The sequence below is a fragment of the Nonomuraea candida genome, from assembly GCF_000725485.1.
In the GTDB taxonomy this organism is placed as follows: domain Bacteria; phylum Actinomycetota; class Actinomycetes; order Streptosporangiales; family Streptosporangiaceae; genus Nonomuraea; species Nonomuraea candida.
In genome coordinates this window covers 337,691-451,931 of the sequence record NZ_KL647031.1, presented here as the reverse complement: position 1 = coordinate 451,931, position 114,241 = coordinate 337,691, and the positions used below count along the sequence as shown (strand labels likewise).

The following is a 114,241-nucleotide window of genomic DNA, read 5'->3' as shown; positions in this document are numbered from 1 at the left end:
CCATCATCGACGGCGTCACCGGGCTGCTGGTGCCGCCGGACCGGCCCGCCCGCACCGCGCGGCTGGCCCGCGAGCTGCTCTACGACCCCACCCTGCGCACCGCGCTCGGGTACGCGGGCGCCGACCGGGCGCGCTCGCGCTACTCCTGGGAGCGCGTGAGCCAGGAGCTGGTACGCGTCTACGAGGCCGCCTGCGCCTGAGAGCGCACGAGGCGGCCGGGCCGACCACCCCGCGCCCGGCCTTCCGCAAGAACCCCGGGCATTCGTAGCACACCGTCCTTCCGCAGAGCACCGTCCTTTCGCAGAGCACCGTTCTTCCGCAGAAAACCGGGCATCAGGACACCGGCAGGTGGCAACGGCCACCTGCCGGCGCCATGTCCGGCACCTCAAAGTGTGACGAAAGTGACCGATGGGACGGATGGGCTGACATCCCGGCGAAACCTTGCTTCGATGGTCCGTATGTCCAGACGCAGCCTGATCACGGCGGCGGCGGTGCTCGCGGGCCTCGCCGCCCTCCCCCAGACCGCCCACGCGCAGACCTCGCCGTCCTGGGGAGACCCCGTCCTCGTGGAGAACTTCGCCGGCTCCTCGGTCGACACCAGGCGATGGATGATCTACCACTCGCCGGACGCCGAGCGTAATCCGCGCACCGGCAGGGCGGCCACGGTCGCGAACGGCGTGCTGCGCCTCAAGGGCGGCATGTACGGCGGCAAGGACCTGTCGGGCGGCGTGGCCACCCGGCTCGCCCAGGAGTACGGGCGCTGGGAGGTCAGGTTCAGGGCGGAGGCCGGAGCCGGCTACACGCCGGTGGCGCTGCTCTGGCCGGCCGCCCAGGGCGAGGGCGGCGACTACGCCGAGATCGACTTCGCCGAGATCGTCGACCCGAAGCGGCGCGGCGGCGGCATCTTCGTGCACGGCGGGCACGGCCGGGCCCAGCGGCAGCTCCGCGCGGACTTCACCCGGTGGCACACCGCCGCCGTGGACTGGCTGCCGGGACGGCTGACCTTCTGGCTGGACGGCAGGAAGGTCTGGGACTACCGGGGCGAGCACGTGCCGCGGGGCCGGCGGATGGGACTGGCGCTGCAGAACGACGTGGTGTGCGAGCCGCGCTGCCGCGACTCCGCCACGCCGGCCACCGTCTCGATGTACGTCGACTGGGTGAAGGTCTACAAGGCCCGCTGACCCCGCCGGCCCGCGAGGGCGCTCAGTCCTCCCTCTTCGCCCTGGCCTCGGCCTCGGCGGCGTCCATGGCCGCCGCCTCCTCGGGGGTGGGCGCGGAGCCGCCGAGGTGGGCGGGCTGCCACCACACGCCCGGGGGGATCTCCGGGTAGGTGCGCTGCGCCCGGTCCACCAGCTCCGACAGCCGGGTGTGCAGGGTGGCGGTGTGCTCGGCGACGTTCTCCCCGCGCTTGGGGTGCATCGGCTCGCCCACGAGGATGGTGACCGGGACGTGCCGCTGCAGCAGCTTGCGCGGCCGGCCCTTGGTCCACAGCCGGTGGTCGCCCCACAGCGCCACCGGGATCACGGGGGTGTTGGTGGCCTGCGCCATCCGGATGGCGCCGTTCTTGATCTCCTTGACCGTGAACGAGCGGCTGATCGTGGCCTCGGCGAACACGCCCACCACCTCACCGGCCTTGAGCATGCGCAGCGCGGTCGCGTACGAGCCCGCGCCGGCGTCGCGGTCGACCGGGATGTGGTGCATGCCGCGCATCAGCGGCCCGGAGATGCGGTTGTCGAACACGTCCTGCTTGGCCATGAACCGGACCAGCCGCTTCGCCGGCAGCGCGGCGAAACCCGCGAAGATGAAGTCGAGGTAGCTGATGTGGTTGCTCACCAGTACCGCTCCCCCGGACCGCGGCACGTGCTCGGTCCCCTCCATGTGGAAGCGGATGTCGAGCACGCGAAAGAGGGTCCGCGCGGCGGCGATCACCGGCGGGTACACGATCTCAGCCATGAGCAGAAGGTAACCTACTCGGCCGGGTGTGACGGTAGCCGGAGGCCGCCGGCCACCGTGACCGCGTCCACTCCGCCCCCGCCACGGCGCTTGCGCGGTCGTGAAAACGGGCAGATGTTTTGACCATGAAGAAGCTCATCAACACGGCAGACTCCGTCGTTGAGGACGCGCTGAACGGCATGGCCGCGGCCCACCCGTCGTTGCGGGTCCGCGATCGGGTGGTCTACCGGGCCGAGGGCCCGCGGCCGGGCAAGGTGGGGCTGGTCTCGGGCGGCGGCTCGGGGCACGAGCCCCTGCACGCCGGTTTCGTCGGTCACGGCATGCTCGACGCGGCCTGTCCCGGCGAGGTCTTCACCTCGCCGGTGCCCGACCAGATCATCGAGGCCACGAAGGGCGTCGACGGCGGCGCCGGGGTGCTGCACATCGTCAAGAACTACACCGGCGACGTGCTCAACTTCGAGATGGCCGCCGAGCTGGTCGAGGGCGTCGAGGTGGCCTCGGTGCTGGTCGACGACGACGTCGCCGTCCAGGACTCCCTCTACACCGCGGGGCGGCGCGGCACCGGCGCGACGCTGTTCGTCGAGAAGATGGCCGGGGCGCTGGCCGAGGAGGGCGCGCCGCTGGCGCGGGTCGCCGCGGTGGCGGCCGAGGTGGACGAGCGCAGCAGGTCCTTCGGCATCGCGCTGAGCTCGTGCACCACCCCCGCCGCCGGCAAGCCCACCTTCGACCTGCCGGAGACGGACGTGGAGCTGGGCATCGGCATCCACGGCGAGCCCGGCAGGGCGCGGGTGCCGATGGTGTCGGCGCGCGAGCTGGCGGGCGTGGCGATGGAGGCGATCCACGGCGACCTGCCGCTCACCGGCGACCTGCTGGTGATGGTGAACGGCATGGGCGGCACGCCCCTCATGGAGCTGTACGTGGTGTTCGCGGAGGTGGCGGCGTTCGTCAAGGGCAAGGGGGCGCGGGTGTCGCGCTCGCTGGTCGGCAACTACGTGACGAGCCTGGAGATGCAGGGCTTCTCCGTGACGGTCTGCCGCCTCGACGACGCCCTCACCCGATGGTGGGACGCGCCGGTCGAGACGCCGGGGCTGCGGTGGGGGCGATGATGGAGGCCGAGCTGTTCGTGGCCTGGTTCGAGGAGGCGGCCCGGCAGGTCCGCGACAACCGCGACCGGCTGACCCGCCTCGACGCGGCGATCGGCGACGCCGACCACGGCACGAACATCGACCGCGGGCTCACCGAGGTGCTCAAGGAGCTGGCCGAGTCGGCGCCGCGCTCCCCCGGGGAGGTGCTCACGACCGCGGGCGCGACGCTGATCCGCCGCGTCGGCGGCGCGTCGGGGCCGCTGTACGGGTCGCTGTTCCGCCAGATGGGCAAGACGCTGGAGTCGCCGGTGACGCTGGCCCGGTTCGCGGGGGCGTTCGAGGAGGGCGTGGTGGCGGTCGAGCGGCTGGGCAAGGCGACGATGGGCGACAAGACCATGGTGGACGCGCTGATCCCGGCCTCGCGGGCGCTGGCCCTGGCCGTACGCGACGGGGTGGACGTGCGCCGGGCGCTCGACCAGGCGGCGCGGGCCGCCGCGGAGGGCGCCAAGACCACGATCCCGCTCCAGGCCCGCAAGGGGCGGGCCAGCTACCTCGGCGAGCGCAGCATCGGCCACGAGGACCCCGGCGCGGCGTCGGCGGCGCTGTTCATGGCGGCGCTGGCCGCCGTGGCCACCTGAGGGGGCGCCGTGGTCGGCGTGGTGCTGGTCTCCCACAGTGCCGGGCTGGCGGCCGAGACGGTGGCGCTGGCCCGCGGCATCGCGGGCGAGGACGTGCCCGTGGCGGCGGCCGGCGGGACCTGGGAGGGCGGGCTGGGCACGAGCGTGGACGTCATCGAGGCGGCGGTGCGCGGCGTCGATCAGGGGGACGGGGTGGTGCTCATCCCCGACCTCGGCAGCTCGGTGCTCACCGCCCGGCTGCTGGAGGACGCCGGGCGGGTGGTGGTGGCGGACGTGCCGTTCGTGGAGGGGGCGATCGCGGCGGCGGTGACGGCGGGCGCGGGCTCGCCGCTGGCCGAGGTGCTGGCCGCCGCCGAGGAGGCCCGCACCTACCGCAAGCTCTGACCGTCCGCGCCCGCTCGCCCGCGCCCGATCTCAGTGGCCCTTGAAGGCCTCCTCCAGCCACCAGGAGCCGCGTTCGGCGGTCACCTTGGCGTGGACCAGCAGCGGGCGCTCGCGCGGGCCCTTGAGCCACTCGGCCACGCCCGCGAGGTCCTCCCGCGCGGTGACGGTCACGGCGGCCATTCCGTGACCCCGGGCGATGGCGGCCAGGTCGGCCGGGGGGAAGGTGACGGTGTCCAGCGGGTGGCCGTGCGGGCCGAAGTGGTGCACCTCGGCGCCGTACGCCTCGTCGTCATACACGACGATCACCATGGGCAGGCCCAGCCGGACCACGGTCTCCAGCTCGGCCAGGCCCATGAACGCGCCGCCGTCGCCGAGCGCGGCCACCGGGAGCCGGTCGGGGCGGGCCACGGCGGCGCCGATCGCGCTCGCCAGGCCCAGCCCGACCGACTGGAACGCCTGCGTGAAGCAGAACCCGCCCTCGTCCGGCACGTCGAGGAACATCGACGGGTATCCCATGAAGTTCCCGGAGTCGACGGCCACGACGCGCTCGGCGGGCAGGAGGTCGTCGAGGGCGATCGTGAGCGTCCTGGGATCGATCCGGCCGCCGCCGCTCTCGTCCTCGTACGGCACGGCCCGCCAGCGCCCCTCGTCCCGGATGCGCCGTGCCACCTCGGGCGTGCGGTAGCCGCGGGCTGTGGGGCCGGCGGGCAGGGCGGCCGTCAGGGCGCGGGCGACGTGGGCCGCGTCGCCCGTCACGCCCAGGTCGGCGGGGACGTGCGTGGTGAAGGCCGCCGGGTCGAGGTCCACCTTGGCCACCCTCGTGCCGGAGGAGATCAGCGAGCCGTGGCGGGTGGTCCACATGTTCAGCGCGCAGCCCCAGGCCACGACCAGGTCGGCCCCGCGGATCAGCTCGGCCGTCAGCGGCGTGGCGAAGCCCCCGGACACGTCCAGGTCCCACGGGCTGCCCCGGAACAGGCCCCTGGCCACCGCGGAGGTCGCCAGCAGCGCCCCCGTCCGCCCGGCCAGCTCCTCCAGCTCCCGGCGCGCGTGCCGGGCGCCCCGCCCGGCGATGAAGACCGGCCGCGCCGCCGCCTCCAGAGCCTGCGCCAGCGCCGCCAGCTCCCCCTCCACCGGGGACGGCGGCGCGGATGGCAGGGTGGGCGGAAGGAGGCGGGTGACGAGGGCGGGCACGTCGGGCGGGCCGGCGTAAGGGGCGGACTGGACGTCGAGCGGCAGGTTCAGCAGGACCGTGCGCCGCTCCGCCACCGCCACCCGGTATGCCTCCACCACCTGCTCCACCGCCGCCGCGGCGTCCGTGACCCGCAGCGCCACCGCCCCCACCGCCGTGGCCAGCCCGGCCTGGTCGATGTGGAAGTTGGACTGCGCCTCCCGGGTCTCCCCGGCCGGCACGATCAGCGGGGTGCGGCTCTTGGCCGCCTCGGCGATGCCGGTCAGGGCGTTGGTGAGCCCGGGCCCCTGGTGCACCGACACGATCGCGGCCCGGCCGCTCATCCGGGCGTAGGCGTCGGCCATGGTGGCGGCCCCGCCCTCGTGGCGGGCGGCGACGAAGCGCACGCCGGCGGCCACGAGGGCGTTGGTGACGTGGAAGTTGCCGCTGCCGACCACCCCGAAGGCGGCCCCGGCCCCGCAGGCGGCCAGGGCCCGGCCCACGGCCTCGGCGACGATCAACGTTCCACCAGGGCCAGCACGCGCACGGGGCTGCCCGAGCCGCCCACGATGGGCAGCGGCGGCGCGACCACGACGGCCCCGGTCACCGGGAGGCGGTCGAGGTTGCGCAGCTGGGTCAGGCCGTACTTGCCCGCGCCCAGCAGGTAGGAGTGGCAGGGGAAGGCCGGGTCGAAGGAGTGGGCGGCGCCCGCGTCGGTGCCGACGGTCTCGACGCCGATGCCGAGGACGGGGGTCTCGGCGGCCAGCCACCGGGCGCACTCGGCGGAGACGCCGGGGGTGTGCGGGCCGGTCTCGTCGGCGTTCAGGAAGGCGGCCTGGTCGCCGGAGCGGGCGTCCCAGCCGGTGCGGTAGAGCAGCCAGCCGCCGTCGGGCAGCGGGCCGTTGGCCCGCTCCCACTCCTTGACGTGGTCGATCTGGAGGAGGAAGTCGGGGTCCTTGGCCGCCTCGGCGGCGAAGTCGAGCACCACGGCGGGCGCGATGAGGCTGCGCGCCGGCACCTGGGAGACGTCCTGCCCGTCGCGGGCGGTGACCCAGTGGACGGGGGCGTCGAAGTGCGTGCCGGTGTGCTCGCCGGTGTGGATGTCGTTCCAGTACCAGGCCGGGCCGCGGTCGTCGTAGCGGCTGATCTCCTCCAGCCGGAACGGGATCGTGTTGCCGAACGGCTCGGGCAACTGGAGGATCGGCGTCTCCGCCGAGAGGGGCGCGGTCAGGTCGATCACTTCGATCGCCCCGCTGCGCACGCTGTCCACGAAGCTCTGCAACACCGACATGGTCTTCCTCCTTGGTGGGCTGAGCGCATCCTCCTACTCCCGGCCCTACCAGTGCAAACGCCATGACAGGCGGTGATCGGGCCGGATCAGGCCCTGGTCCAGTCGGCGCAGCCGCCGGTCTGGAACGCCTTGTCGGTGGCCTGGATGGTGACGACGACGGGGCCGGCCGGCATGCCGGTGGCGATCACGCCGCCGGTTGTGTCGCGCAGCCTGGCCCAGTAGCACATGGGGAACCCGGAGGCGGGCCCGGTGGTGCGGTACGTGCCGGGCTGGATGTCGGTGCCGACGACGAGCGTCTTCAGCAGGGAGGACAGGTCGACGGCGGGCCCGGTCGCGCCGCCGCCGTCCGGCGGGGCCGTCTGGCCGGGCCCTGTCTGCCCCGGCTGGGGCTGTCCCGGCTGCCCGGTCTGCCCCGGCTGGGGCTGTCCCGGCTGCCCCGTCTGGCCGGGCTGGGGTTGCCCCGGCTGGCCGGTCTGGCCGGGCTGGGGCTGGCCGGTCTGACCCGGCTCGGGCTGGGTGGAGGGCTGGGCGGGGGCGGTCTCCTCGGGCAGCGGCGGCTCGCTCTCCTCGACCGTCACCGTGACCCTGGGCTCGGGCTCCTCCTCCGTCGTGCCCGCCCCGAACCCCACGAGCACCCCCAGCAGGAAGCCCAGCAGGGCGGCCAGCCCGGCGACGAGCACGATGATCGGTGGACTGCTCGTCGCCTTCGGGTATTCAGGCACCCGGGCGTAGTGGTCAGGAGGGGGCGGCCCGTACATCACGGGACCAAGCGTGCCACCCCTGTCAACGGTGCAGATAGTCGACGAGCGACGCCTTCTCGGTCTCCAGCTCCTCGATCGCGCTCTTGACCACGTCGCCGATGCTCACGATGCCGACCAGGCGGTCCCCGTCGACGACCGGCACGTGGCGGAAGCGCTGGGTGGTCATGGTGCGGCGCAGCGAGTCGACGTTGGCATCGGGGCCCACCGTGGTGACCTCGGTGGTCATGATCGCCGAGACGGGGGCGTCGAGGACCTCCGCGCCCCGGTCGTGCAGGCGCCGCACGACGTCGCGCTCGGAGACGATGCCCTCGATGGTGACGCCGTCGGTGGAGACGACCACGGCTCCGATGTTGTGCTCGGCCAGCCGGGCGAGCAGTTCGCGCACGGTCGCCGCGGGCGACACGGTCGTCACCTCGCTGCCCTTGCTCCGAAGGATCGTACCGATGAGCATGTGCACCACCCCTGCCCTCAGTGTTCCAAGCCTGGGTCCAGGCAAACAAGGGCGTGGGGCGGCGTCAAGCGGTCACGTAGGCTGCTGCCGTACGAAATCCCGTACAAAAACCGCAATATCACCCAGGGATTGCCATATGACCGAGCCGCTCAACACCGGAAGCCACGACCTGCCCGTCACCGAGGAGCTGGCCGCCTTCATGCGCACCGGCTGGGCACCGGGCGCCGGGGCCGAGGTGAGCGCGCGGCCGATCGCGCCGTGGGCGGCCAAGCGGCGCGCCGCGCTGGCGCAGCGCTTCCCCGGCGAGCGGCTGGTGATCCCGGCCGGCACGCTGAAGGTGCGCAGCAACGACTGCGACTACCGGTTCAGGCCGCACAGCGCCTACTCGTACCTGACGGGGGCGAGCGAGTCGGACGACGTGCTGGTGATCGAGCCGTCCGGCCAGGCCGTCCTGTACGTCAGGCCGCGCGCCCCGCGCGAGGAGGGCCAGGAGTTCTACCGCGACCGCCGCTACGGCGAGTTCTGGGCCGGGCCGCGCCCCGACCTGGCCGAGGCCGCCGAGCTGTACCAGATCGAGTGCGCCCACATCCGCGACCTGGAGCTCGGGGCCCCGGCCAGGGTGCTGCGCGGGGTGGACGCCTCGGTGGACGCGCGGGTGCCGCGCGGCGACGGCGACGCCGAGCTGGAGTCGTTCCTGTCGGAGATGCGCCTGGTCAAGGACGAGTGGGAGCTGGGCGAGCTGCAGGGGGCCGTGGACGCGACCGTCCGCGGCTTCGAGGACGTCGTGCGCGCGCTGCCCAAGGCCATCGGGCACCCCAGGGGCGAGCGGTACCTGGAGGGCGTGTTCGGGCTGCGCTCGCGGCTGGAGGGCAACGCGGTCGGCTACGACAGCATCGTGGCGGCCGGGTCGCACGCCTGCGTGCTGCACTGGATCCGCAACGACGGCGCGCTCGACCCCGGCGACCTGCTGCTGATGGACGCGGGCGTCGAGGCGGACACCCTCTACACGGCCGACGTCACCCGCACCTTCCCGCTGTCGGGCCGGTTCAGCGCGGTGCAGCGGCAGGCGTACGAGCTGGTGTACGAGGCGCAGACGGCCGCCATCGCCACTCTGCGCCCCGGCGCCCGCTTCCGCGACTTCCACCTGGCGGCCATGCGCGTCATCTGCGACGGCCTGCGCGACTGGGGCCTGCTCAAGCAGTCCACGGACGAGCTGATGGAGACGGGCCTGTACCGCCGCTACACGCTGTGCAGCAGCGGCCACATGCTCGGCCTGGACGTGCACGACTGCGCCAGGTCCCGCGCGGAGGTCTACCTGGACGGCGTGCTGGAGGAGGGGCACGTGCTGACCGTGGAGCCGGGCCTGTACCTGCAGCCGGACGACCTGACGCTGCCCGAGGAGCTGCGCGGCATCGGCATCCGCATCGAGGACGACCTCGTGATCACGGCCGGCGGCGCGTCCCTGATGTCCGCCGCGCTCCCCCGCCACCCGGACGAGATCGAGTCGTGGATGAGCGCGCTGATGTAACGGCGCGGTCGCGTTTCGTACCCGGCTGACAACGTGTGAGCCGGGTCTCATCGCTTTCCCGCAAATTCCCGCCCGAGCATCGACTACTGGACGGCCCGTCAGTAAGGTTGCCAGTCCGTAGGCGGCGGAGGTGGTGATGGCCTGGTCCGGGCATGTCGGACGCCGCGCCGGCTCGGCCCTCGGCCAGGTCGGAGACCTGTTCGTCATCGTGCTGGAGGGCCTGCGCCGGAGCTGGGACGTCCGGCGCTGGTGGTGGGAGTTCGTCGACCAGTGCTGGTTCCTGGCCCGCGTCACCAGCGTCCCCGTCCTGCTGGTCGCCCTGCCGCTGGGCGCCACCGTCGCCTTACAGGTGGGCGAGCTGGCCCGCCAGCTCGGCGCCGGCTCGGCCACCGGCAGCGCGGTCTTCGTCGGCCTCATCCGCGAGGTGGCGCCGCTGGCCAGCGCGCTGCTCATCGCCGGGGCCGGCGGCAGCGCGATGACCTCCGACATCGGGGCGCGCCATATCCGCGACGAGCTGAGCGCGATGGAGGTCATGTCGGTCAACCCGATCCATCGCCTGGTCACGCCGCGCATGTGGGCGGCCAGCACGGTCGCGGTCTGCCTGTGCCCGCTCGTCATCGTGGCGGGCGCGGCCGGCGGCTACTTCTTCAACGTGGTCGTGCAGGGCGTCACGCCGGGCGCGTACTTCGACGGGGCGCTGTCGCTCGTCGTGGCCTCCGACCTGTACGTGACGCTGTTCAAGGCGTGGATCTTCGGCTTCGTCGCCGCCGGGGTGGCCTGCTGGAAGGGCATGACGTGCGCGACCAGCCCGGTGGGCGTGGGGCGGGCGGTCAACCAGGCGACCGTGGTGACGTTCATGCTGGTGTTCACGTTCAACTACGTGATCTCGGCCGTGTACTTCCTGGCCTACCCGCCGAGGTCGCTCTGATGGTCACGCGCATGGTCACGCGGACGGCCGGCCTGAGGCTCGCCCTGCGGGGCCGGGACGCCGCCGAGCGGTTCGCCACGCTGGCCGACTGGCCGGTGTTCGTGTGGCGGGTGCTGTTCTACTCCGTACGCGACGTCGTGCTGCGCCTGAAGTACGCCAAGGTCGTCCTGCGGCAGGTCAGCGACGTCGTGGTGGGCGTCGGCGCGACCGTCATCGGCGGCGGCATGATCTTCGTGGTGTTCACGATGGCGTTCGTCGTGGGCGCGACCGTGGGGCTGCAGGGCTACCAGGGGCTGCAGGCCATCGGCGCGGAGTCGTTCATGGGGCTGGTCGGCAGCTTCGCCAACGTCCGGGAGATCACCCCGATCATCGCCGCCACGGCGCTGGCGGCGCAGGTCGGCTCGTCGTTCACGGCGGAGCTGGGCGCGATGCGGATCTCCGAGGAGATCGACGCGCTGGAGGTGATGGGCATCAACGCCTTCACCTACCTGATCTGCACGCGGGTCGTGGCGGCGCTGCTGGCGCTGGTGCCGATCTATCTGATCGCGCTGTTCGCCAGCTTCTTCGCGACGCGGCTGATGTGCACCGTGCTGTTCGGGCTGGCGCCGGGGGTCTACGACTACTACTTCTACCTGTACCTGCCGGTCAGCGACATCGCGTTCAGCGTCGCCAAGGTCGCGGTGTTCGCCTTCGCCGTCATCGTGATCCACTGCTTCCACGGCTTCCACGCCACGGGCGGGCCGGTGGGCGTGGGGGTGGCGGCGGGCCGGGCCATCCGCCAGTCGATCGTCACGATCGTGCTGCTCAACCTGCTGCTGTCGTACGTGTTCTGGGGCGGCGGCGGCAACATACCGCTGACGGGGTGAGCCGGTGGCCCGAGCAGACCTCCCACTCCCCGCCCGCCTCGGCATCGCGCTGGCCCTGGTGGCGGTGCTGGCCGCGAGCGCCCTGTACGCCGTCCGCAACGCCACCGCGGTCCCCGGCACCCGCATCCAGGCGGTGTTCGGCCGGGCCGGGCAGGGCCTCGACGGCGGCTCCCCGGTCAAGATCCGCGGCGTCACGGTCGGCGAGGTGACCGGGCTCTCGCTCGACGCCAGGGGCCGGGCCGTGGTCACGATGCACGTGACCGTCAGGGTGCCGGCGACGGCGGTCGCCTCGGTGGAGCCGGCGTCGGTGTTCGGCCCCAAGTACGTCGGCCTGGAGCCCGGCGCGGGCGAGACCACGGGCCCGTACCTGGCGGCCGGCGCGGTGATCACCGACACCCGGGACCCCGTCGACCTGTCCGACACGCTCGGCGACGCCTACCGCGGCCTGGCCGCCGTCGATCCGCGCGAGGTCACGGTCATCGTGCACACCCTGGCCAAGGGGCTGGAGGGCAAGGGCGCGAGCCTGCGCGAGCTGATCGGCGACGCCGGCGAGGTCGTCGGCGTGGCGCACCGGCACCGGGCGCGGGCGCGGCAGTTCCTGCGCGACGCCGCCCTGCTCGGCACGGCCCTGTCGGACAAGGGGGACGACCTGGTCGCCATCTCCTCCGACGTCAACGTCATCACCCCCGGCCTGCTGGCGCGGGCCGGCAGGGTGCGCGCCCTGCTGGAGGAGGTCACCTCGCTCTCCGGGCAGGTCTCGCACGGCCTGGCCCGGCACCGGGGGAACCTGCGGGCCGGGGTGCGCTCCGGCGAGCGGGTGGCCGCGCTCATCTACGCCCAGCTCGGCCTGGCCGGCGACGGCGTGCGCGGCCTGGGCACGCTGGTCGGCCTGCTCAACGAGCTGATCGAGGCGCAGGGGCCCGGCGGCAGCCGCCAGCTCCAGGTGGAGGCGTTCATCGCCACCGACGTCTGCGAGCTGATCGTCGGCGCCTGCGGCCCGACCGACGGGAGGCGCTGAGGCATGGAACGTGTCCGCCGCCGCTGGACCTTCGTCCGCTTCGTGCTGTTCATCGGGCTGACCGGGTCGCTGATCGTGCTGATCGCCGTGCAGATCGCCCGCGTGGGCACGGGCGGCGGCTACCGGCTCGTCGCCGTGTTCGACGACGTCTCGGGGCTGGTCGAGGGCGACCAGGTCAAGATCGCCGGTGCGCCCGTCGGCCAGGTCGAGGCGATCAGGGTCGTGGACGGGCGGGCGGAGGTGAGCATGGAGGTGCTGGACGCGGTCAGGGTGCCCACCGACACCGAGGCCGCCGTACGCTGGCGCAACGCCGTCGGCCAGCGCGTGGTCTACCTGCTGCCCGGCACCGCCCCCGGCAGGCTGCCGCCCGGGTCGCGCATCACCCGCACCTCCTCCGTCGTGGACATCGGCGAGCTGGTCGGCGACCTCGGCCCGCTCACCCGCAGCCTGGACCCCGAGCAGATCAACCAGCTGCTCACCGCCGCCGCCACCGCCCTCAAGGGCAACGACGAGAACATCCCGCGCCTGCTCGACAACGTCAACGCCATCACCACCACCGTCGCCGAGCGCAAGCGGACGATCGAGCAGCTCCTGGAGGACTACGCGACCGTCACCGGCGTGGTGGCCAAGCGGGACAGGCAGATCGAGCGGCTCGTGGACAACCTCGTCACGCTGTCGGAGGCGTTCGCCCGCAACCGCAAGCTGGTGGACGACGCGCTGGTGGAGCTGTCGGCGACCTTCCACACCTCCAACGAGGTGCTCGGGAAGAACGCCGCCGAGCTGGGCCGCCTGGTCGACAACCTGTCCGGGCTGACCGGCGGCATCAGGCGGCACGTGGGCGAGATCGACAAGGTGGTCAGCACGTTCCCGCCGCTGTTCACGCGGGCGTACTCGACGGTCAGCCGGGGCCGCTACTTCATCACCGCCGTGCCCTGCCTGGCGCTGAACGCCGCGCCCTGCCCGTACGGGATGCGGGCGCCGCCGCCGCTGCGCAACACCAGGATCTCCAGCGAGAAGGACCTGCGGAAGCTGCTGGTGGGCCGATGATGGCGGGCAAGTCCTTCAGGGACCGCAACAAGCACGCCGTCGGGCTGGTGTCGCTGGCCACGCTGGCCGTGCTCCTCGTGACGACGTTCCTCGTGGGCAACCTGGGGCTGCTGGAGGGCGGCTACGTCGTGTCGGGCGTGTTCGCCGACTCCGGCGGGCTGCGCACCGGCAACGACGTCCGGGTCGCGGGGGTGCGCGTCGGCAAGGTCACCGAGGTGCGCGCCGACTACGGTCAAGGTCACGTGGTCGTGACGTGGAAGGTGGACGACGGCGTCCGGCTCGGCCGCGCCACCCGCGCCGACATCACCCTGTCCAACCTGCTCGGCGGCCGGTACGTCAAGCTCAGCGGCCCGGTCGCGCCCCCGTACCTCGACCAGCTCCCCGAGGAGCGGCGGCGCATCCCGGTCGAGCGCACCGGCGTGCCCACGCTCATCAACGACGCCGTCAAGGACGCCACCCGGCTGGTGGAGCGGCTCGACACCGGCGCCGTGGACGACCTGCTGGCCGAGCTGGGCAAGCTCGACGTGGTCAAGCGGGGTCGGGTCACCCGGCTGCTGGACGACATCGGCGACCTGGCCGACACCATCAGCAGGAGCGAGCCGCAGCTCCAGCGGCTGATCGACAACGGCACGAAGGTCATGGAGCTGCTGGAGAAGAAGGACCGGCAGCTCGGCCGGCTCATCGACGCCGTGGACGTCATGCTGACCGAGCTGCGCACGCGCAGGAACGAGCTGCGCACGCTGCTCGGCGACGGCAGCGAGCTGGTGCGGAGCACCACCCGGCTGATCGACGAGCACGAGGGGTCGCTGATCGAGGTGCTCGACGACAACGCGGCCATCACCACCCGGCTCAGCGGCAGCAACGAGCGGCTCAACACGCTGCTGGCCTGGGCGGGGCCGACGTTCTCCGGGCTGGCCACCATGGGCGGGCAGGGGCCATGGCTGGAGGCCATCGCCACCGGGCTCGGGCCGGTCAACCCCGAGGTGCTGGCCGCCATCGCGAAGGACGGCAGGAGTGACCGATGAGACGGCTCACGGCGGTGTTGCTGGCCTGGGTGCTGCTGGCCTCCGGCTGCGCGGCGGGGGCGGGACCGTACCGGCTGGTGGCGATCTTCGCCAGCGCGCCGTCCCTGTACGAGGAGGCGCGGGTGAAGGTGATGGGACTCGACGCCGGATACGTCGACCGGATCCGGATCTCCGGCGACAGGGTGCGGGTCGAGCTGCTGATCGACCCGCGCGTGCCGCTGCCGTCCGGGGTCAAGGCCGTGGTCGCGCCGCAGAACACGCTCGGCGAGCGCAACGTCGTGCTCTACCCGCCCTGGCGGCCGGGCCAGCAGCGCATCCGGCCGGGCGCGACCATCCCGCTGGAGCGCACCGACCTGCCGGTGGAGATCGACGAGGCGCTGGACGCCTTCACCCGGCTGACCGACGCGCTCGACGGCGACAAGCTCGGCGACGTGGCCGGCGACCTGGCCGACGGCGTCAGAGGGCGGGGCAGGACGATCAACAAGGCGATCGCCGACACCTCCGAGCTGACCGGCGTCCTGGCCAAGCAGGACCAGCGCCTCATCGAGCTGGCCGACGGGCTGAACAAGCTGGCCACCAGCCTCAACGAGCGCGAGAGCCAGGTGACCGGCGCGATCGACGCCTTCTCCGAGGCCGGCGCGATCCTGGCCGACGAGCGGCGGCGGCTGCGCGGGTTCGTCTCGTCCATGGCCGGCTTCGTCCGGCGCGGCGACGTCATCATCGAGCAGTACGCGCAACGGCTGCCGCGGGCCGCCACCACGCTGGCCGAGCTGGTGCTCACGGTCAGGGCCAACAGCGCGTCGGCGGCGCGGGCGGTCAAGGGCGCGGCCGACTTCGCCGACGTGCTGATCGACTCCTGGGACAGGAGGCAGCACGTGCTGAAGATCCGCGTCGTGCTCAACGCGATGACCAGGGCCTGGCTGACGCCGCTGTTCGACGCGCTGGACCTGGGCGAGGTGCCGTGCCTGCCCGGCGGCCTGAGCAACTGCCCCTTCCAGCGGCGGGGAGGCGCCCGATGACCCTGCGACCGGCCACCGCCTGCGCGGCGCTGCTCCTGACCGCCTCGTGCTCGCTGCAGACGCTCGGCGCGACCACCGGCGACCTGACGCTGAACGCCGTCTTCGACGACGTGCAGAGCCTGGTGACCGGGCACAGCGTGCAGATCTCCGACGTACGCGTGGGCACCGTGACCGGCATCCGGCTGGAGGGCTACCGGGCCAGGGTCACCATGTCGATCCTGTCGGCGCACCGGGTGCCCGAGGGCAGCACGGCCACCGTGGCCAAGACGTCCGTGCTGGGCGAGAACTACGTGCTGCTCAGCCCGCCGCCGGGCAAGGACCTGGCCACGGGGCCGTACCTGAAGGACGGCGCGACCGTCGCCGACACCTCCGTGGAGCCGGACATCGAGCAGGTCACCGCGCGGGCCGGGCCGCTCATCGAGGCGCTCGGGGCGCAGGACGTCAACGCCGTCCTCGACGCCGCCGCCACCGCCTTCTCCGGGCAGGGCGCCGACGTCAACCGGCTGATCAGGCGGACCGCGCAGGTCACCGACGCCTACGCCGCCGCCCGCCGCGACCTGGCCACCTCGATCGACTCCCTGGCCAGGCTCGGGGACGACCTCGCCGAGGGCAGCGCCGAGCTGGACCGGCTGCCGGGCACCCTGTCCGCCGCCACCGAGCGCCTCGCCCACGGGCGGCGGCACGTGAAGAAGGCCGTGGTCGCGCTGACCAGGCTGGCCAAGGAGGCCAACCTCACCGTCTACCCGCGCCACGCCGCCCGGCTGCGCACGCTGCTGCGCGAGCTGGAGGCCGTCTCCTCCGCCATGCAGCGGGGCAAGGAGGACCTCAAGACGCTGGTGGCCAGGCTGCAGAAGTTCATCGACGCGCCGCCGATCACCGTCAACGGGCAGGTGCTGATCTACGTGTGGCTGAAGGGCCTGCTGCCGTCGGTGCGGGACCAGCCCGCGCCGGACCGGGCCGAGGACTTCCGGCTGCTGCTGGGGCCGCCGCGATGAAACGGCGCATCTGGCTCAACCTGGGCTTCTTCGTGCTGCTGGGGATCGTCATGACGGTCTGGGCGTTCAGCACGATCATCCGGCTGGACGCGATCGAGCGGCCCTACCGGGTCTCGGCCGAGTTCGTCTCCTCCCCCGGGCTGATCCGGGGGTTCGACGTGGCGTACCTGGGGGTGCGGGTCGGCAGGATCGGCGACGTGCGGCTGGCGCCCGGCAGGATCGTGGTGGGGCTGGACATCGACAGGGAGGTCCGGCTGCCGAAGGGCGTCACGGCCGAGGTGCGCCGCCGCTCGGCCATCGGTGAGCCGTACGTCGAGCTGTCGCCGCCCGCCGCCGGCGTCACCGGGCCCCCGCTCGCCGCCGGCGACACGATCCCGCTGGCCAGGACGACCGTGCCGCTGGACTACAAGAAGCTGTTCGAGGGGGTCGGCAAGCTGCTGAACGCGGTGCCGCCCGAGGACGCCGAGACCATCGTGCACGAGCTGGCCGTCGCGCTCGACGGGCGGGCGCCCGCGATCAGGCGCATCATCGACGACGCCCACTCCCTGACCGGCACCCTGGCCGACAACGCCGAGCTGCTCGACGACCTGTCCGTGCAGCTCACCCGGCTCACGCACACGCTGGCCGGCAGGCGGGGCGAGCTGGCCTCGGGGATCACGGACCTGAGCGCGGTGACGGCCGCGCTGCGGGAGTCGCGTACGGACCTGCACGCCTTCCTCGACCGGGGGCCCGGCGTCTTCGCCCGGCTCGACGCGGCCGTCAGGTCGTCCAGGCCGGGGTTCTCGTGCCTGCTGACGGCGGCCGGGCTGCCGCACCGGCCGGTGTTCTCCGCGCGCACCTCCCAGGACGTGCACCACCTGCTGAGCATCATGCCGACCGCGCTGAGCCTGGCCGGCGACATCACCGACCGGCGCGGCGACACCGTGTACGGCAAGGCGGCGTTCGTCTTCAGCGTGCCGGGCGGGCCCACGCCCGCCGAGGAGTACGCGGGCCCGCTCGGCCCGCCCACGGTGCCCCGGCTCCGCGCCTGCCCCGCCCGCGCACCCGCCGCCGACCCCGGGAGCGGCGCCGACTCCAGGACGGGCACCGGCTCCAGGACGGGTGCCGACGCCGGAACCGGCGCCGGCCCCGGAGACGGCGCCGACCGCCGGGCGGACGCCGCCGACCGCCCGGACCCCACCGACCGCCCGGACCCCACCGGCAGTCCCGGCCCCGGCGAGGACGCCCCCTCCCCGGACGGGTCCGCCGCCCCCGAATCCCGTGAGACCCCCAAGGGCACGGCCGCCCCCCGTGCCGCGTCCGGCACCCCGACGAACGCCATCCCGCTGATTGCCGCGATCTTCCTCGCCGTGGTGGCGAGTGGTGGCATCGTGGGCTGGACCGCCGCGGGCCGGGCCGCCCGCCGCCGTGAGGAGTCACGATGACCACCAGCCAGGACCTCACCGATCAGGCCCACCCCGCCGCCCCGCCCGAGGACACCGCTCCCCCTGCGGCCACCACCCCGGAGGCCACCGCTGCAGAGGACGCAGCTCCGGAGGACGCCGTCCGGAGCGGGGACGCCACGCCGCCTCCGGACGCCGCCGCGCCGGAAACCGCCGCACCCGGGCCGGACGGCCCGAAGCCTCCCGCCACGCAGGCGGAAGAGGCCGGGGAGGCGGAGGCCGGGCGGTTGCGGGGAGCGGCCGGGGTGAGGCGGGCCAAGGTGCTGGGCGCGCTGGCCGCGATGCTGGTGACCGCGCTCGCCGCCACCGCGGTCCTGCAGTGGATGGCCGCCGCCCGGGCCCAGGACGCCGGCGCCAGGCTGGAGTCCGAGCGCGCCCTGCGCCTGGAGGTCTCCGGCGCGGCGGCCGCGTTCAGCCGCGCCCTGCTCGGCTACGACTACCGCAGCCTGCAGAGCAGCCGCTCGGCCCTGGCGGCGCAGGCCACGGGCGACTTCCTGGCCACCTACGACGCGGCCTTCGGCGGCGCGATGGCGCAGGTCATCGTCAAGCTCAAGGCGACCGCGCAGGCCACGGTGCGCGAGGTGTACGTGGCCGACGTGGACGAGGCCACCGCCCGCGCCATCGTCGTGGTGGACCAGCAGGTGAACACTTCCGAGGCGATCCGCTCGGTGAAGGATTCCCATCTTAAGATCAGCCTTGTGAAGGAGAAGGGGACCTGGAAGATTCATGACGTGACCGTGCTCGGCGCGGCCTCGGAAGACCAGTACAACCTCAACGGCGACGACGAGAAGAAGAAGGACTGACGATCGGCCCCTTAGCGATGGGTGGCCGCCCCGACGAGGTGCGCGCCCCGGACGAATGGCTCACAGAGGTGGAGAGGGAGCGGGCCGCCCGCTTCCGGTTCGAGGAGGACCGCACCTGCTTCATCGCCGCCCACCTCCTGGCCCGGCTCTGCGCCGCCGCCGTGCTCGACGCCGACCCGGCGGAGCTGACGCTGCTGCAATACTGCGACCTGCACGGCCTGGGGCACGGCAGACCGTACCTCGAACAGGCTCCCGACCTGGGGCTCAGCTTCAGCCACACGCGCGGCTACGTGTGCGCGGCGGCCGGGCCCGGCAAGGTGGGCATCGACGCCGAGCACGTGCGCCCGGGCCCGCTGGACACGATGCTGGCCGACCGGGTGCTCACCCCGCGCGAGCGCGCGCTGGTCACCGGCAACGACGAGCTGATCAGGCACTGGACGCGCAAGGAGGCGCTGGTCAAGCGGGGTGAGCTGTCGCTGGACAAGCTGGCCGCCGGCGGCGACGACCTGACCGGCAGGCATCTGCTGGAGTGGAGCGTCGGGCCGGACATCAGGGTGGCGGTCGTCACCGACGCGCCCGCCCGGCGGGCGCCCATCCCCGAGCGGGTGAGCGGCGGGCGGCCGGAGTGGAATCTCAGCGGCGAGCGGCCGGCGTGGGATCTCAGCGGCGAGCGGTCGGGGTGGGATCGAGGAAGACCTGGCTGATCCCGGGGAAGCGCTCGCGCAGCCGCCGGTCCACCTCCTCGCAGGCCAGCTCCACGCCGGCCGCGCTGGCCGCGTCCTTGAAGTCGATCTTCGCGGCAACCAGGATGTCGCCCGGCCCGATCATCATGGTGAGCAGCTCGACCACGTCGTCCACCTCGGGCTGCGCCATCAGCACGGCGCGGATGCCGGTCTCCACGCTCTGCGGCGCGGCCTGCCCGATGAGCAGCGACAGGTTCGAGGCGATCAGGATGAGCGCCACGACCAGCAGGAGCAGGCCGATCGCGACGGACGCGAGGCCGTCCCAGAGCGCCGAACCGGTCAGCTGCGAGCCGAGCAGCCCGGCGGCGGCGAGCAGCAGCCCGACGAGGGCGGCGGCGTCCTCGAACAGCACGGCCTTCAGCGCGGTGTCGGAGGTGAGCCGCGCCAGGCGCGCGGGGCTGACGTCGTGCCGGGCGGCCTCGCCCCGCAGTTGCGAGAGCGCCTTGGCCAGCGAGATGCCCTCGATGACGAACGAGACCGCCAGCACGATGTACGAGGGGGTGAGGTTCGCCAGCTCCTCACCATGGCTGATCTCGTGCAGCCCGTGCGTGATGGAGAACCCGGCCCCGCCCACCAGGGTCGCGACCGCCGCCATCATGGCCCAGAAGAACCCCGCCTTACCGTGCCCGAACGGATGCCGCCGGTCGGCGGGCTTGCCCGCGCCGCGCACCGACACCAGCAGGAGCAGCTCGGTCACGGTGTCGGCGGCGGAGTGGGCGGCCTCCGACAACATGGCCGCCGAGCCGCCGATGAGACCGGCGACGAGCTTGGCCAGCGCGATGGTGAGGTTGGCCGCCCCGGCCACCAGCACCGTGCCCAGGCTCTCCCCCGACTTCTCCGCCATAGCGCACCACCTTAGTTGCGCTATCTTGGAGATCTTGGCTGCGCCCTGCCCTCAGGACGGGGATTCCCGCCGCACCGCGCCGAAGGAGAATCGATGAGCGCGCCTCGCTGGCTCTCACCCGCCGAACAACGCGCTTGGCGCACGCATCTGGCGCTGCACAAGCTGCTCATGCACCGGCTCGACCGCGAGTTGCAGGAGCACTCGCTCTCGCTGAACGACTACGAGATCCTCGTCAACCTCTCCGAGAGCCGCGACCGGCGCATGCGCATGAGCGACCTGGCCGACGCGACCATCCAGTCACGCAGCCGGCTGTCGCACCAGATCTCCCGCATGGAGGCCAAGGGCCTGGTCACCAGGGAAGACTGCCGTGACGACCGGCGGGGCACCTTCGCGGTGCTGACCGACGAGGGCTGGGAGACGATCCAGCGGGTGGCTCCGCACCACGTGGGCGGCGTGCGCGAGCACTTCGTCGACCGGCTCACCGACGACCAGCTGGAGGCGATCGAGGAGGCGTACGCGCCGATCGTGGAGCATCTGAAGAAACTGCGCTGACATCCAACCGATATCGGCGACGGCGCGCGGCCCTCACGGGCGATCGATACGATCCGGTCATGCTCAGAAGACTCCTCGTCGTGGCCCTGCTCGCGCTGGTGTCCGCCTGCTCGTCCGGGGGCGGCGGGGCTGAGCTGCCCGCCGGTCCCGACCTGATGAAGAAGGCCGCGGACGCGATGACGGCCGTCAAGTCGGCCAGTTTCTCGATCACGACCGAGGGCGAGCCGAAGGTCCCGGTCAAGAAGGCCGACGGCCGGCTCACGGCCGGGGGCGACGCCGACGGCACGCTGACGATCGACGTGCTGGGCACCCTCCAGGAGGTCACCTTCGCCCTGGTCGGCGAGACGGTGCACTTCAAGGGCCCGACGGGCGGGTTCCAGAAGATGACGCGGGAACAGCTCGCCCAGTTCTACGACCCGTCGGTGATCCTCGGGCCCACCAAGGGCATCGCCGGGCTGCTCTCCGCGGGCACCGACCCCAAGGTGGAGGGCGTGGAGAGCGGCTCCTACCGGGTCGCCACGACCTTCCCCGCCGACGTGGTGGCGCGGATCGTCCCCGGCGTCACGCAGGGCGTCAGCGGCAAGGTCTGGCTCGACCAGGCCAGCGGCCGCCTGACCAGGGCGAGCCTGCCGCTGCAGGGCGGCACGGTGACGGTGACGTTCAGCGACTACGACGCGCCGATCACGATCACGCCGCCCCCGGCTTCATGAGGGCGCGCTTCATGAGGACCCGCCTCACCGGACACCGTTCATGAGGGCCGCTTGATGAGGGCCACCTGATGAGGCGGGCGCGCCGGGTGGCCCTGGGCGCGGGCGGCGCGGTGGTGCTGCTGGCCGCGCTGGACGCGTACGTGGTGGTCACGGTCCTCATCGACATCGCCGAGGACGTCGGCATCCCGCTCAACCACCTGGAGCGGGCCACGCCGATCGTCACGGGCTTCCTGCTCGGCTACGTCGCCGCGATGCCGCTACTCGGCCAGCTCTCCGACCGGTACGGCCGGCGTCCGCTCATCCACGCCTGCCTGGCGGCCTTCGCCCTCGGCTCGGTGCTGACCGCGCTGGCGGCCGGCGAGGTGATGGTGGTGGCCGGGCGTACCGTGCAGGGGGTGGCAGGGGGCGCGCTGCTGCCGATCACCATGGCGCTCATCGGCGACCTGTGGGAGGAGCGGGAGCGCCCGCTGGCCCTCGGCGCGGTCGGCGCCGCCCAGGAGCTGGGCAGCGCGCTCGGCCCCCTGTACGGCGGGCTGCTCGCGCTGATCCCCGGCACCGTGGTCGCGGGGGTGGAGCTGGGCGGCTGGCACGCCATCTTCTGGATCAACGTCCCCCTCGCCGCCCTGGCCGCCCTCGCCGTCCACTTCACCGTCCCGCCCGCCACCCCCCGCACCGCCACGAACCCGGCGCCACACCCCCGGAACGCTCCGCCGGCTCACGAGCCGGACCCGGTGACGGCCGCGCCGGACGTGACGCCGGACGTGACGCCGGACGTGACGCCGGACCCGCCGGACGTGACGGCGGACGCGCCGGACGTGACGGGACGGTCGGCCGGGCAGGCGACCGGGCAGGTGACCGGGCGGGCGACCGGGCGGGTTGATGTCGTCGGTGGGGTGTTGCTGGCGCTGGCTCTCGGCCTTCTGGTCGTGGGCCTCTACAACCCCGACCCGGCCACCGCCGTCCTCCCTCCCTGGGGCCTGCCGGTGATCGCGGCGGGCGTGCTGGCCGGCGTCGCCTTCGTCTGGTGGGAGATCCGCTCCCCCGTCCGCCTCCTCGACCTCACCGGCACCCGCAAGGGCCCGCTGCTGGCCACCCTGGGCGTCAGCTTCCTGGCCGGCGCCGCGCTGCTGGTCACGATGGTGTTCGTGCAGATCGCCGCGCAGACCCTGCTGGGTGAGGAGGCGCTGGGGGCGGCGCTGGTGCTGGCCAGGTTCCTGGCGGCGCTGACGGCCGGCGCCCTGCTGGGCGGGCTGCTGGCGCGCAGGCTCGGCGACCGGGCGGTGGCCGTGGCGGGCATGGCGCTGGCGGCGGCGGGCTACTGGCTGATGAGCCGGTGGCCGCTGGACCTGGCGGGGGCGGGTCTCGTGGTGGACCGCGACCTGGTGGTGGCCGGGCTGGGCCTCGGCCTGGTGATCGCCCCGGTGTCGTCGGCGGTGCTGCGCGTGAGCTCGGCGGCCCAGCACGGGGTGGCGTCGGCGGCGGTCGTGGTGGCCAGGATGATGGGCATGCTGATCGGCATCGCCGCCGTGTCGGCGTGGGGGTTCTACCGGTTCCAGTCGCTGACGGCCGAACTGGACACGCCGCTGCCGTTCGGGGTGGACCCGGAGACGTACCAGCGGCGGCTGGCCGACTACACCGCGAAGGTGCAGTCGGCGCTGCACACCGAGTACACGGAGATGTTCCTGGTCACGGCGTTCATCTGCGTGCTGGGCGCGGCCGTCGCGCTGCTGATGCCGGCCCGCCGCGAGCCGTCGGCGGGCTCGGCGAGCACCTCGACCCGCGGCGAGACCAGCTCGTAGCCGCCCGGCGCCTGCTCGCTGGCGGCCACCGTGCCGGTGACCTGGACGACGCTCTCCTCGGGCGGCAGGTCGTGCGCGGTGACCGCCTGGGCCAGGCCGGCGCGGTCGCGCACGATGAGGAAGGAAACGGACTTGAGCCGCCGGCGGCGATGGACCCAGCCGGCGATCGTCACTCGTTGCCCGGCGTGCTCAGCGAGCTCCGCCGACATGACACGAGAGATCATTACAGCTCCTCACGGAAGTGCATGACCCCTTGGAAGTGCGGGGGAGAAGGGCTTGCTCCCGGTGCCACCGCACCTTCGCCGCCCGGAGGCGGCCTCGACGACCCGATGACGGGGTCAGACCGGCGGGGCATTTCCTCCCCGCACTCGGGAGTGTCTTCACCGGCGGGGCACGGCGCCGCCTTCGCAGCTACCGGCGGCTCTCTGGACCCGCGCGGGCCCGCTGGTTACTCGTCTCCGTCAACGCGTTGCCGCCGATCCTACGGTCACGCGGGATCGGCGGCAACGGAGTTACCAGCTATTTATCCTTCTTTGCCCGCTTTTCCCGGATCTTCATCGTGACCTCGATCGGCGACCCCGCGAAGCCGAACTCCTCGCGGATGCGCCGCTCGATGAAGCGCCGGTAGGTGTCCTCCAGCCAGCCCGAGGTGAACAGCACGAACTTGGGCGGCTCGACCGACGCCTGGGTGGCGAAGAGGATCTTCGGCTGCTTGCCGCCGCGCACCGGCGGCGGGGTCTGCTGCACCAGCTCGGTCAGGAACGCGTTGAGCCTGGCCGTCGGCACCCGCGTGGACCACGAGTCGAGCGCCTTCTCCAGGGCCGGGACGAGCCGGTCGACGTGGCGGCCCGTCTTGGCGGAGATGTTGACGCGCAGCGCCCACGGCGTGCGCACGAGCTGCCGGTCGATCTCCTTCTCCAGGTAGTAGCGCCGGTCCTCGTCGACCAGGTCCCACTTGTTGAAGGCCACCACCATCGCCCGGCCCGACTCGATGACCAGGCCGATGATGCGAAGGTCCTGCTCGGTGAGCGGCTGGCTGGCGTCGATCAGCACGATCGCCACCTCGGTGCGCTCCAGCGCGGCGCGCGTGCGCATGGCGGCGTAGAAGTCGGCGCCCTGCAGCTCGCGGTCGCGCCGCCGGATGCCGGCGGTGTCGACGAAGCGCCAGGTGCGCCCGCCCAGCTCGATCAGCTCGTCGACCGGGTCGCGGGTGGTGCCCGCCATGGGGTCGACCAGCACCCGCTCCTCCCCCGCCAGCTTGTTGAGCAGCGAGGACTTGCCGACGTTGGGCTTGCCCAGCAGGGCGACGCGGGCCGGCCCGCGCTGCTCGCCGAAGGTGACCTCCGGCGTCTCGGGCAGCGCGTCGAGCACCACGTCGAGCAGGTCGCCGCTGGAGCGCCCGTGCAGGGCCGAGACGGGGTACGGCTCCCCCAGCCCCAGCGCCCACAGCGCCGCGGCCTCCAGCTCCAGCTGCTGGTTGTCCACCTTGTTGGCGGCCAGGATGACCGGCTTGCCGGACTGCCGCAGCACCGAGCCCACGATCTCGTCGGCGTCGGTCGCGCCCACGGTGGCGTCGACCACGAACACGATCACGTCGGCCAGCTCGACGGCCACCTGGGCCTGCTCGGCGATGCGCAGGTTCATCCCCGTGGCGTCAGGGTCCCAGCCGCCGGTGTCGACGACGGTGAAGCGGCGGCCACGCCAGTTGGCGTCGTAGGTGACCCGGTCGCGGGTGACGCCCGGAACGTCTTCGACGACCGCCTCACGGCGGCCGATGATGCGGTTGACCAGCGTGGACTTGCCGACGTTGGGCCGCCCCACGATGGCGACGACCGGCACCGGCGCACCGTGGTGCTCGTGCTCGTCGATCTCAAGCTCGTCGAGGTCGGCCTCGACCCAATCCCCCGTTGACACGATATTTCATCCTTAAGTGAGTACCGCACCTGAAGGTCAGGTGCGCTCCTTGACCAGTCTCAACACCTCAGCGATGACCTCGTCGAGGGTCAGCGCGGTGGTGTCGAGCTCGATGGCGCCAGCCGCCATCGAGAGCGGGTCGGTCTTCCTTGTCGAGTCCAGGGTGTCACGCCGGGCCATGGCCTCCTGCTGCGCCTCCACCGTGGAGCCGTGGACCTCGGCGCTGCGGCGGCGGGCGCGGGCCTCCGCGCTGGCCGTCAGGTAGATCTTGACGGCGGCGTCCGGCCAGACGGCGGTGCCGATGTCGCGGCCCTCGACCACGATGTCGCCGGAGCCGATGATCTCCCGCTGCAGCGCCACCAGGCGCACCCGAACCTCGGGCACGGCCGCGACGGCGGAGACGGCGGCGGTGACCTCGGCCTCCCTGATCGGCCCCGCCACGTCGACGCCGTCGACGTGGATCGTGGGGCCGTCGGGGTCGGTGCCGGAGACGATGGCGGGCTCGCCGCAGCGGGCCGCGATCGCGGCGGGGTCGGCCAGGTCGACGCCCTGCCGCAACATCCACCAGGTCATCGCGCGGTACATCGCCCCGGTGTCGAGATAACGCAGGCCCAGCGCGCGGGCGGCCCCGCGCGAGACGCTCGACTTGCCCGACCCCGAAGGGCCGTCCATGGCGACGACCAGACCGGTCACGGCCTCTCCCTCTTCACGTATGTCGCTGCACCCTAACAAGGGTTGGTCCAACCTGAAGAGGCTACCGCCTCCGCGTCAGTCGGCGATCCAGCTTCCGTGGAAGCCGAGCGGCACGCGGGCGGGCAGGTGCACGGTGGCGACCGGGGTGCCGGTGAAGTCCTGGGCGGACAGGATGACCAGATCGGCCGCGCCCCTGTCGGGATTGTTGACGTAGGACATCACATAACCGTCGTCCTCGGCCTCCCCAGCGCCGATGAAGACGGGCTCGCCCACGTACGCGCCGCGCCCGAACTGCCGCGACTCCTGCGTGCCGCGCAGGAGGTCGTGCTTGATGAGGGTGTTGTCGAAGGCCGGGTCGGGCAGGTCCTCCAGCTCCGCGCCGATCAGGTCGTGCAGCTCGCGCGTCGCGGCGGTGTAGCCGTAGCGGTAGGGCCGGCCGGTACGGCGCTCGTCCATGCGCGGGAACTCCTGGGTGCGGTCGTCGAGCGTGGCCACCCCGACCCTGCCGGTGCGCAGGTTGATCCGCCACCGGTCGAGCCTGGGCGGGCCGCCCTGGTCGAGCCGCGCGTCCACGAAGCCCCTGGGGTAGCTCACCACGTCGACGACCACCTCGTCGCCGTCGTCGTAGGCGTTGAGGGTGTGGAAGACCCAGCACGACGGCCCCTCCACCCACCGCACGTCGCCGGTCTCGCGCGACATGAGCCCGATGCGGGCGGGGTGGCCCTCGTTCCACGCGTACGGCAGCTTGTGCCCCTTCTCGGCGTGCACCAGGCTGAACGTGACCGGCAGGTCGTAGATCACCACGAACCGCTCGGTGATCGCGAAGTCGTGCACCATGGGCGCGTCGGCGATCGGGATGTTCCTGACCTGCGCGACCACGCCCTTGGGGTCGACGACGATGTGCTGGTGGTGGTCCCAGCCGAAGTAGTAGGCCAGCGCGTGCAGCTCGCCGCTGACCGGGTCGAGGTGGGTGTGCGCGGCGTAACCGCCGGGCAGCCCGCCGTCGAAGTCGCACGGCCCGATGGTGTCGAGCTCGTAGCTCAGCTCGTACGGCAGCGCCCCCGCCTCCACGGTGGCGAACGTGCGCCCGGCCACCCCGATGACGTGGGTGTTGGCCGCGAAGTCCATGTCGGCGTGCACCGGCCCCGGCCGGACCGGCTCGCCCAGCCGCTCGGCGACGCCGGCGCTGCGGACCCAGCGGTTGCGGTACCACTCCGCGCGACCGTCGCGCAGCCGCACCCCGTGCACCATGCCCTCGCCGAAGAACAGGTGGGAGGCACTGGGGTCGTCGAGGCTGAGCGGGTTGGGGCCGTTGCGCAGGTAGCGGCCGTTGAGCTCGGCCGGGATGCGGCCGGTGACCTTGAGGTCGAAGGCGGTGACCTCCTCGGTCGCCGGGGTGAAGCCGCCCGTGAACGGTGTAGTGGTCATGACATCTCCCTCTCGGCTGCGTGCCCGTCGTCGCGCTGGTCGTCGCGCTGGTCGTCGCGCTGGTCGTCGTGCTGGTCGTCGTGCTGGTCGTCGTGCTGGTCGTCGTGCTGGTCGTCGTCGCGCTGGTCGTCGTGCTCGTCGTCGTGCTGGTCGTCTGTGTGCGCGCCGCCCGCATGCCCGTCGGGAGCCAGGAACGGCGTGAGCACCGAGGTGCACAGCAGCCGGAAGCGCTGCTCGGCCTCGTCCCGATCGAAATATCCCGAAATTTCCAGACTCACGGCGCCGTGCATGGCCATCCACACGATGTCGGCGATCTCCCCCGCCTCGGCCCCGCGCAGCACGCCCGCCTCCAGGCAGTCGGCCACGCCCTGCACCAGCAGCCCGAACGTGCGCTTGGCCGCCGCCATCGCCTCGGGCCGCGCCGCGAACCCCGGCAGGGCGCTCTGGAACATGACCCGGTAGTAGTCGGTCTCGCTGAGCGCGTAGTCCCGGTAGGCCATCAGGCCCCTGTGCAGCCGCGTGAGCGGGTCGGCGTGCGGCAGCTCCGCCAGCAGCCACCGCTCGAACCTGGCGAACCCCTCCAGCCAGAGCGCCTCGCTGAGCCCGTCCTTGCCGCCGAAGAGCGTGTAGATCACCTTGGTCGAGCAGCCCGCCTCGCCGGAGATCCGCCGCACGGTGAGCGCCGCCGGCCCCTCGGTCATGAGCAGCCGCTTGGCCGTGTCGAGGACCGCCGTCCTGACGGCGTCCTGCCCTTCCCGCTGGGCCTGCTGGTACGGAGATCCGGTCATAGGTGGTAACGTCGTTTCTGGTCGGTAACGCTGTTACCATCATCTATACGTCACCCCCACCCGTCCGTCAACCACCCGTACGAGGACTAAGTCGGTCCCGCCCGGTAAGTGGCACCTTGTGAAGAACGGAGCCCGCGTCACCGTCGTCGTGGCGAGCAAGGACAGGGTGCGGGCGCTGACCCGTACCCTTCCCCTGCACCCGCGCCCGGTCATCCTGGTGGACAACGGCTCCTCCGACGGGACCGCCGGGTTCGTCCGCCGTCACTTCCCGGACGTGCACGTGGTGGAGGCGGGCCGGAACCTGGGCGCCACCGCCCGCAACGTCGGCGTCCGGATGGCCGAGACGCCGTACGTGGCCTTCGCCGACGACGACTCCTGGTGGGCGCCGGGCGCGCTGGAGCGCGCCGCCGACGTGCTGGACGCGCATCCGCGCCTGGCGTTGCTGGCCGCCCGCGTGCTGGTGGGCCCCGAGGAGCGGCTGGACCCGGTATCCGAGCAGATGAGCCGCTCGCCGCTGGGCGTCGAGCCGGACCTGCCGGGGCCGAGCGTGCTGGGGTTCCTGGCGTGCGGGGCGGTGGTGCGCACGGAGGCGTTCCTGGAGGCGGGCGGGTTCGACGACGTGATCTTCTTCTTCGGCGAGGAGGAGCGGCTGGCCATGGACCTGGCCGCGCAGGGCTGGGGGCTGGCGTACGTGGCCGACGTCGTGGCCCACCACCACCCCTCCCCCGCCAGGGACCCGCGCGGCAGGCAGGTGCTGGCCGCGCGCAACTCCTTCCTGACCGCGGTGCTGCGCCGCCCCTGGCGGGTGGTGGCCAGGCGGGCGTTCGAGGCGGTGCGCAGCGGGCCCACGGGCTGGGCCGGGCTGCGTACGGCCGTGCGCCGGCTGCCCGCGGCGCTGTCGGAGCGGCGCGGCCTGCCGCGCTCGGTCGAGCGGGCCCGGCGCAGGCTGGAACGTACCGGCGGCTGATCCCCGTGCGGAGGCCGCCATGGCGTGGAAGACGGGGGCGCGCCGTTACGTTTCCCGAGGCGGGGTAGCTGGCGGGTATGAGCACTGCACCGAATCCGATCGACCTGCAGAAACATCTCAGCGGGGTCGACTATCCGGCCAGCAAGGACGACCTGGTCAAGGCCGCCCGCGACCACAACGCCGGCGACGACATCGTCCAGGCCCTGCAGAACATGCCCGACCGCCAGTACGACGGCCCGAACGCCGTCAGCGAGGCGGTCACCAAACGCTGAAGCGTGGGGGTGCGGCGGGCGGGACCGATCCCGGTCCCGCCCGCCGCGCGTTCACCACGTCAAAGGACCTGCCGGGCAGGCCCGTCGCAGTCAGGGCCCCTGCAGTCAGGGCCCCTGCAGTCAGGGTCCTGCGGTCAAAGGGCTCTCCGAGGCCAGTGCCCCGAGGCCAGTGCCCCGAGGCCAGTGCCCCGAGGCCAGTGCCCCGCCGTCAAAGGCCCCCGCGTTCAGGGGACCTGCCAGCCGCGCTCGTGCAGGGCCTCGGTCAGGGTGGCGGCCGCGTCGGGCTCGACCGACAGCTCGGCGATGCCCAGCGGCAGGCCGGGGGCGTGCTCCAGGCGCACGTCCTCGACGTTGACCCCGACCTCGTCGCACGCCTGGAACAGCCGGGCGAGCTGGCCGGGACGGTCGCCGATGACCACCTGGACGGTGGCGTAGGAGGAGGCGGGCCCGCCGTGCTTGCCCGGGATGCGGTCGTGGCCGGCCACGCCGCGCTTGAGCAGCTGGGTGATCTCGTGGGTGGCGGTGCCGTCGCCGTCGGCCAGGGCGCGCAGCGCGCTCGCCGCGTCGGCCAGGTCGTTGGCCACGGCCTCCAGCACCTCGGCGACCGGCGAGGCGTTGCCGGCCAGGATGCCCAGCCACAGGCCCGGATCGCTGCCCGCGATGCGCGTGACGTCACGCACCCCCTGCCCGGCCAGCCCGAGCGCGACGTCGGTCGCGTCGGCCAGGCGGGCTGCCACGGCGGAGGCCGCCACGTGGGGCGCGTGGGACACCACGGCCACCGCGCGGTCGTGGTCGATCGCGCCCACCTCGACCGCGTTGGCCCCGCACAGCTCGATCAGCCGCAGCACGGCCGCCTTCGCCTCGGGGTCGGCCTCCTCGGTCGGGCACAACGCCCACGGGCGTCCGAGGAACAGGTCGTCCCTGGCCGCCCCCGGCCCCGACTTCTCCCGCCCGGCCAGCGGGTGGGAGGCGACGTAGGTGGTCAGGTCGCAGCCGAGCTGGACGGCCCGGTGAATGGGCTCGGCCTTGACGCTGGCGACGTCGGTGTAGAACCGCGCCGCGCCGATCCGCTGCAGCTCCAGCAGCTCGGACGCGACGTGCGCGGGCGGCACCGCGATGATCGCCAGATCGGCCGGATCGGACGCCGCCGTCGCGGGCAGCCAGTCTTCGCCCGCGCCCAGCTCCCGCGCCAGCCGCACGGCTCCCGGGTCACGGTCGGCCAGCAGCACCCGCACGCCGCGCTTGCGCAACGCCAGCGCCACGGAGGTGCCGATGAGGCCGGTGCCGACGACGAGCACGGTACGAAGTTCCATCTCGGTGTCCTGATAGATCGGGCCGTACGGGCCGGTGACGGATGGTGCCGGGAGCCGCCGGCGCCGCGTGGCCATTGTCGCTCCCGCCGGGTTGCAGGGCGGTTTACAAGAGCGGTCTGCCGAAGGATCTGCTGGGCGTTTTTACCAGGCGGATGGCCGGGCTGATGACTGGACGGATTACTGGGCTGATTACTGGGCGATGTCCTGGCGCAGCGCCACCGCGCCCCGCAGATAGACGTGCTGGATCTCCGAACGCGGGCGGTCGCTCTCCACGTGCGCCATCAGGCGCACGACGCGGGGCAGCGCCCCCGGCACGTCGATCTCGGTGCAGCAGATCAGCGGCACCTCGTGGAAGCCCAGCTTGCGGGCCGCCAGCGCGGGGAACTCGGCCGTCAGGTCGGGCGTGGCCGTGAACAGCACGCTGATCACGTCGTCGGGCGTCAGGCTGTTGCGCTCCATGATCGCGCTGACCAGCTCGGTCGTGCCCGAGATGACCGACTCGCGGTCGTTGGCGTCCACCTGGATCGCCCCGCGGATCGCCCGCACCATGTGGTTCGTCCCCTCTATGCCGGGAAAGCCCGTGCGGAGATTCGCACGGGCTCCTGCGTCCGGCCAGATTACAGCTTAACGGCCGCGTAAAGTTCGCCGACTTCCTTCAAGCTGAGCGACCTGACGGTGCCCGGCTTGGTACGGCCCAGCTTCACCGGCCCGAACTCGATCCTGGCCAGGTCGATGACCCGGTGCCCGGCCTCCTCCAGCATCCGCCTGACCACGTGCTTGCGGCCCTCGTGCAGCACCACCTCGACCAGCGCCTGCTGGCCGTGCTCCTGCACGATGGCGAAGGAGTCGGCCCTGGCGATGCCGTCCTCCAGCTCGATGCCCTCCCTGAGGCGCCGCCCCAGGTCGCGCGGGATCGGCCCCGGCACCTTGGCCCAGTATTTCTTCTGCACGCCGTAGCTCGGGTGCGTCAGCCGGTTGGCCAGCTCACCGTCGTTGGTGAGCAGCAGCAGGCCCTCGGTCTCGGTGTCGAGCCGCCCGACGTGGAACAGCCGCGGCGCCAGCTCCTGGACGAAGTCGGCCAGGCACGGGCGGCCCTGCGGGTCGTCCATGGTGGAGACGACGCCGATGGGCTTGTTGAGCGCGTAGTAGACCAGGTCGGGCGCGGTCGGGATGCGCTTGCCGTCCACGTGGATGACCTGCGTCGCCGGGTCGACCTTGGCGCCGAACCTGCGGACGACCTGGCCGTTCACGGTGACGCGGCCGTCGCCGATCATCTCCTCGCAGGCCCTGCGGCTGGCCACGCCCGCCTGGGCGAGCACCTTCTGCAGCCGCACGCCGTCCGGCACCTCGGTGGTGTCGCGCTCGTCGGTGTAGCCCTCGGGGTAGAAGTTGCGGTCGCGGAGGGGCTGGCGCGCGGCCTTCACCCGGTCGTGCTGCGGGCTGGCGGGGCTTTCGCCCTGCCGGCCACCGTAACCGCCGCCCTGGCCGCCACCGTAACCGCCGCCCTGGCCGCCACCGTAACCGCCGCCCTGGCCGCCACGCTGCCGGTCGCGCGAGCCGTACGTCCCGCGCCCGCCGCCACCGATGGTCTGCACGTCGTCATGGCGCGGCGTACGCCCGCCACGCCCGTCCCCGAAGCCCGACCGGCCCCGGTCACCACCGGCCGACCGGCTGCGGTCCCCGAAGCCCGTCCGGCCACGGTCGCCACCGGCGAACCTGTCCCGGTCACCACCGCTCGGGCGGCCCCGGTCGCCACCGGCGAACCCGCCGCCGGCCGGCCGGCCGCGGTCGCCTCCGGCGAACCTGTCACGACCGCCTCCGGCGGACCTGTCACGACCGCCACCGGCGAACCTGTCGCGGTCGCCGCCCGAACGGCTCCAGCCGCCGCCGCTCTGGCCCGGCCGCTCGTCGCCGTCGCGCCGGCCGTAGCGGGCCCGGGACGCGTTCGCGCCCCTGGGGGCGACGTCCTCACGGCGCCCGCTGCGCCCGGCCCGGAACCCACCGGCGCGCTCGTCACGCCGGTCGTCGCCCCGGCCACCGGACCTGTCGTCGCGCCGGTCGTCGCGCCGGTCGTCGTGGCGGCCGTCGCGCCGGTCGTCGTGGCGGCCGTCGCGCCGGTCGTCACGGGCCTCGGAACGGTATCCGCCCCGCTGCTCCTCGCCACGGAACCGCTCGGAACGCTCGCCCCGCCCCTGGCGGTCCTCACGCCCGTAACGGTCGTCGCGGCCGAAGCGGCTCTCCCGGTCACCCCGGCCAGAGCCCTCACCCCGGCCGTACCGGTCCTGACGGTCACCACCGCCGAAGCGGCCCTGACGGTCACCGCCGACCTGGCGGTCACCGCCGAACCGGCCCTCGCGGTCACCGCCGCCGAACCGCGCCTGGCGGTCGCCGCCGGAGAACCGGCTCTGGCGGTCGCCGCGGTCGAAGCCGCCCTGGCGGTCGCCGGCGCCGAACCTGCCCTCGCGGCCGGTGCGGGCCTCGCCCTCGCCGTCGCGCCGGCCGTACCGGGCACGGGACCCGCTCCGGTCGGCGCGCAGGGCATCACGCGAGTCGCCCGAGGGCCGCCCGCGGAAGTCGTCACGGCGGCCACTGCCGCCGAAGTCGTTGTCGCGGCGGGGACCGCCGCGGGAGTCGTCGTCGCGGCGGAAACCGCCGCCGCGGCTGTCGTCGGAGCGGAAGGCGGGACGCCCGCCACGGCCGGAGCCGCCGGCACGTCCTCGACCGCGTCCATCACCGGACGGGGTGCTGCGCCTGTTGATCACTTTGTCGTCTCCTCGAGATTCTCCACGTCGTCGGGGAGGAAGGGCGCGAGCTCAGGAAGCTCGCTCAGATCCCGCAGTCCCAGACGTTCAAGGAAGTATGAGCTTGTCCGGTAGAGCACTGCCTGGCTCTCCGGGTCGGTGCCGGCCTCTTCGACCAGCCCCCTGGCGACGAGCGTTCGCATGACGCCGTCGCTGTTGACGCCGCGCACGGCGGCGACGCGGGCGCGGCTCACCGGCTGCCGATAGGCCACGACCGCCAGTGTTTCCAGCGCGGCCTGGGTCAGCCGCGTCTGCTGGCCGTCGCGTACGAACCGCTCGACCAGCGGCGCGCAGTCGGCACGGGTGTAGAACCGCCAGCCGCCCGCGACTTCTCTCAAGTCAAAACCCCGCCCGGCGGCCGTGTATTCCGCCGCCAGAGCACGCAGAGCGGCGGCCACTTCGTGCGTGGGCCGCTCCAGCACCTGAGCGAGGGTCACTTCGGCGACGGGCTCGTCGACCACAAGCAGGATAGCCTCCAACGCCGCCTCCAGCGTCGGCCCCACCGCTTCCCGCTCGCCCTGCACCCCGTCCTCGTAGCCGCTCACCTCGGTCTCGGCGCCGTCCACCGCCCCGGACGGCGTCTCCGACCGTGACGCCTCAGGGGCCCCCGAGGGCGGCTCCCCAAGGGCAGCGCCCCCGAGCGGCATCGGCCCGGCGTCCTCAAGCTCCGCGCCCTCCGGCCCAGCGTCCTCAGGCTCCGCGCCCTCCGGCCCGGCGTCCTCAAGCTCCGCGCCCTCCGGCCCAGCGTCCTCAGGCCCGGCGTCGTCCTCAAGACCGGCGTCCTCAAGCTCCGCGTCCTGGGACCGCGTGTCGGCCGGGGGCGGCTCGGGGAGCTCCTCGGTGTCCGGGGGCGAAGGCGGGAGGGCGTCGGGGTCGGCGGGCGGGGCCGGCTCGGCTTCCGCCGGTGGGGCGCCGCGCTGGGCGAGGGAACCGGGGAGGGTCATCCAGGTGGGCAGCGGCGGCTCCGAGTCGGGCGAGCGCCGGGGGTTGGGCAACGGGTTGTCGTCAGTCATGGGATGGTTTCTCCGCGGATTCCTCGTAGTCGTCCCCCACCGCGACGTCGCCGTCGTCGGAGCCCGTCCAGGTCACGTGGAGGTCTCCCAGCGGCTCGATCTGCTCGAAGGTCACCGCGGACTCCCTGAACAGCTCCAGCACGGCCAGGAACCGGGCGATGACCTCGAAGGTCCCCTCGCAGTCGGCCACCAGCGCGCGGAAGGTGGCGCGCCGCAGCCGGCGCAGGTGCATGACCAGGATGGCCGCCTGCTCCTTGACGCTGGCCAGCGGCTGGTAGATGTGCCCCACGTTGACGGTGGGAGGCAGTTTCGGGGTGAAGGCCCTGGCGGCGATGCGGGCGAGCTGCTCGGGCCCGATGCCGAGGATGAGCTCGGGCAGGAGGTTGGCGAACTGCTCCTCCATCGGCACGGTACGGGGAAAGCGCAGCGCCTCCTCCGCCATCCGCCCGGCGAAGACCTTGGCCACCTCTTTGTACGCTTTGTACTGCAGCAGCCGCGCGAACAGCAGGTCCCTGGCCTCCAGCAGCGCCAGGTCCTCTTCGTCCTCCACCTCGCCCGTGGGCAGCAGCCGGGCCGCCTTCAGGTCGAGCAGGGTGGCCGCGACCAGCAGGAAGTGGCTGGTCTGGTCGAGGTCCCACTCGGGCCCCCGCGACTTGATGTAGGCGATGAACTCGTCGGTGACCTGGGAGAGCGAGACCTCGGTGATGTCGAGCTTGTGCTTGGCGATGAGGCCGAGGAGCAGGTCGAAGGGCCCCTCGAAGACGTCCAGGTGGACCTGGAAGCCCTGGGGCTCGGTCTGCTCTGCGGTCACCTGGCCATTGTCGCAGGCGCCGGCCAGCGCGAGAGCACTTCGCGGGCCAGCTCACGGTAGGCGTTGGCGCCCAGGGACGACGGGTCGAACGTGGTGATGGGCTCGCCGGCCACCGTCGCGTCGGGGAAGCGCACGGTGCGGTTGATCACCGTGTGGAAGACCTTGTCGCCGAACGCCTCCACCACGCGGGCCAGCACCTCGCGGCCGTGCAGGGTGCGCGCGTCGTACATGGTGGCGAGCAGGCCCTCGATCTCGAGCTCCTCGTTGAGCCGCTCCTGGACCTTGGAGATGGTGTCCATGAGCAGCGCCACGCCGCGCAGCGCGAAGAACTCGCACTCCAGCGGCACCATGACGCCGTGGGCGCAGGTCAGCGCGTTGATGGTGAGCAGGCCCAGCGACGGCTGGCAGTCGATGAGGCAGACGTCGTAGTGCGGCAGCAGCGGCTTGATGACGCGGCCGAGCACCTGCTCGCGGGCGACCTCGGTGACGAGCTGCACCTCGGCCGCGGACAGGTCGATGTTGCTGGGCAGCAGGTCGAGACCCTCGACGCCGGTCTGGAGCAGCACTTCCTCGGCGGTGACGCCGCGCTCCATGAGCAGGTTGTAGACGGTCAGGTCGAGCTGGAGCGGGTTGATGCCCAGGCCGACGGAGAGCGCCCCCTGCGGGTCGAAGTCGACCAGCAGCACCTTGAGGCCGTATTCGACGAGCGCGGCCCCCAGGTTGATGGTGGTCGTGGTCTTGCCGACGCCACCCTTCTGGTTGACCATCGCGACCACGCGCGCCGGACCGTGCACGGCGGGGGGCACCGGCTCCGGGAACACCGGCCGGGGCCGCTGCGTCGGGCCCAGGTTGACGCCGTTGGAAGGCGCGTTGGTCTTCGTGTCACCCCAGGGGTTGTCGGGGGTCCCCGGGGTCGAACCCTTGGTCTCCACAGTCACCAGCTCGAACCTCCCTGACGATCCCGAACCGGACCGTCCGGACGGACACTATGGCGTCACCACTTAACGCTGCAAGGCGGCACGCCGTGGTCGGCGCACGTCCCAAAAGACTATAGATCACTGCCGGGCGCGTGGATGCGCCGCGGCGTAGACCTCGCGGAGTTTGTCGACCGTGACCAGCGTGTAGACCTGAGTGGTCGTCACGGAGGCGTGCCCGAGCAACTCCTGTACCACCCTAACGTCAGCGCCGCCGTCCAAAAGGTGAGTTGCGAAGGAATGCCGGAGTACGTGGGGGCTTATCCCGTCGAGTCCGGCGCGTTCGGCGGCGGCCTGCAGCACCTCCCAGGCGCCCTGCCTGGTCAGCCGCCCGCCGCGGGCGTTGAGGAAGACGGCGGGGGTGCCGCGTCCGTGGGAGAGCAGCCCGGGACGGGCTCGTACGAGGTAGGCGTCCAGCGCGGAGCGCGCGTAGCGCCCCAGGGGCACGACGCGGGTGCGGTTGCCCTTGCCGCGCAGCCGCACATGGTCGTCCTCCAGGTCGTCCACGGCCAGGCCGACGGCCTCGGAGATGCGGGCGCCGGTGCCGTACAGGACCTCCAGGAGGGCGCGGTTGCGCAGGGTGAGGGGGGCGCCGTCGGGACCGGAGGCGGCGATGAGGCGCTCGACCTCGGCCACCCCGATGGCCTTGGGCAGCCTGCGGAGCTGGCGGGGCGGGCGCACCTGGTGGGCGGGGTCGTGGGCCGTGACGCCTTCGCGCAGCGCGAAACGGTGCAGCCCGCGCACGGCTGAGACGGCGCGGGCCGCGGAGCTGGCCACGAGGGCGGGATGCTCGCCGTCGCCCTCGCGCAGCGCGGCGAGGAAGGCCAGCACGTCGGCCTCCCCCACCTGGTCGAGCTCCAGGCGCCCGCGTGCCTGGAGGTGCTCGAAGTATCGGCGCAGGTCACGGCGGTAGGACGCGAGCGTGTTGGCAGCCAGGCCCCGTTCCACCGCCAGGTGGGCGAGGTAGCTGGAGAGCACTGCCTCCACGAACTGGTCCTTCCCTCACGCCTCCGGGGCGTCGGCCGGGCGCAGCAGGGCGTGCCCCTCGACCGAAGCCGCATATGCGGCGAGGATACCGGCCACGGTCGAGGAATTGTGGATCATTCCCATGAGTGCCTTCTCGACCGCGTCGGCCAGAGGGACCCATTCGACCGGCATGTCGATCTCCTCGTGCCGGTGCTCGAAGCCGTTCTCCTCGTCGGGGATCTTGCTCAGGCCGCGCGCGAGGAACACGCGGACGCGCTCGTCGGTCATGCCGGGCGAGGAGCGCAGGTCGAGCAGGGTGTACCAGGTGTCGGCCCGGTATCCGGCCTCCTCGGCCAGCTCGCGCGCGGCGGTGGCGGCCAGCGGTTCGCCCGCCACGTCGCGGATCCCGGCGGGCAGCTCCCACATCAGGTGGCGGGTGGGGTGGCGGTACTGCCTGATCATCAGGACGCGGTCCTGCTCGTCGAGGGCGACCACCGCGACGGCTCCCGGGTGGACGACGTAGTCGCGCTCGGCGACCTCGTCACGCGGCATCGCGACGGTGTCGGTCACCACCTCGATGACGTGACCCTTGAACCGGTGCTTCGTGCCGACGACCTCCCACGCCTCGGGCGTGTCCTCGATCCTCACGGGCCCACCTTCGCGGCCACGCGGCTGTCGGCGTAGACCAGGGCCGCGTTGACGAGCCCCTTGAACATCGGGTTGGCCCGGGTGGGCCGGGAGCGGAACTCGGGGTGGGCCTGGGTGCCGATGAAGAACGGGTGCACGTCGATGGGCAGCTCGGTGTACTCGACCAGGCGGCCGTCGGGCGACAGGCCCGAGAAGACCAGGCCGACTTTCTCCAGCTTGTCGCGGTAGGCGTTGTTGACCTCGTAGCGGTGACGGTGGCGCTCGTCGGCCTTGGCCTTGCCGCCGTAGAGCCGGCGGGCCAGGGTGTTCTCGCCGAGCTTGGCGGTGTAGCTGCCCAGGCGCATGGTGCCGCCCATGTCGCGCTCGCCGGCGACGACGTCCTCCTGGTCGGCCATGGTGGAGATGACGGGGTGCTTGGTGTCGGGGTCGAACTCGGCGGAGTTGGCGTCCTCGATGCCGGCCAGGTTGCGGGCGGCCTCGATGACCATGCCCTGCATGCCGAGGCAGATGCCGAGCAGCGGGATCTTGTTCTCGCGGGCGTGGCGGATGGCGCCGATCTTGCCCTCGATGCCGCGCACGCCGAAGCCGCCGGGGATGAGCACGCCGTCCACGCCGTCGAGCTCGCGCTCGGCGCCCTCGGGGGTCTCGCAGTCGTCGCTCTTGACCCAGCGGATGTTGACGCGGGCGTCGTTGGCGAACCCGCCGGCGCGCAGCGCCTCGGTGACCGACAGGTAGGCGTCGGGCAGGTCGATGTACTTGCCGACCAGCGCGATCGTGACCTCCTTGGCCGGCCGGTGCACGCGGCGCAGGAGCTGCTCCCACTCCTTCCAGTCCACGTCGCGGAAGGGCAGGCCGAGGCGGCGCACGACGTAGGCGTCGAGGCCCTCGGAGTGCAGCACCTTGGGGATGTCGTAGATCGAGGCGGCGTCGACGGCGGAGACGACGGCGTCCTCGTCGACGTCGCACATGAGGCTGATCTTGCGCTTGATGGCGGTCTGCACCGGCCGGTCGGAGCGCAGCACGATCGCGTCGGGCTGGATGCCGATGCTGCGCAGCGCCGAGACGCTGTGCTGGGTGGGCTTGGTCTTCAGCTCGCCGGAGGGCCCGATGTACGGCAGCAGCGAGACGTGCAGGAAGAACACGTTGTCGCGCCCGACCTCGTGCCGGATCTGCCGCACGGCCTCCAGGAACGGCAGCGACTCGATGTCGCCGACCGTGCCGCCGACCTCGGTGATGACGACGTCCACGTCGGGGCCGGCCATCCCGCGGATCCGGTCCTTGATCTCGTTGGTGATGTGCGGGATGACCTGGACGGTGTCGCCCAGGTATTCGCCCCGCCGCTCCTTGGCGATGACGTTGGAGTAGACCTGGCCGGTGGTGACGTTGGCCGAGCCGTGCAGGTCGGTGTCGAGGAAGCGCTCGTAGTGGCCGACGTCGAGGTCGGTCTCGGCGCCGTCGTCGGTGACGAAGACCTCTCCGTGCTGGAACGGGTTCATCGTGCCGGGGTCGACGTTGAGGTAAGGGTCGAGCTTCTGCATGGTGACCCTGAGGCCGCGCCCTTTGAGCAGGCGACCGAGGCTGGATGCCGTGAGCCCCTTGCCGAGACTGGAGGCGACACCGCCGGTGACGAACAGATGCTTGGTTTGCGATGCGCTGCGCAAAGGGGCTCCCGTGGCTCGAGGTGTGGTCGAAGTGTCCACGGGCTCTCAGGATATCAAACAACGCCCCTCACATGCCTGAACGGCATGACCTAGCGGTAACTTTGGTCCCTATGTCAGTAGTTCGGCGGGCATTTGGCACGTTGATTCACCGTGCCTACACGGCGATCCGCCACGCCGGCGCGATCACTCCGGCCAGCCCCGCCGGTTATCGATTCCGCCGTTTCGGCGACGGCGCCAGCATCGCCTTCCCTCCCGGCGCGATCTTCGGGGAGCCGTGGATCGAGATCGGCGACCACACGCTCATCGGGGAGCGGGTGTCGATCTCGTGCGGCATGGTGCCGGGGCCGGACCTCGGCCCCGGCTCGATCCTGCGCATCGGCGCCGGCTGCTCGATCGGCCGGGGCAGCCACATCGTCGCCCACCAGTCGATCGACATCGGCGACGACGTCTTCACCGGCCCGTACGTCTACATCACCGACCAGAACCACGTCTACGACGACCCGGACATCCCCATCGGCAGGCAGTGGCCGCGCAACAGCCCGGTCTCGATCGGGTCGGGCTCGTGGCTGGGCGCCGGCGCGATCATCCTGCCCGGCACCACGCTGGGCCGGCAGTGCGTGGTGGCGGGCGGCGCGGTGGTGCGCGGGGAGTTCCCCGACCACAGCGTGGTGGCGGGGGTCCCGGCCAAGCGGGTACGCGGCTACACGCCCGGGCGCGGCTGGCACACCCCGGTCGCCCTGGACACGCTCTCCTGAGCCGCCCGCCGCCTCCCCGCTCCCCCGAGCCTCCCCGCTCCCCCGAACCTCCCCGCTCCCCCGAACCTCCCCGCCCCCCTGACCGTCCCCCGCGCCCCCTGAGCGGCCCGCCGCCTCCTTTCGAGGCCGGCGATGGGCAGGGATGGACCGAACAAGGTTCTGACGGTTAGCGTCATTGCATGCGGACCGCCATATGTCAGCGTTTGGGGATCGAGATCCCGTTGTTCGCCTTCAGCCACTGCCGCGACGTGGTGGCCGCCGTCACGAACGCGGGCGGGTTCGGGGTGCTGGGCGCGGTCGCGTACACGCCGCAGCAGCTCGACACGGAGCTGACCCGGCTGGACGAGCAGGTGGCCGGCCGGCCGTACGGCGTGGACGTGCTCGTGCCGGGCAAGGTGGACGACTCCGTCCTCGACCGGCGCATGCACCTCATGGAGTCCGTGCCCGACCGGCACCGGGACTTCGTCACCCACCTGCTGTCCAAGTACGGCGTCAGCGCCACCGGCAGGCCGTTGACGGCGACGGCCGACGAGTTCGGCAGGCGGATGACGGCGAGCGGGGCGACGGGGCTGATCGAGGTGGCGCTCAAGCACCGCATCGGGCTGATCGCCAGCGCGCTGGGCCCGCCGCCGCCCGAGATGGTGACCGCGGCCAGGGAGGCCGGCGTGCCGGTGGCCGCGCTGGTCGGCACCGTCGAGCACGCCCGCAGGCAGGTGGCGGCGGGCGCGGACCTCATCGTGGCGCAGGGCACGGAGGCGGGCGGGCACACCGGCGAGGTCTCCACGATGGTGCTGGTGCCGCAGGTCGTGGACGCGGTCGCGCCCGTCCCCGTGCTGGCGGCGGGCGGCATCGCGTCCGGGCGGCAGATGGCGGCCGCCATGGCGCTCGGGGCCCAGGGCGTGTGGTGCGGCTCGATCTGGCTGACGACCGAGGAGGCCGAGACCTCGCCCGCGATCAGGCGCAAGCTGCTGGCGGCCTCGTCGCTGGACACGGTCAGGTCCCGCTCCCGTACGGGCAAGCCCGCCAGGCAGCTCAAGTCGGCCTGGACCGAGGAGTGGGACTCCGGCCAGGAGAGCCCGGGGCCGCTGGGGATGCCGCTGCAGATGCTGGTGGCCGAGGGCGCGATGGCGCGCATCGGGGCGGCGGCGGAGAAGGGCGAGCCGGGGGCGCTGGAGCTGCTCACCTACTACGTCGGGCAGGTCGTGGGCCAGCTCGACCGGGTCAGGCCCGCCAAGGACGTGGTCCACGACCTGCTCGGCGAGTTCGGCGAGGCGGTCGAACGCCTGCGCCGCCTCTCGGACCGCTGACGGCCGTCGCGGGAGTGGTCACGGTCCTCGCGAAGGGGCGGACGGTCGCGGAAGTGGTGGCGGTCGTCGCGGAGGCGGCCGGGTGCGTACCGGCTGTCGGAATGGCCGCGTTCAGGCGGTAACCTGCGCCTGTGGTCGGGAAACCGCCTGAGCTGGAGCGCGGCACCGGCGTTCCCGCGCACGTGCAGATCGAGCGCTGGCTGCTCGCCTCGATCGCCGGCGGCGAGCTGGCGCCGGGCGACCGGCTGCCCGGCGAGCGGGAGCTGGCCGGGCGGCTCGGCGTGAGCCGGATGACGCTCAGGCAGGCGCTGGCCACCCTGGAACGCGACGGGGTGCTGCTGCGGGTGCCGGGCCGGTCGGGCGGCGCGTTCGTCGCCGAGCCGCCGGCCGAGCCGCGGATCGAGTGCGACCTGACGGGGCTGGCCGGGTTCACCGAGCAGATGCGCCGCGCCCACCTGCGGGCCGGGGCGCGGATCCTGACGGCCGCCACGGTGCCCGCGCCCGCCGCCGCGGCTGTGGCGCTCGGCGTCGCGGCGGGCGCGCCGGTGCACGAGGTGGCGCGGGTGCGCTCGGCGGGCCGGTCGCCGGTGGTGCTGGAGCGCTCCTACTTCCCGCTCCTGCCGGGCCTGCTCGACGAGGATCTCACCGGTTCCCTGTACGACCTCCTGGCCACCCGGTACGCCCTGGAGCCGCGCACCGCGGTCGAGCACCTCGACCCGGTGATCGCCCAGCCGGCCGAGGCCGCGGAGCTGGGCATCGCGCCCGGCACGCCGCTCATGCTGATCGAGCGCACCGCGTACGCCGCGGACGGCACGCCCGTGGAGTACGCCCTCGACCTGTTCCGCCCCGACCGGGTCCGCATCTCGGTGCGCAGCGGCCCCGCCCGGTGACCTCGGGCGGTGTCAGGGCACCAGAGGGCTCTTGACCACGGCCCCCGGCACCCACCTGCCCTCGACCTCGACCTCCACCCGCGCCCCCGGCTCCGCCTCCAGGTAGGCGTAGGCGATGGACTCGCGGGCGGTGTAGCCGTAGCCGCCCGAGGTGACCCTGGCCACCACCTTCCCGTCGAGGCGCACCGGCTCGTTGCCGAGCGCGACCGCGCGGGGGTCGGCCAGCGTCAGGCAGCGCAGCCTGCGCCGGGGCGCCGGGTCGAGGGCGTCCTTGCCGAGGAAGTCCTTGTCGGTCTTGACGCAGAAGCCGAGCCCGGCCTCGTACGGCGTCGTCTCGGGCCCGATGTCGGCGCCCCACACCCGGTAGCCCTTCTCCAGCCGCAGGCTGTCGATGGCGCGGTAGCCGCCGGTCACCAGCCCCCACGGCTCCCCCGCCCGCCACAGCGTCTGCCACAGGGCCAGGCCGTACTCGCTGGAGCAGTACAGCTCCCACCCGTGCTCCCCGACGAACGTCACCCGCAGCGCCAGCACCGGCACGTCGCCGACGGTGAGCTCGCGCGCGGACATGAACGGGAAGTCCAGCGGGTCGGGTGTCAGCCCGGACAGCAGGTCGCGGGCGCGCGGCCCCCACAGGGCGAAGCAGGCGTACTGGCCGGTCACGTCGGCGATCCTGGCCGTCGATCCGGTCGCGGCGGCCTGCTTGCGCAGCCAGCCGAGGTCGTGGGAGCCGAACGCGGTCCCGGTGACGATGAGGAACTCCTCCTCGCCGCGCCGGGTCACGGTGAAGTCGCACTCGATGCCGCCGCGCCGGTTGAGCGCCTGGGTGTAGGTGACCGCACCGAGGTCGCGGGCCACCCGGTTGTCGCACACCCACTCCAGCAGCTCGGCGGCGCCCGGCCCGGTGACCTCGATCTTGGCGAACGAGCTCTCGTCGAACAGCCCGGCGGCCTCGCGCGTGGCCCGGTGCTCGGCCCCGATCGCGGACGACCACAGCCGGCCCGCCCACCCGTCCGGCCGCTCGTCCTCGCCGGGGAGCTCGTTGGAGGCGTAGTAGTTGACCCGCTCCCAGCCGGACTTCTCCCCGAAGACGGCCCCATGGCCGGCGTGCCAGCCGTAGGCGGGCGAGACCCGCAGGGGCCGCCCGGCCGAGCGTTCGTGGCCGGGGTAGCGGATGTCGTAGTACGTCTCGTAGTTCTCGACGGCCCGCTTGATCGTGTACGACGGCGAGCGGTACTGCCGTCCGAACCGGCGGATGTCCATGTGCCACAGGTCCATGCCGGGCTCGCCCTCGACGATCCACTCGGCCATGACCTTGCCGATGCCGCCCGCGCCGGCGATGCCGTGGGCGCAGAACCCGGCCGCCACGAAGAACCCGGCCACCTCCGTCTCCCCCAGGCAGAACTCGTTGTCCGGGGTGAACGCCTCGGGCCCATTGATCATCTTGCGGATGCCCACGTCGGTCAGCGCGGGCACGCGCACCAGCGAGTTCTCGGAGATCTCCGCGAACCTGGGCCAGTCCTCGGGGAGCAGGCGGCCGTTGAAGTCGGGCGGGACGGCGTCGAAGGCGTCGGCAGCGGCCGTCCAGGGGGCGCAGGTGCGCTCGTACCCGCCCATGACCAGGCCCCGCACCTCCTGGCGGTAGTAGACGAGCAGGTCGGGGTCGCGCAGCGTGGGCAGGCCGGCGTGGTCGTGGAAGGCGTCGGTGACGACGTACTGGTGCGACATGGGCACGATCGGGATGCGCACGCCGGCCATGCGGCCGATCTCGGCGGCGAACATGCCGCCGCAGTTGACCACGATCTCGCAGTCGATGTCGCCCTGGTCGGTGCGCACGCCGGTGACGCGGCCGCGTGCGACCCTGACGCCGAGCACGCGGGTGCGGGTGCGCAGCGTCGCACCGCCCTCGCGGGCGCGGGTGGCCAGCGCGTAGCAGAGCTGGGAGGGGTCGATCTGGCCGTCGGTCGGCAGGTACGCCGCCCCGATCACCCCCTCGGGGTTCATCAGCGGGAACAGCTCGACGGCCTCGGCCACGGAGATCTCCTCCAGCGGCAGCCCGAACGTGCGCGCCCAGCCGATCTGGCGGCGGATCTCCACCATCCGCTCGGGCGTGGTGGCCAGCTTGATGCCGCCGCACTCGGTCCACCCGGCGTCGAGGGTGCGGTAGAGCTCGACGGAGTACTGGTTCATGCGGGTCAGGGTGGGGTCGGCGCGCAGCTGCCCGACGAGCCCGGCGGAGTGGAAGGTGGAGCCGCTGGTCAGCTCGTCCCGCTCCAGCAGGACGACGTCGCGCTCACCGAGCCGGGTGAGGTGGTAGGCGACGGACGCGCCGCCCACCCCGCCGCCGATGATCACGATCCGGGCCGAGTCGCTCATGGTCGCGAGGCTAACCCGGCGCGCCGTTAAAGGTCTAGACCGTTTAGGGCGGCGGAGCTAGCATCGAGCATGGCCGCGCCCGAGGTCCTCGATCGCATCCCCCTGCTGTCCGGCGTGCCCCGCTCCGTCGAGGAGCTGCCCGGCGGGCTCACCAACCACAACTACAAGGTCACCACGCCCGCGGGCGCGTACGTGGTGCGGGTGTGGGCCGGCAACGGGGCGCTGCTGGACATCGACAGGGACGCCGAGCACGCGAACACGATCGCGGCGGCCCGCGCCGGGGTCGGCGCGCCGGTGCACGCCTACCTGCCGGGGCTCGGGGTGCTGGTGGTGGGGTTCCTGCCCGGCCGCACGTTCACGCGGGACGACCTGCACGATCCGGCGAACCTGCCGCGCGTGGCGGAGGCGTGCCGGCGGCTGCACCGCGGGCCGCGGTTCGTCCGGGACTTCGACATGTTCGAGGTGCAGCGGCGCTATCTGGAGATCGTGCGCGAGCGGGGCTACCGGCTGCCGCCCCGCTACCTCGACTTCATGCCCGTCCTGCCCCGGCTCCGGGAATGCCTGGCCGTCAGGGCCGAGGGGACCGTTCCGTGCAACAACGACCTGCTGCCCGGCAACATCCTCGACGACGGCCGGCGCCTGTGGCTGATCGACTACGAGTACGCGGGCAACAACGACGCCTGTTTCGAGCTGGGCAACATCTGGAGCGAGTCGGACCTGCCGCTGGAGCACCTGGAGGCGCTGGTCACCGCGTACTACGGCCGCCCGCTCCGCCACAAGATCGCCCGCGCGCGGCTGCTCGGCCTCATGTCCAAGTACGGCTGGACGCTCTGGGCCTCCATCCAGGACGGCGCCAACGAGACCATCGACTTCGACTTCTGGTCGTGGGGCATGGAGAAGTACGAGCGGGCGGTGGCCGAGTTCACCGGCCCCGCCCTGGCCTCCCTCATGGACGAGGCCGCCCGGCCGGACTGACCGGGGCGGCATGAGCAGGCGGGCCGATCAGGGCGGGGGCGCGGGCGGGCCGCACGGGGCGGGGACGGCGGGCAGACTGAGGGCATGCTCGCCGCACTGACCGGTCTGGGCCTGTCCACGGCCGCCGGGCTCAACGCCTACATCCCGCTCCTGGTCGTCGGCGTGCTCGCCAACCTCACCGACGCCGTCCGGCTGCCCGACGGCTACTCCTGGCTGTCGAACTGGGGCGTGCTGGCGGTGCTCGCGGTGCTGCTGGCCGCCGAGGTGGTGCTGGACAAGGTGCCCGCCGTCGACACCGTCAACGACGTGATCCAGACCGTGGTGCGCCCGGCCTCCGGCGGCGTGGTCTTCTCCGCCACCAGCGCCGCCGCCGAGTTCGAGAGCTCGGCGTGGATGGCCGAGCACCCGTGGGCCGGGTGGCTGCTGGGGATCGTGGTGGCGCTGGCCGTGCACGCGCTCAAGGCCGCCGCCCGCCCGGTGATCAACGCGGGCACGGCCGGGGTGGGCGCGCCGGTCGTGAGCACGGCCGAGGACGCCGGGTCGCTCGGGATGAGCCTGGTCGCCGTCTTCCTGCCCGTCCTGGTGATCGTCGTGCTGCCGCTGCTGGCGGTGGTGGCGTGGTGGCTGATCAGGCGGGTACGCCGCTTCCGCGCCCGCAGGCGGGCCGGGAATCACCCGCCAGGCTGACCCGGGCTCCGCCTCCGGGCTGATCCGCGGCCCCGGGCTCCGTGCGTACCGTGGAGCCCGTGGCGAACGGGCCTGTGAGCGTCACCCGTGGCCCCCGACCCTGGCACGCTCACACGGCCGGCGCCCGGCGGCGATCCCTCGCCGCCGGGCCCCTCGCCACCGCCCTCACTGCTCGCGCAGCAACCCTCGCAGTCGCGCGACCACCTCTGGCACAGCTTGCGCAGCCGTCCTCACTGCTCGCGCAGCCGTCCTCACTGCTCGCGCAGCAACCCTCGCAGTCGCGTGACCACCTCTCGCAGAGCTTGCGCAGCCGTCCTCACAGCTTGCGCAGCCAGCCCTCCAGCACCTGGACGAACTCCTCCGGCCGTTCCTCGTGCAGCCGGTGGCTCGCCCCCTCCCAGCACACGACCACGGACGCCGGGTCCTTGAGCAGCCCCGCCTCCCAGGCCGCCCGCCCGGGGTCGGCCCAGATCGACAACACCGGGCACCGCCTGCGGGCCAGGTAGTCGTCGCTGGCCGGCCGCACGCCGATGGCGTCCCGGCCGACGAACATGGCCTCGAACGCCTCGGCGAGGACGTGCGGCGGCATGCCGTACAGCCGGCGTTTGTGCCAGCGCCTGATGAGGGCGGGGGTGGCGGCGTTCGTGCACCACTCGTCGATCCGCTCGGCGACCTCGTGCGGGCGCTCGCCCCGCAGCCCCTCGATCATCCGGGGGAAGCCGCGCGCGATCTCGGCCGCCATGCCGTAGCCGGGGTCGAGGGCGGCCAGCGCCCGTACGCGCGCGGGATGCTCGACCGCGAGGATGGACACCACCTGCCCGCCCATGGAGTGCCCGATGGCCACCACCTGGGGGATGCCCAGGCGGCCGAGCAGCAGGTGCAGGTCCTCGGCCATCATGCGCGGCGTGTTGCCGGTCTCGGGGACCGAGGAGTAGCCGTGGCCGCGCAGGTCCACGGCGATCACGCGGTGGGCGGCGGCGAGCGCGTCGATGTGCCACGACCACTGGTGGGAGTCGGTCCCCCAGCCGTGGACGAGCAGCAGCGGCGGCAGGTGGCCGCGCTCCGTGCCGTCGTCGGTGTAGAAGAGCCGGACGCCCTCCCCGGCCTCCGCGTACGGCATCTACGCCTCCTCGGGTATCCGGGGCGGGGGCAGCAGGGAGCCCTCCCCCGCGGTCCAGCCGCCGTCGATGGCCAGCTCGGCGCCGTTGACGTACGAGGCGGCGTCGGACAGCAGGAACGCCACCGCCTCCGCGACCTCCTCGGCCTCGCCCCACCGCCCGATCGGCGCCAGCCCGAACGTGCCCTCACCCGACACCGCTCCGAGCGACTGCGTCATCGGGGTGACGATCATGCCGGGGTGCACGGAGTTCACCCGGATGCGGTCGCGCCCGAACTCCACCGCCGCGATCTTCGTCAGCCCGCGCACCCCCCACTTGGACGCCCCGTAGCCGCCCGTCATGGGCAGGGCGAACAGCCCGGCGACCGACGACAGGTTGACGATCGCGCCGCCGCCGGCCTCACGCATGGGCCCGACCACGGCCTTGAGCCCGAGGAAGGTGCCGACCAGGTTCACCTGGAGCACCCGCTGGAACTCCTCCAGCGGCTGATCCTCGATCCTCAGCATGGTGGCGACGCCGGCGTTGTTGACCAGGCCGTCGATGCGCCCGTACGCCTCCAGGGTCTCGGCGACCACCGTCGCCCAGGCGTCCTGGCTCGTCACGTCGTGCGCGATGAAGCGGGCGCCCAGGTCCTTGGCGGTGGCCGTACCCTCGTCCACCAGCACGTCGGTGAGCACGACCCGCGCGCCGGCCGCCGCGCAGCGCCGGCCGGTGGCCGCCCCCATGCCCCTGGCGCCGCCCGTGATGATCACAACCTTGCCATCCAGCACGGCATATGCCTTTCCTGGTGGTTCTGGAATCATGTGAACTGAAACACAACGCCCGGATCCGATCAAGAGTTTGCTTGGGCGGCGCGGGCGCGCCGGCACCGCTCCGGCCGACTATCCTTCAAGTCACCAACACCAACAGGGGGTGGCGAACATCGGCGAGTTCCTGGTCATCGTGCTGGTGATCCTGGCGTTCCTGCTGTTGCTGGGCGGCATCGGCATCTATCTGCTGGTCAAGCTGGGCAAGAAGGCCGCGGTGAAGGCCAAGGAGGCCACCGTCCGGCTCTCCACGCACGTCAACGCCATGGGCACGGGCGACGCCGCCGAGGTCGAGCGCCTCCGGCTCGACCTGCGCCGCGAGGTCTCCCTCACCCGCCAGGCCGTCGAGCAGGCCCAGCGCCAGGGCTGGGGCCTGGGAGACCTGCCGCACCTGCTGGCCGACCTCACGGCCCAGGCCGACGTGCACGACTCCCAGCTCGGCATGTACGCCCAGCAGCGCCGCGTGTCCCCGTACGTCGACCACGCCACGCTCGGCCGCCTGCGGGAGCACCAGGCCAAGCTGACGGCCATGTGCGCCCGCATCCGCGCCGACCTCCTCGGCGACCAGGTGCAGCACACCGCCACCGGCATCGCCGACCTCAGCTCCCGCACCGACCTGGAGATCGAGGCCCGCCGCCAGGCCCCCGTCGACCCCCTCGACCAGATCGACGAGCTCTACCGCCGCACGATGGAAGAACGCCGCACGGTGGAAGAACGCAAAGACCACCCCTGACGGCCCCCGCACGTGACACCACGAACGCGTCACGCGAAGTCCGTCGAGGAGGGCGCTTCCATGGGCACCGCCTGGCCGGAGTGGCTCAGTCCCGGCCCTCCCGGCGGGGCGTGAGGTGGCTCAGTCCCGGCCCTCCCGGCGGGGCGTGAGGTGGCTCAGCCGGCGCCCCAGTCGCGGTGCATGTGCGTGATCAGCTCCTGTTCCGTGGCGCCGCTGTTCGCCAGGGCCTTGATGGCGCGGGCCTGGGCGCCCGTCGGGAGGCGGCCCTCGATCAGGAGGGGCAGCGACTGGCAGCGCAGGAACACCTCCGAGGCGGAGATCCCGGACGGGCGGCGGGCCACCGACACGTTCACCCGCAGCGCGTGCTCGTTGCCCGGCGGCACGGCGGGCCGGTCGATCTCCACCGCGACGTAGCGGAAGCCGTTGGCCAGGTCACAGGGGCCGCAGCCGGCCGGGCCCCTGCTGAGCCTGCCGCCGCACTCCGGGCAGGTCAGGCGGTCGTACGCGGCGTCCACCACGCGCCAGAGATGCCGGTCGGGCTCGTCGACGACCATCTCGGCGACCTGGCGCTCCTCCTCGGGGCCGAGGACGCCGAACTCGCGCGCGACATAGGCCCGCCAGCCCTCCTCGACGATCTCGTCCACCAGCCGGGCGCACCGCGCGCACCCGGGCGCGCCCGCGGGCTCCCAGTGACCGCATTCCGGGCAGCGTCGCATGCCCCGCACCGTACAAGGACACTCCGCCCCGGTGCACCACGATATCCACCCGCCCCACCCCCCAGGCGCCCCGGCCAACGGCCCGGAGGCCGGGGCCCCTCGAGGGCCCCGCGAGGGTCCCGCGCGGCAACCGCCGGCCCCGCACCCCGACCGGCAGCCGCAGCCCCGACCAGCGGCCGGCCCTTGGCCGACCGTGCGGCCCGCCGACCGGGCCCGTGACCGGCCGTGCGGCCACCGGACCGCACGCCCGACGCTGACGTTGGTCGGGCGGGCCGGGGCCCGATGGCCGCATGGCGCGGCTTCGTGCGGGTGGGCGGGTCAGGAGGTGGTGGCGTTGTTGCGGGTGACGGCGCCCGTGGCGGCGTCGACCGCGACCTCGTGCTTGGTCCCGTCAGGCGTGACCACGTCGGCCTCCCACACGGTCTTGCCCTGCTCGGTGTCGAGGTTCAGCTCCGTGACGCGGCCCTCCGGCACCGCCGCGGCGATGGCGTCGGCGGCCTTGGCGTAGTCGAGCTTGGCCGCCGCGACGCGCTCGCGGTGCTTGGTCTTGTCCGCGGCGTCCTCCTCCTCGGTGGTGGGGCCGGTCACGACCTTGCCCGCCTCGACGTCCATCTGGTGCTCGGTGCCGTCTTTCCCGACGACCTGGACCTCCCACCGCGTGCCGCCCTCCTCGGTCTCGATCGAGATGAGGGTCGAGCCGGGCACGGCGGCCAGCGCGGCCTGGGCGGCCTGCTTCAGGTCGCCGGCCCCGGGCCTGCCCGGGGTGCCGGTGGCGCCGCCGGGCGGGGAGTCCGTCGGGCTGCCGGGCAGGGTGGCCGTGGGCGTGCCGATGGTGGGCGAGGACTGGACGGCCAGCCGCTCGGCCTCACGCAGCATGGTGCCGCAGCCGCCCGCGAGCACGGTCGCGCCGACCAGGGCACCGACGATCGTCTTGTTCATACCTGGACGCTGCCCACCAGAAGGAGGAGCATTCGCCCAGGTCAGAAGGCATAGCGACTATTGAACCCCCGCCTCGCGCATGTCGCGCAGCTCGCGCTTGAGCTCCTTGATCTCGTCGCGCAGCCGGGCGGCCACCTCGAACTGCAGATCGGCCGCCGACTGGTGCATCTGCTCGGTCAGCGACTCGATGAGGGACTCCATCTGGGCGCGCGGCATCTCGCCCGCGATGGCCTTGGCGTGCTGGCCGGCCTGGCGGGCGGCGAAGCCGGGCACCGGCGCCTTGCCCCGCGACTGCTGCCGGCCGGCGCCCATGAGCTGCTGGGTGTCGGCGTCCTCGCGGGTCAGCGAGTCGAGGATGTCGGCGATCTTCTTGCGCAGCGGCTGCGGGTCGATGCCGTTGGCCTCGTTGTAGGCGATCTGCTTGGCCCGGCGCCGGTTGGTCTCGTCGATCGCCCGCTCCATCGACGGGGTGACCTTGTCGGCGTACATGTGCACCTGGCCCGAGACGTTTCGGGCCGCGCGGCCGATGGTCTGGATCAGCGAGGTCTCCGAGCGCAGGAAGCCCTCCTTGTCGGCGTCGAGGATGGCCACCAGCGACACCTCGGGCAGGTCGAGGCCCTCGCGCAGCAGGTTGATGCCGACCAGCACGTCGAACTCGCCCGTGCGCAGCTCGCGCAGCAGCTCGATGCGGCGCAGGGTGTCGACCTCGCTGTGCAGGTAGCGGACCCGGATGCCCAGCTCCAGCAGGTAGTCGGTGAGGTCTTCGGCCATCTTCTTGGTCAGCGTGGTGACCAGGACGCGCTCGTCGCGGTCGGCCCGCTCGCGGATCTCGTGGACCAGGTCGTCGATCTGCCCCTTGGTGGGCTTGACCACGATCTCGGGGTCGACCAGGCCGGTCGGGCGGATGACCTGCTCGACCACGTCGCCCTTGACCCGCCCCAGCTCGTAGGGGCCGGGCGTGGCCGACAGGTAGACGGTCTGGCCGATGCGCTCCAGGAACTCCTCCCACTTCAGCGGCCGGTTGTCGAGCGCCGACGGCAGCCGGAAGCCGTGCTCGACCAGGGTGCGCTTGCGGGAGGCGTCGCCTTCGTACATCGCGCCGATCTGCGGCACGGTCTGGTGGGACTCGTCGAGCACCAGCAGGAAGTCTTCGGGGAAGTAGTCGAGCAGCGTGTTGGGCGCGCTGCCCGCGGGGCGGCCGTCCATGTGGCGCGAGTAGTTCTCGATGCCGGAGCAGGTGCCGATCTGGCGCATCATCTCGATGTCGTAGGTGGTGCGCATGCGCAGCCGCTGCGCCTCCAGCAGCTTGCCCTGCCGCTCCAGCTCGGCCAGCCGGTCGGCCAGCTCCGCCTCGATGCCCGCCACCGCCGTGGCCATGCGCTCCTCGCCGGCGACGTAGTGGGAGGCGGGGAAGATGTAGAGCTCTTCGTCCTCGGTGATGACCTCGCCGGTGAGCGGGTGCATGGTCGAGAGCTTCTCGATCTCGTCGCCGAACATCTCGATGCGCACGGCGAGCTCTTCGTATTTCGGGATGATCTCGATGGTGTCGCCGCGCACCCGGAACGTGCCCCGGGTGAAGGCCACGTCGTTGCGGGTGTACTGCATGTCGACCAGGCGGCGCAGGAGCTGGTCGCGGTCGATGTCCATGCCGACGCGCAGGCGGGTCATGCGGTCGACGTATTCCTGCGGGGTGCCCAGGCCGTAGATGCACGACACCGAGGCCACCACGATCGTGTCGCGGCGGGTGAGCAGCGAGTTGGTCGCCGAATGGCGCAGCCGCTCGACCTCGTCGTTGATCGAGGAGTCCTTCTCGATGTAGGTGTCGCTCTGCGGGACGTAGGCCTCCGGCTGGTAGTAGTCGTAGTAAGAGACGAAGTATTCGACCGCGTTGTTGGGCAGCATCTCGCGCAGCTCGTTGGCGAACTGCGCGGCGAGCGTCTTGTTGGGCTGCATGACCAGGGCGGGCCGCTGCAGGCGCTCGATCAGCCAGGCGATCGTGGCCGTCTTGCCGGTGCCGGTGGCGCCCAGCAGGACGCTGTCCTTCTCCCCGGCCTTGACGCGGCGCTCCAGCTCGGCGATGGCCGTCGGCTGGTCGCCCGATGGAGTCATCTCGGTGACGACCTCGAAGGGCGCCACCTTCCGCTGCAAATCAGTGACCGGTCGCATGCTCCCAATGTAGGCGGCCCGACCGACAGAATCGGTCAGGCCGGACGCTCGCCTATGCGCGGGAACGGCGTGGTGGAGAAGACCACCTCGACCGGCACCTCGAAGTATTCGGCGATGCGCAGCGCCAGGTGGAGGCTGGGGCTGTATTCGCCGCGTTCGAGATAGCCGATGGTCTGATAGTGCACCCCGAGGGCGTCCGAAAGCTGCCTGCGGGTCACGTTCCGCTCTGCGCGCAGCAGCGCGATGCGGTTGTAGACGGTCTCACTCATCGCCGCGTATCTTCTCAGCCGACGCGCCGGAGCACCCCGCTGACGGCGCATCTCCATCAGCGGGCCGTCCGGCGCAGGATCGGGAGCCGCCGGCACGGCCCGGCCACCGGCCCACGCGAGCAGCGCGACCGTCTCCGCGGCCCGGCCGCCGCGGCGGCGGCGGCGTTCCTCCCGAGCTCCGCGCCGCTGCCAAGCTCTCTCATCCGTCCTGTAGTAGAACCACTACATTCATAGCATATCTAATACGGGACGCAATAGACATATGACACCACATTGCAAGCGAACAGTAAGTCGCACCCGATACGGTCGGAATCGCCTGTAGCGGAAAAGGAAGGTTCGATGTCACGACCCAGAGAGGCACTGATCCAGGCAGGTCAGGGCATAGCCCAAGCGGTGGCGCAAGGGGGTGACGTACGACAGGCGATGGGCCAGGCCGTGGGGCAGGCCATGGGCCAGGCCGGTCAGCTCGCGGGCCAGGCCCCCGGCTTCAGGCTGAACGCGGGCGACTTCGCGGCCGCCCGCGACGGCGGCGCGTCCGTCGGCACCCTCATCGAGGCCAAGACGGCATCGCTGAACGAGGCCGGCGAGATCGTCAACCGCAGCTTCGCCGAGAACGGCATGCACGTCATCTCGCCCGTGGTGATCCCCAAGGGCAGCACCGCCAAGGTGATCGTGCCGCTGGGCATCCTCGTGGCGCTCGGCCTCATCGGCGCGCTCGGCAACATCGTGCCGAGCGCCGAGGTGGTCTTCGGCCCGCACTACTGGGTGGTGCTGGTGCTGGCCGCCGTGTTCCTGTGGTGGCGGCGCAGCGTGGTGATGGTGCCCGAGGGCTGCAAGGCGCTCATCACCCAGTTCGGCAAGCTGGTGCACATCGCGGACCCGGGCCGGGTGACGCTGTTCAACCCGTGGAAGCGGGTCAGCTACATCGTCAACACCACCCGCGAGTACCCGTTCAACGCGCCGATCAGCGAGGCCCCGACCCAGCAGGGCGTCAAGGCCAGCGTGGACCTGTTCCTGCAGTTCAGGATCGAGAACCCGGCGGAGTTCATCTTCGTGCTCGGCTCGGTCAGCGGGTTCCAGTCCAAGCTGCAGAACGCGATCAGCGAGGTCACCCGCTCCCTCATCTACGCCCAGCGCGCCGAGGAGATCTACGACCTGGTCGGCGAGAGCACCCACGGCATGCTGGAGAGCCTCAACCAGCAGTTCCTGCCCGCCGTACGGCTCACCGACGTCAACATCACCCACGCCGAGCCGTCCAGCCAGGAGTACCGCATGGACCTGGCCGCCCCCGAGATGGTCCGGGTGGCCAAGGAGGCCTACACCTACGAGTACGAGCTGCAACTGCGCAAGGAGCAGAACGAGGGCGACCTGATCAAGGAGCTGGCCGGGCTGCAGGAGACGCTCAGCGCCATCCAGGCCGAGATCGCCGGCTACCAGGCCCGCATGGACACCGCGCTCGAACGCGCCACCCACCAGGCCACCGCTCAGGCGAGGCAGCGCCTGGTCGAGGCCGAGTCCACGGCCAACGCCAACGCCGCGCTCCTGGAGGCGCAGGCGCTGGACATCAGGGCGCTGTCGGCCGCCGAGGCGCCCGAGATCCTCGACTACCGCTTCCAGCAGGACCTGCTGGGCAAGCTGGAGTCCGTCTCCGGCAGGATGCCGCAGGTCGTGCAGGTGGGCGAGGAGACCGACATCGACTTCCTGGCCCTGGCCCAGCAGCTCGTGGGCGGCAGGGGCGCGGCGCTGTTCTCCGCCGAGGACATGGCCGCCATCCGCGGCAGGCTCGACGAGATCGGCGCGCGCGTGCGCGGCCGCGAGGCCGAGATCGCGGCGCTGCTCGAACGGGCCGCCGCGGGCGTGGAGCAGCCTCCGGCGACCCCGGAGCCCGACTCCGAGCTGGACAGGACCGTCGAGCGGCTGCTGCCGTCCGGCAAGCACCACGAGCAGGATGAGGTCTGATGAGCAGAGAGTTCTCCAAGATCAAGGAGTCGCTCGCCTCCTGGGGAGAGATCCGCCAGCTCCTGCGCGGCGGCGAGCAGGGCCAGCTCGTGCCCGTCGTCATCCCCAAGGACCGGCGCGGCTTCGCCTGGATGACGCTGGTCTTCCTGGCGATCTACTTCGCCGGCATGGCGGCGCTGACCGACCTCACCCTCGTCGCGGCGCTCGCGGCGCTGTTCTTCCTGCTCCTGGCGCTGGTCACGATGTGGCGCAAGGCCATCATCGAGATCGAGGAGGGCACCACCGGCGTGCGCAGCCACTGGGGCGCCATCACCGGCACGCTGCCGCCCGGCCGCCACTACCTCTGGCTGCCGTGGGACCGGGTGGACGCGGTGGTCGACACCTCCACCGAGATCCCGTACTCGGCCCCGATCGTGGCCTGCCCCACCGCCGAGAACGTGCCGCTGAAGTCGATCGAGTTCTTCCTGAAGTTCCGCATCGTGGACCCCGTCGCGTTCGTCCGCACGATCGGCGCGGGCAACTTCGACCTGGTGCTCTCCAGCGCGGTCCAGGACGCGATCAGGCAGCGCAGCCGCCGGGTCAACACCGAGCGGGCCTACGACCTGCGCGGCTCCGACGTCGGCGACATGCAGGACGCGCTCAACCGCCAGCTCGGCCGCTACGGCGTGCGCATCACCGGCGCGAACATCCCCGACGTGCAGCTGCCCGACCAGTACCAGCAGCACCTGGCCACCCGCGAGAAGGTCGCCAAGGAGCTGTCGGCCTACGAGCGCGAGTGGGAGCTGACCCGCAAGCGCCGCATCGACACGCTGCTGATGGAGATCGAGCGCTCCAAGAAGACCCGTGACGCCCGCGTGGTCGAGGTCAAGGCCGCCCACAACAAGGCGCGCAAGGACGTGGCGCGCATGCTGGAGGAGCAGGAGACCGAGGCGCAGCGGGTGACGTGGGAGATCGAGGCGCGCGGCAGGGCCGAGCTGACCGCCGCCGAGAACGAGGCCAAGGCGCTGCGCCGGCTGGCCGAGTCCTACCGCGACAACCGGGCCGTGCTGCAGTACGAGCTGGCCCGCCGGCGCCTCGACGTGGGCGCCAAACTGGCGGAGAACGCCCCCCAGCCCCTGGTCGTGCGGACCCAGCAGGGGCAGACCGACTCCGCGCTCTCCACCCTCCTCCTGGCCCAGCTGCTCCCCCGCATCTCGGGCACGGGAACAGGCCAAGTGAACGGCCACACACCTTCCGTTTAGGAGAACCCCATGGTGTTCCGCAAGTTGATGGCCGCCTTCGGCGCGGGCGTCGAGGTCGACACGGTGTTGACCGACACGGGCGTCCGCCCGGGCGAGCCGCTGCGCGGCGTCGTGCACTTCCGCGGCGGCAACTCCGACTACAAGGTCGAGGGCATCCACATCGATCTGACGGCCGTGGTCGAGGTCGAGTCGGGCGACAACGAGTACAAGACCAGCTACAGCTTCCTGCGCCAGCAGGTGGCCGGGACCTTCCAGCTCGCGAAGGGCGCCCAGCACCAGCACCCGTTCGAGATCCCGATGCCGTGGGAGACGCCGATCAGCGCGATCGGCGGGCACCCGCTGCACGGGATGAAGCTGGGCGTGCAGACGGAGCTGGCGCTGGCGGGCGCGCTCGACAAGGGCGACCTCGACCCGCTGTTCGTCAGCCCGCTGCCCGCGCAGGAGCACGTGATCGGCGCGCTCGACCGGCTGGGCTTCCAGTTCAAGAAGGCCGACCTGGAGCGCGGCACCCTGTACGGCTCGACCATGCCGTTCTTCCAGGAGATCGAGTACTACGCGGGCGGGCAGTGGCGGCGTCACTTCAACGAGCTGGAGCTGACGTTCATCGCCGGGCCGCGGCAGATGGACGTCATCCTGGAGGCCGACAAGCGGGGTGGCTTCCTCAGCTCCAGCCACGACGCCTACAACCGTTTCACCGTCCGCTACGACGAGCCGCCGAACGCGGCGGACGCGGCCCTGCAGCGGGGGCTGGAGCAGATGGCCCGCCACCGCGGCTGGTTCTGAACCGCGCCAGGCTCTGACGCGGAGGGAAACCGCGGCGGGAACGGCTCCGGGCGATGATCGGGAGCCGTTCCCGTTCCCGGTAAGGCCCCACCGGCGACTTCACGCTGCGCGACCCGTCCGACGCGCCGGAGCTGCCCAACCTGGCGGTGGCGGGCAAGGGCCACTACCGGGTGCGGGTGCACTACCGCGAACCGGACTGGGAGGCGTGGACCCCGCAGCACCTGCTGGTCATGGTCTACCCGGGCCGCGGCGACGAGGTCGTCGACCTCAAGCGCGCGAGACGGCCAGCAGGTGGCCGCTGACCCCCAGCAGCGCGGGCTCGCACTCCAGGCGGCGGGCGGCGTCGAGCAGCAGCTCGCGCCGCCCCTCGTCGTCAAGCCAGTCGTCCACGTCGCCGTAGAGCCAGAAGGCGCACTCCAGGCCGTAGCGGCGCGGCTCGGGCAGCCCGGCGTCGGTGAACTCGCCGAGGATCTCCTCCGGGTCGTGGAAGTAGCCGCGGAAGCCGCTCTCCGTCTTGCCGGAGACCATCACGCCCGTCTCCACCGAGCGGTAGTCGGCCGCGCGCTGCCCGGCGTCGAGGAACGTGCCGTGGTAGACGCTGTCGAGCACGCCGGCGTACCGGCTGATGAGGGCGGCGGCGACGAGCCCGCCGGGGCGCACGGCGCGGCGCGCCTCGGCCAGCGCGCGCACGCGGTCGGCCCGCTCGGGCAGGTGGTAGAGCGGGCCGAGCAGCAGCACCGCGTCGGCGCCCCCGCCGGGGACCGGCAGGTCGCGGGCGTCGCCGAGGCGGGCGCGCACGCCGGGCAGCGCGGCGGCCCGCTCGACGTGCAGCGGCACGGGGTCGATCAGCTCGACGTCGTGGCCCTCGGCGGCCAGCCATTCGGCGTGCACGCCCGCGCCGCCGCCCACGTCGAGCACCCGCGCGGGCGCCGGCGGCAGGACCCGGCGCAGGACGTCGCGCGTGCGCCAGTATTCGAGCCGGTTGCGGCCGCTCCGCAGCCTGGTCAGCTCGCCGCCCCGCTCGTAGTAGCCCATCACGGCCGGATCCATGACCATGCCCCCGGATCCTACGATCGTCCCCGGCCCGGGCGCGAGGGAATATCGGGCGGCATCTTTCGCTAGGTGATCGCTCCTTTGCGTGTGCTGGCAGTCGCATGACGCGGTCGTTACCATGACTGCGGGAACTGACTTGATCGTCGGACGGCGGGGCGAGCGATGGCACGGTTCATGGCGGCGTTGAAGAGGACCGCCCCGTGGGCGGCGCGCAACGCGGACGGCGCCATCGCGCTCACTCTGGCGGTCGTGGTCGGCGTGCTCGGCATCCTGCCCGACGAGATCTTCGGCCCCGAGGGCGAGGGCGACGACATCCAGCGCCAGCTCGTGACCGCCGCGACCCTGGTGATCCTCGCGCTGGTGGCCACCGCCCTGCTGCGCGACCGCGCCCGCCAGGCTCCGGTGGAGAAGACGATCACCTCGGGGGCGCTGGCCGAGCTGCCCGTGCGGCTGGCCCGGCTGGAGGAGATCGAGACGCTGGCCCACAGCACCCGCCGGGCGCTCGACGCGCTGCAGCTCGTCAGGGTGCTGGGGAGCATGCAGGAGATCGCGCAGTCCCACGCCGAGGCGCGCAGGGACACGACCCGGTGGAGCTTCAAGGGCGGCACCGGCACCTACCTGCGCGCGGTCACGCTGCCCGAGTGCGTGGCGGCGGCCCGCAGGGACAAGCGCCACCTCACGGTCCGGGTCGAGATCATCGACCCGGCCAACGCCGAGGTGTGCGAGACCTACGCCCACTACCGCCGCTCGCTGTCCGACGCCCCCGACGGCACCGGCGAGACGTGGACGCCCGACCGGGCCAGGAAGGAGTCGTACGCGACCATCCTGGCCGCCTTCTGGCACCGCCAGCGCTACGGCCTGCTCGACATCGAGGTGGGCCTGTCCTCGACGATGACCACGTTCCGCTGGGACCTGTCCTCGACCCGGCTGATCATGACGGTGGAAGACCCGAACATGGCGATGACCGCGCTGGCCGACACGTTCTACTACGAGAACTGCGACACCGAGCTGCGGCTCAGCTTCGAGCAGGCGCGGCGGGTGCCGCTGGAGATGTACAAGAAGGTGCCGCTCAGCGACGAGCCCACCATCGAGGAGGTGCAGGAGCTGTTCGAGCGCATCGGGGTGCCCCTGCCCAGGACCTACAACGGCCGTGACGTGGTCGACATCGCCCGCAAGGCGCTGCGCGCGGTCAACCCGTACCAGCCATGAGCTACCGCGGCGTGCGGGAGCTGGTGCGCGGGGGCGGGGCCAGGGCGTGGGCCCTGGCGGAGCTGGCGCGTCCGGGGCTGCGCGCGGTGCGCCATCCGCTCGGGTTCGTCTGCCTGCCGCTGGAGCGCGACGGCGGCGAGGGGGTATGCCTGCACCTGTGGTCCGACTCGCTCGCGCACGCCGAGAGCACCACCTCCCAGATCCACTGCCACAGCTGGGACCTGGTCAGCCACGTGCTCTACGGCCAGGTGCGCAACGTGCACGCGCTGGTGTCCGACGCCGCCGCGGACGCCACCCACCGGGTGTTCGAGGTGGTCAGCGGGGCCGGCGGTGACGAGATCTCGCCGACCCGCCGCACCGTGCGGCACGCCACGGGCCTGGTGGAGGTCTTCGGCCCCGGCGACACCTACACGCTGGCCGCCGGGCGCTTCCACAGCAGCGTCGTGCCGGAGGGCGGTGACGCCGCCACGATCGCGCTGGGCCGCGGCAGGCCCGGCAGTCGCGACCTGTCACTCGGGCCGCTCGACGGCGGCCCCCATCACGTGTCCCGTCAGCCGCTCGACGCCGGCGAGACGGCCCTGGCCATCCGACTGATCACCGCGCACCTGACCTGAGAGGGCATCCGATGGACCTGGAGCACGCGCGCACGGTCGCCGTCGAAGCCGCGGAGGCAGCGGGCGCGCTGCTGCGGGAGGGCGCGCGGGGCGCGCTGGGCGTGCGCGGCAAGGGCGGGGCGGGCGACGTGGTGACCGATCTCGACCTGGCCTCGGAGAAGCTGCTGCTGGAGCGCATCCTGACCGCGTTCCCGTCGCACGCGGTGATCGCCGAGGAGTCGGGGCTGGCCGGGGCGGCGGGCGGCGAGTGGACGTGGCTGGTCGACCCGCTCGACGGCACCAACAACGTGGCGATCGGGCTGCCGGCGTACGTGGTGGGCGTGGCGCTGTGCCGGGGCGGGCGGCCGCTGCTGGGCGTGGTGCACGACCCGGTCTCGGGGCAGACGTGGTCGGCGGTGCGCGGCCGAGGCGCGGTCGCGTCGTCGGGGCTGCGCCTGGCGCCCCCGTACGCGCCGAGCCCGCACGGCCCGCTGCTGGCCTGGACCCAGGGGTACGGCCTGGCCAGGGACGACGTGACCGTACGGCGGCTGAAGACGGCGCTCGACCTCAACGCCCGTCGGGTGCTGCAGCTCTGGGCCCCGCTGCTGGCCTGGGCGATGCTGGCGCGCGGCGACATCGACGGCATCGTGGGCTACCGGGCCGGGGTGGTGGACCTGCCGGCCGGGGCGCTGCTGGCGCAGGAGGCCGGCATCGAGATCCGGGCGCTGGACGGCGGTCCGTACGAGGAGTGCGTCGTCGGCCCCGACGAGCAGCGCAGCTTCGTGGCGGCGCACCCGAGGGCCATCCCGGGACTGCTGGCGTTCATCCGGTGAACCCGTTGAACCCCGGGGCTGCCGGCGTTCGTCGGGCGAATCCGGTGAATCCGGGGCTGCCGGCGTTCGTCCGGTGAGGAGGCCGGGCGCTCAGCCGAACTGCACCAGCGCCCACACCGTCGCGGCCACCCCGATGACGGCCAGGCCGGCGCCGGTGAGCAGGAAGCGGCGCATCGGCACCTTGACGTCGTGGCGGCGGCACGACTCGAACCACAGCAGCGTGGCCAGCGACGCCCACGGGGTGATCACCGGGCCGACGTTGGTGCCGACCAGCAGGGCCAGCAGGCGGTCCTGGTCGGCGGGCGGGATGACGGCCTCGACGGCCCAGTAGGCGGGCAGGTTGTTGATGGCGTTGGCCAGCCCCGCGCCGACGGCGGCGGTGCGGTAGGGGTCGCCCTCGGCGCCGATCAGCCAGGTCATCACGGTGTTCAGCCCGTGCGCGCTGAGCGTGGGCACGACCAGGAACAGGCCGGTCACGAAGATGATGAGCTGCCACGGGATGAGGCTCCACCTCAGCCGCTCGCGGGCGCGCAGCACGAAGGCCGTCACGACGATGGCCGCCGCCGCCGTGGCCGCGACGGCGACGTGCGCCTTGACCAGCAGCAGCACGATGAACAGCAGGCAGCCGGCCGAGGCGGCCGAGAACAGCGCGCGGTCGGCGACCGGCTCCAGCACCGGCGGGGTGTAGCGCAGGTCGCGCCGCTCGCCGCGCCGCCAGAAGAACACCCACAGGAAGGCCATCGTCACCGCGATCGAGGCGAGCTGCGGCGCCCACATGCGGGCGGCGAACTCCTGGGCGTCGAGGCCGATCTTGTTGATGCCCAGCAGGTTGGTCAGGTTGGAGACCGGCAGCAGCAGGCTGGCCGTGTTGGCCAGCCAGATCGTGGTCATGGCCAGGGGCAGGGCGGCGATGCGGGCCTTGGGGGCGAGGGCGAGCATGACGGGGGTGAGCAGGACGGCCGTCGTGTCCAAGTTCAGAAATATCGTGACAAATGACGCAAAAATGGTGCAAAGAAAGAACAGGGCGGCGTAATTACCACGGCCGAGCACGGCCATCCTCGTCGCGATCGCGTCGAAGACCTGAGCCTCCTTGGTGAGCTCGGCGAGCACGATGATCGCCACCAGGAAGATCAGCAGCGGGCCCACCTCGTCGAGGCTGCGCAGCGCGTCCTCCCAGGGCAGCAGCCCGGTGGCCACGAAGGCCAGACCCGCAACGAGCAGCCCGACCCTGATCATGTCGAGCACGCCAAGACGCCGCCACACCCGACGATGATCGCACATGGACTGCCGAACGCCGATCCCACAGGGGATACTGAACGAATGGCACGCGACGGCAGGCCGACCGACATCTTCGTCAGCTACTCCCCGGCCGACACGGCGTGGGCGACCTGGATCGCCTGGGAGCTGGAGGCGGCGGGCTACAAGACCATGATCCAGGCGTGGGACTTCGTGCCCGGCACCAACTTCATCGACTTCATGGACCGCGGGGTCAGCCAGGCGCAGCTCGTCGTGGCCGTGCTGTCGCGCAACTACCTGGGCTCGCGCTACGGCCGGATGGAGTGGCAGGCCGCGCTGCGGGCCGACCCCGACAACCCCTCCAACAAGCTCGTCACGATCCGGCTGGAGGACGTCCCGCTGGAGGGCCTGCTGTCCACGATCACCTGGGTCGACCTGCTCGGCGTCACCGATCCCGGGCAGGCCAGGGCGCTGCTGCTGGGCCGGGTCAGAGAGGCCCTGGCGGGCCGGGCCAAGCCCGAGGCCCCGCCGGCCTTCCCCGACGGCTCCGCCGCGCCGCCGCTCACGCCGACGCTGCCGCCGCCCGACGAGGGGGCCAGGGCCAGGCGCACCCCGATCGCGGCGCCCAAGTTCCCGCCCGCGGCCGGCCAGAGCGGCGGGCGCGAGTCGATCAGCGTGCTGCACATCGGCGGCCCCAGATTCGGCAGGGCGCTGCCCGACCCCGGCGAGCCGTTCACGCCGGAGGACATGCAGGCGCGCATCTGGGCCGACCTGACCGGCATGTACGACCGGGGCATGCCCCGCCCCGGCCTGATGGTCATCAGCGGCGACCTGACCGAGTCGGGCAGCCTGGGGCAGTTCGGGCAGGCGACCCGGTTCGTCACCGATCTGAGGCTCCAGCTCGGCCTCGAACCGCACCGCGTGGTGCTGCTGCCCGGCCCGCGCGACGTCACCAAGGCCGCCGCCAGCGCCTACTTCATGACCTGCGAGGCCGACGACGTGAGCCCGCAGCCGCCCTACTGGCCCAAGTGGCGCCACTTCGCCAAGGTGTTCGGCGAGGTCTACCAGGGGCTGGACGACCGGGTGTTCGACGCCGGGCAGCCGTGGACGCTGTTCGAGGTGCCCGACCTGAAGGTGGTCGTGGCGGGGCTCAACTCGACGATGGCCATGAGCCATCTGGAGCGCGACGCGTACGCGCTGCTCGGGGAGGCGCAGGCGGCGTGGTTCGCCGAGCGGCTGCGGCCGTACGAGGAGAGCGAGTGGCTGCGCCTGGGCGCGATGGGGCATCCGCCCCAGGAGCTGCGCGACGCGGCGACCTACGAACGCCTGCTCGGCCACCGGATCAACCTGCTCTTCCACGGCGGCTCGGGCCCGGCGGCGGAGGGCCGCGTCGGCGCGCCGCGCTCCGGGCGGCACCACGTGGTGGAGATCGGCCCCGACGGGCTGCGCACCTGGCTGCCCGACGACTCGTCCGGCGGGTCGTCCCGCGGGCCGTCCCGTGGGGGCCGCCCCGAGCCGGTCCGCGCCCGCTGGCGGGCCGCGCGGGCGCCGTTCACCGGCGAGCTCCGGCCCGCCGCGCCGCCCGCGCCCAAGCCGGAAGAGCGCGCGCCGAGCCCGCTGGAGCTGCTGCTCGACCGCATCACCGAGGTGTGCGAGGCCAGGCACGAGCGCGCCCGGATCCGCAGGTTCGACACCCACCTGGTGGTCACCCATCCGGAGGACGGCTTCGTCCGGCAGACGATGATCGGCGCGCACGTGGGCGAGGTGGGCGAGGAGGCGGCGGCGGAGTTCGCCCGCCGGGCGCACGCCTCGGGCCTGGCCGCCGAGCTGGTCTACCAGGGCCCGCCCGCGCCGCGCGCGCTGCGCGACGACCTGATGCGCAAGGGCGTGCGGCTGCGCACGTTCGTCGAGTTCCAGGGCCTGCTCGACCTGAGCGGCTACGTCACCGAGCAGACCGCCAGGCTGACCGGCGACCGGCGCTACCCGCCCGCCCTCTACGTGCCGCAGCGCTACCGCGAGCTGGACCGCCCCGGCAGCCAGGTCGAGCAGGGCCTGACCGACGAGCTGATGCGGCTGCTCTCCGCCGACCACGGCCGCTTCGTGCTGCTGCTCGGCGACTTCGGCCACGGCAAGACCTTCGCCCTGCGCGAGCTGGCCCGGCGCATCCCCGAGGAGCTGCCGCACCTGACGCCGATCCTCATCGAGCTACGCGCCCTGGACAAGGCGCACTCGGTGGACACGCTGGTGGCCGCGCACCTGGCCGCCCACGGCGAGGAGTTCATCGACCTGAAGGCCTTCCGCTACCTGCTGCGGCAGGGGCGGATCGTGCTGCTGTTCGACGGGTTCGACGAGCTGGTGACCCGGCTGACCTACGACCGGGCGGCCGACCACCTGGCCACGCTGCTGGCCGCGGCCGAGGACAAAGCCAAGATCGTGGTGGCCAGCCGCACCCAGCACTTCAAGTCGCACAGCCAGGTGCTGACCTCGCTCGGCGAGATGGTCGGGGTGCTGCCGCAGCGGCGGGTGCTCGGGGTCGAGGACTTCACGCCCGACCAGATCCGCTCCTACCTGGCCAACCGGTTCGCCGGCGGCGAGGAGGCCCGGGCGCGCATGTCGCTGATGGGCGAGATCGAGGACCTGCTCGCGCTGGCGCAGAACCCGCGCATGCTCAGCTTCATCGCCGACCTCGACGCCGACCGGCTGCGCACGGTGGCCGAGGCCCGCCACACGATCAGCCCGGCCCTGCTGTACGAAGAGATCCTCAGCTCCTGGCTGGCCTTCGAGGAGCGGCGGGCCAGGATCCCCGGCTCCCCCGCGGCCCTGACCGTGCAGGAGCTGTGGCGGGCGGTGACGGCGCTGGCGGTGCGGCTGTGGGAGTCCGGCGAGTCGCTGATGGGCGTCGACGAGCTGACCGAGATCGCCGAGACGCTCACCGACCTGGCCGACGGCCAGCTCACGGCCGCGCACGCCGCCTTCCGCATGGGCTCGGGCAGCCTGCTGGTGCGCACCGAGGAGGGCATGTTCGGCTTCATCCACGCCTCGGTGATGGAGTGGCTGGTGGCCCGGCACATCGCCACGACGCTGGACCACCCGGCGCTGCTGTCGCGCCGGCCGCTGTCGGCGCTGACCGTGGAGTTCCTGTGCGACCTGGCCGACGTGCGGGCGCTGCGGGCGTGGGCGGCCGACCCGCCGCCCGACGACGTGTCCAGGACCAACGCCGTCAAGATCTCGGCCAGGCTGCGCACGCCGGCCCGCGCCGACCTGCGCGGGGCCAACCTGAAGGGCGAGGACCTGTCGTCGCGAGACCTGCGCGAGGTCGATCTCACCGGGGCCGACCTGTCGGAGGCGACGCTGGCCGGCGCCAACCTGTCCAGGGCCGTCCTGCGCGGGGCCAGGCTGGTGGGCGCGCGGCTCGACGGCGCCCTGCTCACCGGGGCCGACCTGCGCGACGCCGACCTGTCGGGGGCGCGGCTGGCGCGGGCGGACCTGAGCGACGCGGCGCTCGACGGCGCCCGCTGGCACCGGGCCTCGCTGATCAACGTGACCGGCACGCTGCCGCACCTGCCCGGCGCGGCCGTGGTGCCGGGCCAGCCGGTCGAGGTGGAGTTCGCGCCGGCCGGCATCGGCGTCCCGTACGGCTACCACTTCCGCACCAGCCGCCTGCCCGAGCCGATCGCCTACAGCCCCGACGGCGCGACGATCGCGATCGGCAACGAGGACGGCGGCGTGCTGCTGTGCGTGGCCGGCGCGCCGGTGCGCACGCTGCAGGGGCACCGGGGCCGCGTGTACGCGGTCACGTTCGGCGGCGACCTGCTGGTCACCGGCGCGGCCGACGGCATGGTCGTGGTGTGGAACGCCGTCACCGGCGAGCCGCTGCACCGGCTGACCGGCCACCCCGACGGCGTGTGGCCGGTGCGCCTGAGCCCCTCGGCCGACCTGGTGGCCGCGGGCGGCGGCGACGGCGTCGTCCGCGTCTGGGAGACGGCCACCGGGCGGCTCGTGCACGAGCTGGCCGGGCACGAGGCCCCGGTCTACACGGCCTCGTTCGGCGGCCCGGCGCTGGTGACCGGCGACGCGGCGGGCGTGGTGCGGGTGTGGGACCTCGGCTCGGGGCAGGTCAAGGAGACGCTCGGGGAGCACCGCGGCAGCGTCTACCGCACCGTGCACAGCCCCGGCGGCCGGCTGCTGGCCACCGGCGACGAGGCCGGCTCCGTACGGCTGTGGGACACCGCCACCTGGACGCTCACCCGCGAGCTGACCGGGCACCAGGGCAGCGTCTACTGCGTGACGTTCTCCCCCGACGGCACGCTGCTGGCCACCGGCGACACGGTGGGCAGCGTGCGCCTGTGGGACACCTCCGGCACGGCCCGCGGCGTGCACACCACCCACGCGGCCACCGTCTACCAGGTCACCTTCAGCCCCGACGGGCAGATCGTGGCCAGCGGCGACTCCGGCGGCGTGGTGCGGCTGCAACGGCTCGCCGGCGGCCAGCGGGTCGAGCTGACCGGGCACCGCAGCTCGGTGTGGCCGTTCGCGTTCAGCCCCGACGGGCGGCAGCTCGCCACCAGCAGCAACGACGGCACCGTGCGGCTGTGGGACCCGGAGACGGGCCAGTGCCAGCGGCTGCTGCGCGGCCACGGGCGGCGCATCTCCTCGGCCCGGTTCAGCGCCGACGGCACGATGCTGGCCACCAGCGGCAACGACGGCATCGTCCGGGTGTGGGAGCCACGCACCGGGCGGCGGCTGCGCGAGTTCACCGGCACCTCAGACCGGCTGATCTCGGCCTCCTTCTCCCCCGCCGGGCCCGTGCTGGCCACCTCCAGCAACGACGGCGGCGTGCACCTGTGGAACGCCGCCACCGGCGACTACGAGCGCGAGCTGCACGCCGAGACCGACCACGTGTGGGCCGAGGCGTTCAGCCCCGACGGCGACATGCTGGCCACCGCCAACGACGACGACAGCGTGCGCATCTGGTACCGCCCGACCGGGCGGCTGGCGGGCAACCTGGTGGACCACCGCGGGCGGGTGCGCTCGATCGCGTTCAGCCCCGACGGCACCTACGTCGCCACCGGGTGCGACGACAAGCTGGTACGGCTCTGGCACGTGGAGTCCGGCGGCCGGGTGGCCACCCTGGAGGGGCACACCGACCGGGTCTACTCCGTGGCCTTCTCCCCCGACGGCCGCCACCTGGCCAGCGCCGGAAACGACGGCCGGGCCATGATCTGGGAGCTGCGGCCCGGCCAGCCCTGGCAGCCCCGCCTGGTGCACACGCTCGACCGGCACGAGGGGCGGCTGTGGAGCGTGGCGTACGACGCCACGGGCGCCCGGCTGGCCACGGGCGGCGACGACCTGCTGGTCCGCGTGTGGGAGGCCGCCACCGGCCGCCTGCTGCACACCCTGGCCGGGCACGCGCGCAGGGTCTGGTCGGTGGCCTTCAGCCCGGCCGCCGACCTGCTGGCCAGCGCGGGCGACGACGGCGTGGTGATCCTCTGGGAGGGTGGCGAGCGGCGGGCCACGCTGCTCGGGCTGCCGGAGGGGTGGGCGGCGCTGGCCCCCGACGGGCGCTACAAGGTGCAGGGCGACACGGGCGGGCAGTTCTGGCACGTGGTCGGGATGACGCGGTTCGAGCTGGGCGAGCTGGACCCGCACCTGCCGGGCGTCCGCCAGGTCCCGCTCGACTCGCCCTTCTGACGGCCTCGCCGGGCGGGCGCCGCCTGGAGCGCCCTTTCGGCGTCGTCTCAGCCGCGGGCGGCGCGGCGCAGGAGGTCGTGCCAGACCTCTTCCACCCGTGTGTCCAGCTCGGACAGGGAGCCGTCGTTGGGGATCACGATGTCGGCCGCGGCCAGCCGCTCCTCCCGGCTCGCCTGGGCCGCGATGCGGGCCCTGGCGTCGGCCTCCGGCATGCCGCGGTGCTCGGCCAGCCGCCGGATGCGCAGGTCGTCGGGGGTGTCGACGACGATGACCACGTCGTACATGGGGGCCAGGTTGTTCTCCACCAGCAGCGGCACGTCGTACACCATGATCGTGTCGTCGGCGGCCTCCCGCTGGAGCTGCGCCACCCGCTCGCCCACGAGCGGGTGCACGATCCCGTTGAGCGCCGCCAGCTTCTCGGAGTCGGCGAACACGACCGAGCCCAGCTTCTCCCGGTCGAGCGAGCCGTCGGGGCGCAGCACCTCCTCGCCGAACGTGGCCACCACCCGGGCCAGGCCGGGCGTGCCGGGCTCCACCACCTCGCGCGCGATCTTGTCGGCGTCGATCACCATCGCGCCCTTGTCCGACAGCCGCCTGGCCACCTCGCTCTTGCCAGAGCCGATCCCGCCGGTGAGTCCGATCTTCAGCACCGGAAAAGCCTATCGACCGGCGGGGCACGGCGGGGCGGACGGCCGGTCCGGGATCCGGCCCGCCAGCCCGCGGCCGGGGCCGCCCGCGACGTACACCCGTAAGATGGCTTACGTTCGTAAGGCTGTCTTACGGCTGTAAGCTTGTCAACCCGTCGTCCCAGGAGCCGTCGTGTCCCCACCGCAGCCCTCTCGGCAGCCGCTCAGCAGAGCCCTGGTGCTGGAAGCCGCGATCCGGGTCGCGGACCGCGGCGGCGCCGAGGCGATCACCATGCGGCGCGTGGCCCGGGAGCTGGGCGTCGAGGCGATGTCGCTCTACCACCACGTGCCGAACAAGGACGCCATCCTCGACGGCGTGGTCGACACGGTGTTCGCCGCGATCGAGCTGCCGCCCGCCGGGTGCGCCGACTGGCGCGAGGCGATCCGGGCGCGCGCCCGCTCGGCGCGTACGGTGCTGGCCCGGCACACCTGGGCCCTCGGCCTCATGGACTCCCGCCGCACCCCCGGACCGGCCACGCTGCGCCACCACGACGCCGTCCTCGGCGTGCTCAGGCGGGCGGGGTTCACCCTGGCGATGGCCGCGCACGCCGTCTCGCTCATCGACAGCTACGTCTACGGCTACGTCATGCAGGAGGCGAACCTGCCGATCGCGACGCCGGGCGACGTCGAGGAGGTGGCCGGCGGCATCCTGGAGAGCCTGCCGGCGGACGAGCTGCCCCATCTGGCGGAGATGATCGCCGAGCACGCCCTGCGGCCGGGCTACGACCACACGAGCGAGTTCGGCTACGGCCTGGACCTGATCCTGGACGCGCTGGAAGCCCGCCGGAGCTGACGCCGGCTGGCCCGGGCGGGCGGCGCGATCACCCCTGCGGCGGGGACGGGTCGGGCGTCCTGCGCAGGTGGACCATGGTCAGGTGGTCGTCCATCCGCTCCCGGCTCGTCTCCCGGTAGCCCAGCCGGCGGTAGAGGCGCAGGTTGCCCTCCGACAGGTGCCCGGTGAACAGGTCGAACGCCGTCGCCTCCGGCATCCGCTCGTGCAGGGCGCGCAGCAGGGCCGAGCCCACGCCCTGGCCCTGGCGGTCGGGCGCGACGACCAGGCGGCCGACCAGGCAGGTGGTGCCGGACAGCTGCCCGCGCACCGCGCCGACGATGCGGCCGCCGTCGAGCGCCTTGAGCACCAGCGCGCCCTCGACGGCCTTGCGCATCTGCTCCAGCGACTCCACCAGCGGCGGGATGTAGGGGTCGCCGTAGAGCTGGGCCTCGCTGATGTACGCGGCCCGCTGGAGGGTGAGGATCTCGCCCGCGTCCTGCGGCACCGCCCGTTCGATCACCACCCGCAGCACTCTATCCCGAGGAGCCCGGATCCGCCGTCAGCTCCGCCGGGCAGGAGGTGCGGGGCGGGGGCGTGCCGTTGACCAGGAAGTCGTGCACGCGGGTGCGCAGGCAGGTGGCGCGGAGCTTGCGGGCGCCCTGCAGCAGGTACGCGCCGTGGCCGTCGCCGTGCCACAACACCACGGCCCCGGGGACGCGGGCGGCCACCCGGGCGGCTCCCGAGGGCGGGCTGTCGATGTCCAGCCGCCCGATGCCCACCATCACGGAGGGCCCTCCGCCCGATCCCCGCTCCGTACGCGCCGCCGGGCCTCGGTCCCCGCCCGCGGCGGCGGGGCGGGCCCGGCCCGGGAGCCAGCTGGGGCCGGCGGTCAGGCCCAGGCAGCGGCCGATCTCGTACCGGCCGGTCAGCCAGCCCACCCGGGGGGCCAGCTCGCGCAGGCGCGCCTCCATCGCCAGGAAGCGCCGGTAGCCCGGCACGGCGGGCATGAAGTCGTGACACCACGACGAGCGCGTCACCATCGCGGGCGCCACGGGCTCGCTCTCGGCCGCCAGGGCCGCCAGCGCGCGCGTGTCGCCCTCCTCGGCCGCCGACAGGGCGTGCGCCAGCTCGGGCCAGCGCTGCGGGGCGAGCCCGGCCAGCACGGCCGCCACGATCCGCCGCTCGTCCGGGACCCGCCCATCGGAAACCCGCCGGTCCGGGAGCCGGCCGCCGAGCGCCCGCCCGTCCGGGGCGCGGCCGTCCAGGAGGTCGTCGAGCACCGAGACGGCGTCGTCGTCGAGGGGGCAGTCGATGCGGCTCGCGCACCAGTCGCGGAAGGCGGCGAGCTGCCGCTCTGCCGCCCGGGCGTGGGCGATCAGCCGGCGTCCCAGCCCCGCCTGGGTGTGGTCGGGCACGCCCTCCAGATACATCCGCTCGACGCGGCGCGGGAACAGCTCCAGGTACGCCTGCCCGTACACCGCCCCGTAGGAGTTGCCGAAGTACCGCAGCCGGGGCTCGCCGAGCGCCGCGCGCAGGGCGTCGAGGTCGTGTGCCACCTGCCAGGACGTGAGGCCCTCGTAGGCGGGCCCGGAGGCGATACGGCAACTGCGGTCATAGGCGGCGTTGTCACGCGCGTAGGAGCGCCATGAGGCCTGTCCAGGGGCAACCTGGAGCCGCCGGGGATCGGGCTGGGGCACGGAGCAGCGCACCATCGCCGCGCTCCCCCGGTCGCCGATCCCGCGCGGCTCCATGAACACCACGTCGAACCACCTGGCCAGCTCGCTGACGGTGTCCGGCCGCTCGCGCACGCCCTGGACGGTGGAGCCGGCGCCGGTGTTCACCACCAGCGTCCCGAGGCTGCGGGCGGGGTCCGGCGCCGCCATCCTGGCCACGTCGACCGTGGTACGGGGACCGCGCGGCCTGGCCCAGTCGACGGGCACGGAGAGCTTCCCGCACCGCAGCCCGTCCCCGCACTCCCACCACACCACCCCCTCGGGCCGGGCCACCCCCTCGGGCCGGGCCACCCCCTCGGGCCGGGCGGCCGCCGCGGGCCCGGGGGCCGGCGGCAGTCTCCTGGCCTCCGGGAGCGCCGGGACCGCCGGGACGGCGGTGGCGGCGACGGCGGCCGCCAGGACGGCCGTCGCCCGGATCATCCGCTGAACCATGCCCACTGCGTTGCTCCCGAGAGTTCGCGACCATCGGCGCCGCCCAGTCTCTCAACGGGCAACCACGCAGGTCAGAGCCTTTGGCAAAGACCCTTGGGTAAAATCTCGGCCGCCTCAGCGAATCATCCGGAAAAACTGCCGAATGCCCTCCACCAGCGGGCCGGGCGCCGCCATCGCCACCATGTGGCTGGGGCTGTGCGCCTGCCCCCAGTACACGATGTCGTTGCCGCGCTCGGCGATCCGCCGCAGCACGGCCGGCCCGCCGTGCGTGACCCCCGTGGGGACCGGCTTCTGGTCGACGGGCAGCCCGGCCGCCCCTTCGTAGTACGTCCAGGACGAGGAGCCGCCGGTCCCCGTCACCCAGTACAGGGTGGCGTTGGCGAGCACCCGGTCCCGGTCGACGGGCTCGGCCTCCGACCCCCACCCGTCGAACTCCTTGAACCGCTCCACCAGGTAGGCGAGCTGCGCCACCGGGGAGTCGGCGAACCCGTACGCGAGCGTCTGCGGCCTGGCGGCCAGGTACGGCCCGTACCCGCTGCCCGGCCCCATCCACGCGCTCAGCTCGCCCAGCTCGGCGAGCTCCTTCTCGCCGAGCCCGTCGAGCTCGCCCGGCTCGCCCTTGGGGAGGCCGAGGCCGGAGGTGATGAGCGAGCCGGTCACGTGCTCGCTGTCCAGCGCGGCCAGGCGGGGCGTGACCAGGGCTCCGGCGTCGTTGCCGTGCGCGCCGTAGCGCCGGTACCCGAGCCGGCTCATCAGCTCGGCCCACGTGCGCGCCACCCGGTCGACGCTCCACGGCCGCGCGTCGGCGGGCTCGGGGAACGGCGAGAAGGCGAAGCCGGGCAGCGACGGGGCCACGACGTGGAAGGCGACGCCGGGGTCGAGCCCGTGCCGGCGCGGGTCGGTGAGCGGGCCGATGACGTCGAGGAACTCGGCGACGGAGCTGGGCCAGCTGTGCGTGATGATCAGGGGCAGGGCGTCCGGCTCGGGTGAGCGCGCGTGCAGGAAGTGCACCTGCTGCCCGTCGATGGTGGTGGTGAACTGCGGGAAGGCGTTCAGCCTGGCCTCCTGCGCCCGCCAGTCGAACCCGTCGGCCCAGTACGCGGCCAGCTCGCGCAGGTACGCCACGGGCACGCCCCTGCTCCAGGCGCCGGGGCCGGGGAGCTGCGCGGCCCACCGGGTGCGCCTCAGCCGCTCCCGGAGGTCGTCGAGGTCGGCCTGGGGGATGTCGATGCGAAAGGGTTCGATCTCGTTCATGCCTACGACGGTAGAACCCAATGCGGCAAGCTTCGTTCCGCATTCCCCCCGACTCGAAGGCCCCGGAGACCCGAACCCCCGGGTGGCCCCGTCCCGGGGACAGGCGGCAGCCGGAGCCCGCGCTCCTCGGAGCGGGCATGCGAAAGGCCCCGCACGGTCTTCCCGTGCGGGGCCTTTCGTCCTAACGGCGCCTCAGGCGGCCGAAGTCCTCACGGACCTCAGCTCTGGCCGCCCGCGAGCTTCTCGCGCAGAGCCGCGAGCGCCTCGTCAGAGGCGAGCGCGCCACTGGCCGGAGCCGACGAGGAGCTGCTGCCCTGCGGGGCAGGCGTCTCACCCGCGTAGGACGAGGGAGCGGCCTCGCCGGCCTCCGCCTCGGCCTTGCGGGCCTCCTCGATCTGCTTCCTGTGGGCCTCGAAGCGCTGCTGGGCCTCGGCGTACTGCCGCTCCCACTCCTCACGCTGCTTGTCGAAGCCCTCGAGCCACTCCCCGGTCTCCGGGTCGAAGCCCTCGGGGTAGATGTAGTTGCCCTGCTCGTCGTAGGTGGCCGCCATGCCGTAGAGGGTCGGGTCGAACTCGACCTCGGCGCCGACGCCCTCGTTGGCCTGCTTCAGCGAGAGGCTGATGCGGCGACGGTCGAGGTCGATGTCGATGATCTTCACGAAGATCTCGTCGCCGACCTGGACGACCTGCTCCGGGATCTCCACGTGGCGCTCGGCCAGCTCGGAGATGTGGACCAGGCCCTCGATGCCCTCCTCGACCCGGACGAACGCGCCGAACGGCACCAGCTTGGTGACGCGGCCCGGCACGACCTGGCCGATCTGGTGGGTGCGGGCGAACTGCTGCCACGGGTCTTCCTGAGTGGCCTTGAGCGACAGGGAGACGCGCTCGCGCTCCATGTCGACGTCGAGGACCTCGACCGTGACCTCCTGGCCCACCTCGACCACCTCGGACGGGTGGTCGATGTGCTTCCAGGACAGCTCGGACACGTGGACCAGACCGTCGACGCCGCCGAGGTCCACGAACGCACCGAAGTTGACGATCGAGGACACGACGCCCTTGCGGACCTGGCCCTTCTGGAGGGTGTTGAGGAAGGTCTGGCGAACCTCCGACTGCGTCTGCTCAAGCCAGGCGCGGCGCGACAGGACCACGTTGTTGCGGTTCTTGTCGAGCTCAATGATCTTGGCTTCGAGCTCGCGGCCGACGTACGGCTGCAGGTCGCGGACACGGCGCATCTCGACCAGGGACGCCGGAAGGAAGCCACGGAGGCCGATGTCGAGGATGAGACCACCCTTGACGACCTCGATGACGGTGCCGGTGACGATGCCGTCCTCGTCCTTGATCTTCTCGATCGTGCCCCAGGCCCGCTCGTACTGAGCGCGCTTCTTGGACAGGATCAGGCGGCCCTCTTTGTCCTCCTTCTGGAGAACCAGGGCTTCGACGTGCTCCCCGACCTCCACGACGTCAGCGGGATCGACATCGTGCTTGATCGAAAGCTCGCGCGAGGGGATGACACCCTCGGTCTTGTAGCCGATATCGAGAAGAACCTCGTCTCGATCGACCTTGACGACGGTGCCCTCGACGATGTCGCCGTCGTTGAAATACTTGATGGTCTCGTCGATCGCCGCGAGGAAGGCTTCCTCGGACCCGATGTCGTTGACCGCTACCTGCGGGGTGCTCGAGGTGGCCTCAGTGCTGGACGTCATGTGTGGAATTGCTCCGAACGCGGACAGGATGTCGATGTGGCGGACGCGCGGCAGGCCCTCTTCCGCATCAAGCCGAGGAATTACGACATCGACGTGACCGAGCGCGAGCCCGCTCCGTCCGAGGCGCGCGCGAGCCCACAGCGCAGCGATCAGCATATGAGACCATCGCCACGGGGTCAATCCGGGGCGGAGTCAGTAGGCGATGACCTGGAGCCCCCGCTTTGCCACGATCTTACCGCGACGTTCCCGTGGGACGGAGATCCGCCGTGGGTCGCCGTCGCTCACGTAGCGCTCGCCAGGGTGTTCGTCCAGCCAGTCCAGCCAGTGCTGGGAGCACCACTTGCGGCACTCGCCCTTCATGCCGTTGCTCTGGATCCGCTGGATCGCCCCACGGTCGAACTTTTTCGCGTAGGGCGAAAGCGACGGCTCGGCTCCGGCGAGGAACACGCCCGCGAAATCATACCGCGTGCCGTCCCACGCTCCGGCTCTCGCGGCCTTCCTGTCACGGGGCGGCGACCCGTACGGCAGGGCCATGGTCGTGGAGGGCGGCGCGCCGAGCTTCTTGAGCAGCCGCTCGACCCGGACGATCTGCTCGGCGACCTTCTTCCGCTTCAGCAGGCGCAGGTTGGGATGGGCCCAGGTGTGGTTGGCCACTTCGTATCCGTGTTCGACCAGCCATCGCACCGCCGCCTCCTGGGCGCCCCGCTCGCGCAGCCCGAACGGCTCCCGGTTGACCCAGAACGTGGCCACGGGCCGGAAGCCCGGATGCCGGGCGGCCACCTCCTGGATCACGGCCACGGCGGTGCCGGGCAGCGGGTTTCCGGCCGCGTCCAGCCCGAAGTGGCTGGGGTGGCCGTCGTCGAAGGTCAGCACGACGGGGAACTTCCCGGCCGGCACGTGGATGTCGCCGGTGACGAACTCCCTGGCCGTGATCGGCACGTAGCCCCGCTCCGCCAGCTTCTCCAGCTCCTTCCTGAGCTGGCCGGGCGTGCGGTCGAGCGGGGCGCGCCGCTTGCGCAGGATGCGGTGGTACATCAGGACCGGCACCCGCCCGGCCTCGTTGGCCCGCACCTGCCGGGCGAACTCCGGCGTGGCCACCACCCCGGGCGGCTGCCCGACCGGGGCCAGGGACGGCCGCGGGGACGCGGGCGGGGTGGCCGCGCCCGGCTCCTGCCGCGCCTGCGGCCGGGGGTCGCCGGGTAAGAGGCTCAGGCCGATGAGGGCGACCGTCAGCACCACGATGTTCGCGATGCCGATGATCCGCGGAAGGAACGCTGGTATCCGCACGAAACTCCTGGCCGTTCGGTGAAGACCGCTTCAGGCTAGTGCAGACCCGGCACGGCCCCGCCGCTCCCCTCCCCCGGCCCGGCGAGAAGCCCGGCCGGGAGCCCGGCAAGGAGCCCGGCCGGGAGCCCGGCAAGGAGCCCGGCCGGGAGCCCGTCAGGGAGCCCGTCGCTCAGTGGCCCGCGTCCTCCCAGGTGCGGCCCACGCCCACCGAGACCTCCAGCGGCACCCGCAGGTGGTAGGCGGCGTTCATCTGGTCGCACACGAGCTGCTTGAGCCGCTCCAGCTCGCCCGGCGCCACCTCGAACACCAGCTCGTCGTGCACCTGGAGCAACATCCGCGAGGCCAGCCCCTCCTCGCCGATGGCCTGGCGCACGTTGAGCATGGCGACCTTGATGATGTCGGCGGCCGAGCCCTGGATCGGGGCGTTGAGCGCCATGCGCTCGGCCATCTCGCGGCGCTGGCGGTTGTCGCTGGTGAGGTCGGGCAGGTAGCGGCGGCGGCCCATGATCGTCTCGGTGTAGCCGTCGGCGCGGGCCTGGGAGACGATGGCGTTGAGGAAGTCGCGCACGCCGCCGAACTCCTGGAAGTATTCCTCCTTCAGCGCCCGCGCCTCGGCCACCGGGATGTTGAGCTGCCCCGACAGGCCGAAGTCGGACAGGCCGTAGGCCAGGCCGTAGTTCATGGCCTTGATGCGGGCCCGCAGCTCGCCGTCGATCTGCTCGGGCGGCAGGTCGAAGACCCGGGCCGCGGTGGCCTGGTGGAAGTCGTGGCCCGACTCGAACGCCTCGATGAGCGACTCGTCGCCCGACAGGTGGGCCATGATGCGCAGCTCGATCTGGCTGTAGTCGGCGGTCAGCAGCGTCTCGTAGCCCTCGCCGACCGTGAAGCCCTGCCGGATGCGGCGGCCCTCGGCGGTGCGGATCGGGATGTTCTGCAGGTTGGGCTTCTCCGACGACAGCCGGCCGGTGGCCGCGATGATCTGGTTGAACGTGGTGTGGATGCGGCCGTCGTCGCCGATCTCCTTGATCAGGCCCTCCACCGTGGTGCGCAGCTTCTGCTGGTCGCGGTGGCGCAGCATGATCGTGGGCAGCTCGTGCTCGGTCTGGGTGGCCAGCCAGGCGAGCTGGTCGGCGTCGGTGCTGTAGCCGGTCTTGATCTTCTTGGTCTTGGGCAGGTTGAGCCGGGTGAACAGGATCTCCTGGAGCTGCTTGGGCGAGCCCAGGTTGAACTGCTCGCCGACCGAGCGGTGGGCCTCCTCGACGGCGTGCTTGACCGCGGCGCCGAACTCGGCCTCCAGGCCGGCGAAGTATTCGCTGTCGACGGCGATGCCGGCGCGCTCCATCTCGGCCAGCACCGACAGCAGCGGCAGCTCCACGTCGGCCAGGAGCTGGGTGCCGCCGCGCCCGGCCAGGAAGCTCTCCAGGGCCTGCGCCAGCTCGCGCACGGCGTGGGCGCGCAGCGCGAGGTCCTTGGCCGGGGCGTCCTCGTCGTCGCCGAACAGCGCGGCCTGCCCGCTGGGCTCCTCCTCGGCGCGCAGGTCGCGGTGGAGGTAGCGCCTGGCCAGGTCTTCGAGGGCGAACGTGCGCTGGCCCGGCATCGCCAGGTAGGCGGCCAGGGCGGTGTCGCAGCTCAGGCCACGCAGCTCCATGCCCTGGGCCCACAGGGCCAGGATGGGCCCCTTGGCGTCGTGGACGGCCTTGGGCTTGGTGTCGTCGCCCAGCCAGGCCCGCAGGGCCGCCTCGTCGGCCTCGGTGAGCTTGACGGGGTCGATGTGGGCGGCGGTGCCGTCGGGCGAGGCGATGGCGATGGCGTCGATGCGCCCGGTGCCGCTGCCGTAGGAGCCCTTGAAGGCCAGGCCCGCGCGGCCCTCGGGCAGCGCCCGCAGCCAGCCGGCGACCCGGTCGGGCCCGAGCAGCACGGTCTCGACCTCGAAGCCCTGCTCGGGCTCCTGCTCGCCGGTGCCGAGCACCTTGAAGACGCGCTCGCGCAGCTCGCCGCGGATCTGCAGGGTGTCGAAGAGCTTGTTGATCTCCTCGCGCTCCCACGTGCCCTGCTTGAGGTCGCCGAGCTCGACCTCCAGCGGCACGTCGCGCAGCAGCTCGGTGAGCCGGCGGTTCATCAGCACCTGGGCGACGTGCTCGCGCAGCTTGTCGCCGACCTTGCCCTTGACCTCGTCGACCCGGTCGACCAGCGCGGTCAGCGAGCCGAACTCGCGCACCCACTTGGCGGCGGTCTTCTCCCCCACGCTGGGGATGCTCAGCAGGTTGTCGCTGGGGTCGCCGCGCAGGGCGGCGAAGTCGGGGTATTGGGCGGGGGTCAGGCCGTATTTCTCCTCGACGGCCTCGGGCGTGAACCTGGTCATGTCGCTGATGCCGCGCCGGGTCATCAGGACGGTGACGTGGTCGTTGACCAACTGCAGCGCGTCGCGGTCGCCGGTGACGATCAGGACGTTCATGCCCTGCTCGCCCGCCCGGGTGGCCAGGGTGGCGATGAGGTCGTCGGCCTCGAACCCCGCCTTGGACAGGCGCGGGATGCGCAGCGTGTCGAGCAGCTCGAAGATGAGCTGCATCTGACCGCGGAAGTCTTCCGGGGTCTCGCTCCTGTTGGCCTTGTAGTCGGCGTATTCCTCGTGGCGGAACGTCGGCTCCGACCGGTCGAAGGCCACCGCGACGTGCGTCGGCTGCTCGTCGCGCAGGATGTTGGTCAGCATCGAGGTGAACCCGTAGACCGCCTCGGTGTGCTGACCGTCGGTGGTCATCAGGTTGGCGTCCTTGAGCGCGTAGAACGCGCGATAAGCCAGGGAATGCCCGTCGAGCAACAGCAGGCACGGGCGGCTGGGGGTCACTTCACTCTTCGGCACGTACGCAGCCTAGTCTGCGTCTGCGACAGAAAACCCGAGCTCGGAAGAGTGGAGACATCCCTTTGACGCAGACCAACCCCGTGGACCTCAGCGTGTTCGGCGACCTGCACCAGGGCACGCTCGCCGACCGGATGGGGATCGAGTTCCTGGAGGCCGGCGCGGAGCGGGTCGTGGGCCGGATGCCGGTGGAGGGCAACACGCAGCCGTACGGGCTGTTGCACGGCGGGGCCTCGGTGGTGCTGGCCGAGACGCTCGGCTCGGTGGCCGCGGCCATCCACGCCGGTCCCGAGCGGCTCGCGGTGGGCATCGAGATCAACGCCACCCACCACCGCCCGGCGACCTCCGGTTACGTCAAGGGGGTCGCGACACGGTTGCACGCGGGTCGCTCTTTGGCGACGTATGACATCGTGATCACCGATGAGCAGGGGCGGCGCGTGTGCACCTCCAGGCTCACCTGCATGTTGCGCGACCGCTGACCGTTCGCGTCGCTTCCGTCACTTTCACCGACCCTTTGCGCACGGCCCCCGGGGCTCGCTACGGTTGTCCGAACAGAGCCCGCGGGGAGGCCCAGTAGAAAACGTGTTCGGCCCCACGCGTGCGGGGAGGTTCTCCCGCATACGACAGGGGAGCCCTGCATGGCCCCAAAGGCCATCCCCGCGGGCTCGTCCATGCATTTCCCGCGATCGTTATTGACTCGTTTCCCCAAAGCGCCAGGCGTCTCCGGTGATTTAGCCCCTGACCAGGCTTGTTGTTTCCTCACATGAGTGACACACACATGTCACTAATTGGTGACGAACGATACTGAACCGGGCGTCCCCGGAATAAGCTCCCGCCATTGCATCCCAGTTGTGCCTGCGATGCGCGCGTGTCGAGATGGAGGGGCACAACCCCGCCTTGACCTACTTTGAGGGAGCACCATTGCGCAGAGCCGTGATCGCGTTCACGGCCTTCCTGGGTGGACTCGTCTTCCTGCTCGCCGGTCCGGCTCATGCCGGCCCCGCCGATTGCCAGGGTTTGAGGGGCACACTCACATTCCAAGGCCAGCCAGTGAACGGCGCCAAAATCGTGGTGACCACCGAGGGCGGACAACCCGTCGAGGAGGTCACCAGTAACGCGCAAGGCGCGTGGGACGTCCAGGTTGAAGATCCCGGTAAGTTCAAGGTCACGTTGGATGTCAGCACCATTCCGCAGAACGCCGCGCCACGCGGCGGCGTGAATGTCCGCACCCCGACGGTCTTCGAGGGCAACTGCTCCACCGTCCTGTTCCCGCTCGACCCCAAGGGCGCCGGCGGGCAGCCGCAGCAGGAGGCCACCGGGCAGAGCTCGTTCTGGGGGCAGGCCGCCCAGCTCACCTTCGAGGGCGTCAACCTCGGCCTGATCATCGCCCTGGGCGCGCTCGGCCTGTCGCTCATCTACGGCACCACCGGACTGACGAACTTCGCCCACGGCGAGCTGGTGACGCTCGGCGCGGTCATCGCCTACGCGTTCAACGTCGGCTTCAGCATCCAGCTCATCCCGGCCGCGATCCTGGCCGTCGTGGTCGCCGGCGCGCTGGGCTACGGACAGGACCGATGGTTCTGGGGCCAGCTGCGCAAACGCGGCACCGGCACCATCGCCATGATGATCATCTCGATCGGCGTGGCCATCCTGCTGCGCAACCTCATCCAGTTCTTCTTCGGCGCCCAGACCGAGAGCTTCACCGACTACAACACGCAGGCGGGCATCACGGTCGGCCCGATCAGCGCCGCGCCGAAGAACTTCTGGGCGATCGGCATCGAGCTGGCGGTCCTCGTCGTCGTCGGCCTGGCCCTGATGAAGACCCGCACCGGCAAGGCGGCGCGCGCGGTGTCCGACAACCCGGCCCTGGCCGCCTCCTCCGGCATCAACGTCGACCGCGTCATCCGCATCATCTGGACCGCGGGCGGCGCCATCGCCGCGCTGGCGGGCGTCATGCTCGGCCTGTCGCAGTCGCTGAAGTTCACCATGGGCCAGGACATCCTGCTGCTCATCTTCGCGGGCGTCACGCTCGGCGGGCTCGGCACGGCGTTCGGCGCCCTGATCGGCTCGCTCGTGGTGGGCATCTTCATCCAGGTGTCGACCCTGTGGGTGCCGCCGGAGCTGAAGTCGGTCGGCGCGCTGGCCGTGCTGATCATCGTGCTTCTCTTCCGGCCGCAGGGCATCCTGGGCCGCCGCGAGCGGATCGGCTGACGGGGGTAGGACATGGACTGGCTCACGATTCTCACCACCACCGTCCACGCCGCCATCGGCTGGGAGACCGTGGTGTACGGCCTGGCCGCGATCGGCGTCAACATCCACTTCGGCTACACCGGCCTGCTCAACTTCGGCCAGGCGGCGTTCATGGCCGTGGCCGGCTACGGCCTGGCCGTCTCCGTCACCGTCATGAACCTGCCGTTCTGGATCGGCATCCTGGTCGGCCTGGCCGCCGCCGCGGTGCTCGCGCTGCTGCTGGGCATCCCGACCCTGCAACTGCGGGCCGACTATCTGGCGATCGTGACGATCGCCGCGGCGGAGATCGTCCGGCTCGTCTTCCGCTCGGTGTACTTCAAGGACATCTTCGGCGGCTCCGACGGCCGGCGCGGCTTCAACACCGACTTCTACGCGATGAACCCCTACCCGCCCGGCCGCTACGGCATCGGCCCGTTCGGCTTCGGCGAGCGCACGATGTGGCTGCTCACGGTGGGCTGGATCGTCGTGCTGCTCTGCTGCCTGGTGGTCTACCTGCTGATGAAGAGCCCGTGGGGCCGCGTGCTGAAGGCCATCCGCGAGGACGAGGACGCCGTGCGCGCCCTGGGCAAGAACGTCTTCGCGTACAAGATGCAGTCGCTCATGCTGGGCGGCATCATCGGCTGCTTCGGCGGCTTCTTCTACGGCCTCTACAACGGCTCGGTGCAGCCCGACGTGTTCGGCACGGAGATGACGTTCTTCGCCTACACCATCGTCATCCTCGGCGGCGCCGCCCGCGTGTTCGGGCCGGTCGTCGGCGCGATGATCTTCTGGGTGCTGTTCGTCTTCATCGGCAACACCCTGGCCGAGCTGGTGGCCAACGGGTACATCCCCTTCATGAGCACCATCCAGGTCGGCCCCATCCGCTACGCCCTGGTCGGCCTGGGCTTCATCCTGTTGCTGGTCGTCCGGCCACAGGGCATCTTCGGGGACAAGAGGGAGATCGCCATCGATGCGCGATGACACGATGACCGCAGGCCCGAAGGCCACCGCCCAGGCCGCGTTCAAGGACCTGGCCCGCGAGCCCGGCGTGCCCAAGCCCGACCCCATCCTCGTGGTCGACAACGTGGTGCGCCGCTTCGGCGGCCTGACCGCCGTCGAGGTGAGCCACGTCGAGATCCAGCGCGGCTCCATCACCGCGCTGATCGGCCCCAACGGGGCCGGCAAGACCACCTTCTTCAACCAGCTCACCGGCTTCGACACGGCCGACTCCGGGACGTGGACGTTCAACGGGCGTCCCATGAACGGCCTGCCCGCCCACAAGGTGGTCAGGGCCGGTATGGTGCGCACCTTCCAGCTCACCAAGGCGCTCTCGCGCCTGACCGTGCTGGAGAACATGCGCCTGGGCGCGCAGAAGCAGAAGGGCGAGAGCTTCTGGCGGGCCCTCGTGCCGAGCTTCTGGCGCGAGCAGGAGGACGAGATCACCGAGCGCGCCGAGGAGCTGCTGGCGCGGTTCAAGCTCGACGCCAAGCGCGACGACTTCGCCGGCTCGCTCTCCGGCGGCCAGCGCAAGCTGCTGGAGATGGCCCGCGCGCTCATGGTCAGGCCCGAGCTGGTCATGCTCGACGAGCCGATGGCCGGCGTGAACCCGGCGCTGACGCAGTCGCTGCTCGGCCACGTCAAGGACCTGCGCGAGCAGGGCATGACGGTGCTGTTCGTGGAGCACGACATGGACATGGTCCGCGACATCAGCGACTGGGTGATCGTCATGGCGCAGGGCGCGGTGATCGCCGAGGGCCCGCCCTCGACCATCATGTCCGACCAGCGCGTGATCGACGCCTACCTGGGCGCCCACCACGACGCCCCGCTGTCGGACAGCGAGCTGGCGGCCCAGCTGCACGAGGCCGAGGCCGCCCTGGAGGCCGAGATCCACGACCCCGGGGCCACCAGGTCCGCGAGCACGGCCCCCGGGGCCGAGACCACAGAGGAGACGCAGAAGTGAGCGCCGACGAAGCGCCCGTCGAGGAGGCCCGGTCCAAGGCCGCAGTCACCGACCGCACCGCCCACCTGGAGGGCGCCAAGGACGCGGTGCTGCGCTGCGACGAGCTGATCGCCGGCTACCTGCCCGGCGTCAACATCCTCAACGGCTCCGACCTGTACGTGAAGGAAGGCGAGCTGATCGGCATCATCGGCCCCAACGGCGCCGGGAAGTCGACACTACTCAAGGCCATGTTCGGGCTGGTCAACATCCGCAGCGGCACGGTGCTGCTCAAGGGCGAGAACATCACGAACATGAAGGCGCACTCGCTGGTCTCCCGCGGCGTGGGCTACGTGCCGCAGACCAACAACGTCTTCCCCAGCCTCACCATCGAGGAGAACCTCGAGATGGGCGCCTACCAGGTGCCGGGGAAGTTCAAGGAGCGCTTCGAGTTCGTGGCCGAGCTGTTCCCCGCGCTCAAGGAGCGGCGCAAGCAGCGCGCCGGCTCCCTGTCGGGCGGTGAGCGGCAGATGGTGGCGATGGCCAGGGCGCTCATGACCGAGCCGTCGGTGCTGCTGCTCGACGAGCCGTCGGCCGGTCTGTCGCCCAAGCTGCAGGACCTGGTCTTCATCCAGGCCCAGCAGATCAACAAGGCCGGCGTGACCGTGATCATGGTGGAGCAGAACGCGCGGCGCTGCCTGCAGATCTGCCACCGCGGCTACGTCCTGGACCAGGGCCGCAACGCCTACACCGGCACCGGGCGGCAGCTCGCCAACGACCCCAAGGTCATCGAGCTGTACCTCGGCACGCTGGCCAAGGCGTAACCACCGCGCCGAGAAACGGGGAAGGGGCTCCCGCCGGGCCCTTTCCCCGTTCTTTCATGTGGGACGTGGCGCGGGGCCGAGGGCAGCGGGAAGGGCCCGGTCACGGGGTGACCGGGCCCTTCCTCGACGTGCTGGCGACTGTGCGGGAGAGGTGTCAGCCGGCGATGTTGCCGGTGCGGTACTCCAGCGCCTTGGTGCCGTACTTGTTGTCGTCGCCGTACTGGTAGATGCCGATCGTGGCGACCGCCGGGTCACCGGCCTCGTCGAACTCGACCGGGCCGCTGACGCCCTCGTAGTCGATGTCCGTGCCGGCCTTCAGCAGGTCCACGCACTCCTTGAAGTTCTTGCACTTCGTGCCGCCCTTGCTGACCTCCATCAGCTTGGCCGCGATGTCCACGCCCGCGTCGCTCTTGGCGGCCTCGGCGGCCAGCGCGATCAGGTTCGCCGCGTCGTAGGACTCGGGGGCGTAGCTGAAGTCCTCCAGGTCCTTGTTGATCTCAAGGAGCTTCTTCTGGAAGTCCTCCGGCGAGGCCGCGCCGGGGATGGTGCCCTTGACGCCCTTCAGCGTGCCCTTCGGCATCTTGACGTAGTTGGTGTTGGAGGTGTTGCCGTCGACCATGTACCACTTGTGCTTGTCGGCCGGCATGCCCTGCTTGACCAGCTCCTGGATGACCTTGGAGGTCTCCTCGAAGCCGATCAGCACGATGCCCTTGGGGTTCTTGGCCTTGATCTTGGCGACGTCGGCGGAGAAGTCGGCCGCCTTCGGGTCGTAGTCGACGCGCTCGACCACCTGGCCACCGCCGTCGGTGACCGTCTTCTGCACCTGGTCGGCCAGGCCGGTGCCGTAGGAGTCCTGCATGGCCAGGATGCCGACCGTGTCGTTGCCGTCGGCCACGACCAGGTCGCCGAGCACGCGGCCCTGCAGCTTGTCCGGCGGGGAGGTGCGGAAGTACAGGCCCTTGTCCTCGATCGTGGTGAACTTGTCGGAGGTGTTGGCCGGTGAGAAGTGGATGACACCCGCGCCCGTGATCTTGTCGATGACCGACTCCGACACCGACGAGGAGGCGGCGCCGATGATGGCGTCGGCCTTCTGCGCCAGCAGCTTGTCCACCGACTGCGAGGCGATGTTCGTGGTCGTGTCACCGGAGTCGGTGTCGAACTTGGCCACCGGCTTGCCGAGCACGCCGCCGGCCTCGTTGATCTCCTTCAGGGCGAGGTCGACCCCCGCGAACTCGGGCGGGCCGAGGAACGCCAGGGAACCGGTCTGGGGCAGCAGCGTGCCGAGGGTGAGCGTGCCATCGCCCTTCGCCGCCGGTGCGGACGACGAGGCCGGTGCGGCACTCGGGGAAGTCTGCGTGGCGGTGTCACCGCCACCACCACCGCAGGCTGTCAGGGCCAGGCTGGTGGCAGCCACGACAGCCAGCGCCCGTCCCACGGGAGCAATGCGGATCATGAAGTGTCTCCTTCATTTCCAGGCCGGGATCCGTCAGCACCGCCGAGCGTTCCCGATCGAATGACGGAAACGTACAAAATCGGTGCAGACTCCAACCAGGTCCGCTGGGGAACTGTCGGCACTTGGATGCGGAGTCGTAATCAGTCCTCAACTTACGGACCTGTGTGAGGAGGCTTAATGTGCGACGGGTGAAGCGCATTACCCTCCCGCTCGCGCTGGCCCTACTCGTAACCGGTTGCGGTTCGCCGGAACCGGCCTCTCCCCCGCCCGCCGATCCGCCGCCGGGAGTGTCCGTCTCACTGGCGCAATGGCGTTCCGACGAGCCTGTTCACCAGCTTCAGGTGGCTGTCCGAAATATTGGAGAAACACCGGTTTATTTTGCTGATGTCCAGCTTGTCACGCCATCCTTCAAAACGATGCCGCCACAACGGGCCGACGCGGTCATCGGGAAAACCGAGCGCACGGACCTGCCCATCCCGTACGGCGCCGCCAACTGCCTGCCCCAGGGCCTGCCCGAGGTCGGCCCCGCCACCGTCGTGGCCCACGTCGGTGGCGGCTCCGCGCCGCCGCGCAAGGTCGTCTTCCGGGTGCCGCACCCCGATCCGCTGCTGGCCAGGCTGCTGCGCGACGAGTGCTCGGAGTTCCTGATCAAGCAGGCGGCAGGCATCGAGTTCGGCCCGGAGTGGAAGGAGTCGGGCAAGGTCATGCGGGGGAACCTGGTGGTCACCAGGCGCGGGCCGGGCACGGTGACGCTCAACGAGATGGGCGGCACCACGCACTACATCGTCACCGCCGGGGGCAGGCCCCTGGGCACGCTGGCCGCCGGGGCGCAGCGGCTGGAGGTGCCGGTCGAGCTCACCCCTGGCCGGTGCGACCCGCACGCGTTCGCCGAGGCCAAGAAGGCGTTCCTGTTCCCGGTGCGGGCCGCGATCGACGGGGGCGAGGAGCGCGTGGTGATCGTGACGCCGCCCCAGCCGCTGCAGCACCGCCTCATCGCGTACGCGATGCGGGCCTGCGGCCTGGGCGAGCGGAGCACCGGGCCCGCCGGCTGACCCGCGGGCCCGGCCGATGAGACCTGGGCCGGTGAGTCCTGAGCCGCCCGGTCGGCTCCGGGCACGGCCGCCGGTCGGTACGGGTCCGGCCGGTGGTGCCCCGGGCCCGGAAAGGGTGGGTTTCCGGGCCCGGGCGGGATGACCCGGGAGGTCAGCCCTCGATGTTGCCGGTGCGGTACTCCAGCGCCTTGCCGGGGTACTTGTTGTCGTCGCCGTACTGGTAGACGCCGATCGTGGCCACGGCCGGGTCACCGGCGTCGTTGAACTCGATCGGGCCGCTGACGCCGTCGTAGTCGATGTCCTTGCCGGCCTTCAGCAGGTCGGCGCACTCCTTGAAGCTCTTGCACTTCTCGCCGCCCTTGCTCACCTCGGGCAGCTTGGCGGCGATCGACTTGCCGGAGTCGTCCTTGGCGGCCTCGGCGGCCAGCGCGATGAGGTTCGCCGCGTCGTACGACTCGGCGGCGTAGGTGAAGTCGTCGAGGTCCGGGGAGATCTCCTTGAGCTTCTTCCTGAACTCGTCCGGCGCCTCGGCGCCCGGGATGGTGCCCTTGACGCCCTTGAGCGTGCCCTTGGGCATCTTCAGGTAGTTGGTGTTCGACATGGTGCCGTCCACCATGTACCACTTCACCTTGTCGGCGGTCAGGCCCTGCTTGACCAGCTCGGCCACGACCTTGGCGCCCTCCTCGAAGCCGATCAGCACGATCGCCTTCGGGTTCTTGGCCTTGATCTTGGCGACGTCGGCGGAGAACTCGGGGGCCTTCGGGTCGTAGTCGACCCGCTCCACGACGCTGGCGCCGGCCTCCTCGGCCGTCTTGGTGATCTGGTCGGCCAGGCCCGAGCCGTAGGAGTCCTGCATGGCCAGGATGCCGACGGTGTCGTTGCCGTCGGCCACGACCAGGTCACCGAGCACGCGGCCCTGCAGCTTGTCCGGCGGCGCGGTACGGAAGTACAGGCCGTTGTCGCTGATCGTGGTGAACTTGTCGGAGGTGTTGGCCGGCGAGAACTGCACCACCCCGGCCCCCGTGACCTTGTCGATGATCGACTCGGACACCGAGGAGGAGGCGGCGCCGATGATGGCGTCGGCCTGCTGCGCCAGCAGCTTGTCCACCGACTGCGAGGCGATGTTGGTGGTGGTGTCGCCCGAGTCCATATGGATCTTGGTGACCGGCTTGCCGAGGACGCCACCGGCCTCGTTGATCTCCTTGACGGCCTGGTCCACGCCGGCGAACTCGGGCGGGCCGAGGAACGCCAGCGAACCGGTCTGCGGCAGGACCGTGCCGAGGGTCAGCGTGCCGTCGCCCTTCGCCGCCGGCGCCGAGGAGGCCGCCGTGGACGGCGCAGCGGAGGCGGGCTGCTGGGCGGCCGTGTCGCCACCGCCGCCACAAGCAGTCAGGGCCAGGCTCGCCGCGGCCGCGACGGCCAGCACGCGCCCCGCTGGAGCAATGCGGTTCATGAAAGAGACTCCCCCAATCTCGGCGAAGAGACGATCACCTCCGCCGGTTTTACGAGTTCAGCTTGCCTGTCCCGTGCCGAGATGGGGAGTTCTTACGCGGCTTTTATGCTGATTTGTAATGTCCCAAACACCCATCGTCATGGTGTGTTTCAGGAGAGTTACGGCCATGAAGCTGCCCTGATCCGAAATATCCGGATCAGGGCAGAAATGGGCGATCAGCCGGTGATCTTACCCTGGCGATATTCGACCGCCTTGGCGGCGTTGAACCGGTTGTTGGGGCCGTACTGGTAGACGCCGATCGTGGCGACCGTCGGATCGCCCGCGTCATTGAAGTCCACCGGCCCGCTGACGCCGTCATAGTCGATGTCCGTGCCGGCCTTCAGCAGGTCGGCGCACTCCTTGAAGCCGGTGCACTTGCTGCCGCCCTTGCTCACCTCGACCAGCTCGGCCGCGATCGCCTGGCCCGAGTCGTTCTTGGCCGCCTCGGCGGCCAGCGCGACGAGCATCACGGCGTCGTACGACTCCGCCGCGTAGGTGTACTCCGCCAGCTCCGGATTCACCACCAGCAGCCGCTTCTGGAACGCCTCCGGCGCCTCCGCCCCCGGGATCGTGCCCTTGACGCCGTCGAGCGTGCCCTTGGGCATCTGCAGGAAGTTGGTGTTGGAGGTGTTGCCGTCGACCATGTACCACTTGTGCTTGTCGCTGGTCAGCCCCTGCTTGACCAGCTCCTGCACCACCTTCGAGGTCTCCTCGAAGCCGATCAGCACGATGCCCTTGGGGTTCTTGGCCTTGATCCTGGCCACGTCGGCGGAGAAGTCGGCCGCCTTCGGGTCGTAGTCCACCCGCTCGGCCACCTGGGCGCCGGCGTCCGTGACCGTCTGCTCCACCTGGTCGGCCAGGCCGGTGCCGTAGGAGTCCTGCATCGCCAGGATGCCCACTGTGTCGTTGCCGTCGGCCACCACCAGGTCCCCCAGCACCCGGCCCTGCAGCTTGTCCGGCGGCGCCGTACGGAAGTACAGGCCCTTGTCCTCGATCGTGGTGAACTTGTCGGAGGTGTTGGCCGGCGAGAAGTGCACGGCCCCCGCCCCGGTGATCTTGTCGATCACCGACTCCGACACCGACGACGAGGCCGCCCCGATGATCGCGTCGGCCTTCTGCGCCAGCAGCTTGTCCACCGACTGCGAGGCGATGTTCGTGGTCGTGTCACCGGAGTCGGTGTCGTGCTCGGTCACCGGCTTGTCCAGCACCCCGCCGGCCTCGTTGATCTCCTTGAGCGCCAGGTCGACGCCCCCGAACATGGGCGGGCCCAGATAGGCCAGCGAGCCCGTCTGCGGCAGCAGGGTGCCGATCGTCAGCGTGCCGTCCCCCTGCGCGACCGCGGGCGAGGAGGGCGCGGCCGGCGTGGCACTCGTGGTGCCGGAACCGGCGCCGGTGCCGCCGGACGAGCACGCCGCCAGCGCCAGGCATGCGGCTGTGGCCGCGAGCGGCGCACGAAAAATGCGGATCATGGAAAGCGTCTCCGATCGAAGATGAGCGAACCTTCCGTCCGCCCATCAGTTACGCGCCGGGACGCCAGCCGCGTAAGCTCCCGAAGCCGGTTGGATGCCCAGTCGTGACCGCACCACAACCCGCCGGGTCAAATCACTTGATATAGGGCTTTTTCAGGACCGCTCCGCCGCATCGTCTATAACGATCTGAGCAACCTCGCGCATGCTCAACCGGCGGTCCATCGACGCCTTCTGGATCCACCGGAACGCCTGCGGCTCGGTCCAGCCGTGCTGCGCCATCAACTGCCCCTTGGCCCGCTCGACCAGCTTCCTGGTCTCCAGCCGCTCCGACAGGCTCGACACCTCGGCCGCCAGCGCGACCATCTCCTCGTGCCTGCTCACCGCCATCTCGATCGCCGGCACCAGATCCGCCTTGGTGAACGGCTTGACCAGGTAGGCCATCGCCCCGGCGTCCCTCGCCCGCTCCACCAGGTCGCGCTGCGAGAAGGCGGTCAGGATGAGGCACGGGGCGATCCGCTCGGACACGATCCGCTCGGCCGCCGAGATGCCGTCGAGCACGGGCATCTTCACGTCGAGGATCACGAGGTCGGGTTTCAGGTCGGCGGCCAGCCGGATCGCCTGCTCACCGTCACCGGCCTCGCCCACGACGACGTAGCCGTCCTCCTGGAGCATCTCCTTGAGGTCGAGGCGGATCAGGGCCTCGTCTTCCGCGATCACTACTCGCCGCTGCGTACTCACGAGCAGAAGAGTACAGATGTCCGGTAGATTAGATCCACGCCGGTGCGGCTCGGGCACGACACCCCGAGATCACAGACCGGACATATGCCGCCCCGGTAGACCAACGGCAGAGTCGATGGCCTCAAAATCCATACAGTGTGGGTTCGAATCCCACCCGGGGCACCGACCCGACCCCCGTCCCTCCCGGCCGGGGGTCTTTTCGCCCCACCCCTCGCCACACCGCGCATGGGGCTCACTCCGCCGCGTCACGAAGGCGCGCTCCTGACGCCGCGATGAGAGCGTGACGGTCCCGGAACTGTCGGTGACTTCTGTCACGCTCGGTCCATGCACCCCCGCCACACCGTGGAGCGCGCCCTCGGCCTCTCGGCCCAGGGCCGGTCCGACCGTCAGGTGGCCGAGCTGTGCGGCGTGTCCGTCGGCGCCGTCCGGAAGTGGCGCACCGGCGCCCGCCGCGCCCGCGACGGCGCGGACCCGCGCCGCCGCCGCTCCTGCCCCCGCTGCCACGGCCGCCCGCTCGACGCCGCCGCCTACGCCCACCTGCTCGGGCTCTACCTCGGCGACGGCCACATCGTGCGCGAGGCCAAGCAGGTCTACCGCCTCACCCTCTACTGCGACGCCCGCCGGCCGGGCCTGATCGAGGAGGCCGCCCGTGCCATGGCGCTGGTCATGCCCACCTCATCGGTCGGCCGGCGCCGCCGCAAGGGCTGCACGGAGGTCAGCAGCCGCTCCACGCACTGGGCGTGCCTCTTCCCGCAGCATGGCCCCGGCAAGAAGCACGAGCGGACGATAGTGCTGGAAGCGTGGCAGCAGGAGATCGTCGCGAGGCATCCGGACAAGTTCGTCAGGGGGCTGATCCACTCCGACGGCTGCCGCGGGGTGAACCGCGTGCGCCGCGAGCTGCCCGGCGGGGCCCGGTGGTACGAATATCCGCGCTACCACTTCAAGAACGAGTCGCGCGACATCCTGGCCCTGTGCTGCGCCGCTCTCGACCTGCTCGGCGTGGCCTGGCGCTTCAACAACCGCAACGAGCTCTCGGTCGCCCGGCGGGAGGCGGTGGAGCTGCTCGACCGGCACGTGGGACCGAAATACTGAGGCCGGGGGCAGACGGGGACGGACGGGGCGGACGGGGGACGGACAGGGGACGGACGAGGGCGGACGGGGGCGCGCGGGCTCCGGCCCCGCGGCACATGCTGCGTGGGGACTTCGCGGACGGGGCGCGCGGCCGGCCTCGGGGCGCATGCCGCGCGCGTGGGGACTTTTCGGGATGGCTCCCACCGGGAATAGGCGTTTCAAGATCGATGAATACGGGGGTGGGCGGATGGCGCTGAGCGTGACGGCGCGGGAGACGTTCCTGGCGGAGCCGCACATCGCGAGTCTGGCCGTCGAGGCGGGCACCGGCCGGGCGCCGCTGACCGTGCCGGTCTGGTACGACTACAGCCCCGGGGGCGAGCTGCGGTTCCTGACCGACGGTGACTCGCGGAAGGCGCGGCTGATCGCGAAGGCGGGCCGGTTCTCGGTCCTGGTGCAGCGCGTCAGCCCGACCTACCGCTACGTCTCGGTGGAGGGGCCGGTGGTCCGTTCGGGGCCGACGACACTGGACGACCTGACCCGCATCGCGGCCCGCTACCTGCCGCCCGACGCCGTGTCGGGCTACGTGCAGGGCTCCGACCTCAACATGCTCGTGACGTTCCGGATGCGGCCCGAGCACTGGCTGTCGGCCGACCTCGGGGCCCTGGGCTGACCTGCGAAACGGTATTTTTGGGCCCGTGACTGCTATCGATCCTGCTCCGACCGGCGCCTTCGGCGTCGGCCTGGCCACCATCGCCGCCGACGGCACCGTACTCGACACCTGGTTCCCCGCGCCCGAGCTGGGCGACCCGCCCGTGAAGGGCACGCAGCGGCTCTCCGCCGAGGAGGCCGGTGAGCTGGCCGAGCTGGTCGGCCCCGACGCGGCGCGGGGTGTGGAGGTCGTGGCGGTGCGCACCGGCATCGCCGACCTCTCCGAGCCGCCGGCGGACACGCACGACGTCTGGCTGCGCCTGCACCTGCTGTCCACGCGGCTGATCCGGCCCCACGGCGCCAGCCTGGAGGGCCAGTTCGGGCTGCTGGCCAACGTGGTCTGGACGAACTACGGGCCGTGCCCGGTGCCGGACTTCGAGCGCACGCGGCTGCGGCTGCGGGCGAAGGGGCCGGTCGCGGTGTACGGGGTGGACAAGTTCCCGCGCATGGTGGACTACGTGATGCCGTCGGGCGTGCGGATCGCCGACGCCGACCGGGTGCGGCTGGGCGCCCACCTGGCCGAGGGCACCACGGTCATGCACGAGGGCTTCGTCAACTTCAACGCCGGCACGCTGGGCGCGGCGATGATCGAGGGCCGGGTCTCGGCGGGCGTGGTCGTCGGCGACCACTCCGACGTCGGCGGCGGCGCCTCGATCATGGGGACGCTGTCGGGCGGCGGCAAGCAGGTCATCTCGATCGGCGAGCGCTGCCTGCTGGGCGCCAACTCGGGTCTGGGCATCTCGCTGGGCGACGACTGCGTGGTGGAGGCCGGCCTGTACGTGACGGCGGGCACCCGGGTCACCCTGCCCGACGGCAAGGTGGTCAAGGCGGCCGAGCTGTCGGGGTCGAACGGCATGCTGCTGCGGCGCAACTCGCAGTCGGGCGCGGTGGAGGCGCTGCCCCGCAAGGGCAACGGCATCGAGCTGAACGCGGCCCTGCACGCCAACGACTGAACGCGGCCCTGCACGCCACCGACTGATCGCCTTCGCCCGTCATCGGGGCGCCGCCGGCGGGCACCGGCGCGCGGACGCCGATGGGGCAACGCCGTGACGCGCTGCCCCATCGCTGTTTCCGGGCCTCACCGGGCGTTTCCCGGAGGGCCGCCCGCCGGAGTGCGGCGGGCGGCAGGCCACGGCGGAGCGTAAAGGTAAAAGAAAATTTAATGCGCGTGCGAGACGGCGGAGCCGATCGTGTGGACGCGCAGGGCGTTGGTCGAGCCCGGCGTGCCGGGAGGGGAGCCGGCCACGATGACCACCTTGTCGCCCTTCTCCAGCCGTCCCAGCGACAGCAGCGAGGCCTCCACCTGCCGCACCATGTCGTCGGTGTGGTGCACGAACGGCACGTGGAACGTCTCCACCCCCCACGTCAGCGACAGCTGCCCCCGCACGTGCGGCGCCGAGGTGAAGGCCAGCAGCGGGATCGGGGAGCGGTAGCGGGCCAGGCGGCGCGCCGTCTCGCCCGACATCGTGAACGCCACCAGCGCCTTGGCCCCGACGATCGCCCCGACCTCGGCCGCGGCCCGCGCGATGGCGCCGCCGGTGGTCTCCGGCATGCGCTCCAGCGTGTGGGTGGCCTGGAGGGAGGACTTCTCGGCGGCGCAGGCGATGCGGTCCATCGTGGAGACGGCCTCGATGGGGTAGTTGCCGACCGAGGTCTCGCCCGACAGCATGACCGCGTCGGCGCCGTCCATGACCGCGTAGGCCACGTCGGAGGCCTCGGCGCGGGTGGGGCGCGGGGCGTTCATCATCGAGTCGAGCATCTGGGTGGCGACGATGACCGGGCGGGCCTTCTCGCGGCACAGTTCGATGATGCGCCGCTGCACGATCGGGACCTGCTCCAGGGGGAGCTCGACGCCGAGGTCGCCGCGGGCGACCATGATGCCGTCGAAGGCCTCGACGATGTCGGGGAGGCGGTCGACGGCCTGCGGCTTCTCGATCTTGGCGAGCAGCGGCAGGCGCACGGCTTCCTGCTCCATGATGTTGCGCACCACGTCGGCGTCGGACGGGCGGCGCACGAAGGACAGGGCGATCATGTCGAAGCCGGTGCGCAGCGCCCAGCGCAGGTCGGCCTCGTCCTTGTCGGTCAGGGCGGGCGCGCTGACGTTGACGCCCGGCAGGTTGAGGCCCTTGTTGTCGGAGATCATGCCGCCGATGACGACCCGCGTGGTGATGCGCTCGTCGTCGACGCGCGTGGCCTCCAGCACGAGGCGGCCGTCGTCGACGAGGATGGTGTCACCGGGGCGGACGTCCTTGGGGAGCCCCTTGTAGGTGGTGGAGACCTGCTCGCGGTCGCCCGGCACGTCTTCGGTGGTGATGGTGAAGACGTCGCCGAAGCCCAGCCTGACGGGGCCTTCCTCGAACGTGCCGACACGGATCTTGGGGCCCTGCAGGTCGGCGAGCACGCCTACACCGCGGCCGAGGTCGGCCGCCACCTCCCGAACCCGGTCGTAGACCTCTCTGTGCATGTCATGGTTGCCATGGCTGAGGTTGAACCGTGCCACGTCCATGCCCGCGGCGATCAGCTCGCGGAGGCGTTCTTTGGAGGATGTGGCGGGGCCTAGGGTGCAGACGATTTTCGCGCGACGAGTCACGAGTCCTACCTTAATTGGTACAGACCACTTGGCAGTCACTGACGACGGAGAACGTACCCGACGTAGGAGAACAGAACGAGAACGGCGACTCCCAGTCGCGCCAAGTTCGTGTACTCCTCCGGGTAGATCACGCCTTCGATGTAGTGGTCGATGAAGCCGCTGGCGGGCAGTCCCTCCAGTCCGGCGTTGCGGCGCCCCCAGTCCTCCACGAGGGTGAGCGGGCATTCCATGCCGGTCACGACCGAGAGCACGCCCCAGGCGGCGACCGCGAGGTGCGCCCAGATAGTACGCCTCCAGCGCCACGTCAGGAACCCGCCCACCGCCATGTAGACGAGAAAGGCGAAGTGCACCACCATCGCTGCGTCGGCGAGGAGGCGATACATCATGGTTCGACGGTAGCCGCCCGGTAGGCGTCCACGACGCCGTGACCGTAGAATCCGTTGTCCGACTTGTCTCCCTCACACTCGTGCGTCTCTGTCTGGCCGAACACCTTGTAGACGTACTGGCGGGGGGTGGGGCACGCCTTCTGGGTGGCGGTCTTGTAGAGCAGCTCCTCGACGGTGGCGGGCGCGAGCTCCACGCCGCCCTTCCCGGGCTTGCCGAAGCGGCTGACGAGGATGGCGGCGACGCCGGTGGCGTGCGGCGCGGCCATGGAGGTGCCTTCGAGATACTGGTAGTAGGAGCAGGCGCCGCCGGTGCAGTCCTTGACGACGTCGGCGCCCTTGGGCTCGCCCTTGGCGTCGATGCGGCCGGCGGCGCGCAGCACGCGCTCGGGGGCGGCGGCCAGGATCGACCGGGTGGCCTTGGTGCCCTCGCCGTCCAGCACGTCGCCGCCGGGGGCCGAGAGGTCGGCCTGCTCGGTGCCGTAGTCGCTGTAGAGCGCCTTGCGGCCGGAGGGGCCGAGGGCGGCGATGGAGAGGACGCCGTTCGACTCGGCGGGCACGTTGAGGCAGGAGTTGTCGACCTTGCGCTCCTTCTCGTCGCCCTTGGGGTAGCCGGGGCTCTGCTTGTCGACCGTGGGGCGGCCGAGGTCGGTGGAGCCGTTGCCGAGGGCGGAGACGAGCGTGACGCCCCGCCGGCGGGCGTAGTCGAGGGCGCGCTGCATGCCGGTGATGATGGCCTGCTGTTCGAGCTGCTGCTTCTTGGTGTCGGAGGCGTTGTTCCGGCAGTTGAACAGCCACGGGTCGACGAAGTAGCTCATGTTCACGACGTCCACGCCGATGTCGCCGGCGTAGGTGAGGGCGTCGAGGCTGGGCTTGAGGAAGAAGAAGCCGGAGTCCTGGCCCGCCCTGAGGTTGACGATCTGCACGCCGGGCGCGACGCCGGCGATGCCGATGCCGTTCACCGGGGAGGCGATGGTGCTGGCGACGTGGGTGCCGTGGCCGTCGTCGTCCGCGTCCACGGGGTCCTTGCAGCCGGCCGCCTCGCAGGGGCCGTCGAGCGTCTCGCCGTACTCGTCCTCGGGTTTGTCGGTGACGAAGTTGCGGCTGAGCTCGCGGTTGAAGTTGGGGGCGATGTCGGGGTGCCGGCCGTCCACGCCGGTGTCGATGACGCCGACGAGGACCTGCTTGGTGCCGGGTGCCTTGGCGTGGGCGCGGTCGGCGCCGATCATGCGCATGTCCCACTGGCGGCCGGCGAGCGGGTCGCCGTGGCTCCTGGTGAACGCCTGCTCGTCGGGGAACGTGCCGGCCCGCCCGGCGTCACCGCCGCCCCGGGTTCCCGCGGTGGCGCGAGTCCGGGTGCCGGCGCGGCCCTCCGCGGTGGTGGTGCGGCTTTCGGCGGTGGCGGGGCTCTCAGCGGAGGCTGAGGCGGTGGCGGGGCTCTGAGCGGTGCCCGAGGCGGTGGCTGAGGCGGTGGCGGGGCGGGCGGTGGCGAAGCCGATGCGGCGGTCCGGCGAGACGCCGACCACGGACCGGTCCGCGCCCACGGCCTCCTCGAACCCGTCGCCGGGCCCGGCCGCCATGAGGTAGCCGAGCTTGGTGTCAGTGGAGACGGTGGTGCCGCCGGCCCGCTCGACGGCGGCCAGCGCCTCGGCCTGCTTGCCGTGGTCGTAGAAGACGAGGAACTCGGCCTGCGGGGCGGCGCTCTCACGGGACGCGCCGGGCGTGCAGGCGCCGAGCGCGACCACGGCGGCCAGCACCGTCATGCCAGAGGCGACCCGCCGCATTCTTCCCCCATCCACCGACTTGCCGCAGAATCTGAATCTTCCCGACAGTAATCCGGTGATGCAACTTAGTGGTGAAATTTCGGTCTATACGCGACGAAGCGGACCCCTCCGGCCGGCCTGTGACCACGCGGACGACCAAGGGCGCGCACGTAGCGGCGGCCGGCCCCGTGCGGGTTCAGCGGGCGTTTCCCTGGAGGCCCCCGGCCACGTGCGGCGGGTGGGGGGACGCCGGCCTGCCGTAACGAAAGGTGATCTTGACAACGGCGACGGCCCGGCTGTGAGAGCCGGGCCGTGCCGTAGGACGAGCGGAGAAGGCTCGTCAGACGAGCCGAGAAGCCCTCAGACGAGCGGACGGGCGGTCGGCAGGATCGGGTACGGGAGCGCCGTGTCGCCGGTCAGGAAGCGGTCCACGCCCGAGGCGGCGGCGCGCCCCTCGGCGATGGCCCACACGATGAGCGACTGCCCGCGCCCCATGTCGCCCGCCACGAAGACGCCGTCCACCTTGGACATGTACGTCTTGTCGCGCGCCACGTTGCCCCTGGCGTCGTAGAAGCCGTCGCCCGCCACCTCGGACAGGTCCTGCAGCAGCGCGCCCTTCTCCGGCCCGACGAAGCCCATGGACAGCGTGACCAGCTCGGCCGGGATCTCCCGCTCGGTGCCCGGGATCGGCTTGAAGCCGCTCTGCGGCCCCTCGACCTCGACCAGCCGCAGCGCGCGCACGTTGCCGTCCGCGTCGCCGACGAACTCGGTCGTGGAGACGGCGTAGACGCGCTGCCCGCCGCCGTCCTCGAGCTCCTCGTGGGCGCTCTCCATCTTGAACAGGATCGGGAAGGTCGGCCACGGCTGGTTGCCGGGGCGGCTCTTCGGCGGCTGCGGCATGATCTCGAGCTGGGTGACGGACTTGGCGCCCTGCCTGATCGCGGTGCCGATGCAGTCGGCGCCGGTGTCGCCGCCGCCGATGACGACGACGTGCTTGCCCTCGGCCGAGATGGGCGAGGTCTCGAAGTCGCCCTCCTGGACCTTGTTGGACAGCGGCAGGTATTCCATCGCCTGGTAGATGCCCTTGAGCTCGCGCCCGGCGACCGGCAGGTCGCGCCACTGGGTGGCGCCGCCGGACAGCACCACGGCGTCGAACTGCTCGCGCAGCTCGGCGGCGGTGATGTCGACGCCGACGTCGACGCCGGTGCGGAACTCGGTGCCCTCGGCCCGCATCTGCTCGAGACGGCGCTCGATGTGGCGCTTCTCCATCTTGAACTCGGGGATGCCGTAGCGCAGCAGCCCGCCGACGCGGTCGGCCCGCTCGAACACGACCACGTCGTGCCCGGCCCGGGTGAGCTGCTGGGCGGCGGCCAGGCCCGCGGGCCCGGAGCCGACGACCGCGACCTTCTTGCCGGTCTTGACGGCCGGCGGCTGCGGGGTGACCCACCCCTCGGCGAAGGCGCGGTCGATGATCTCGACCTCGACCCGCTTGATCGCCACCGGGTCGGAGTTGATGCCGAGCACGCACGCCGCCTCACACGGAGCCGGGCAGAGCCTGCCGGTGAACTCCGGGAAGTTGTTGGTGGCGTGCAGGCGCTCGATCGCCTCGCGCCAGTCGGTGCGGTAGACGAGGTCGTTCCACTCGGGGATGAGGTTGCCCAGCGGGCAGCCGTTGTGGCAGAACGGGATGCCGCAGTCCATGCAGCGGGCCGCCTGCTTGGTCAGCTTCTCCTGCGAGAAGTCCTGGTAGACCTCGCGCCAGTCGCTGATGCGGACGTCCACGGGGCGGCGCGCCGGCAGCTCCCGGTCGTGCGTGAGAAAACCCTTCGGGTCAGCCATTCGGTACGCCTCCCTTAACCCTTCACCGCGGCGGCCATGACCGCCTCGTCGATGTCCCTGCCTTCGATGCGGGCGGCCTCGGCGGCCTCCAGCACCCTCTTGTAGTCGGTCGGCATGATCTTGCCGAACCTGCCGAGCGCCGCGTCCCAGTCGGCCAGCAGCTCCTTGGCGACCGGCGAGCCGGTCTCCGCGAAGTGCTTCTCGACGGTCTCCTTGAGGAACTCGGCGTCCTGCTCGGTGAGCGCCTCGATGGCGACCATCTCGCGGTTGACCCGCTCGGGCCTGAGGTCGAGCAGGTAGGCCACGCCGCCCGACATGCCGGCCGCGAAGTTGCGCCCGGTCTGGCCGAGCACGACGGCCCGGCCGCCGGTCATGTACTCGCAGCCGTGGTCGCCCACGCCCTCGACGACGGCCGTGGCGCCGGAGTTGCGCACGCAGAACCGCTCGCCCACCACGCCGCGGATGAACACCTCGCCGGAGGTGGCGCCGTAGAGGGCGACGTTGCCGGCGATGATGTGCCCGTCGAGCGGCGCCTGCTCGTGCGGCCGGACGGTGATTCGCCCGCCGGACAGGCCCTTGCCGAGGTAGTCGTTGGCGTCGCCGGTCAGCCGCAGCGTGATCCCGCGCGGCACGAACGCGCCGAACGAGTTGCCCGCCGAGCCGGTGAAGGAGATGTCGATGGTGTTGTCGGGCAGGCCCTTGCCGCCGTGCCGCTTGGTGACCTGGTAGCCGAGCATGGTGCCGACGGTGCGGTTCACGTTGCGGATGGGCAGCTCCAGCGTGACCGGGGTGCCGTCGTTGATGGCGCCCTCGGCGAGCTGGATGAGCGTGTTGTCCAGCGCGTGCTGGAGCCCGTGGTCCTGCTCGGCCGTGCGGCGCAGCGGGGTGCCCGCGGGCAGCTCGGGCTGGTGCAGGATCGGCGACAGGTCCAGGCCGCTGGCCTTCCAGTGGTCCTCGGCCGCCGTCATGTCGAGCATCTCGGCGTGCCCGATCGCCTCGTCGAGCGAGCGGAAGCCCAGCTCGGCGAGGTATTCGCGGATCTCCTCGGCGATGAACTCGAAGAAGTTGACCACGAACTCGGGCTTGCCGGTGAAGCGCTTGCGCAGCTCGGGGTTCTGCGTGGCCACGCCCACCGGGCAGGTGTCGAGGTGGCAGACGCGCATCATGACGCAGCCGGAGACGACCAGCGGCGCGGTGGCGAAGCCGTACTCCTCGGCGCCGAGCAGCGCGGCGATGACGACGTCGCGGCCGGTCTTGAGCTGGCCGTCCACCTGGACCACGATGCGGTCGCGCAGGTCGTTCAGCAGCAGCGTCTGCTGGGTCTCGGCCAGGCCGAGCTCCCAGGGGGCGCCCGCGTGCTTGAGCGAGGTGAGCGGCGAGGCGCCGGTGCCGCCGTCGTGCCCGGAGATGAGCACCACGTCGGCGTGCGCCTTGGACACGCCGGCCGCGACCGTGCCGACGCCGACCTCGGCGACCAGCTTCACGTGGACCCTGGCCTCCGGGTTGGAGTTCTTCAGGTCGTGGATGAGCTGGGCGAGGTCCTCGATCGAGTAGATGTCGTGGTGCGGCGGCGGCGAGATGAGGCCGACGCCGGGCGTGGAGTGCCGGGTCTTGGCGATCCACGGGTAGACCTTGTGGCCGGGCAGCTGGCCGCCCTCGCCGGGCTTGGCGCCCTGGGCCATCTTGATCTGCAGGTCGTCGGCGTTGACGAGGTATTCGGAGGTGACGCCGAACCGGCCGGAGGCCACCTGCTTGATCGCCGACCGGCGGGCCGGGTCGTAGAGGCGCTCGGGGTCCTCGCCGCCCTCGCCGGTGTTGGACTTGCCGCCGAGCCGGTTCATCGCGATGGCGAGCGTCTCGTGCGCCTCCATCGAGATGGAGCCGTAGGACATCGCGCCGGTGGAGAACCGCTTGACGATCTCGGAGACCGGCTCGACCTCCTCGATCGGGATCGGGTTGCCCTTGCGCAGCTTGAACAGGCCGCGCAGGGTCATCAGCCGCTCCGACTGGGAGTCCACGAGGTTCGTGTACTCCTTGAAGATCTCGTAGCGGCGGGTCCTGGTGGCGTGCTGCAGCTTGAAGACGGTCTCGGGGTTGAACAGGTGCGGCTCGCCCTCGCGCCGCCACTGGTATTCGCCGCCGACCTGGAGCCTGCGGTGGGCGTTCTCCACGCGGGGGTAGGCGTGACGGTGACGCTGCGCGACCTCCTCGGCCAGCACGTCGAAGCCGACGCCGCCGAGGCGGGAGGTGGTGCCGGTGAAGCAGGAGTCGATGACCTCCTGGCTCAGGCCGAGCGCCTCGAAGATCTGCGCGCCGGTGTAGGAGGCGACGGTGGACACGCCCATCTTGGACATGACCTTGATGACGCCCTTGCCGTACGCCTTGATCAGGTTGCGCACCGCCTTGCGCTTGTCGAGCTGCAGCGCGCCGGTGTCGACCAGGTCCTCGATGGTCTCGATCGCCAGGTACGGGTTGATCGCGCCGGCGCCGTAGCCGATGAGCAGCGCCATGTGGTGGCACTCGCGGGCCTCGGCGGTCTCGACGACCAGGCCGATCTTGGTGCGGGTCTTCTCCTGGATCAGGTGGTGGTGCACCGCGCCGGTCAGCAGCAGCGACGGGATCGGCGCGAGGGTGGCGGTGGAGCCGCGGTCGGACAGCACGATGATGCGCGCGCCGTCGGCGATCGCCCGGGAGGCCTCGGCCCTGATCTCCTCAAGGCGCCGCAGCAGCGCCTGGCCGCCGCCGGCGACCTCGTACAGGCCGCTGATGACGTACGGGTGGAAGCCCGGCAGGTCGTGCTCGTCGTTGATGTGGATGATCTTGGCGAGCTCGTCGTTGTCGATCACCGGGTACGGCAGCACGAGCTGCCGGCAGGAGCTGGGCCCCGGGTCGAGCAGGTTGCCCTCGGGCCCGACGGTGCTGGCCAGCGAGGTGACCAGCTCCTCCCGGATGGCGTCCAGCGGCGGGTTGGTGACCTGCGCGAACAGCTGGGTGAAGTAGTCGAACAGCAGCCGCGGCTTCTCGCTCAGCACGGCGACGGGCGTGTCGGTGCCCATGGAGCCGATCGGCTCCTGGCCCGTCTTCGCCATCGGCGACAGGATGACGCGCAGCTCTTCCTCGGTGTAGCCGAAGGTCTGCTGCCGCTTGACCAGCGCCTCGTGCGTGGGGATCTCCCGCTGGCGGGCGGGCAGTTCCTCGAAGCGGACGAGCCCGGCGTGCAGCCAGTCGGCGTACGGCAGCTCGGCGGCGAGCTCCGCCTTGATCTCGTCGTCCTCGATGATCTTGCCGCGGGCGGTGTCGATGAGGAACATGCGGCCCGGCTGCAGGCGGCCCTTGCGGACCACGTCCTCGGGCGCGATGTCCAGCACGCCGGCCTCGGAGGCGAGCACGACCAGGCCGTCGGCGGTCACCCAGAAACGCCCGGGGCGCAGGCCGTTGCGGTCGAGCACGGCGCCGGCGAGGGTGCCGTCGGTGAAGGTGATCGAGGCCGGGCCGTCCCAGGCCTCCATCATCGTGGAGTGGAACTCGTAGAAGGCCCGGCGCGCCGGGTCCATCTCGGTGTGGTTCTCCCACGCCTCCGGGATCATCATGAGGACGGCGTGCGGCAGGCTGCGGCCGCCCATGTGCAGCAGCTCCAGGGCCTCGTCGAAGCTGGCGGTGTCGCTGCCGTCGGGGTCGCAGATGGGGAACAGCCGCGAGATGTCGCCCGGGATGTGGGCGGAGGCCAGCATCGCCTCACGGGCCCGCATCCAGTTGCGGTTGCCCTTGACCGTGTTGATCTCGCCGTTGTGCGCGACGTAGCGGTAGGGGTGGGCCAGCGGCCAGCTCGGGAACGTGTTGGTGGAGAAGCGCGAGTGCACCAGCGCGATCGCGCTCTCGTAACGCTCGTCGCTCAGGTCGGGGAAGAACGGCTCGACCTGGTCGGGCGTGAGCATGCCCTTGTAGACGATCGTCCGGGCCGACAGCGACGGGAAGTACACGTCGGCCTCGTGCTCGGCCCGCTTGCGCAGGCAGAAGGCGAGCCGGTCCAGCTCCAGGCCCTCGCGCCCGCCGGGGTCGGCCACGAAGAGCTGGGCGAAGTGCGGCATGACGGCCCGGGCGCTCGGCCCCGGCAGGTCACGGTCGACCGGCAGCTCGCGCCAGCCGAGCACGGTCAGGCCCTCCTCGGCCGCGATCTCCTCGATCAGGCGCACGGCCACGGCCCTGGCCTCGCCGTCGGACGGCAGGAAGGCGATGCCGGTCGCGTACGCGCCGGCGGCGGGCAGCGTGAACGGCACGACCGCCCGGTAGAACCCATCGGGGATCTGCGTCAGGATCCCGGCTCCGTCGCCGGTGTCCGGCTCGCTACCCTTGGCCCCCCGGTGATCAAGATTGCACAGTGCCGTCAGCGCCTTGACCACGATGCCGTGACCACGGCGCCCGGCGACGTCGGCGACCATGGCGACACCGCAGGCATCGTGCTCGTTGGCGGGGTGGTAGAGGCCCTGGGGCTCGGGGAACCCGAGGTGGGCAGCAGGCATTGAATCCCTCCCGTCGTCTTCGTCTGTCTGGAACTGCTTGTCAGGCGAGGGACGACGTTGGCCCTGCTGCGTATCGTGGGTAGAGGTTACCTCACCCTGCCGGAATGGTGCCCGCCGAGTCCGTATTGCGAACATTGGCGGCATCTCGACATCCGAACTCTCTATCCCAAAACCTGGGCATTGGCAACGGCATTCCCGGTCCAGGTCACGAAAACGCGTCACCGGGAGCGAGTACTCCGAGCCGATAGGGTTCAGCTCATGGAACGTGACGGTGTCGAGCGGCTGCTCAGCGAGGCGGGGGCCGACAGCAGGCGGCTCAGGCACGCCCTGGCCCTGCTGTGCCACGGCCAGTGGCAGACCCTGCCCGGCCTGGTCAGGCAGACGGCCACGAGCCGGCGCACGATCGAGGCGCTGCTGCGCGAGCTCGTCCTGGAGCGCGACGGCGACCGCTTCCGCGTCCCGCCCGCCGGCACCTCCGGCTACCAGGACCTCATCGCCGTGGCCCCGCCCCCCGAAGATCCGGTGGCCCACCTGCTGGCCCACTACGGGCCCGCGCTGGAGCGCCTGACCGCCCTCGTCGCCAAGGCCCCGCGCGCCCGCCACGTGCTCGACCACGTCTCGGCCACGCCCGAGACCGTGCTGCGGCGGGCGCTGCTGCTCGGGGCCCGCTTCTGGCTGCCCGGCGCGCGCCTGCTGTGCGTGGGCGACCACGACCTGACCTCGCTGGCCGTCAAGCTCGTCCACCCCGAGACCGACGTCACCGTGGTCGACGTGGACGAGCGCATCCTGGCCTACATCGACGACCAGCGGCTCGGGGTGCGCACCCGCTGGGCCGACCTGCGCCTCGGGCTGCCGGCCTCGGTCAGGGAGCACGACCTGGCGCTGACCGACCCGCCGTACACTCCGGAGGGCATCGGCCTGTTCGTGGCGCGGGCCGTGGAGGGGCTGCGCGACGAGGGGCGGGTGCTGCTGGCGTACGGGGCGAGCGAGCGCACGCCGATGCTGGCCCTGAAGGTGCAGCAGGAGCTGACCGAGCTCAACCTCGCCTACGAGGCCATCTACCCGGATTTCAACCGCTACTTCGGCGCCGAGGCGATCGGCTCCGCCGCCGACCTGTACATCCTGCGCCCCACCACCAAGACCCGCCCCGCCGTGCAGTCCCGGCTGAGCCGCCAGGCCACCGCCATCTACACCCAGGGCCCGCAGGCGGTCGAGAGCGCCGCCGGCCCGCGCCCGGAGCCCGTGACGGGCCTGGCCGAGGCGCTGGCCGGGTTCGACGCCGAGCTGCTGGTGGGCGAGTGGCCCAAGGAGCTCGCCCAGCCCCGGGTCAAGCTCGCGACCTGGCTCGCCAAGCCGTACGCCGCCGCGCCCGGCCGCGTGGCCGTGGCCCTGCCGCCCGGCCTGGAGGCCGCGCTCCCCCGCCTGCTCCTGGCCACCCGCGCCGGCCACGTCCGCGTCGTCGCCCCCGACGGCCTGCCGCCCGCCCTGCCGTCGGCCGAGGTCCTGTCGGCGGTCTACTCACTCACCCCGGCCGGCGCGGGCGTCCTCGACGCCGTACGCCTGCCGCAGCCGTCCGGCGAGACGGACGTGGTGCTGCGCAGGATCCTGGACAACGGGCACGCCAAGCTGGCCAACACGTGGCGCGAGGCGCTCATCGCGGTGGCCCGCGCCCAGGGCTCGGCGCTCACCAAGAACGAGGCCCGCACCCTGATCCGGGAGGCGGCGGACTGGTCGGACGCCCTGACCCCGTTGGAGGCCCCGCTCCACCGCCTGTCCACCCTCCGCACCGCCGTCGCCGCAACGGTCACGGCGCTGACGGGCACCACGGCCCCCACCTGAGCCCCCGTCCGGTCACGACACTGACCGCACCGCCGCCTCCACAAGCCCTTGCCGGTCACGCCGGAACGGGGCAGGCGGAATCCGCTCCGGGAGAGCAGAGCCGGGCGGGGGCCGGCGGGTCAGGTGGCGGCGACGATGCGGCCCTGGACCACGCGGCCGAGGCCGTCCAGCGCGATGAGGGCCCTCACCAGGTCCTGGCCGCGCGCCGCCGCCGTGGAGCCGCCGGCCCAGCTCACCGTCACGAAATGCCCCATGGCGCGCGCCTGCGCCCGGCTGCCGGCGGGCTCGAAGGCGATGCCCTGCCGGACGAACCCGTCCTTGCGCAGCGCCGCCACCAGCGCGTCGGCCGCGCGCCCGTCGCTCAGGTTGAAGATGACGAACTGCCCCGCCAGGGACCCGCCTTCGTACGTCGCCCGCAGCGCCTGCGTGCAGCCGGCGGCCGCGGCGCCCCAGAGCACCTCGTCACAGTCGGTGAACTCATGCGTCTCGACCAGGCGCAGGTTGCCCAGGGTCCGGGCTTCGGAGGTGAAGACCTCCTCGGCGGTCAGCGGGGCGGCGTCGTTCCGGCGGTCGTCGATGGCGGCGTAGAAGGCCGAGGTGGGCTCGGCGTGGAACGTGGCCGGGCGAGGCTCCTCCCGCCCCAGCCACCACCACCCGCCCACGGCGACGGCCGCCGCCACGACGAGCGCCGCGGAGATGACGAGACCACGCGCCATCAGGAGGCCGGTCCCGTGATCGAGACGACGCGGCGGTAGACGGCCCGCTCCGCCGCCCGCAGTGCCATCGTGAGGGAGACGAAGTCGTCCTTGGCCGTGGGTTCGGCGCCGTCCAGCCGGCCGACCCACACCAGCCCGACGTAGTGCCCGAGCGCGTAACCGCCCGCCTCGGAGTAGCCGCCCGGGGGGAAGGCGGCCCTGGACGAGGTGAGGGGCCGCACCCAACCGCCACGGTAAAGAGTCTTCAAGGTCTCGACCAGCTCGCCGGCCGACTTGCCGTCTTTGAGGTTGAGTAACGTGTACTGGCCGATGTAGCGGCCGTCGGAGCTGGTGTAGAGCCCGCGGGCGGCCTGGGTGCATCCGGCTTCCGTCACCCGTTCGAGGAGGTTCGCACCCCACAGCGCCGCCGAGCAGTCGCTGTCGAGCTTCTTGGCGACGAGCTTGAGCTTGAGCTTCTTGGAGACGGCCAGCTCGTTCTGGTCGAACACCTCCTTCTGGGTCAGCGCCTTGGCGTCCTTGGTCCGCTCCGCCAGGGGGTCGAACAGCTTGGGCGAGTTCCAGCCGTGGAACACCTCCGGCACGACCGTGTCCGGCCCCAGCACCGCCGCACTGGCCTGCCGCTCCGGCGTGTACGTGCCCAGCGACGTCACGACCGTCACCAGCCCCGCACCGCCCGCCAGCACGCCGACGACCGTGGCGATGATCACGATGAGCCGCTGCTGCTCCGGGCGCAGACCCCAGTCGGTGAGCAGCGGGAACTGCCAGTCGGACCGAGGGGTACGCCGCCGCTTCTCCCCGGCCCCCCGGCCACCCTCCGCAACACCTCGCTCGCCATCTGATCCCCTGCCGCCCTTCGCAGCACCACGCAGGCCGCCGACCCCCCTGCCGCCCTTGGCGGCACCCCTGTCACCACGGGCCCCACGGACGCCTTGCCCAGCATCCTCGTCACCACGGGACCCCCGGCCACCCTGCCCGGCACCCTCGTCACCAAAGAATCCCCGGCCACCCTGCCCAGCGCCCTCGTCACCAAAGAATCCCCGGCCACCTTGGCCGGCGCCCTCGTCACCACGGGACCCCCGGCCACTTTGCGCAGCACCTCTGTCACCGGGCCCCTGGTCCCCTTGCCCGGCACCTCTGTCGTCGCCGGATCCCCGGCCGGCGTCCACGCCGCCCCTGCCGCCTCCGGCGTCCGTCTCCCAGCCCGCGGCCGTGTCCGTGTCCTTGCCGCCGACCTGGCCGCCGCCCGCCGGCCGGCCACGGCCGAGTCTGCTCACGGAGCGCACGTTCTGCAGGTCCCTCGGCGGCCACGTGCCCTCGACGTCGGCCGCCGCCGACCAGCCTTCATCGTCCGACCGGGAACCACGCCCCCGGCCACCACGCCTCTTCCGCTGATCGCCGTCGGCCCCCGAAGCGGCCCGCCGACCACCGCCATCGGCCGCCCCCGAAGCGGCCCGTCGTCCACCATCTTCAGCCGCCGTCCCCGAAGAGGACCGTCGTCCAACGGCGTCGGCCGTTCCCGAGGAGGACCGGCCTTCGCCATCCTCTGCGGTGCCGGATGGGAACCGCCCACCGCCATCAGCGCCCGCACCCGCCAAAGGCCAACCGCCGCCATCCGTCGCAGCACCGGACGAGGGCCAGCCTCCGCCATCGGTCGACGTGGCCCGCGACGGACGACCGCCGCCATCCGTCACGGCATCGGACGAGGGCCGGCCTCCGCCATCGGTCGTCGCGGCCGGCCATTCGCCGCCTGCGGGTTCGGGAGAGCGGCCGGCGTCGCGTGAACGGGCGGCTCTCCGGCGGCTGCGGCTGCCCGTCGAGCGCCTGACCGCCTCCGCGCCTGTCCCCGCCTGCTCGCCGCTGACGGCCTGCCGGCCGCCCCCATCGGTGCCGCCCGGCGACGGGGCACCACCCTGGGCACGGGCCGCCGGCCAACCGCTGTTGTCCGTGGCCGCGGCGAACCAACCACTGCTGTCCGTACCGCTCGCCGGCCGACGACCGGCGTCCGCGCCCGCCCCAGGCCAACCGCCGCCATCAGTGCCAGTGCCCGGCCACACGCTGCCGTCCCCGCCGGCAGCCGGCCGACCACTACCATCGGCGCCCGCAGCGGACCAATCACTGCTGTCCGTACCGGCAGCCGAGCGACGGCCAGGATCGGGGTCCGTCGCCGGCCGACCGGCGCCGTCGGTGCTCGTGGTGGGCCAGGCGCCAGGGTTGCTGCCGGTGGCGGGCCAGCCGGTGCTGTCGGTGCGTGCGGCAGAACGCTGGCCGGGGCCCGTGCCTGCGGCCTGCCAGCCGGTGATGTCCGTGCCCGCGGCCGATCGGCGGTCGCCGTCGATGCCACGGCGGTTACCGTCCATGCCATGGCGGTTGCCATCCATGCCTCGGCGGTTGGCGTCGGTGCCTGCCGCCGGTGTGTCCATGCCTGCCGTTGCTCGGCTGCCTCCATCGGGGTCGGCACTCCGTGAGGTGCCCCAGCCACCGAGGTCGGCACCTTGCGAAGCGCCCCAGCCACGGGGGTCAGCGGGCTGGCCGCCCCAGCCGCCCGTGTCGGCGCCCCGGCCCTGGTCCCCCCAGCCGCCTGCGTCGGCGCCCCGGCCCTGGTCGCCCCAGCCGCCGGGGTGGGTGCCCTGACCCTGGCCTCCCCAGTTGCTGGAGTCGCTGCCCTGAGCCTGGCCCCTCCAGCCGCCGGGGTCGGCCCCTTGACCGCCCCAGCCGCCCGTGTCAGCACCCTGACCGTCCCAGCCGCCCAGGTCGGCGCCCTGGATTGGCCAGGTGCTGCCGGAGCCGTGGCCGTGCCGCGCGCCGCCGGCGGGGCCGTGGTCCTGGAGGCCGGGGTCGTCAGAACCGGGCAGGTGGCGGCTGGTGCGGCCGCGGCCGGTGCGGTCGTCGTTCGATCGCCCGCCGGAACCGGACGGGCCTCTTCTCCGGGCCATCACAGTCCCGCCGGACCTGACTCGCCGCCCCCCACGGATGACCAGCCAGGGGTGACGCCGACGGTCGCGCCAGCACCAGTGCCGCTCCCGCTCCCGGCGCCAGTGCCGACCCCGGTCCCGGTCCCGGTGCCGGCGCTGGTGACAGTGCCGCTTCTGGTCCCGGGGCCGGTGCCGGGAAGGGTGTTCGCGATGAGCGCGAAGTTCGGCACCAGGCCGCCCATCGCGCCCGGCACCGAGGGCCGTGGGCGGCCTCCGGTGACGCCACGACGGTGGTGGTGGATCTTCGCGCGACCGTTCATCGCGAGTTCTTCTCCTTTGTCGCCGTTTCGGGGTCGGAAAGCGTCGCCCCGTCGTCCTCCGTCTTCGGAGTCTCGCTCTCGCCGGAGCCCTCCGGCTCGGACGGCCCCTCGGACCGCTGCGATGAGGCCGGGCCGGCGCCGGCCGTGGCTTCCCTGTCGGGGTCCGCCTGGCCGGCCGCGTGCAGCGGGTCGAGACCGTCGTCGGACTGGCCGCTCTTGTGGATCGGGTCCACGCCCTCGTCGGACTGCCCCGCCGCGTGCAGCGGGTCGAGACCGTCGTCGGACTGGCCGCTCTTGTGGATCGGGTCGACGCCCTCGTCGGACTGGCCGGTGGCGTGCAGCGGGTCGCCGGACTCGGCGTCGTGGGCGGCGGACGAGGGCGAGACCACGACCTCCACCCCCGATTTGTTCCTGGTCGCCCAGAAGTACACCAGCGCGGCCACGAACAGCACGATCGAGGTCCACTGGTTGATCCGCAGCCCGAGGAACTCGACCGCGTGGTCCACCCCGCCCACCGGGTCGATGCGCAGCCCCTCGATCCAGAAGCGGCCGAGCGTGTAACCGGCGACGTAGAGGGCGAACAGCCGCCCGTGGTGCAGCGCGAAGCGGCGGCCGGCGAGGATGAGCAGGAAGCCGAGCGCCACGTCCCACAGCGATTCGTACAGGAACGTCGGGTGGTAGAGGACGCCGGGCTCGCCGCCGTGATCGATGTCGATCTCCAGGCCCCACGGCAGGGTGGTCGGCGAGCCGTACAGCTCCTGGTTGAACCAGTTGCCCCAGCGGCCGATGGCCTGCGCGAAGGCGATGCCGGGGGCGATCGTGTCGGCGAGGGCGCCCATGGACAGGCCGCGCCTGCGCGCGGCCAGCCAGACGCCGAGCGCGCCGAGCGCGATCGCGCCCCAGATGCCGAGGCCGCCCTCCCAGATGAACAGCGCCTGGTAGGGCTCCTTGATCGCACGGCTGCCGAAGTAGGTCTGCCAGTCGGTGATGACGTGGTAGAGGCGACCGCCGATCAGGCCGAAGATGACGGCGGGGACGGCGATGTCAATGATCGTCCCCTTCTCGCCACCACGAGCGCGCCAGCGCCGCTCGCTCAGCCAGACGGCGACGATGACGCCGAGCACGATGCATAGCGCATAAGCCCGGATCGGGATGATTCCGAGATACCAGACCCCTTCGGCGGGGCTGGGAATCGAGGCTAGGGGCATGTCAGGTGAGGGTAGCGGAAGCGAGCCTACTTAGCCGCCTCGGTAATCTCATCGCGCAGCTGACTCGGACTGAAGAGCACCTGATTGTCTATTTCTGTTCCGTTCAATTTCACTGTCGGCGTGTGGGTGAGCTTCTGCTCGTCACCGATTTTCTTGCTGTACGCCAGGTGCGCGTCGGCGTTCTTCTGCGAGGTCACGCAGGCGTCGAAGCCCGGGTCGGTGACGCCGGCCTCCTTGCCCCACTCCTTGAGCTGATCGACCTTGAAGCCCTCCTCGCTCTCCGGAGGCTGGTTCTCGAAGAGCAGGTCGTGCAGGGCCATCCACTGCTTGCCGTCGGCGACGCAGCGCACCGCGTTGGACGCGCGCACCGAATTGGACTTGGTCGGCTCCTGCGAGAAGATCGTGATCGGGTGGTAGACGACCTTGGCCTTGCCCTCGGCGGCGAGGTTCTTGAAGGTCTGGCCGCTGACCCGCTCGGCCTCCTTGCAGGCCGGGCACTGGAAGTCCTCATAGATGTCCACCACCGGCGCGTTGACGCCCGGCTTGGCCATCACGACGCTGCCGTCGGCCTGCACGGTGATCGGCGCGAGGGCGCTGGTGGCCTCCTCGGAGCGGGAGATGCTGGCGGCATACCACCAGCCCAGCCCGACGGCGGCCACCGCGACCACTCCGGCGGTGGTGTAGGTCACGATCCGCCGGCGCCTGTCGCGGGCGGCCTGCGCGGCCTGCTGTGCCTTGATCTTCTCGCGCGCCGACTGCGACTTCGTCTTCGTGCGCTCGCCCTTGCCCATCAGTTGTCCTCCCCCTCATCACGATTGTCGCCCCCGAGGCCGAGGGCACCGTCGAGCGCGAACCGGCCCGGCGGGAAACGCGCGGCCCAGGCGCCGAGCAGCACGAGACCGAAGTCGCGCACGATGTCGAGCAGGTAGGTGGGCTCCTGCCCCGCTCCGAGCTGGCCGCCGCCGCCGAAACAGCCGCAGTCGATCCGCAGGCCCTTGGCCCACGCCCACGCGATGCCGAACACGAACGCGAGCATGAGCAGCCCCGCGATCACCGCGGCCACCCTGGTCAGCAGACCGACGACCAGCAGCACGCCGACCACGATCTCCAGGATCGGCAGGGCGTAGCCCACCGTGACGGCGATCGACTCGGGCAGCAACTGGTATGCCTTGACCGCCACGACGGAGTCGGCCGGGTTGCCGATCTTGAGCGCACCCGCCGCGATCAGCACCCCGCCCAGAACGAGCCGGGCGACGGTCGTCACCCAGGGTATCGCCGTTCTCGCCTTAGGTGACGGTTGTGACGCGGCCACAAGTGTTCTCCTCTGTCTCTGCGCCGGGATGGCGCACAGTACCGGTGACTCCATCCGATCACGCCGAGGATAAGCATCAGCTAAGCGAGGTTTCCGCCGATGACCTGGGCGTGTTTCCACCTTTAACTACCAATGTAAGAAATTACGCAACGCCTCTGAAACGGGGACGAGACGGTGACGAGAGCCGCCAGGAGGGGCCGTTCGCCGGGGCGACGCGTGAGCGGCCGGTTCAGGGCCCCGGCCACGGCGGCGTCCATCGCCCGGCGAAACCGCTGGTCCCCGCCGTACGCCGGGCTCAGGCCCGCCTGAGGCCCTCTCCTGACACGGCGAAGCGCGGCCTCCCGGACGGGAACCCGCGCTCAGCCCGATCAGCGGTCGTGGACGCGCCTCAGCGGCGCACGCCCTTGGCCATCTCCCCGGCCAGGGCCCCGATGGACGCCAGGCCCGCGGCCTCGTCGGGCGCGTCGAGGATGCGGCGGATGAACGCCGACCCGACGATGACGCCATCGGCGTAGCCGGCCACCTCGGCCGCCTGCGCGCCCGTGCCGACCCCCAGGCCCACGCAGACGGGCAGGTCGGTGTGCGCCTTGGTGCGCTTGACCAGCCCCTCGGCGGCGACGTTGACGGTCTCCCTGGCACCGGTGACGCCCATGAGCGAAGCGGCGTAGACGAAACCGGTGCAGCAGTCGACGACGGCCTTGATGCGCGCCTCCGTCGAGCTGGGCGCGACCAGGAAAACGGTGTCGATGCCGGCCGCGGCCGAGGCGGCCCGCCACGGCTCGGACTCCTCCGGCGTCAGGTCGGGCGTGATCGTGCCCACGCCGCCGGCGTTGGCCAGGTCGCGCGCGAATCGGTCGGCGCCGTATTTGTCGATCGGGTTCCAGTAGGTCATGACCAGCGTGGCGGCGCCGGTGGCGGCCACGCCCTCGACCGTGCGCATCACGTCGGCGATGCGCGTGCCGTTGGTCAGCGACCTGTGCACCGCGTCCTGGATGGTCGGGCCGTCCATGAGCGGGTCGGAGTAGGGCAGGCCGATCTCGATGACGTCGCAGCCGGCCTCCACCAGGGCCGCGGCGGCGGTGATGGCGCCGTCCTTGGACGGGAAGCCCGCGGGCAGGTAGCCGACGAGCGCGGCCCGGTTGTCCGCCTTCGCCTTGGCGAAAACCGTCTGAAGAGTCGTCATGTCTGTCCGTTTCGAAGGTCGAGTCTCCCCCATGATGCCCTGCCGCGCGCCCGCGGCAGAACCCCCGCGCCGGTCGGGCGGAAGACGTGTCGCGGACCCGCGGCAGAACCCCCGCGCCGGTCGGGCGGAAGACGTGTCGCGGGCCCGCGCCCGGCCCGGCGCAGGCCGTCAGGGACCCGGAGGTGTCAGAGGTTGAAGTACTTCATGGCCGTGCCCATGTCCTTGTCGCCGCGGCCGGAGAGGTTGACCAGGATGGTCGCCTCGGGGCCGAGCTCGCGGCCCAGCTCCAGCGCGCCCGCCAGGGCGTGGGAGGACTCGATCGCCGGGATGATGCCCTCGGTCCTGGCCAGCAGCGAGAACGCGGCCATCGCCTGGTCGTCGGTGACGCCGTGGTAGGAGGCGCGGCCGGAGTCCTTCAGCCAGGCGTGCTCGGGGCCGACGCCCGGATAGTCGAGCCCGGCCGAGATCGAGTGGGACTCGATGGTCTGGCCCTCGTCGTCCTGCAGGACGTAGGTGCGCGAGCCGTGCAGCACGCCGACCGAGCCCGCGGTGAGGGTCAGCGCGTGCTCGCCGCTGTCGAGGCCGTGCCCGGCGGCCTCGTAGCCGTGCAGCCGCACGCCCTCGTCGCCGATGAAGGCGTGGAAGATGCCGATCGCGTTGCTGCCGCCGCCGACCGCCGCGCACACCGCGTCGGGCAGCTTGCCGGTCAGCTCCAGCATCTGGCGGCGCGCCTCGACGCCGATGATGCGCGCGAAGTCGCGCACGATCTCGGGGAACGGGTGCGGGCCCGCGACCGTGCCGAACAGGTAGTGGGTGGTGTCGACGTTGGTCACCCAGTCGCGGAAGGCCTCGTTGATCGCGTCTTTCAGCGTCTGCGAGCCGTTCGTGACCGGCACCACGGTGGCGCCGAGCAGCTTCATCCGGGCGACGTTGAGCGCCTGGCGCTCGCAGTCGACGGCGCCCATGTAGATGACGCACTCCAGGCCGAGCAGGGCCGCGGCGGTGGCGGTGGCCACGCCGTGCTGGCCCGCGCCGGTCTCGGCGATCACCCGCTTCTTGCCCAGCCGCTTGGTCAGCAGCGCCTGGCCCAGCACGTTGTTGATCTTGTGGGCGCCGGTGTGGGTGAGGTCCTCGCGCTTGAGCACGATCCTGGCGCCGCCGGCCTCCTCGCTGAAGCGCGGCACGTCGGTCAGCGTGGTCGGCCTGCCCGCGTAGGTGCGCAGCAGGTGGTCGAACTCGCGCAGGAACTGCGCGTCGTTCTTGGCCTTCTCGTAGACCGAGGCCACCTCGTCGAGCGCCGGGATGAGCGCCTCGGGCACGTATCGGCCGCCGAAGATGCCGAACTTGCCGTGCACGTCGGGATCGTTGCCGTATGCGCCGTTGCCCGCCAGGTCGGCGGCCGTCAGGATGGTGCCTTCGTTTGCCACTGCTGCTATCCCTCTGCTGAGTGGTCGGGGCGCGTCGACGGATGGGCGCCGGCGGTCACCAGCGCCTCCACAGCCTTGCGCGGGTCGTTGCCGGTGACCAGGCTCTCCCCCACCAGGACGGCGTCGGCGCCGCCCCTGGCGTAGGCGAGCAGGTCGTGCGGGCCGCGCACGCCCGACTCGGCGATCTTGAGCACATTATCGGGGATCTTCGGCGCCAGCTTCGCGAAGACGTCGCGGTCGACCTCGAGTGTCTTCAGATTGCGCGCGTTGACCCCGATGACCCGGGCGCCGGCGGCGACCGCCCGCTCGAGCTCCTCTTCGGTGTGCACCTCGACCAGCGGGGTGAGCCCGATCGACTCGGCCCGCTCGATGAGGGACACCAGCGCCTCCTGCTCCAGGCTGACGACCATGAGCAGCGCGAGGTCGGCGCCGTGGGCGCGGGCCTCCCAGAGCTGGTAGGAGGTGAGGATGAAGTCCTTGCGCAGGATCGGGATGTCGACCCTGGCCCGCACCGCGGCCAGGTCTTCGAGGCTGCCCCCGAACTTGCGGCGTTCGGTCAGCACGCTGATGACGTGTGCGCCACCCGCTTCGTAGTCGGCCGCCAGCGCCGCCGGGTCGGCGATCGCGGCGAGCGCGCCCTTCGAGGGGCTGGAGCGCTTCACCTCGGCGATCACCGAGATCCGGTCGCCTCCCAGCGCGGCCATCGCGTCCCTGGGCGCCGGTGCCCGCTCGGCCCGCTGCTTGAGCTCGTCAATCGAGACGGCCTGCTGACGTGCGGCGAGGTCGGCGCGCACCCCGTCGAGGATGTCGTCGAGGACACTCGGCCCTTCCGTCCGCTCACTCACGCGCTTGAGGTCCCTCCGGTCGGCTTCTGGGGGCGGCGGAGAGTTCGCTTCGCGTCC

98 protein-coding genes, 1 tRNA gene and 1 pseudogene (1 of these 100 only partly in view) are annotated in these 114,241 nt (G+C 71.9%); 47 read left to right on the top strand and 53 right to left on the bottom strand.

Annotation, left to right across the window (positions count from 1 at the left end):
• Both IO39_RS45995 and IO39_RS51675 read left to right on the top strand, forming a co-directional pair.
• Window positions 1–200: the end of a glycosyltransferase gene (locus IO39_RS45995; protein WP_043638986.1), read on the top strand. The gene continues 904 nt to the left of window position 1, outside the view; the window shows 200 of its 1,104 coding nt (coding positions 905–1,104); the start codon falls outside the window, past its left edge; it ends in the stop codon at window positions 198–200.
• A 258-nt stretch (window positions 201–458) separates the two neighbouring features.
• Entirely contained in the window at window positions 459–1,181 is a 723-nt protein-coding gene (locus IO39_RS51675; protein ID WP_052424220.1) for a glycoside hydrolase family 16 protein, read from the top strand.
• Window positions 1,182–1,203: 22 nt separating this feature from the next.
• On the opposite strand, the gene IO39_RS45985 is transcribed toward IO39_RS51675, so the two are convergent.
• Window positions 1,204–1,953, bottom strand: a complete 750-nt coding sequence (locus tag IO39_RS45985; protein ID WP_043638983.1) for a lysophospholipid acyltransferase family protein — start codon at window positions 1,951–1,953, stop codon at window positions 1,204–1,206.
• Between the two features lie 125 nt (window positions 1,954–2,078).
• Here IO39_RS45985 and dhaK point away from each other — a divergent pair, with 125 nt between their 5' ends.
• Genes dhaK through IO39_RS45970 form a run of 3 tightly spaced genes read left to right on the top strand, consistent with a single transcriptional unit; the run spans window position 2,079 to window position 4,060 of the window.
• Window positions 2,079–3,059, top strand: coding sequence for a dihydroxyacetone kinase subunit DhaK (dhaK, locus tag IO39_RS45980; protein WP_043638980.1), 981 nt, complete (start codon window positions 2,079–2,081; stop codon window positions 3,057–3,059).
• Entirely contained in the window at window positions 3,056–3,676 is a 621-nt protein-coding gene (dhaL, locus tag IO39_RS45975) for a dihydroxyacetone kinase subunit DhaL (protein ID WP_245642639.1), read from the top strand. Before dhaK ends, dhaL begins: the two co-directional genes overlap by 4 nt.
• 9 nt (window positions 3,677–3,685) lie before the next feature.
• Window positions 3,686–4,060, top strand: a complete 375-nt coding sequence (locus IO39_RS45970; protein ID WP_043638978.1) for a PTS-dependent dihydroxyacetone kinase phosphotransferase subunit DhaM — start codon at window positions 3,686–3,688, stop codon at window positions 4,058–4,060.
• A gap of 30 nt (window positions 4,061–4,090) precedes the next feature.
• Here the strand turns inward: IO39_RS45970 and IO39_RS45965 are convergent, their stop codons facing one another.
• The 4 genes from IO39_RS45965 to IO39_RS45945 form a co-directional block, all read right to left on the bottom strand.
• Window positions 4,091–5,749, bottom strand: coding sequence for a thiamine pyrophosphate-binding protein (locus IO39_RS45965; protein ID WP_043638976.1), 1,659 nt, complete (start codon window positions 5,747–5,749; stop codon window positions 4,091–4,093).
• The gene (locus IO39_RS45960; protein ID WP_043638974.1) at window positions 5,746–6,519 is read right to left on the bottom strand and encodes a cyclase family protein; all 774 of its coding nucleotides are present in this window, start codon (window positions 6,517–6,519) and stop codon (window positions 5,746–5,748) included. Before IO39_RS45960 ends, IO39_RS45965 begins: the two co-directional genes overlap by 4 nt.
• 86 nt (window positions 6,520–6,605) lie before the next feature.
• On the bottom strand, window positions 6,606–7,241 hold the full coding sequence (locus IO39_RS55675; RefSeq protein ID WP_157549873.1) for an Rv1352/Rv1906c domain-containing protein: 636 nt from the start codon (window positions 7,239–7,241) through the stop codon (window positions 6,606–6,608).
• Between the two features lie 61 nt (window positions 7,242–7,302).
• A complete protein-coding gene (locus tag IO39_RS45945) occupies window positions 7,303–7,731 on the bottom strand; it encodes a CBS domain-containing protein (protein WP_043639813.1) in 429 nt (142 codons plus the stop codon).
• A 136-nt stretch (window positions 7,732–7,867) separates the two neighbouring features.
• Here IO39_RS45945 and IO39_RS45940 point away from each other — a divergent pair, with 136 nt between their 5' ends.
• The 11 genes from IO39_RS45940 (at window position 7,868) to IO39_RS45890 (ending at window position 19,106) form a co-directional block, all read left to right on the top strand.
• Window positions 7,868–9,259 carry an aminopeptidase P family protein gene (locus IO39_RS45940; protein ID WP_043638971.1) on the top strand — a complete coding sequence of 464 codons (1,392 nt, stop codon included), beginning with the start codon at window positions 7,868–7,870 and terminating at the stop codon, window positions 9,257–9,259.
• A 136-nt stretch (window positions 9,260–9,395) separates the two neighbouring features.
• A complete protein-coding gene (locus tag IO39_RS45935) occupies window positions 9,396–10,187 on the top strand; it encodes an MlaE family ABC transporter permease (RefSeq protein ID WP_043638969.1) in 792 nt (263 codons plus the stop codon).
• A gap of 11 nt (window positions 10,188–10,198) precedes the next feature.
• A complete protein-coding gene (locus IO39_RS45930; protein ID WP_084774700.1) occupies window positions 10,199–11,053 on the top strand; it encodes an MlaE family ABC transporter permease in 855 nt (284 codons plus the stop codon).
• Window positions 11,054–11,057: 4 nt separating this feature from the next.
• Window positions 11,058–12,071 (top strand): MCE family protein, encoded by a 1,014-nt coding sequence (locus IO39_RS45925; protein ID WP_043638963.1) that lies wholly within the window; start codon window positions 11,058–11,060, stop codon window positions 12,069–12,071.
• Window positions 12,072–12,074: 3 nt separating this feature from the next.
• Window positions 12,075–13,118, top strand: a complete 1,044-nt coding sequence (locus IO39_RS45920) for an MCE family protein (protein WP_043638960.1) — start codon at window positions 12,075–12,077, stop codon at window positions 13,116–13,118.
• Window positions 13,115–14,143: an MlaD family protein gene (locus IO39_RS45915; RefSeq protein WP_245642638.1), complete on the top strand. Its 1,029-nt coding sequence runs from the start codon at window positions 13,115–13,117 to the stop codon at window positions 14,141–14,143. Before IO39_RS45920 ends, IO39_RS45915 begins: the two co-directional genes overlap by 4 nt.
• Window positions 14,140–15,162, top strand: a complete 1,023-nt coding sequence (locus tag IO39_RS45910) for an MCE family protein (RefSeq protein WP_043638955.1) — start codon at window positions 14,140–14,142, stop codon at window positions 15,160–15,162. The genes IO39_RS45915 and IO39_RS45910 overlap by 4 nt, the downstream gene beginning before the upstream one ends.
• A complete protein-coding gene (locus tag IO39_RS45905; RefSeq protein WP_043638952.1) occupies window positions 15,159–16,157 on the top strand; it encodes an MCE family protein in 999 nt (332 codons plus the stop codon). Before IO39_RS45910 ends, IO39_RS45905 begins: the two co-directional genes overlap by 4 nt.
• On the top strand, window positions 16,154–17,581 hold the full coding sequence (locus tag IO39_RS45900; protein WP_043638949.1) for an MlaD family protein: 1,428 nt from the start codon (window positions 16,154–16,156) through the stop codon (window positions 17,579–17,581). Before IO39_RS45905 ends, IO39_RS45900 begins: the two co-directional genes overlap by 4 nt.
• Window positions 17,578–18,402 carry a hypothetical protein gene (locus IO39_RS45895; protein WP_043638947.1) on the top strand — a complete coding sequence of 275 codons (825 nt, stop codon included), beginning with the start codon at window positions 17,578–17,580 and terminating at the stop codon, window positions 18,400–18,402. Before IO39_RS45900 ends, IO39_RS45895 begins: the two co-directional genes overlap by 4 nt.
• A gap of 17 nt (window positions 18,403–18,419) precedes the next feature.
• The gene (locus IO39_RS45890) at window positions 18,420–19,106 is read left to right on the top strand and encodes a 4'-phosphopantetheinyl transferase family protein (protein ID WP_084774627.1); all 687 of its coding nucleotides are present in this window, start codon (window positions 18,420–18,422) and stop codon (window positions 19,104–19,106) included.
• Here the strand turns inward: IO39_RS45890 and IO39_RS45885 are convergent.
• Window positions 19,063–19,989, bottom strand: coding sequence for a cation diffusion facilitator family transporter (locus IO39_RS45885; protein ID WP_043638944.1), 927 nt, complete (start codon window positions 19,987–19,989; stop codon window positions 19,063–19,065). The genes IO39_RS45890 and IO39_RS45885 overlap by 44 nt on opposite strands.
• A 93-nt stretch (window positions 19,990–20,082) precedes the next feature.
• On the opposite strand from IO39_RS45885, the gene IO39_RS45880 reads away from it, so the two are divergent.
• The 3 genes from IO39_RS45880 to IO39_RS58560 all read left to right on the top strand — a co-directional run bounded on the left by IO39_RS45880 (window position 20,083) and on the right by IO39_RS58560 (window position 23,050).
• Window positions 20,083–20,541: a MarR family winged helix-turn-helix transcriptional regulator gene (locus IO39_RS45880; protein ID WP_043638941.1), complete on the top strand. Its 459-nt coding sequence runs from the start codon at window positions 20,083–20,085 to the stop codon at window positions 20,539–20,541.
• 59 nt (window positions 20,542–20,600) lie between these two features.
• Entirely contained in the window at window positions 20,601–21,251 is a 651-nt protein-coding gene (locus tag IO39_RS45875) for an LppX_LprAFG lipoprotein (RefSeq protein WP_043638938.1), read from the top strand.
• A 68-nt stretch (window positions 21,252–21,319) separates the two neighbouring features.
• Window positions 21,320–23,050, top strand: a complete 1,731-nt coding sequence (locus IO39_RS58560; protein WP_043638935.1) for an MFS transporter — start codon at window positions 21,320–21,322, stop codon at window positions 23,048–23,050.
• Window positions 23,051–23,076: 26 nt separating this feature from the next.
• Here the strand turns inward: IO39_RS58560 and IO39_RS58555 are convergent.
• The 5 genes and pseudogenes from IO39_RS58555 to IO39_RS45850 all read right to left on the bottom strand — a co-directional run.
• Window positions 23,077–23,259: pseudogene (locus tag IO39_RS58555) on the bottom strand (OB-fold nucleic acid binding domain-containing protein); the annotation flags it as partial.
• 310 nt (window positions 23,260–23,569) lie between these two features.
• Complete coding sequence (gene der / locus IO39_RS45865) at window positions 23,570–24,964, bottom strand: ribosome biogenesis GTPase Der (RefSeq protein ID WP_043638932.1); 1,395 nt, start codon at window positions 24,962–24,964, stop codon at window positions 23,570–23,572.
• A gap of 36 nt (window positions 24,965–25,000) precedes the next feature.
• Window positions 25,001–25,657 carry a (d)CMP kinase gene (gene cmk, locus IO39_RS45860; RefSeq protein WP_157549871.1) on the bottom strand — a complete coding sequence of 219 codons (657 nt, stop codon included), beginning with the start codon at window positions 25,655–25,657 and terminating at the stop codon, window positions 25,001–25,003.
• Window positions 25,658–25,732: 75 nt separating this feature from the next.
• Window positions 25,733–27,085 carry a carotenoid oxygenase family protein gene (locus IO39_RS45855; protein WP_043638928.1) on the bottom strand — a complete coding sequence of 451 codons (1,353 nt, stop codon included), beginning with the start codon at window positions 27,083–27,085 and terminating at the stop codon, window positions 25,733–25,735.
• A complete protein-coding gene (locus IO39_RS45850) occupies window positions 27,082–27,873 on the bottom strand; it encodes a TetR/AcrR family transcriptional regulator (RefSeq protein ID WP_052424218.1) in 792 nt (263 codons plus the stop codon). The genes IO39_RS45855 and IO39_RS45850 overlap by 4 nt, the downstream gene beginning before the upstream one ends.
• A 118-nt stretch (window positions 27,874–27,991) precedes the next feature.
• Here IO39_RS45850 and IO39_RS51665 point away from each other — a divergent pair, with 118 nt between their 5' ends.
• Together IO39_RS51665 and IO39_RS45840 are read left to right on the top strand one after the other, a co-directional pair.
• Window positions 27,992–28,840, top strand: a complete 849-nt coding sequence (locus IO39_RS51665) for a glycosyltransferase family 2 protein (RefSeq protein ID WP_052424217.1) — start codon at window positions 27,992–27,994, stop codon at window positions 28,838–28,840.
• A gap of 77 nt (window positions 28,841–28,917) precedes the next feature.
• Window positions 28,918–29,112, top strand: coding sequence for a DUF2795 domain-containing protein (locus IO39_RS45840; RefSeq protein ID WP_043638925.1), 195 nt, complete (start codon window positions 28,918–28,920; stop codon window positions 29,110–29,112).
• A 224-nt stretch (window positions 29,113–29,336) separates the two neighbouring features.
• Here the strand turns inward: IO39_RS45840 and IO39_RS45835 are convergent, their stop codons facing one another.
• The 9 genes from IO39_RS45835 to pyrG form a co-directional block, all read right to left on the bottom strand.
• Window positions 29,337–30,425 (bottom strand): prephenate dehydrogenase, encoded by a 1,089-nt coding sequence (locus tag IO39_RS45835; protein WP_052424278.1) that lies wholly within the window; start codon window positions 30,423–30,425, stop codon window positions 29,337–29,339.
• A gap of 189 nt (window positions 30,426–30,614) precedes the next feature.
• Window positions 30,615–30,974, bottom strand: coding sequence for a chorismate mutase (gene aroH, locus IO39_RS45830; RefSeq protein WP_043638923.1), 360 nt, complete (start codon window positions 30,972–30,974; stop codon window positions 30,615–30,617).
• A gap of 68 nt (window positions 30,975–31,042) precedes the next feature.
• Window positions 31,043–33,187, bottom strand: coding sequence for a pseudouridine synthase (locus IO39_RS45825; RefSeq protein ID WP_043638920.1), 2,145 nt, complete (start codon window positions 33,185–33,187; stop codon window positions 31,043–31,045).
• On the bottom strand, window positions 33,184–33,873 hold the full coding sequence (gene scpB / locus IO39_RS45820; protein ID WP_084774697.1) for an SMC-Scp complex subunit ScpB: 690 nt from the start codon (window positions 33,871–33,873) through the stop codon (window positions 33,184–33,186). The genes IO39_RS45825 and scpB overlap by 4 nt, the downstream gene beginning before the upstream one ends.
• A gap of 358 nt (window positions 33,874–34,231) precedes the next feature.
• Window positions 34,232–35,050: a segregation and condensation protein A gene (locus IO39_RS45815; protein ID WP_043638916.1), complete on the bottom strand. Its 819-nt coding sequence runs from the start codon at window positions 35,048–35,050 to the stop codon at window positions 34,232–34,234.
• The gene (locus IO39_RS45810; RefSeq protein WP_439331512.1) at window positions 35,047–35,982 is read right to left on the bottom strand and encodes a ParA family protein; all 936 of its coding nucleotides are present in this window, start codon (window positions 35,980–35,982) and stop codon (window positions 35,047–35,049) included. Before IO39_RS45810 ends, IO39_RS45815 begins: the two co-directional genes overlap by 4 nt.
• A 123-nt stretch (window positions 35,983–36,105) precedes the next feature.
• Window positions 36,106–37,011 (bottom strand): site-specific tyrosine recombinase XerD, encoded by a 906-nt coding sequence (locus IO39_RS45805; protein ID WP_043638911.1) that lies wholly within the window; start codon window positions 37,009–37,011, stop codon window positions 36,106–36,108.
• Window positions 37,012–37,026: 15 nt separating this feature from the next.
• A complete protein-coding gene (locus IO39_RS45800; protein WP_043638907.1) occupies window positions 37,027–37,638 on the bottom strand; it encodes an NUDIX domain-containing protein in 612 nt (203 codons plus the stop codon).
• Window positions 37,635–39,299 carry a CTP synthase gene (pyrG, locus tag IO39_RS45795; protein WP_043638904.1) on the bottom strand — a complete coding sequence of 555 codons (1,665 nt, stop codon included), beginning with the start codon at window positions 39,297–39,299 and terminating at the stop codon, window positions 37,635–37,637. Before pyrG ends, IO39_RS45800 begins: the two co-directional genes overlap by 4 nt.
• Before the next feature lie 140 nt (window positions 39,300–39,439).
• On the opposite strand from pyrG, the gene IO39_RS45790 reads away from it, so the two are divergent.
• The 3 genes from IO39_RS45790 to IO39_RS45780 all read left to right on the top strand — a co-directional run bounded on the left by IO39_RS45790 (window position 39,440) and on the right by IO39_RS45780 (window position 42,251).
• Window positions 39,440–40,054: an acyltransferase gene (locus tag IO39_RS45790; protein ID WP_342671497.1), complete on the top strand. Its 615-nt coding sequence runs from the start codon at window positions 39,440–39,442 to the stop codon at window positions 40,052–40,054.
• Between the two features lie 179 nt (window positions 40,055–40,233).
• Window positions 40,234–41,361 (top strand): NAD(P)H-dependent flavin oxidoreductase, encoded by a 1,128-nt coding sequence (locus IO39_RS45785; RefSeq protein ID WP_043638899.1) that lies wholly within the window; start codon window positions 40,234–40,236, stop codon window positions 41,359–41,361.
• A 131-nt stretch (window positions 41,362–41,492) separates the two neighbouring features.
• Window positions 41,493–42,251: a GntR family transcriptional regulator gene (locus tag IO39_RS45780; RefSeq protein ID WP_043638896.1), complete on the top strand. Its 759-nt coding sequence runs from the start codon at window positions 41,493–41,495 to the stop codon at window positions 42,249–42,251.
• Between the two features lie 12 nt (window positions 42,252–42,263).
• Here the strand turns inward: IO39_RS45780 and IO39_RS45775 are convergent, their stop codons facing one another.
• Window positions 42,264–44,624: a GcvT family protein gene (locus IO39_RS45775; protein WP_043638892.1), complete on the bottom strand. Its 2,361-nt coding sequence runs from the start codon at window positions 44,622–44,624 to the stop codon at window positions 42,264–42,266.
• Window positions 44,625–44,693: 69 nt separating this feature from the next.
• Here IO39_RS45775 and IO39_RS45770 point away from each other — a divergent pair, with 69 nt between their 5' ends.
• The gene (locus tag IO39_RS45770; RefSeq protein WP_043638889.1) at window positions 44,694–45,599 is read left to right on the top strand and encodes a choline kinase family protein; all 906 of its coding nucleotides are present in this window, start codon (window positions 44,694–44,696) and stop codon (window positions 45,597–45,599) included.
• 84 nt (window positions 45,600–45,683) lie between these two features.
• A complete protein-coding gene (locus IO39_RS45765; protein WP_043638887.1) occupies window positions 45,684–46,286 on the top strand; it encodes a DUF4126 domain-containing protein in 603 nt (200 codons plus the stop codon).
• A gap of 316 nt (window positions 46,287–46,602) precedes the next feature.
• On the opposite strand, the gene IO39_RS45760 is transcribed toward IO39_RS45765, so the two are convergent.
• Window positions 46,603–47,406 carry an alpha/beta fold hydrolase gene (locus tag IO39_RS45760; protein ID WP_043638885.1) on the bottom strand — a complete coding sequence of 268 codons (804 nt, stop codon included), beginning with the start codon at window positions 47,404–47,406 and terminating at the stop codon, window positions 46,603–46,605.
• On the bottom strand, window positions 47,407–48,174 hold the full coding sequence (locus tag IO39_RS45755) for a glucose 1-dehydrogenase (protein WP_281200380.1): 768 nt from the start codon (window positions 48,172–48,174) through the stop codon (window positions 47,407–47,409).
• Between the two features lie 142 nt (window positions 48,175–48,316).
• Here IO39_RS45755 and IO39_RS45750 point away from each other — a divergent pair, with 142 nt between their 5' ends.
• Window positions 48,317–48,943 carry a hypothetical protein gene (locus IO39_RS45750; protein WP_043638882.1) on the top strand — a complete coding sequence of 209 codons (627 nt, stop codon included), beginning with the start codon at window positions 48,317–48,319 and terminating at the stop codon, window positions 48,941–48,943.
• 155 nt (window positions 48,944–49,098) lie between these two features.
• Here IO39_RS45750 and IO39_RS45745 read toward each other — a convergent pair whose 3' ends face one another.
• The 4 genes from IO39_RS45745 to IO39_RS45730 form a co-directional block, all read right to left on the bottom strand.
• Window positions 49,099–49,659 (bottom strand): hypothetical protein, encoded by a 561-nt coding sequence (locus IO39_RS45745; RefSeq protein ID WP_084774624.1) that lies wholly within the window; start codon window positions 49,657–49,659, stop codon window positions 49,099–49,101.
• Window positions 49,660–49,977: 318 nt separating this feature from the next.
• Window positions 49,978–50,598, bottom strand: coding sequence for a PepSY domain-containing protein (locus tag IO39_RS45740; protein WP_052424214.1), 621 nt, complete (start codon window positions 50,596–50,598; stop codon window positions 49,978–49,980).
• A gap of 57 nt (window positions 50,599–50,655) precedes the next feature.
• Window positions 50,656–52,764, bottom strand: coding sequence for an excinuclease ABC subunit UvrB (uvrB, locus tag IO39_RS45735; RefSeq protein WP_043638876.1), 2,109 nt, complete (start codon window positions 52,762–52,764; stop codon window positions 50,656–50,658).
• 35 nt (window positions 52,765–52,799) lie between these two features.
• Entirely contained in the window at window positions 52,800–53,033 is a 234-nt protein-coding gene (locus IO39_RS45730) for a helix-turn-helix transcriptional regulator (RefSeq protein WP_043638874.1), read from the bottom strand.
• Window positions 53,034–53,372: 339 nt separating this feature from the next.
• Between IO39_RS45730 and IO39_RS45725 the strand changes: the two genes are divergently transcribed.
• The 4 genes from IO39_RS45725 to IO39_RS55665 all read left to right on the top strand — a co-directional run bounded on the left by IO39_RS45725 (window position 53,373) and on the right by IO39_RS55665 (window position 57,318).
• Complete coding sequence (locus IO39_RS45725; RefSeq protein WP_052424213.1) at window positions 53,373–54,992, top strand: SPFH domain-containing protein; 1,620 nt, start codon at window positions 53,373–53,375, stop codon at window positions 54,990–54,992.
• The gene (locus IO39_RS45720; RefSeq protein WP_043638869.1) at window positions 54,992–56,233 is read left to right on the top strand and encodes an SPFH domain-containing protein; all 1,242 of its coding nucleotides are present in this window, start codon (window positions 54,992–54,994) and stop codon (window positions 56,231–56,233) included. Before IO39_RS45725 ends, IO39_RS45720 begins: the two co-directional genes overlap by 1 nt.
• 9 nt (window positions 56,234–56,242) lie before the next feature.
• Window positions 56,243–57,016, top strand: coding sequence for a sporulation protein (locus IO39_RS45715; protein WP_043638866.1), 774 nt, complete (start codon window positions 56,243–56,245; stop codon window positions 57,014–57,016).
• Between the two features lie 146 nt (window positions 57,017–57,162).
• Entirely contained in the window at window positions 57,163–57,318 is a 156-nt protein-coding gene (locus tag IO39_RS55665) for a hypothetical protein (RefSeq protein ID WP_157549869.1), read from the top strand.
• On the opposite strand, the gene IO39_RS45710 is transcribed toward IO39_RS55665, so the two are convergent.
• Window positions 57,284–58,072, bottom strand: a complete 789-nt coding sequence (locus tag IO39_RS45710; RefSeq protein ID WP_043638865.1) for a class I SAM-dependent methyltransferase — start codon at window positions 58,070–58,072, stop codon at window positions 57,284–57,286. The genes IO39_RS55665 and IO39_RS45710 overlap by 35 nt on opposite strands.
• A 171-nt stretch (window positions 58,073–58,243) precedes the next feature.
• Between IO39_RS45710 and IO39_RS45705 the strand changes: the two genes are divergently transcribed.
• Genes IO39_RS45705 through IO39_RS45695 form a run of 3 tightly spaced genes read left to right on the top strand, consistent with a single transcriptional unit; the run spans window position 58,244 to window position 60,704 of the window.
• Window positions 58,244–59,278, top strand: a complete 1,035-nt coding sequence (locus IO39_RS45705) for a hypothetical protein (RefSeq protein ID WP_043639787.1) — start codon at window positions 58,244–58,246, stop codon at window positions 59,276–59,278.
• A complete protein-coding gene (locus IO39_RS45700; protein WP_043638864.1) occupies window positions 59,275–59,892 on the top strand; it encodes a hypothetical protein in 618 nt (205 codons plus the stop codon). Before IO39_RS45705 ends, IO39_RS45700 begins: the two co-directional genes overlap by 4 nt.
• 11 nt (window positions 59,893–59,903) lie before the next feature.
• Window positions 59,904–60,704 carry an inositol monophosphatase family protein gene (locus IO39_RS45695; RefSeq protein ID WP_043638863.1) on the top strand — a complete coding sequence of 267 codons (801 nt, stop codon included), beginning with the start codon at window positions 59,904–59,906 and terminating at the stop codon, window positions 60,702–60,704.
• 90 nt (window positions 60,705–60,794) lie between these two features.
• Here IO39_RS45695 and IO39_RS45690 read toward each other — a convergent pair whose 3' ends face one another.
• Complete coding sequence (locus IO39_RS45690; protein ID WP_245642637.1) at window positions 60,795–61,967, bottom strand: ArsB/NhaD family transporter; 1,173 nt, start codon at window positions 61,965–61,967, stop codon at window positions 60,795–60,797.
• A gap of 57 nt (window positions 61,968–62,024) precedes the next feature.
• On the opposite strand from IO39_RS45690, the gene IO39_RS45685 reads away from it, so the two are divergent.
• On the top strand, window positions 62,025–67,631 hold the full coding sequence (locus IO39_RS45685) for a WD40 domain-containing protein (protein ID WP_043638857.1): 5,607 nt from the start codon (window positions 62,025–62,027) through the stop codon (window positions 67,629–67,631).
• Window positions 67,632–67,678: 47 nt separating this feature from the next.
• On the opposite strand, the gene coaE is transcribed toward IO39_RS45685, so the two are convergent.
• The gene (gene coaE, locus IO39_RS45680) at window positions 67,679–68,281 is read right to left on the bottom strand and encodes a dephospho-CoA kinase (protein ID WP_043638854.1); all 603 of its coding nucleotides are present in this window, start codon (window positions 68,279–68,281) and stop codon (window positions 67,679–67,681) included.
• 169 nt (window positions 68,282–68,450) lie between these two features.
• Here coaE and IO39_RS45675 point away from each other — a divergent pair, with 169 nt between their 5' ends.
• On the top strand, window positions 68,451–69,110 hold the full coding sequence (locus IO39_RS45675; RefSeq protein ID WP_043638851.1) for a TetR/AcrR family transcriptional regulator: 660 nt from the start codon (window positions 68,451–68,453) through the stop codon (window positions 69,108–69,110).
• Window positions 69,111–69,138: 28 nt separating this feature from the next.
• Here IO39_RS45675 and IO39_RS45670 read toward each other — a convergent pair whose 3' ends face one another.
• From IO39_RS45670 to polA, 6 genes are all read right to left on the bottom strand, one after another.
• Window positions 69,139–69,609, bottom strand: coding sequence for a GNAT family N-acetyltransferase (locus tag IO39_RS45670; RefSeq protein ID WP_043639784.1), 471 nt, complete (start codon window positions 69,607–69,609; stop codon window positions 69,139–69,141).
• A gap of 13 nt (window positions 69,610–69,622) precedes the next feature.
• Window positions 69,623–71,242: an alpha/beta fold hydrolase gene (locus tag IO39_RS45665; RefSeq protein ID WP_043638847.1), complete on the bottom strand. Its 1,620-nt coding sequence runs from the start codon at window positions 71,240–71,242 to the stop codon at window positions 69,623–69,625.
• Between the two features lie 126 nt (window positions 71,243–71,368).
• Window positions 71,369–72,508: an epoxide hydrolase family protein gene (locus tag IO39_RS45660; RefSeq protein ID WP_043638844.1), complete on the bottom strand. Its 1,140-nt coding sequence runs from the start codon at window positions 72,506–72,508 to the stop codon at window positions 71,369–71,371.
• Window positions 72,509–72,726: 218 nt separating this feature from the next.
• On the bottom strand, window positions 72,727–74,211 hold the full coding sequence (rpsA, locus tag IO39_RS45655) for a 30S ribosomal protein S1 (RefSeq protein ID WP_043638842.1): 1,485 nt from the start codon (window positions 74,209–74,211) through the stop codon (window positions 72,727–72,729).
• 192 nt (window positions 74,212–74,403) lie between these two features.
• Window positions 74,404–75,498, bottom strand: a complete 1,095-nt coding sequence (locus IO39_RS45650) for a polysaccharide deacetylase family protein (protein WP_043638839.1) — start codon at window positions 75,496–75,498, stop codon at window positions 74,404–74,406.
• A gap of 169 nt (window positions 75,499–75,667) precedes the next feature.
• On the bottom strand, window positions 75,668–78,358 hold the full coding sequence (gene polA / locus IO39_RS45645; protein ID WP_043638837.1) for a DNA polymerase I: 2,691 nt from the start codon (window positions 78,356–78,358) through the stop codon (window positions 75,668–75,670).
• A 131-nt stretch (window positions 78,359–78,489) separates the two neighbouring features.
• Between polA and IO39_RS45640 the strand changes: the two genes are divergently transcribed.
• The 5 genes from IO39_RS45640 to IO39_RS45620 all read left to right on the top strand — a co-directional run bounded on the left by IO39_RS45640 (window position 78,490) and on the right by IO39_RS45620 (window position 83,344).
• Window positions 78,490–78,834 (top strand): hotdog fold thioesterase, encoded by a 345-nt coding sequence (locus IO39_RS45640; RefSeq protein ID WP_084774692.1) that lies wholly within the window; start codon window positions 78,490–78,492, stop codon window positions 78,832–78,834.
• Window positions 78,835–79,405: 571 nt separating this feature from the next.
• A complete protein-coding gene (locus IO39_RS45635; protein ID WP_043638832.1) occupies window positions 79,406–80,566 on the top strand; it encodes a branched-chain amino acid ABC transporter permease in 1,161 nt (386 codons plus the stop codon).
• 12 nt (window positions 80,567–80,578) lie between these two features.
• Window positions 80,579–81,565 (top strand): branched-chain amino acid ABC transporter permease, encoded by a 987-nt coding sequence (locus IO39_RS45630; protein ID WP_043638828.1) that lies wholly within the window; start codon window positions 80,579–80,581, stop codon window positions 81,563–81,565.
• Between the two features lie 4 nt (window positions 81,566–81,569).
• Window positions 81,570–82,544: an ABC transporter ATP-binding protein gene (locus IO39_RS45625; protein WP_245642665.1), complete on the top strand. Its 975-nt coding sequence runs from the start codon at window positions 81,570–81,572 to the stop codon at window positions 82,542–82,544.
• On the top strand, window positions 82,541–83,344 hold the full coding sequence (locus IO39_RS45620; RefSeq protein WP_043638825.1) for an ABC transporter ATP-binding protein: 804 nt from the start codon (window positions 82,541–82,543) through the stop codon (window positions 83,342–83,344). The genes IO39_RS45625 and IO39_RS45620 overlap by 4 nt, the downstream gene beginning before the upstream one ends.
• 154 nt (window positions 83,345–83,498) lie before the next feature.
• On the opposite strand, the gene IO39_RS45615 is transcribed toward IO39_RS45620, so the two are convergent.
• On the bottom strand, window positions 83,499–84,797 hold the full coding sequence (locus IO39_RS45615) for an ABC transporter substrate-binding protein (protein ID WP_043638822.1): 1,299 nt from the start codon (window positions 84,795–84,797) through the stop codon (window positions 83,499–83,501).
• 416 nt (window positions 84,798–85,213) lie between these two features.
• Here IO39_RS45615 and IO39_RS51660 point away from each other — a divergent pair, with 416 nt between their 5' ends.
• Window positions 85,214–85,849, top strand: coding sequence for a hypothetical protein (locus IO39_RS51660; protein WP_052424209.1), 636 nt, complete (start codon window positions 85,214–85,216; stop codon window positions 85,847–85,849).
• 151 nt (window positions 85,850–86,000) lie between these two features.
• Here IO39_RS51660 and IO39_RS45605 read toward each other — a convergent pair whose 3' ends face one another.
• The 3 genes from IO39_RS45605 to IO39_RS45595 all read right to left on the bottom strand — a co-directional run bounded on the left by IO39_RS45605 (window position 86,001) and on the right by IO39_RS45595 (window position 89,548).
• Window positions 86,001–87,302 carry an ABC transporter substrate-binding protein gene (locus IO39_RS45605; protein WP_043638819.1) on the bottom strand — a complete coding sequence of 434 codons (1,302 nt, stop codon included), beginning with the start codon at window positions 87,300–87,302 and terminating at the stop codon, window positions 86,001–86,003.
• 215 nt (window positions 87,303–87,517) lie between these two features.
• On the bottom strand, window positions 87,518–88,810 hold the full coding sequence (locus tag IO39_RS45600; RefSeq protein ID WP_043638816.1) for an ABC transporter substrate-binding protein: 1,293 nt from the start codon (window positions 88,808–88,810) through the stop codon (window positions 87,518–87,520).
• Window positions 88,811–88,963: 153 nt separating this feature from the next.
• Window positions 88,964–89,548, bottom strand: a complete 585-nt coding sequence (locus tag IO39_RS45595; protein WP_245642636.1) for an ANTAR domain-containing response regulator — start codon at window positions 89,546–89,548, stop codon at window positions 88,964–88,966.
• A gap of 89 nt (window positions 89,549–89,637) precedes the next feature.
• Between IO39_RS45595 and IO39_RS45590 the strand changes: the two genes are divergently transcribed.
• The 4 genes from IO39_RS45590 (at window position 89,638) to dapD (ending at window position 92,280) form a co-directional block, all read left to right on the top strand.
• Window positions 89,638–89,710 (top strand) — tRNA-Leu (locus IO39_RS45590).
• A 162-nt stretch (window positions 89,711–89,872) separates the two neighbouring features.
• Window positions 89,873–90,640 carry a helix-turn-helix domain-containing protein gene (locus IO39_RS45585; RefSeq protein WP_043638810.1) on the top strand — a complete coding sequence of 256 codons (768 nt, stop codon included), beginning with the start codon at window positions 89,873–89,875 and terminating at the stop codon, window positions 90,638–90,640.
• Window positions 90,641–90,866: 226 nt separating this feature from the next.
• Window positions 90,867–91,289 carry a pyridoxamine 5'-phosphate oxidase family protein gene (locus tag IO39_RS45580; protein WP_043638808.1) on the top strand — a complete coding sequence of 141 codons (423 nt, stop codon included), beginning with the start codon at window positions 90,867–90,869 and terminating at the stop codon, window positions 91,287–91,289.
• Window positions 91,290–91,314: 25 nt separating this feature from the next.
• Window positions 91,315–92,280, top strand: coding sequence for a 2,3,4,5-tetrahydropyridine-2,6-dicarboxylate N-succinyltransferase (dapD, locus tag IO39_RS45575; RefSeq protein ID WP_043638805.1), 966 nt, complete (start codon window positions 91,315–91,317; stop codon window positions 92,278–92,280).
• Window positions 92,281–92,486: 206 nt separating this feature from the next.
• Here dapD and pyk read toward each other — a convergent pair whose 3' ends face one another.
• The 5 genes from pyk to gltB form a co-directional block, all read right to left on the bottom strand.
• Window positions 92,487–93,917 carry a pyruvate kinase gene (gene pyk / locus IO39_RS45570; RefSeq protein WP_043638803.1) on the bottom strand — a complete coding sequence of 477 codons (1,431 nt, stop codon included), beginning with the start codon at window positions 93,915–93,917 and terminating at the stop codon, window positions 92,487–92,489.
• 35 nt (window positions 93,918–93,952) lie between these two features.
• Window positions 93,953–94,303 carry a DUF2784 domain-containing protein gene (locus IO39_RS45565; RefSeq protein ID WP_043638801.1) on the bottom strand — a complete coding sequence of 117 codons (351 nt, stop codon included), beginning with the start codon at window positions 94,301–94,303 and terminating at the stop codon, window positions 93,953–93,955.
• Window positions 94,300–96,084, bottom strand: a complete 1,785-nt coding sequence (locus IO39_RS45560; RefSeq protein ID WP_084774621.1) for a S8 family peptidase — start codon at window positions 96,082–96,084, stop codon at window positions 94,300–94,302. The genes IO39_RS45565 and IO39_RS45560 overlap by 4 nt, the downstream gene beginning before the upstream one ends.
• 339 nt (window positions 96,085–96,423) lie before the next feature.
• Window positions 96,424–97,902: a glutamate synthase subunit beta gene (locus IO39_RS45555; RefSeq protein WP_043638799.1), complete on the bottom strand. Its 1,479-nt coding sequence runs from the start codon at window positions 97,900–97,902 to the stop codon at window positions 96,424–96,426.
• A gap of 14 nt (window positions 97,903–97,916) precedes the next feature.
• Window positions 97,917–102,422, bottom strand: coding sequence for a glutamate synthase large subunit (gltB, locus tag IO39_RS45550; protein ID WP_084774619.1), 4,506 nt, complete (start codon window positions 102,420–102,422; stop codon window positions 97,917–97,919).
• 258 nt (window positions 102,423–102,680) lie between these two features.
• On the opposite strand from gltB, the gene IO39_RS45545 reads away from it, so the two are divergent.
• Window positions 102,681–104,261 (top strand): bis-aminopropyl spermidine synthase family protein, encoded by a 1,581-nt coding sequence (locus IO39_RS45545; RefSeq protein WP_043638794.1) that lies wholly within the window; start codon window positions 102,681–102,683, stop codon window positions 104,259–104,261.
• Between the two features lie 119 nt (window positions 104,262–104,380).
• On the opposite strand, the gene IO39_RS45540 is transcribed toward IO39_RS45545, so the two are convergent.
• The 8 genes from IO39_RS45540 to trpC all read right to left on the bottom strand — a co-directional run bounded on the left by IO39_RS45540 (window position 104,381) and on the right by trpC (window position 114,184).
• Window positions 104,381–104,977, bottom strand: coding sequence for a hypothetical protein (locus tag IO39_RS45540; protein WP_043638791.1), 597 nt, complete (start codon window positions 104,975–104,977; stop codon window positions 104,381–104,383).
• Entirely contained in the window at window positions 104,977–105,684 is a 708-nt protein-coding gene (locus IO39_RS45535; RefSeq protein WP_043638788.1) for a hypothetical protein, read from the bottom strand. The genes IO39_RS45540 and IO39_RS45535 overlap by 1 nt, the downstream gene beginning before the upstream one ends.
• Before the next feature lie 2,521 nt (window positions 105,685–108,205).
• On the bottom strand, window positions 108,206–109,333 hold the full coding sequence (lgt, locus tag IO39_RS45530) for a prolipoprotein diacylglyceryl transferase (protein WP_439331508.1): 1,128 nt from the start codon (window positions 109,331–109,333) through the stop codon (window positions 108,206–108,208).
• Window positions 109,334–109,443: 110 nt separating this feature from the next.
• The gene (locus IO39_RS45525; protein ID WP_043638784.1) at window positions 109,444–110,208 is read right to left on the bottom strand and encodes a DsbA family protein; all 765 of its coding nucleotides are present in this window, start codon (window positions 110,206–110,208) and stop codon (window positions 109,444–109,446) included.
• Complete coding sequence (locus tag IO39_RS45520; RefSeq protein WP_245642635.1) at window positions 110,208–110,681, bottom strand: MauE/DoxX family redox-associated membrane protein; 474 nt, start codon at window positions 110,679–110,681, stop codon at window positions 110,208–110,210. Before IO39_RS45520 ends, IO39_RS45525 begins: the two co-directional genes overlap by 1 nt.
• A gap of 436 nt (window positions 110,682–111,117) precedes the next feature.
• Window positions 111,118–111,912 (bottom strand): tryptophan synthase subunit alpha, encoded by a 795-nt coding sequence (gene trpA / locus IO39_RS45515; RefSeq protein ID WP_043638779.1) that lies wholly within the window; start codon window positions 111,910–111,912, stop codon window positions 111,118–111,120.
• A gap of 185 nt (window positions 111,913–112,097) precedes the next feature.
• Window positions 112,098–113,303: a tryptophan synthase subunit beta gene (gene trpB, locus IO39_RS45510; RefSeq protein WP_043639774.1), complete on the bottom strand. Its 1,206-nt coding sequence runs from the start codon at window positions 113,301–113,303 to the stop codon at window positions 112,098–112,100.
• 41 nt (window positions 113,304–113,344) lie between these two features.
• On the bottom strand, window positions 113,345–114,184 hold the full coding sequence (gene trpC, locus IO39_RS45505; RefSeq protein ID WP_043638776.1) for an indole-3-glycerol phosphate synthase TrpC: 840 nt from the start codon (window positions 114,182–114,184) through the stop codon (window positions 113,345–113,347).
• Window positions 114,185–114,241 lie beyond the last annotated feature (57 nt).

What these genes read in the sequence shown, in the direction of transcription:
- IO39_RS51675 (WP_052424220.1), top strand. Translation starts at nt 459, where the DNA reads ATGTCCAGACGCAGCCTGATCACGGCGGCGGCGGTGCTCGCGGGCCTC.
- IO39_RS45985 (WP_043638983.1), bottom strand. Translation starts at nt 1,953, where the DNA reads ATGGCTGAGATCGTGTACCCGCCGGTGATCGCCGCCGCGCGGACCCTC.
- dhaK (WP_043638980.1), top strand. Translation starts at nt 2,079, where the DNA reads ATGAAGAAGCTCATCAACACGGCAGACTCCGTCGTTGAGGACGCGCTG.
- dhaL (WP_245642639.1), top strand. Translation starts at nt 3,056, where the DNA reads ATGATGGAGGCCGAGCTGTTCGTGGCCTGGTTCGAGGAGGCGGCCCGG.
- IO39_RS45960 (WP_043638974.1), bottom strand. Translation starts at nt 6,519, where the DNA reads ATGTCGGTGTTGCAGAGCTTCGTGGACAGCGTGCGCAGCGGGGCGATC.
- IO39_RS45945 (WP_043639813.1), bottom strand. Translation starts at nt 7,731, where the DNA reads ATGCTCATCGGTACGATCCTTCGGAGCAAGGGCAGCGAGGTGACGACC.
- IO39_RS45940 (WP_043638971.1), top strand. Translation starts at nt 7,868, where the DNA reads ATGACCGAGCCGCTCAACACCGGAAGCCACGACCTGCCCGTCACCGAG.
- IO39_RS45935 (WP_043638969.1), top strand. Translation starts at nt 9,396, where the DNA reads ATGGCCTGGTCCGGGCATGTCGGACGCCGCGCCGGCTCGGCCCTCGGC.
- IO39_RS45930 (WP_084774700.1), top strand. Translation starts at nt 10,199, where the DNA reads ATGGTCACGCGGACGGCCGGCCTGAGGCTCGCCCTGCGGGGCCGGGAC.
- IO39_RS45920 (WP_043638960.1), top strand. Translation starts at nt 12,075, where the DNA reads ATGGAACGTGTCCGCCGCCGCTGGACCTTCGTCCGCTTCGTGCTGTTC.
- IO39_RS45915 (WP_245642638.1), top strand. Translation starts at nt 13,115, where the DNA reads ATGATGGCGGGCAAGTCCTTCAGGGACCGCAACAAGCACGCCGTCGGG.
- IO39_RS45910 (WP_043638955.1), top strand. Translation starts at nt 14,140, where the DNA reads ATGAGACGGCTCACGGCGGTGTTGCTGGCCTGGGTGCTGCTGGCCTCC.
- IO39_RS45905 (WP_043638952.1), top strand. Translation starts at nt 15,159, where the DNA reads ATGACCCTGCGACCGGCCACCGCCTGCGCGGCGCTGCTCCTGACCGCC.
- IO39_RS45900 (WP_043638949.1), top strand. Translation starts at nt 16,154, where the DNA reads ATGAAACGGCGCATCTGGCTCAACCTGGGCTTCTTCGTGCTGCTGGGG.
- IO39_RS45895 (WP_043638947.1), top strand. Translation starts at nt 17,578, where the DNA reads ATGACCACCAGCCAGGACCTCACCGATCAGGCCCACCCCGCCGCCCCG.
- IO39_RS45890 (WP_084774627.1), top strand. Translation starts at nt 18,420, where the DNA reads ATGGGTGGCCGCCCCGACGAGGTGCGCGCCCCGGACGAATGGCTCACA.
- IO39_RS45885 (WP_043638944.1), bottom strand. Translation starts at nt 19,989, where the DNA reads ATGGCGGAGAAGTCGGGGGAGAGCCTGGGCACGGTGCTGGTGGCCGGG.
- IO39_RS45880 (WP_043638941.1), top strand. Translation starts at nt 20,083, where the DNA reads ATGAGCGCGCCTCGCTGGCTCTCACCCGCCGAACAACGCGCTTGGCGC.
- IO39_RS45875 (WP_043638938.1), top strand. Translation starts at nt 20,601, where the DNA reads ATGCTCAGAAGACTCCTCGTCGTGGCCCTGCTCGCGCTGGTGTCCGCC.
- IO39_RS58560 (WP_043638935.1), top strand. Translation starts at nt 21,320, where the DNA reads ATGAGGCGGGCGCGCCGGGTGGCCCTGGGCGCGGGCGGCGCGGTGGTG.
- IO39_RS45855 (WP_043638928.1), bottom strand. Translation starts at nt 27,085, where the DNA reads ATGACCACTACACCGTTCACGGGCGGCTTCACCCCGGCGACCGAGGAG.
- IO39_RS45850 (WP_052424218.1), bottom strand. Translation starts at nt 27,873, where the DNA reads ATGACCGGATCTCCGTACCAGCAGGCCCAGCGGGAAGGGCAGGACGCC.
- IO39_RS45840 (WP_043638925.1), top strand. Translation starts at nt 28,918, where the DNA reads ATGAGCACTGCACCGAATCCGATCGACCTGCAGAAACATCTCAGCGGG.
- IO39_RS45835 (WP_052424278.1), bottom strand. Translation starts at nt 30,425, where the DNA reads ATGGAACTTCGTACCGTGCTCGTCGTCGGCACCGGCCTCATCGGCACC.
- aroH (WP_043638923.1), bottom strand. Translation starts at nt 30,974, where the DNA reads ATGGTGCGGGCGATCCGCGGGGCGATCCAGGTGGACGCCAACGACCGC.
- scpB (WP_084774697.1), bottom strand. Translation starts at nt 33,873, where the DNA reads ATGCCGCTCGGGGGCGCTGCCCTTGGGGAGCCGCCCTCGGGGGCCCCT.
- IO39_RS45785 (WP_043638899.1), top strand. Translation starts at nt 40,234, where the DNA reads ATGCGGACCGCCATATGTCAGCGTTTGGGGATCGAGATCCCGTTGTTC.
- IO39_RS45775 (WP_043638892.1), bottom strand. Translation starts at nt 44,624, where the DNA reads ATGAGCGACTCGGCCCGGATCGTGATCATCGGCGGCGGGGTGGGCGGC.
- IO39_RS45770 (WP_043638889.1), top strand. Translation starts at nt 44,694, where the DNA reads ATGGCCGCGCCCGAGGTCCTCGATCGCATCCCCCTGCTGTCCGGCGTG.
- IO39_RS45765 (WP_043638887.1), top strand. Translation starts at nt 45,684, where the DNA reads ATGCTCGCCGCACTGACCGGTCTGGGCCTGTCCACGGCCGCCGGGCTC.
- IO39_RS45760 (WP_043638885.1), bottom strand. Translation starts at nt 47,406, where the DNA reads ATGCCGTACGCGGAGGCCGGGGAGGGCGTCCGGCTCTTCTACACCGAC.
- IO39_RS45745 (WP_084774624.1), bottom strand. Translation starts at nt 49,659, where the DNA reads ATGCGACGCTGCCCGGAATGCGGTCACTGGGAGCCCGCGGGCGCGCCC.
- IO39_RS45740 (WP_052424214.1), bottom strand. Translation starts at nt 50,598, where the DNA reads ATGAACAAGACGATCGTCGGTGCCCTGGTCGGCGCGACCGTGCTCGCG.
- uvrB (WP_043638876.1), bottom strand. Translation starts at nt 52,764, where the DNA reads ATGCGACCGGTCACTGATTTGCAGCGGAAGGTGGCGCCCTTCGAGGTC.
- IO39_RS45730 (WP_043638874.1), bottom strand. Translation starts at nt 53,033, where the DNA reads ATGAGTGAGACCGTCTACAACCGCATCGCGCTGCTGCGCGCAGAGCGG.
- IO39_RS45725 (WP_052424213.1), top strand. Translation starts at nt 53,373, where the DNA reads ATGTCACGACCCAGAGAGGCACTGATCCAGGCAGGTCAGGGCATAGCC.
- IO39_RS45720 (WP_043638869.1), top strand. Translation starts at nt 54,992, where the DNA reads ATGAGCAGAGAGTTCTCCAAGATCAAGGAGTCGCTCGCCTCCTGGGGA.
- IO39_RS45715 (WP_043638866.1), top strand. Translation starts at nt 56,243, where the DNA reads ATGGTGTTCCGCAAGTTGATGGCCGCCTTCGGCGCGGGCGTCGAGGTC.
- IO39_RS45710 (WP_043638865.1), bottom strand. Translation starts at nt 58,072, where the DNA reads ATGGTCATGGATCCGGCCGTGATGGGCTACTACGAGCGGGGCGGCGAG.
- IO39_RS45705 (WP_043639787.1), top strand. Translation starts at nt 58,244, where the DNA reads ATGGCGGCGTTGAAGAGGACCGCCCCGTGGGCGGCGCGCAACGCGGAC.
- IO39_RS45700 (WP_043638864.1), top strand. Translation starts at nt 59,275, where the DNA reads ATGAGCTACCGCGGCGTGCGGGAGCTGGTGCGCGGGGGCGGGGCCAGG.
- IO39_RS45695 (WP_043638863.1), top strand. Translation starts at nt 59,904, where the DNA reads ATGGACCTGGAGCACGCGCGCACGGTCGCCGTCGAAGCCGCGGAGGCA.
- IO39_RS45685 (WP_043638857.1), top strand. Translation starts at nt 62,025, where the DNA reads ATGGCACGCGACGGCAGGCCGACCGACATCTTCGTCAGCTACTCCCCG.
- IO39_RS45665 (WP_043638847.1), bottom strand. Translation starts at nt 71,242, where the DNA reads ATGATCCGGGCGACGGCCGTCCTGGCGGCCGCCGTCGCCGCCACCGCC.
- IO39_RS45660 (WP_043638844.1), bottom strand. Translation starts at nt 72,508, where the DNA reads ATGAACGAGATCGAACCCTTTCGCATCGACATCCCCCAGGCCGACCTC.
- rpsA (WP_043638842.1), bottom strand. Translation starts at nt 74,211, where the DNA reads ATGACGTCCAGCACTGAGGCCACCTCGAGCACCCCGCAGGTAGCGGTC.
- IO39_RS45640 (WP_084774692.1), top strand. Translation starts at nt 78,490, where the DNA reads ATGGGGATCGAGTTCCTGGAGGCCGGCGCGGAGCGGGTCGTGGGCCGG.
- IO39_RS45630 (WP_043638828.1), top strand. Translation starts at nt 80,579, where the DNA reads ATGGACTGGCTCACGATTCTCACCACCACCGTCCACGCCGCCATCGGC.
- IO39_RS45625 (WP_245642665.1), top strand. Translation starts at nt 81,570, where the DNA reads ATGACCGCAGGCCCGAAGGCCACCGCCCAGGCCGCGTTCAAGGACCTG.
- IO39_RS45615 (WP_043638822.1), bottom strand. Translation starts at nt 84,797, where the DNA reads ATGATCCGCATTGCTCCCGTGGGACGGGCGCTGGCTGTCGTGGCTGCC.
- IO39_RS51660 (WP_052424209.1), top strand. Translation starts at nt 85,214, where the DNA reads ATGCCGCCACAACGGGCCGACGCGGTCATCGGGAAAACCGAGCGCACG.
- IO39_RS45605 (WP_043638819.1), bottom strand. Translation starts at nt 87,302, where the DNA reads ATGAACCGCATTGCTCCAGCGGGGCGCGTGCTGGCCGTCGCGGCCGCG.
- IO39_RS45600 (WP_043638816.1), bottom strand. Translation starts at nt 88,810, where the DNA reads ATGATCCGCATTTTTCGTGCGCCGCTCGCGGCCACAGCCGCATGCCTG.
- IO39_RS45585 (WP_043638810.1), top strand. Translation starts at nt 89,873, where the DNA reads ATGCACCCCCGCCACACCGTGGAGCGCGCCCTCGGCCTCTCGGCCCAG.
- IO39_RS45580 (WP_043638808.1), top strand. Translation starts at nt 90,867, where the DNA reads ATGGCGCTGAGCGTGACGGCGCGGGAGACGTTCCTGGCGGAGCCGCAC.
- IO39_RS45565 (WP_043638801.1), bottom strand. Translation starts at nt 94,303, where the DNA reads ATGATGTATCGCCTCCTCGCCGACGCAGCGATGGTGGTGCACTTCGCC.
- IO39_RS45560 (WP_084774621.1), bottom strand. Translation starts at nt 96,084, where the DNA reads ATGCGGCGGGTCGCCTCTGGCATGACGGTGCTGGCCGCCGTGGTCGCG.
- IO39_RS45555 (WP_043638799.1), bottom strand. Translation starts at nt 97,902, where the DNA reads ATGGCTGACCCGAAGGGTTTTCTCACGCACGACCGGGAGCTGCCGGCG.
- gltB (WP_084774619.1), bottom strand. Translation starts at nt 102,422, where the DNA reads ATGCCTGCTGCCCACCTCGGGTTCCCCGAGCCCCAGGGCCTCTACCAC.
- IO39_RS45545 (WP_043638794.1), top strand. Translation starts at nt 102,681, where the DNA reads ATGGAACGTGACGGTGTCGAGCGGCTGCTCAGCGAGGCGGGGGCCGAC.
- IO39_RS45540 (WP_043638791.1), bottom strand. Translation starts at nt 104,977, where the DNA reads ATGGCGCGTGGTCTCGTCATCTCCGCGGCGCTCGTCGTGGCGGCGGCC.
- IO39_RS45525 (WP_043638784.1), bottom strand. Translation starts at nt 110,208, where the DNA reads ATGGGCAAGGGCGAGCGCACGAAGACGAAGTCGCAGTCGGCGCGCGAG.
- trpA (WP_043638779.1), bottom strand. Translation starts at nt 111,912, where the DNA reads ATGACGACTCTTCAGACGGTTTTCGCCAAGGCGAAGGCGGACAACCGG.